Raw genomic sequence first — 106,921 nt, forward strand, 5'->3', positions numbered from 1 at the left:
TCTAAGATTTGAAAAAAAATATGAGTTAAAAGGCTATGCAGTTAAGGACAACAAAGTATTCATTCGTATTCAGGTACCAACTTACTTCCCAGAGCTCTTAATGAGAGGAGATTATTATTATAAAAACCCTAATTGGTCGGATTTCAATCAACTGTTCTTTGAGTGGCTTGATGAATTGCATCAAAGATATGCTGAAAAAGAGACAAATCGAGATGATCGTATTTCCTATATTATGCTTTCGACACTTTTACAACAGTTAGTTGATCAAAATTTCAATGCAAGATCATCATCTGGTTATACTAATAGTAGTGGTGAGTTGCGCACTACAGAATTCACGGTTGAAATGGAGGTGACAGATCAGGGTGACATTCGAATAGATTCAAAAAACTTGGCTATTCTCTTACAAATCCCTCAACAAATGAAGGGAGAAAATAAGTATGGTAAGGGAGATGAAAATAATATCTTTTGGACAATTCCATCAGGAAGTAATAGTGATGGACAAAAGATAAAAGAAAAATTAAAGAAATTTAATCCAAAAGATCCTGTTAAAAGCTATGCAATTGGGACGCCAGTTGTATTTGCTAATGGATTAGAAGTTACACTAAATAGTGTAACAGACGATCCAAATTTGGATGTTCAGGATGATCAAAATCGTATCGATAAATCGAAAAATCAACATCGGCTGATAGTCGAATTTACATTATCGAATCCAACACCTCTTCGTATTGAAAGTTCTCCAAATTATTCAAATGTAGATCTCTATGATGGCCAGGGAAAATCTGCCTATATGTTGAATAACACGTTAAATTATAAACAGCCAACTGTCCTTGAGGCTGGAGAGTCAGCTAAATATAAAATTAATTATTTAACAGATGGGGATGGACCATTTACGGTTGTTTATGGTGATGCAAAATGGGTTATTCAAAAATAGAGAAATACCCTAATTTTTAGCTAGCCTATTGTAAAAACTAGTTAGTTAAGAAATGATAAGAAGCCACTATTACCAATGAAGCATTGAATAGACTCATCAGTTGTTTAGATTAAATTTATATATATGCATACTTCTACCGTACAACTGTCTAAAGAATTCATTTCAAAATTCAGAGCCAAAGAAGTTTAAGAAACCGAATATTCAATTAATAAAAAATATAGCAAGGTAGAGATAGAATTGGAAAAAAGAATATGAAGAAGATTTTGAAATCATTTAAGTTTTATATATTGTTAGTTTTTCTCCTACTAATCGGGGGATCGTATATACAGTATGAACTTCATACACGAGAAGTAACACAATTTATCAGTTGGAAACCTCGTCCTAAACTGGTTGCATCTCAATTTATAGGAGATGGGAAAGCAGTTGCGCTCCAATGGGAAACTCAAAAAGAATTGGATGAGGCTCTAGAGGCACAAGATTACGATAAGGAAATTTCTGTAGAGAGACCTATAGAAGGAAGCAATCGTGGATACTATATTGCACAAGTAAGCTACAAGTTAAGAACAGATGCTTGGACTCCTCGTTTTGATAGAAAGTATAAAACTCTCGGTGGTTCTCGTATTGATAGTATCAATAATAGGAGTAATAAACCTGAAAAAGGAGAATACTGGCTGATTGATATTTATGACACTGCAGATAATAAAATAAAAAAGAAAACTTTTGATATGTTCAAAGTGGTAAGAGATCTCAATAAAGATTATCTCCCATTGGCTACACATACTGGCTCTCTATATTATGATAAGGATGATCAAGAAACCTACCTTTCCATTGGTCTTTTAGTAGGATCGAAAGATAAATATGTGGTTAAGCCAGGCGATATTCATGTGGAAACGGAATTCAATACAAAAGTCGGCCTGATGAATGTTAAAACAGGAAAGATTTCACTCACAACATCATCAGGAAAGGAGTATGATCAACTTCGAGATGATGACCAAAAAAACTATAATGTAACCCATCCCTTTGAATCTAATCCGAAGTATAATTTTGAATCAAAAATTTCATTTTATGATTCATGTTTAAAATATGTAATAAAAAATGATGAAGACACGACGATTCCATTAAAATCTACTTACCCGAAAGTCTACACTATTTTAAGTAAAGGGCATAGTGAGAGAACAGATGGAGACTATGAAAAGGGTGAGGAAGCCTACCTATACTTTCTTGGACAAGAAGATCTCAACTTTGATATAGATATTCTAAATCTGTTCTATCCAGTGGGAGGTTCGGATGACTTCAAACTATTTTCCTATTACAGGATTCCAGCAGAGTATTCAAAAGATGGTCAAGAGCATGTTGTGAAGAATCAGAAGGAGTTTTTCGAATATTTCAAAGAAAATCCAAAATCACTAGAATGAGATCGTGCATTTCGTATATTCCATAAGGAGGTTAGGCTATGAAGCCCAATTATTTCAAACTATTAGCAGGAATTCCACTTTTTCTTTGTTGCCTGTTTCTTTCCAGTTGTAAGATCATGACACCGAGTGATTATAAAAAGGCTAAGGAAGTTGTCAGCAGTGAGCTTGCTAAGGTTGGTTTGCATGGGAATATTAAAATTAATCGTCTTTCCTGGCAGGCTTTAGAAATTCCAGGTTATAAAGTTGATTTTACTTATTCGGAGAAAACCTATGACGGTCAAACCGTACCTCTTGAGGTGCATGCTTTCTTACAAAATGACTGGTCTGATCCCTATGGACAAACCACTCCAAGTTATAAAGAAGTTTTTACAGAGCAGAAGACAGTACAGAAAAAAGAGTCCCAACTACTGGATAAGCTTAAAAAGCAGGATCTAGGCCTGACTTTCTCTTATTTTCATTTTCTTCCCAATGTTGATTCTTCTTATCAAAAGGAGGCTGCAGAAGAATTGGAAGAACTGGCAGCTCAAAATAGGCAAGAAGGAAAGAAAGATTTCGCAGGTTATTACCAGATTCCGTACACCACCCTTATTCAAAAGGGGATGGTTCGTATGATGATCTCAGTAGAAGACGATCAAGTCATCCAGGAAAAGGATTTAAAAGCTGCCACTAAAAAGTTGGATGCTAGTGACCTTCCAGATGGTGATTATGATTTCTATTACCTGAATTTCAAAAATAAAGATCATGAATCTGTCTCTTATAATTTCAAAGTTAAGGATGGACAGGTTATGAAATTGGATTAGTAAAAAAGGTAAAATAGAAAAAAGATAGCTCAGGATGAAGGTTCCTGAGCCATTTTTGTTAACCATTAAAGAAGAACAGAATACAAAAAGAGAACCTTTCGGTCCTCTCTTATTTGTTTAAACTTCTATGAATGAGTGTAGAAGTTTCTTCGTTAGGGGGTTGATAGAAGTAATGACTGTTCCTAATGATACTATTAGTTATCAGTCAATTTCCGTTTGATTACAAGAGCACCTGCCAAGACAAGAGCACCTGTCAATACAAGTCCAGTTGCAACGACTTCACCAGTATTTGGTAAGAATCCTTTACGACCGCCTTTGTTGCCACCATTTGAAGCTGGTCCGTTAGGAGTTTTAGTTGTACCAGAATGATCAGGTTTATTTGGGTTTTCTGTTGTAGATAAAGAAGTCTTAGGTTCTACAGTTGTAGTCGTAGTTGTTGTATCTTCTTCACTACTATTATGATTTTCTGGTTCTTCTGGTGTTGTAGTTGAAGTAGTTGTAGGTTCATCGGTAGTACTTACTGAAGGTTTAGGCTCATCAGTTGTGGTTGTACTAGTAGTAGATTCCTTTGTAGTAGTTGTACTAGTGGTAGATCCTTTTGTAGTAGTTGTACTAGTAGTAGGTTCCTTTGTAGTGGTTGTACTAGTAGTAGATTCCTTTGTAGTAGTTGTACTAGTGGTAGATCCTTTTGTAGTAGTTGTACTAGTAGTAGGTTCCTTTGTAGTAGTTGTACTAGTGGTAGATCCTTTTGTAGTAGTTGTACTAGTGGTAGGTTCCTTTGTAGTAGTTGTACTAGTGGTAGGTTCCTTCGTAGTAGTTGTACTAGTGGTAGGTTCCTTTGTAGTAGTTGTACTAGTAGTAGGTTCCTTTGTAGTAGTTGTACTAGTAGTAGGTTCCTTTGTAGTGGTTGTACTAGTAGTAGGTTCCTTTGTAGTAGTTGTACTAGTAGTAGGTTCCTTTGTAGTGGTACTTGTTGTTGTGGTAGTCGAAGTTGTAGTTGTTGTCGTAGTTGTAGTTGCTGGTTTATTTGAAGTGTTTACAACTTTGATAACATTCGAATCATTGATCGGTTCTACTTTTGATGTATAACCATCAGGTGTATTCGTTTCTTCTACTGAATAAACAATCGGTTTACCATCTTTAATACCTGGCAATTTAGAAAATTCAGCAGACCAACCAGAAGCCTTCGTCAAGGTCTTAGTCATACCTTCCAATTTTTGACCATCGGCCATCAATTGAACAGTAATGTCTTTACGATCTGATTCACTATCACCAACCCATTCTTTTTGAACAGTTACTGTTTTATCTCCAGTTACCCAGAAGTTCAATTCTGTATTGTTCCAGAATGCTGGGTCTTTCAATGGTGTTTTAATTTCATCAGCTGTTAAAGTAGCATCATTATCAACACGGATAGTTGTCTTAGGAATCAATGTTTGGTATTCAACGATTAATTCATCGCTACTTGCTTTTTTGAAAACATCACTTACGTCTGATAAATTCACAGTAAATCCGTTGCCATCTGCATCGAATTTCACATGTTTCCAGAAATCCCAACCTGAAGCAACTACTTGTCCACCTTTTCTAAGTGTGAATGATGGTTTCAAGTAAGTTCCTACAAAGAACTCATTTGCTGCGTGGTTCGCTGCTGGTTTGAATGTAATCTTAGAGTAATCTACAGCTGGAGCTTTGATTTTATCTGAAACTACTGGATTTGTGAGAGCTTGTTTCTTAGCATCCCCATTGACACGGATAAACCAAGTAGTTAAATAATAGTCATCTCCAACATTCATCCAAGCATAGTTTTCTGAAACATCTAATTTGAATTGTTTAGAAACAAAATCACCAGTCTTATTATATTTATTTAAGACTGCTTCGAAAACGCCAGGGCCATCAGGACGTGTAATGATGACTGATTCTGAACCTACTCTTGAAGTAGCGGTTTTATTTCCAGGATTTCCTGGTGTGTTATCCCATTCTGCTTTGTATGAGTAGCCACCCTTTACGTTTTGGTTCATGGATTCGATTGCTTTTTTGAAAGTAAACGTAATCTTTTTGTTGGTCATCGCAATCGTAGCTACTTCAGCACCATTGGCTTGTAGTGATTTCGTTGCGACTTCAGTGATATTGACACCTTCTGGAGCATCGATGGTGAACGTATCCCCTTCTTTAACAGATTTACCAGTTAAATCCCAGTCAAATGAAAACGTAACTTTTTGTCCACTTGCCTGAGCTTTTAGGTTTGATACTGTTGGCGTTACAGTGGCTGCACTGACAGGTTTAATTACTGATAAACCCATTGCTACCACACTGATCATAGCTACAATCATAGCTATTTTCTTGTAGATAGATTTCAAAATATCCTCCAATCTTTTTCTTGTTCAATCCCCCTTGTTTTTCCACATAGTGACAAATGTATGTGCGATCGGTTAACAGTAAAAATTTCTGACTTTGCTCCGTAAATCAGTTATTTGTTCTATATGATCAGTAGTAGAGTAGATTATTTTCAACAGTTCAAAAATTTTCTTCCACTACCGTATTTATCTTGAAAGAACCCTTCATGGGCCTAACAAGATGCAAAACTTCCCCACTAACCTTGACTGTTTCGATCAAAAACATTGGGTTATCACAAGTATAGTATTAGCAATGATAATCAATCTCCTAATAGCGAATAGGATTCAATCCCATCAGCTATTCAGATCACAATCACCATCATTATAATTATATGCTTTTGTATGCACAAGTCAAGCTAAAAGCAACAAAATTATATAGAAATGTTCATGTTTACAGTTTCCTCCTTTGCCCCTTTATTTCCCGCCATTTTCGCCTTTCGTGATATAATAATCAGATAAGAAAAAGAGGAGACCAAAAGCTAGATGATCACTTCAAAATACGATTGGCAATTGGCTGAGCCAAGTGCAGATGAGGCCTTTTTAGCCCTTGCCAAAAAAGCAGGCCTAGAAGCGTCCGTAGCAAGCTTACTGTATGAGCGTGGCATTCAGACCAAAGAGGATTTAGAAGACTTTTTAGAACCCAAGTTAGAGAACCTTCACGACCCTTATTTGCTCCATGATATGGACAAGGCAGTGGAGCGCATTAGACGGGCGATCGAAGATTACGAGCAGGTCCTCATCTATGGAGACTACGATGCGGACGGGATGACTTCGGCCTCTATTATGAAGGAAACCTTGGAGCAGATGGGTGCAGAGGTGCAAGTCTACCTACCCAACCGCTTCACAGACGGCTATGGTCCCAATGAGAGTGTCTACAAGTACTTTATCAAGCAGCAAGGTATTTCCCTGATTGTCACGGTGGACAATGGTGTCGCGGGTAATCAAGCCATTGCTATGGCTAAGGAAATGGGAGTGGATGTCATCGTGACCGACCACCACTCGATGCCGGAAGTCTTGCCAGATGCTTATGCGATCGTCCATCCGGAGCATCCAGATGCGGCTTATCCCTTCCGTTATCTAGCAGGATGTGGCGTGGCCTTTAAGCTGGCCTGTGCCCTCCTAGAGGAAGTACCGGTCGATCTCTTAGACTTGGTAGCCATCGGAACCATTGCTGACATGGTGAGCCTGACAGATGAGAATCGGATCCTAGTCAAATACGGCCTTGGTGTTCTCCAACATACCCAGCGAATGGGCTTGCAGGAGCTCTTTGAAATCGCTGGGATTCGTCCAGAGGATATCAATGAAGAAACGGTTGGCTTTCAGATTGCCCCTCGTCTCAATGCCCTTGGCCGTCTCGATGATCCCAATCCAGCCATCGAGCTACTGACTGGTTTTGACGATGAAGAAGCACACGAGATTGCCCTCATGATCCATCAGAAGAATGAAGAACGCAAAGAGATTGTCCAAAGTATCTATGACGAAGCCAAAGCCATGGTTGACCCGAGCTTGCCCGCCCAGGTCTTGGCCAAGGAAGGCTGGAATCCGGGAGTGCTTGGTATTGTCGCAGGTCGTCTATTAGAAGAACTTCATCAGCCGGTCGTTGTTTTAAGTATCGAAGATGGACGGGCTAAAGGAAGTGCTCGCAGTCCTGAGTCGGTCAATATCTTTGAGGCTCTCGATCCTCACCGGTCGATCTTTGTCGCCTTTGGAGGACATGCCGGTGCGGCAGGGATGACGCTCGAGGTGGACCAACTCCCTGCCTTGTCTAAGGCCCTTACCGACTATATTGCAGAGCAAGAGATTGATCTCAACACTAAGTCTAGCTTAGCCATCGACGAGGAACTGCATCTGACCGATCTCTCGCTTGAGACCCTGAAAAGTTTTGAACGCTTGAGTCCTTTTGGCATGGGCAATAAAAAACCCGTCTTTCTGGTCCGTAACTTCAAGGTAGAAGGGGCGCGCTCGATGGGTGCTGGCAATACCCACTTGAAACTCAAGATCTCTCAAGAAGATGCGACCTTTGAGGTGGTTGCCTTTGGCTTGGGAAGCCTAGAGTCGGAATTTGCGCAAGTGCAAAATCTGGAGCTAGCTGTGCAGTTGTCGGTCAACCAATGGAATGGCCAAACAACCCTTCAACTCATGCTGGTTGATGCGCGTGTGGACGGAGTCCAGCTCTTTAATATCCGCTCTAAAAATGCCAGCCTCCCCGCCGGTGTTCCGGTTCTTGACTTTACCAAAGAATTACCAGATCTAACTGGCGTTTCCGCTGTTGTAGTTGGAAATATCCCAGAGGATATAAAGCAACTTCGGCAAATCTTTCAAGAACATGATTTCCAGGCTGTTTATTTCAAAAATGAAATCGCCAAAGCCTACTATCTGACAGGATACGGCAGTAGGGACCAGTATGCCAAGCTCTATAAGACCATCTATCAGTACCCAGAGTTCGATGTCCGATACAAACTGAAAGACCTAGCGGCCTATCTCAAGATCCAGCAGATCCTCCTGGTCAAAATGATCCAGATCTTCCAAGAGCTGGGCTTTGTGACCATTGAAAATGGGGTCATGAAGGTCAATAAAGCTGCAGAAAAACGGGAAATCGCAGAAAGCACCATCTACCAAAAACTCAAACAAACTGTGAAAGAACAGGAGTTGATGGCCCTTGGAACGGTTCGCGAAATCTACGACTATCTGACAGGACAGGCCTAATGAAAAAACACTTAAAAAAAATTCCTCTGGCTCAGCCCCTTCCTGCTTGTTGCTCTTTATTGGTTAGGAATCTACCTGAGTTTAAAAAATCCCATGGATGAGATCACTTACTCTGAAAATGGTGGGATAATGCGAAATATGATTGTCAAGTCCTACACTCAAACAATCGGAAGTGGAGCTCCTTGGAAGGAAGATGAAGGATTTCAGACTTTTCCCTATTCTGATAAAATCGTTGGTGGAAAGGAGCATCTAGCTGTTACTATGTTTAGAGGCACTGCAGATTGGTTCTATCTGTACAAATACAAATTAGATGAAAATACATCAGTTAATTTGGTATTTGAATATAAGGCCTCTAAAAAGATTTTTTACCAAAGTGACCTCTATCTGACAATCAATGAGACAAGCTACGAGGGCCAGCAACTCCTTGACCAACTTGCCACCTACGGCAAAGACCGCACGTGGTTGAAAAAGCAAAGTAAGAAGGTCGCTGAACAATACATTATTGGTACCTGGTTTAAGAATGGAAGTTCCCGTTATTCATTGAAAAACTTGGGGGATATGAAAATCGAGTACGATAAATTGATAGAAGAATAGTAAGGAAAGTTTTAAAGTGTCATCCCCATCTTTTAAGATGTGGGATTTTTTAGTAACAATTAATAAAATCAGAGAGCAGATATTATAAGGCTTAGATACTACTAACTAAGCTTTTTTAAATTGTAAAAGTCTGTTATAATACTTCTAACTCTTTAGAACGTAGGGGTATTTTAAAAAATAAATATTTGGAGGAAATGTATGGGTTTAATACAATCAAATGCTATTTCAGCTGCAGATGCAATTAGTGAGCTGGTATCAGTTGATACTAGCAGTGTGAAAAATCAGAAAGTTTCATTCTCTTACACCCAAGAAATTACAGGAATGGAAAATGGAAAGGAGGTAACTAATTCAGTTCTTCAGGCTATTAGCGAATTTAGTCAAGCAGTTTTAATTCAAGCCAACAAGTTCCCTCAAATTGCTGCTGTAATTGAAAAGAGAGATATAGAGGAATCGCAAAGATGGAACCATTAAATAAAAGAATAGATAAGAGCGAAAAAGAACGCTCTACTTTGACTCGAAAAATTATAGAACTTGAAGAAAAAGAAGATGATTTTAAATTATTACAGAAGCGCCATGAAAACAGGGTTCTTTATTTAGCGGAGCAATTTGAACAGCTATCTTCTGGTGTGGACTCATTACTAACAGAATCGGATATGTCAACACAATTTAGAATTCAGGAGTTAGAAAATAATCAAGAACTGCGTCGTCAAATGTCCGAATATGTTCAAATTCATTTTGATGATATAGAAAAATTGAGTCAATCATTTCGTCGAAATACGGATGAACAAAGAGATAAATTAATATCAGAAAGGAATCAATTGCCTTGGGAGTGAAATATAGTTCTGCAGAATCTAGTGCATTAATTGATGCACTATCAAACAATATAGAAGTCGCAAATGAAATTACTGATAGATTATCAAGTGGCTGCGAATACTTGGTAAGTTCTTTGGATTCAGGTAAATTACAGGGAGCCGCATATACTGCTGGTAAAGGGCTTTTTACCGATATTATTATCCCTGCAATTACGAAAATCAAGGAAGCAGTGGATGATATTCAGATAGAGTTGAATTCATATAAAACAGCAAATGAACCTGTCTCTCACTATGGAAATCTTGATTTAGAAGAGTTAAAAGCTCTCAAAAAAAGTAAAGAAGACATGTTAAAAGTTGTTAATGAACAGATTGCTGAGCATGAGAGCTTTTTCAATCAATTAAAAGATCATATTACTTTTAATTACGATGCCCATCGTGAGACTTCTCGTCAATTGACTGAATCCAAAAATAATCTAGAGTCAGAAATTCAAAGTGTGACAAAGAAAATTGATGCGTTGGAATTGTTTGTATCACAGGTGGCATCATTTTTCTCCGATAGTCTAACTGTTTTAAAACTTGCTATTCAAGGAGCAAGTCAGTTAAGTCAAGTGACTGTTGATGCCAATGGAAATTATAATACAGATGGTCTAGATATGACTTGGTTGAAGAAAATGAATGCTCAGAAAATAGTGAATGAATCACCAAGTTTACAAGATCTATCACCAGAAGATGCTATGTTTGCACAGAACTTGATGAAGCAATATGGATTTAACGAGAAAACAGCAAGGGAAATCATAAAAGTCAGGGATGGAATTGATAAAAAATTTCCAGATAAGTCTCAAAATGAAAAAGATTACATATTTCTTAGGATCATTGGGAGTGCTTATTACGAAGGATTTCAGTGGGATGAGACTGCAGGAGGATTAGTAGAATATTTTTATAAAAAGAAATCTTTGGTTGAAAAAGATATTTATGTTGTGAAAAGCTTTGATGAAATTATGGAAGAACTAGGATTAAGTAAAGAGGAATCGAAACATCTACACTCGATGCTATACTTCCAGCATGCTGTATCGGGAACAGATCAACCTGTTGGAAGTTATGATGAAAATGAATTAAATAAATATAGTAAAGAGGTTGAGGAAAATTATACAAATAATAAAGGTTTAACAATATCGTCTGAAGAAATTTACAATGTAGCAAAAAATATGTATCGAAAAGCTGACTTTACTCATCAGTCGATCACAATGGCTACCCATGTTAGTCCTAGATGGTTTGTCTTAGCTGATTTTTATGGCGGGAGAAAAAATGTTAAAGACTTATCTGGTTGGGAAGGCGATACAACCAGAAATGCAACCGAAATGCAACCAAGTATAGGAACAGATGATTATCTTGCAGACTTAGATTCTGTGAATATTGTGAAACGAATGACTTCAAAAACTCAATCCTATACGCAAGCGATGAATAGCTACTTCAGTGATCTACAAAGCTCTCCGACTTTGAGAGAAAAAGAGTTTAAACAAAATGTTGATTTGAAAGAAGTTAAATCAACTATATTTGGTAGTCTTGTACCAAACAGAGTTTCAGGAAAAGTTATTTCAAGCACTAGTAATGTAGACATTTATGAAAAACCATCGGAAGAACAATCAATGAATTATCTAAAGGAACATTTTAATTCATCTTATAAGTTCATCAGGAGTTTGGAAAAAGAAGAAATGCAATATGAAAGAGGTAACTAATGAATCAGAAACTAAAAAAAATCCTCTGGCTCACACCCGTATTACTTTTTTGCCTTTATTGGCTGGGAATCTACCTGAGTCTCAAAAATCCCATGGAGGAGATTGTCTACTCTGAAAATGGTGGCTTGATGCGCTATATCACAGTGAATCGATTTACTCAGTCGATTGGCAGCTTGCGTGTTTGGAAGGAAGATGAAGGTTTTCAGACCTATCCGTATTCAAAAGGAATTGTCGGTGGAAACGAAGAACTGTCCGTGCTGATGTTTCGAGATAGTTCAGAATGGGTTTATTGGTATAAATATCGACTGGACGGAAATGCCTCGGTTCGTATGACCTTCAAATATAATTCTAAAAAAAGAGTATTTTTTCAAAAAGAAGTATATCTATATGCGGATAAAAAAGAAATTGAAGGCAGTGAGTTTTTACAAAAACTTGCCGCATATGGCAAAGACCGGACTTGGTTGAAAAAACAAAGTAAGAAAGTTGTCGAACAATACATTCTTGGTACTTGGTTCAAAAATGGGAGTTCCCGTTATTCCTTGAAAAACTTGGGAGATATGAAAATTGAGTACTGCAAATTGTTAGAAGAATAGTAAGGAAGTTATGAAAAAATATCGAAAAAAAATCCTCTGGCTCACCCCCATCTTACTTTTCTGCCTTTATTGGCTGGGAATCTACCTGAGTCTCAAAAATCCCATGGAGGAGATCGTTTACTCTGAAAATGGTGGGGTGATGCGCTATATCACAGTGAATCGATTTACTCAGTCGATTGGCAGCTTGCGTGTTTGGAAGGAAGACGAAGAATTTCAGATTTACCCTTATTCCGAAGGAATTGTTAGCGGTGATGAGCAACTTTCAGTCCTGATGTTTCATGATTCGTCTGATTGGGCATTTCGATATGAAGCTGATATAGCTAAGGATGTTAAGGTTTGTTTTAAATTTACCTATGATTCTACTAAAAAAATCTTTAGGCAGGAGGACCTATATCTTTCTAAAAATGGGGTAAGATACGAAGATCAGCAACTTCTTGATCAACTTGCCACCTATGGCAAAGACCGGACTTGGTTGAAAAAGCAAAGTAAGAAAGTTGCTGAACAATACATCCTTGGTACTTGGTTCAAGAATGGAAGTTCCCGTTATTCCTTGAAAAACTTGGGGGATATGAAAATCAAGTACAATAAATTGATAGAAGAATAGTAAACCTGTTTCCAATCCCACATCATTTTTCAGATGTGGGATTTTTGCATTTGACTCGGAGACTTGGGCAAATGATTTGGCAAAAATGATGCAAGTTACTAGAATTCATGGTATAATGGAATGTAAAAATTTTTAGGAAAGAAAGTAAACCATGAATTTAAAAGATTACATTGCAAGCATTGAAAATTATCCGCAAGAAGGGATCACTTTCCGTGATATTAGCCCTTTGATGGCTGATGGGAATGCCTATAGCTATGCGGTTCGTGAAATCGTTCAATACGCGACAGACAAGAAAATCGATATGATCGTAGGGCCTGAAGCGCGTGGATTCATCGTTGGTTGCCCGGTGGCTTACGAATTGGGTGTTGGTTTTGCTCCTGTTCGCAAGCCTGGTAAATTACCACGCGAAGTAATCTCTGCTGACTATGAAAAAGAATACGGTGTCGATACCCTCTGCATGCACGCAGATGCTATCAAACCTGGCCAACGTGTTCTCATCGTTGATGACCTTTTGGCGACTGGTGGTACCGTCAAAGCAACCATCAAAATGATCGAAAAACTCGGTGGAGTGGTAGCAGGGTGTGCCTTTCTGATCGAGTTGGACGACTTGAAAGGTCGCGATGCGATCGGAGATTACGACTACAAAGTCTTGATGCATTACTAATATAGTCTATCATTATAACTAGATACAGAAAAACCATAATTGAAAACTATAAGCTCCTATCATATAATGTTAGTTAAGAACTTGTAAGATGGGAGCTTTTTATGCCAATTACACTAGATAAAAAATTACCAGCAGTTGATATCCTTCGTTCCGAAAATATTTTTGTCATGGATGATGTTCGGGCGACTCACCAGGATATTCGGCCGATGAATGTTCTCATTCTTAATCTCATGCCGACCAAGGTTGCGACGGAAACGCAGCTCTTACGCCTCTTGGCCAATACGCCCTTGCAGCTTAATGTAGAATTTCTCTACATGGCGAGCCATGAATCCAAAAATACAGCAGCGGAGCACTTGGAGAGTTTCTACAAGACCTTTGAGGACATCAAGGACAACTACTATGATGGCTTAATCGTGACAGGAGCACCGGTTGAAAAAATGGACTTTGAGGATGTAGATTACTGGGAGGAGTTGACCCAGGTCTTTGAATGGTCCAAGCGTCATGTCTTTTCTACCTTGCATCTTTGTTGGGGAGCCCAGGCCGGTCTTTTCTACCGGTACGGGATTCAAAAGGTCGAACTCTGTGACAAGCTATCTGGTATCTATGACCAAGCGGTGGTCCGCCCTGATAGTCTTCTGATGCGAGGCTTTGATGATCGTTTTCTTGCACCTCATTCTCGCTATACGGATATTCCTTTGAAAGAAGTCCTTGAAAAGAGCAACCTTCAAGTGATTGCGCAGGGAAGTGAGGTTGGATTGTCCATCATTGCCAGTCCGGACATGCGTGAAGTCTATAGCTTTGGCCATCTAGAATATGATCGTGATACGCTAGCCAAAGAATACTACCGCGATGTCAAGGCAGGCTTGGATCCAGACCTTCCAAAGAATTATTTTGACCACGATGATGCCAGCACAGAGCCTCGCATTCGTTGGAATCTAGCAGCGACGACCTTCTTTAGTAATTGGATCAACTATGCGGTTTATCAAGAAACACCTTACCGCTTGGAAGAATTAGAAAAAGATATTTCATTTTATGGTTACCTATAAAGGGGAAGTATGACATATTCACAAGCATTTAAGTCTGGCAACTTGGTTCTTCCAAGTGCCTTGCTTTTTCACTATCATGACTTGTTCGACCAAGCAGATGACTTCTTGGTTTGGCAGTTTTTCTTTCTTCAAAATACCACAGGTCAGGATGCACTGACACCTAATCAGATTGCTCAACACCTGGGTAAGACTGTGACAGAGGTCAACCGAATCATGTCCAATTTGACCACAAAGGGCCTTCTGCAATACCGGACCATTGAGCTCAATGGCGAGATTGAGGCCATCTTTGATGCGACCATTGCTTTGGAGCGATTGGATGATCTTTCGGAAGCAAAAACGCAAAGCAAAGCCCAGAGTGCACCTGCAAAAGGCAATGTCATCAAGGACTTGGTAGAGACCTTCCAACAAGAGCTTGGACGGCTACTAACGCCATTTGAAATCGAAGATTTGACCAAGACCGTGCGCGAGGATCAGACAGATCCTGACGTGATCAAGGCCGCCCTTCGTGAAGCTGTCTTTAACGGGAAGCCTCACTGGAAGTACATCCAGGCTATTTTGCGCAATTGGCGTAGTGAAGGCATCAACAGTCTGCCCCAAGTTGAGGCCAAACTGCAAGAGCGTGAACAGGCCAATCCACGCAATGTGACCGTATCAGACGATTTCTTGAAAGCCATGGATTTATGGAAGGATTAAGAGGAGACAATTGATCAAATGAAACGGGGAGACAAGAAAAGACCCAGACGATTTAGATGGCTCTATCCGACTATGTTTGTGGTCGGATTGTTTTTATTATTTGGCGTGGTCAGCTTTTACTACGTACGAACCAACCTATTAGCTTCGGGCTTGTACCCAGTAGATGAGAGTCTGGTGGAGGCTGGTTATACCAAAACGAAGACAGGCTTTCGCAAAAAAGAGGCCAATGTGACCATTGACATCCAGTGGAATGAAAAAACAAAAGTATTTGATAAGAATCACTATCGTTTTAAGGCTCATCAAAAGACAACTTTCTGGAAGAAAACCTATGTGGATAAGGAAACGCTTGAAAGCTTGACCAACGGCCAGCTATCTAACCAATATGGTTTTGTGCATTACTCCAAGGTTAGTCAGAAAGATTGGCTAAGGGTTTCTCCAAGACTGGTAGCCCACGCTGGAGGAACAGTTCGGGGGAAGGAGTACAACACGAAGTATACCAACTCCTTAGAGGCTTTACGGCAAAACTACAATCTCGGCCATCGCTTGTTTGAAATGGATTTTAATTTGACCAGCGACAAGAAATTGGCTGCAGTCCACGATTGGCACCATTATGGAAACAAAGATGGTGTTGCTCTTTCTTCGGAAGAATGGAAGAAATTTCAAGGCTATGGTTCTCCAGAAACACCAAGTCGCTTTACGACCATGCTGATAGGGGATGTGTTTGATCAAATGCTGATCAATCGGGATATGGTGTTGATTACCGATACCAAATCAATGGAAATCCCTAAGGAAGATAGGATCACACAATTTAAAGAACTTGTTTCAGAAGCAAACAAGCGGGACAAAGAACTATTGGATCGTGTAATTCCACAAATTTATAATCAAGAGATGTTCGGAGAAATCGAAGCGATTTATCCTTTCAAACATGTCATCTATACCTTGTATGCGTCACCAGATAGTGCAGAAGAGGTACTGGATTTTATTTCCAAGCACAAGGAAATTGAAGCAGTAACTATACCTATCGATGATTCTCGATTAACTCCTAAGTTTATCGAACAGGTACATCAGCTTGGAAAACGGGTTTATGTTCATACAATTCAAACCTATGAGAATTTAACTAAGTATGCAGCGATCAATGTCGATGGCTTTTACACTGGCTTATTGACCCCACAGGATATGGCCGTGTATGAATCCGTATCGAAATAAAACAGAAAACTAGCCCTTTCATCAGGCGCTAGTTTTTGCATTTATAAATAGTCGGAGTAAGCTTTTTCTAGTCTAGCAAGGAGTTCTTGTTTTTCCTCGTCGCTTGCGAAGGAAGCCTGGATAGCATCGACATTGTGCTGGTAAAAGTCAGCTTCCTTGGTTTGGAAATGCTGATGGTAGAGGGCGTATTCCTTAGTGAGATCGGTATCAGATACGGTTCGGTTATCGGTATTGATGCTGATCCGAGCTCCGGAGGCTTTCATCTTCAAATAAGGGAAATCTTCTATAGTCGGTGCGGCTTTTGTCTGTAAGTTGCTGGTCAAGCAGAGTTCACCCGTGACCCCATTGTCAATAAAGGATTGGAGTAAGGCTGGTTCATGAGATAGAGCTGTCACGTGACCATTGCGTTTGATGCCAAAAGCAATCGATTGGGCTACAAAGTGTGGGCAATGACACTCACCTGCGTGAAGCGTCATAGGCCGATGGTAACTCTTAATCTGCTCGATTAAAGGGCGAATATCTTCCGGAGAGTAGTTGTGCTCATCGCCAGCAAAGTCAAAACCGACAAAATCTTGATCCTTCACTTGGTTGGCTTCTGCCAGAATGCGAGAGGTGAGTTTTGGATCTGACTGGCGCATGCCACAGACCAGGGCTTTGACTGTAATGCCAAATTCATCCTGGGCTTGGCGCAATCCTTCACAGACAGCATCGATAGTTTCTGGGACGGTAAGTCCTTGGTCCATGGACAATTCTGGGGCAAAACGAACCTCGATGTAGAGGACATTCTCTAGAGCCGCTTGCTTAGCGACATCGTAAGCAGCAAGGGTCAGGGCTTCCTTGGTTTGAAGAAGGGGCCGAATGTAGTCAAAGGCCTCCAAATAGTCCAAGAGATTCTCACAGTGGGCAGGGGCAGTGACATGGTGTTTGAGCTCTTCATCGCTAGCAGGTAGGTCAATATTGGCCATAGCTGCCAATTGGCGAATAGTCGGAAGAGACAAGGAACCGTCTAAGTGACAGTGAAGTTCTGTCTTTGCCAAACTATGAAAATCGATCGTGGACATGGTTTTCTCCTTCAAATTGTATTTTTTCTATACTATCATTTTGACCAGAAAAGTCAAGTAGCGTTCGTGTAGCAGATTTTTGAAAGGGAGTCTGATATTTGATATGCTAGAAGTAGCTTAGATAAAAAGGAGAAATGAGATGTCAGACTATCAATTACCAGAAGTATGGGAAGCACCGAGTCAAATGGGAGGAGCCTGGGGTGGCTTGAACCAACCAACAGCAGGTGCTCGCTTTGAACAAATCCTTCCAAAAGGTGACCAGCCTTTCCAACTCTACACGCTTCCAACCCCCAATGGGATCAAGGTGACCATTATGCTGGAAGAACTAAAAGAGCTGGGAGTGGATGCAGGCTATGACGCTTATCGCATCAAGATTGGTGATGGGGATCAATTCGGTAGTGACTTTGTGGCCATCAATCCAAACTCGAAAATTCCAGCCATGTTGGATCAATCAGGTGACCAAGCCATTCGGGTCTTTGAATCAGCCAATATTCTATTGTATTTAGCAGAGAAATTTGGTCAATTGATTCCGACAGATCCTGCTAAACGGACAGAAGTGCTTAATTGGCTCTTCTGGCAGACGGGTGCGGCACCATTCTTAGGAGGAGGCTTTGGCCATTTCTTCCACTATGCGCCTGAAAAAATAGAGTATGCCATCAACCGCTTTGCCATGGAAGCCAAACGCCAATTGGACCTACTGGACAAAGAATTGGCGACCAAACCTTATATCGCAGGAGATGACTATACCATTGCGGATATCGCCATCTGGTCTTGGTATGGCCGCCTCGCCCAAGACAAGGTTTGGGATCGTGCAGGGATTTTCCTAAATGTGAAGGAATACCAGCATTTGCAAGCTTGGACAGAGAAGATTGCTAATCGCCCAGCAGTGCAACGTGGCTTGGAAGTGGAATATAAGGAAATTGATGCATAAGGAAAAGGCGCCGTTGCGCCTTTTTTTAATGGTGCAAACATGGTATACTAAGGAATGGAATAAAAGTATAGAAAGAAGCACATGGAATTTACGAAATTATCAAATCGCTTGAATCTGGTGGCTAGCTTTGTCCCAGCTGGAGCACGTCTGCTAGATGTAGGAAGTGACCATGCCTATCTCCCAATTGCCCTTTTGCAAGAAGGAAAAATTGAAGCTGCCATTGCTGGTGAGGTTGTTGAGGGCCCCTACCAGTCTGCCCTTCAAAATGTCGCCGATAATGGTTTAGAGGACAAGATTGAAGTCCGCCTAGCTAATGGCTTGGCCGCATTTGAACCAACGGATAGTATTTCTTGCATCACTATTGCAGGGATGGGCGGACGCTTGATTGCCGATATCCTAGCGGCAGGTCTTGAGAAATTAGCCAGTGTCTCTCGCTTGGTCTTGCAACCCAATAATCGGGAGGATGAATTACGAGCTTGGTTGGTAGGCCATGATTTTCGCCTTGTCGATGAAGCCATCTTGGAAGAAAATGAGAAGTTCTATGAGATCCTTGTAGTGGAACACGGTTCTCAAGAGTTGTCAGCCAAGGAATTGCGCTTTGGTCCCCATTTGATGCTGGAACAGGCCCGAGCCTTTGTCCAAAAATGGACCAAGGAAGTAGAGAAATTAGCCTTTGCTTTGGAGCAGGTTCCTGTTGAGAATCAATCTGTGAGAGAATCGTTAGAAGAGCGCATCGCCCAAATCAAGGAGGTTCTACATGTTAGCAAGTGAAGTTATCAAACGCTATGAAGCTTACTGTCCTCAGGAACTTTCCATGGAGGGAGATGTCTGTGGCTTACAGGTTGGCACCCTGCAAAAAGACATCAAGAAGGTCATGGTGGCCTTAGATATCCGCGAACAGACAGTGGCGGAATCCATCGCCCATGGGGTGGACTTGATCATCGTCAAGCACGCGCCCATTTTCCGTCCCCTCAAGGATTTGGTAGCTGATCGGGCTCAAAATCAGATCTATATTGACTTGATCAAGCACGATATCGCGGTCTATGTCAGCCATACCAATATTGATATTGTCCCAGATGGATTGAACGATTGGTTCTGCCAGCTTTTAGAAATTGAAGATACAGAGCCCCTCAGCATGACAGGGGAAGGACTCGGAATCGGTCGCATCGGTCGGGTAGCTACTCAAACCTTTGGTCAGTTGGCTCAAAAGGTCAAAGAAACCTTTGGCTTAGATACTTTGCGCTTGGTTGGTTATGACCGGGCGGATTTGGATCGGGTCATTGAGCGCGTCGCTATCTGTGGAGGAAGTGGCCAGTCCTTTTACAAGGATGCTCTCGCTAAAGGAGCAGAGGTCTATATCACAGGAGATATCTATTACCACACGGCTCAAGACATGCTGAGCGATGGCCTCCTGGCCTTGGATCCAGGTCACCATATCGAAGTTCTCTTTGTGTCAAAACTAGTCGAAAAACTCAATCAGTGGAAGTCTGAAGAAGCGTGGGAAATCGAAGTGATTGGCAGTCAAGCCAGCACCAATCCTTTTTACCATATCTAAGAGGTTATCATGAAAGTTGCTATTATCGGTGCAGGGATCGTAGGATCCACTGCAGCCTACTATTTATCAAAAGAAGCACAAGTGGATGTGACCGTCTATGATCACGGAGTTGGGCAAGCAACCAAGGCAGCGGCTGGGATTATTAGCCCTTGGTTTTCCAAGCGGCGAAACAAAGCCTGGTATCGTCTGGCTCGGCTAGGAGCTGATTTCTACCAAGAATTAGTAGAGGACCTGGCCAAGGACAGAATCGAAACAGACTTTTACCAGCAGACTGGGGTCTATCTCCTTAAGAAGAAGGAAGAGAAATTAGATGAACTCTATCAGTTGGCGCTGAGTCGACGGGAAGAATCTCCCTTAATCGGAGACTTATCGATTTTGACTACAGAAGAAGTGGCCCAACAATTCCCAGGTCTGCAAGGCTTTGAACAGCTCCTTTATGCCTCGGGTGGAGCGCATGTAGAAGGAGCTCTTCTAACGGAAACTCTTCTGAAAGCAAGTGGCGCAAGAGTGATCAAGGAAGAGGTTGCCCTCTCAATCTCTGATCACGCCTATCAGATTGCAGAAGAAAGCTATGACCAAGTCATCCTAGCGACAGGAGGCTGGTTGGGGCAAATCCTTGAGCCACTTGGCTACCAAGTGGATGTCCGTCCGCAAAAGGGGCAACTGCGGGATTATCAGCTAGACCTAGATACGGATAATTATCCTGTGGTTATGCCAGAAGGAGAGTTGGATATCATTCCCTTCCAGAAAGGCAAGATCAGTATGGGAGCCACCCATGAAAATGAGATGGGCTTTGACCTGATGGTGGATCAAGCTCTGCTCAATCAGATGGAAGAAGAAGCCTTGACCTACTATCCAGAACTAGCTCAAGCGGGAGTTATCGGGGAGCGCGTGGGAACCCGGGCCTACACCAGTGACTTTTCACCATTTTGGGGAGCTCTTCCTGATCAAGCTGGTATTTATGTCGCCAGTGGCCTCGGTTCGTCTGGCCTCACAACGGGTCCCCTCATTGGTTGGCACCTGGCCCAACTAGTGGCAGGAGGAAACGTGCGTCTAGATCCAACAGATTATCCAGTTGAACAATATGTGAAGAAGAGAGTGGGACAGAAATCCTAGCCTCTCAATTGTATTTGGATTGTCGAGCAAGACGCAGTGGTTGAGTGGGCTCTACTACGCTGAATTCATCAGCTTTTACAGCCCTACTCAACTTTGCGGAGGTGGGACGACGAAATCGAATTCTAACGAATGACCGATTTCTGTCCCACTCTCTTTTTTTCGAAAGACCTTCCTTCATTCGGATAAAAATAGTAGAATAGAACAAGTGAATCAACAAGAAAATGGGAGTTGTTATGAATTGGTTTCAATCACAATCCGTGGTCTTACAGGCCTTTCTCGCAGGATTGTTTACATGGGGTTGTACCATTGTCGGGTCGGCCATCGTCTTTTTCTTCAAGCACATTAGTCGAAAATTACTGGACATCATGATGGGCTTTGCGGCAGGTGCGATGATCTTCGTGGTAGTTGAGGAGTTGATCCCAGATTCACAGACCAATGGCAACACAGACGTTGCGACTCTCGGCCTCATGGTTGGCTTTGTCATCATGATGATTTTAGACGTCGCTTTGGGGTAAATGAGATCACCTTGTACCATAGATGCAAGGTGACTTTTTTATATAAACATGATAAAATAAGAGTAATGACTACGTAGAAAGGCCTGTAATTATGAAAGGTATTATTCTAGCTGGTGGCTCTGGAACTCGCTTGTACCCATTGACACGCGCAGCTTCCAAACAATTGATGCCCATCTATGACAAACCAATGATCTACTATCCGCTTTCAACTCTAATGTTGGCGGGGATCAAAGAAATCTTGATTATCTCAACTCCTCAAGACCTTCCTCGTTTTGAAGAGCTTCTTGGAGATGGTTCGGAACTGGGGCTTTCCCTTTCTTATGCTGAGCAACCAAGCCCAGATGGCTTGGCGCAAGCCTTCATCATTGGAGAAGACTTTATCGGTGACGATCATGTAGCCCTTATTCTTGGAGACAATATTTTCCATGGAAATGGCTTGACAGCCATGTTGCAACGGGCAGAAGCAAAAGAAAAAGGGGCGACTGTCTTTGGTTACCAAGTCAAAGACCCAGAACGTTTCGGTGTGGTTGAGTTCGATGATGAGATGAATGCCATCTCTATCGAAGAAAAACCAGAACATCCGAAGTCTCACTTTGCGGTGACAGGACTTTACTTCTATGACAATGATGTGGTCGAAATTGCTAAAAACATTAAACCAAGTCCTCGTGGAGAGCTCGAAATCACAGATGTTAACAAGGCTTATTTAGAGCGTGGAGATCTCTCTGTGGAACTCATGGGCCGTGGTTTTGCCTGGTTGGATACTGGAACCCACGAAAGCCTCTTGCAAGCTTCTCAATATATCGAGACCGTTCAACGCTTGCAAAATGTTCAAGTGGCCAATCTTGAAGAAATTGCCTATCGCATGGGCTATATTACTAAAGAACAAGTTCATGAATTGGCGCAACCGCTGAAGAAAAACGAATACGGACAATACTTGCTCCGTTTGATTGGAGAAGCTTAATGACAGAACAATTTTTCGGAAAAGAACTAGCAGCACGTAAGATTGAAGCCATTCCAGGTATGTTGGAATTCGATATTCCCGTTCATGGGGACAACCGTGGTTGGTTTAAAGAAAATTTCCAAAAAGAGAAGATGCTTCCTCTTGGCTTCCCTGAAAGTTTCTTTGCAGAAGGTAAGTTGCAAAACAATATTTCATTCTCTCGTAAGAATGTCTTGCGTGGCTTGCATGCAGAGCCTTGGGATAAGTACATCTCTGTGGCAGATGAAGGTAAGGTCCTTGGAACTTGGGTAGACCTTCGGGAAGGCGAGACCTTCGGGAACACTTACCAAACTGTGATTGACGCTTCAAAAGGAATCTTTGTCCCTCGTGGCGTAGCCAATGGCTTCCAAGTTTTGACGGATAAAGTGGCTTATACATACTTAGTCAATGACTACTGGGCATTGGAGCTCAAGCCAAAATATGCATTTGTTAATTACGCAGACCCAAGCCTAGACATCCAATGGGAAAACTTGGAAGAAGCAGAAGTCTCAGAAGCAGACAAGAATCACCCACTGCTCAAAGACGTCAAACCCCTAAAAGCAGAAGATTTGTAAGAATAGCTCTTTAAACAATCAAAGAAAGCATTCTATAGTTTTTAGCTTTGCTATAAACGAGCGAAGCGAGTTATATACTTAGCTTTCCGCCGTGAGAAAAGCACCTGAACTATTTTTGTTTCAGGTGCTCGGAAGTTTTGAGACACTAGGCTCAAAACTTAGACATGGAACTTCTTCGAAGTTCGCTGACGTCCGTACTCACCTAAGGAAAGCTAAAAAAGATTGATTTAAAGTTTAAAAATAAACTATTATTTTTGGAGAAAAAATGACTGAATACAAACATATCATCGTAACCGGTGGCGCTGGTTTCATCGGTTCAAACTTTGTTCACTATGTCTATAACAACCATCCAGATGTCCATGTGACAGTTTTGGACAAACTTACTTATGCTGGCAACCGTGCCAATATCGAAGAAATCCTTGGGGATCGTGTAGAGTTGGTTGTGGGAGACATCGCTGATGCCGAATTAGTCGACAAATTGGCTGCCAAAGCAGATGCTATCGTCCACTATGCGGCTGAAAGCCACAATGACAACTCCCTCAAAGATCCATCTCCATTTATCTACACCAACTTTGTCGGAACTTATACACTCTTGGAAGCGGCTCGTAAGTATGATCTTCGTTTCCACCACGTGTCAACAGACGAAGTGTATGGAGACCTTCCATTGCGTGAGGATCTTCCTGGACATGGTGAAGGTCCTGGTGAAAAATTCACCGCAGAAACTAAATACAACCCATCCTCACCTTATTCATCAACCAAGGCTGCTTCAGACTTGATCGTGAAGGCTTGGGTACGTTCATTCGGTGTCAAGGCAACGATTTCTAACTGTTCAAACAACTACGGACCATACCAACACATCGAAAAGTTCATCCCACGTCAAATCACCAATATCTTGTCTGGCATCAAGCCGAAACTATACGGTGAAGGGAAAAACGTCCGTGACTGGATCCACACCAACGACCACTCAACTGGTGTTTGGGCTATTCTTACCAAGGGTCGTATCGGTGAAACTTACTTAATCGGTGCTGACGGTGAAAAGAACAACAAGGAAGTGCTTGAATTGATCCTTGAAAAAATGGGTCAACCAAAAGATGCTTACGATCGTGTCACAGACCGTGCTGGTCACGATTTGCGTTACGCGATTGATTCAACAAAATTGCGTGAAGAATTAGGTTGGAAACCACAATTCACAAACTTCGAAGCAGGTTTGGAAGAAACGATCAAGTGGTACACCGACCACCAAGATTGGTGGAAAGCTGAAAAAGAAGCTGTCGAAGCTAACTACGCGAAAACACAAAAAGTTTTGAAATAAGGAAGAAAGTCCAAGTAGAAAATTTCTTGGACTTTTCACTCGTTTTCAGTAAAAGCGGATGTATGATATAATGGAACATATTAGGTTTCAAATAGGAAGGATAGGATATGAATCAAAAAGATTGGGTCGAGTACTTTGAAGCGGTCAATGGCCGTAAGCCAAGTATGCAAGAATTTCAAGAAGCGCGTGAAAAGGGGGAGTTTGTTGTGAACAAACCGGATACCCCTGCTTCAGCACCTGTCGCTCCGCAGCCACAAGTGCAACCAACTGGCCCATCCGGTTACAGTCAGCCTCTAGCAACTCCCAAAAAGCAAAGGTTCCATAAGAAAACAGTCATCAGTCTATCGATCGCAGGGCTTGTTGCAGTGGTTGGCTTAGTATGGTTCTTTTTCTTCTCAGCTGGACCGGATTTAGATGGAATTTGGCTTAACCCTAACTTAGCACCTGTTGCCTATGAGCTAAAAGGAAAAAAACAGACGATCAATATGATATATTCCATAAATAAAATAATCAAGGGAAATGAAGCGAAAAAGGAATTTAATGAGAAACTATCTTCATCCGATTTATCTAACTTAAAGACTTTGGCAGATGTTGATGAGAAGTTCCAATTAAAAACTAAAGAAGTCGTTATTGTTAAAGCAGATAAAAATGTACGTTATAACTTGCTTCAAGCAGATGGCACCAACGTAATTATTGATCAGGATTTTAAAGCACTAAAATATAATGATTCATCTGTATCAGAATTTAAGAAACAAGTAGTTTTCCAAAAAATTGAATTTCCAAAAGTTTTAGTTGGAAAATGGAAATTTTATGAGGACGGTACTTATACCATTTCAGACCATGGAATCTTTAGCAAATCGGGTAGTAAGGAGAAAAATTTTTTAGTATTTTATAGTCTGACGGATTTGAAGCGTTTCAATAAATATAATAAAGATGAAGACTATTCGGATTCAAAACTAAAAAGCCAGTTTGAACATATCCAAAAAGCTATTAAAAAGCAAGGTTACACTGTAAACAGTCCAAATGAAGTGTATAAAATGAATTATTCTAGGTATCTCGTCCCAGTAAATGGTGGAAAGACGCTTATTGCTCTTGATGACGATTTTAAAATTGTAAATAAAATACAGAAAGTTGAATAATAAAGGGACCGCATGGTCCTTTTCGCTTTGAATCATGAATTTCCCCAAAAAAGCTCTAGACTCGCTGATTTGTGGTATACTATGACTAGCTTTTAGGGAAATCAATTTTTTTAGGAGGATGATCATGAACCAAAAAGATTGGGTTGAATATTTTGAAGCGGTCAATGGCCGTAAGCCAAGTATGCAAGAATTTCAGGAATCGCGTGAAAAGGGCGAATTTGTTGTGAATAAACTCGACACACTTGCTCAAGCACCTGTCGCTCCGCAGCCGCAAGTGCAATCAACCAGCTCAGCCGGTTACAGCCAACCACTAGCAAGCCCCAAAAAGCCAAGGTTTCATAAGAAAACAGTCATCGGTCTCTCCATCGCAGGGCTTGTTGCGGTCATTGCTGTGGTTTGCTTCTTTTTCTTCTCAAGTGGGCCGGATTTAGATGGAATTTGGCTGACCGACACGGCTTCCAGACCTCTTGTCTACGAGCTAAATGGGAAAGAAAAGAAGCTCAATGGCGATTATCCAATTCGAAAAGTGATCAAAGGAAATGAAGCGAAAAAAGAGTTCAATGACAAGCTCTCGTCATTAAATTCCTCTACGATACAGACACTGGCCGATGTTGACAATCAGTATCAATTGAAGACCAAAGAAGTGGTTATTATCAAAACAGATAGCGAAACGTTTTATAATTTACTACAGGAAAATGGCACAAACGTTATGCTGTCTGATAATTTTAAAGATCTGATTTATTATAGAAATGCTGTCCCGGAATTTAAGAAAATGACCGTCTTTAAAAAGATCGCATTTCCAAAATTTTTAGTGGGAAAATGGGAAGTGGTCGAGGGAGAAAATGAAGAAGAAGAGAAAGATATTTTGCAATTATCAGATCATGGTATTTCGAAACGTTCCTCCAACAGTTATTGTAGCGCCGTTTATTCACTTGTAGATTCTGCTCGCATCAATAGTAGTGATGGGGATTCTCATTCTCTGGATGATAAAGTAAATACAGAATTCGAACATGTCCAAAAAGCAGTGGCAGAACAAGGCTACAAAATCAATAGTGCCAAAGATGTTTATAAAGAGTCTTATTCAAATTCTTATATTATTCCTGTAGAGGGCGGAAAGAAATTTATTGCTCTGGACAAAAACTACCATTTCTCTATAAAAGCTGAAAAAGTAAACTAATTTGAAGGGCCGATAGGTCCTTTTTCTTTTTTAGAGGCTATGAATTTCCAAACAATTTTCTTTGAATGGTAGAATTTATGGTATACTAATAATAGCTTTTTTAAAAAATTTCGTTTTTAGGAGGATCAAGATGAATCAAAAGGATTGGGTTGAGTACTTTGAAGCCCTCAATGGTCGCAAGCCAAGCATGCAAGAATTTCAAGAAGCGCGTGAAAAGGGTGAATTTGTCATTGAAAAGACCAATACACCAACTCAAGCAGGAGAACCTGTAACTATCGCTCCACAGCCACAAATGCAACCAAGTGGTCCTGCAGGCCATAGCCAACCGGTGCCAAGACCAAAAGGAGCAAAATTCAGCTTCACTAAGAAAACCGTCATCGGTCTATCCATCGCAGGACTTGTCGCAGTGGTTGCTGTAGTTTGCTTCTTTTTCTTCTCAAGTGGACCAAGCCTAGATGGCGTTTGGGTTCGAAATACCGATTCGAGTCCGGTCACTTATGAACTCACTGGAAAGAAACAAAGGGTGAATGGTGAAAAAACAGTTGATGATGTCCTCAAAGGAAATGAAGCAAAAAAAGAATTTGAAACAGCCCTCTCCTTGTTAAATTCAAGTGAAATCCATACGCTTGCGGATGTAGACAAGAAATTTAACTTGAAAACAACAGAAGTCATCATTGTCAAATACGATAAGCATGTCACTTATAATTTACTTCAAAAAGATGGTTCAAATGTTATCTTAAAAGACAGTGTATATGATTTAAGAAGTTATTCATCTAATTCGACAACTTTTAAAGAAGGTCTTGTTTATCACAAAGTTGAAACTCCTAAAGTTTTGGTGGGTAAATGGAAAGTTACGTCTGATGAAAGTGATGAAACAAGAAAGGTTACGATTACCGATCATGGATTGATTTCCAGTGATTCTGGAACAAGCCAAGCTGCTTTCTACCCGATGGCAGATAAAGATTTTCTAGATGGAAAATCTGAAAAAAATAAATCAACAGATAAAAAAGTTCAAAAACAATTTGAGAACATTAAAGAAGAGATTGAGTCAGAAGGCTATCAAGTAAAGAGTGAAAAGGACGTCTATAAACAAGTAGGGTTAAATTATTACTTCGTATCAGTATATGGTGGAAAAAATATTCTTGTCTTAGATAGTAGTTATCACGTGAATGCCAAGCTAGAAAAAATGAAATAATGAGAGGACCGCGAGGTCCTTTTTGTTTTTCATCATGAATTTCCTAAAAAATGTTCTGAACTCCCTGATTTGTGGTATACTATGACTAGTTTTTAGGGAAATGATTTTTTAGGAGGATGATCATGAATCAAAAAGATTGGGTCGAGTACTTTGAAGCGGTTAATGGTCGCAAGCCAAGTATGCAAGAATTTCAAGAAGCGCGTGAAAAGGGGGAGTTTGTAGTAGAACAAAAGGATGCATCTGCTCAAACAAGCAACAATCAGGCTCATAGTCAGGAAGCAGCTGTTGCACCTACATCCTTCGCTCAAGAACAGTCATATCAGAAAATTTTGCAACCTGTTCCGGGGAAGAGAAAACCCAAGTTGTCTTTCAATAAACCAACAACGTTCGGTCTGGCCGTAGTCGCTATTGTTACGGCACTCACTCTTATTTGGATCTTTTTCTTTACAGGGACAAAAAATCTGGATGGAATTTGGCTTAGCAACACGGATTCGATGCCAGTAGTTTATGAACTAAATGGAAAGAAAAAGAAAGTCAATACAACTCATCTGATCGAAAAAACGATCGAAGGAAAAGAAGCTAAAGATGAATTTATTCAGAAACTTTCTAAATTAAACTTACCGAATATGCAGACGCTAAAGGATGTCGATAAAAAGTTTCATTTGAGTACCAAAGAAGTAGTCATTTTTAAAACGGAAGGTTTAGTATTTTATAATTTGCTTCAGTCTAATGGGACAAATGTCATCTTCTTTGATGATTTAGCGGACCTAGCCTACTATACATCCAATTTGTCAGAATTTAAGAAGAGAGCCGTTTTCCAAAAAATCGAATATCCTGACGTTTTGGTTGGAAAATGGGAAAACGTGTCTAATACTGACGATCATTTAGTTTTTCAAATAACGAAAAATGGCGCATCGAATACGGATGTCACTGCTATTTATCCACTTGTAGATACTGATCGTATCAATAATAAGAGTGGAAATTCCCATTCTTCGGATGATGAAATAAATGCTGAATTTGAAGAGGTTCAAAAAGAGATTAAAAATCAAGGCTACACAGTGAATAGTGCTAAGGAAGTATATAAAGAGGCTTATACTCATTCCTACATTGTACCTGTAGATGGAGGGAAGAAGGTTATTGTTCTAGATAAAGACTATAATTTTAAGTCGATGGTGGAAAAAGTGCAATAATGAGAGGACCGCGAGGTCCTTTTTGTTTTCTAAACTTCTGATTTAAAACTATTCAAGTCTGAGCTAAAATATGGTAGAATAAATAAGATATGTCTGAGGTGTTTGAATCTTTCAGACGAGTACAGTTATTGGAGTTAAACATGCAAAATAGACCGATTATTATTGGTGTTACTGGTGGTTCTGGTGGTGGAAAAACTAGTGTATCTCGTGCCATTTTGGCGAATTTTCCAAATGAAAAGATTGCCATGATTGAGCATGATTCTTATTACAAGGATCAGAGTCATTTGACCTTTGAGGAGCGGATCAAGACCAACTATGACCATCCGTTTGCCTTTGATACAGATTTGATGATTGCACAGATCAATGAACTGTTAGCAGGTCGCCCGGTGGATATCCCAACTTATGATTATGCGGCACATACGCGTAGTAGTAAGAGCTATCGCCAGGAACCGCAGGATGTCTTTATTGTTGAGGGGATCCTTGTCCTTGAAGACAAGCGCCTTCGCGACTTGATGGATATCAAAATTTTTGTGGATACCGATGATGATGTTCGGATCATTCGTCGGATCAAGCGGGATATGGAAGAGCGTGGCCGGAGTCTTGATAGCGTTATTGATCAGTACCTGGGTGTGGTGAAGCCTATGTACCATCAGTTTATCGAACCGACTAAACGCTATGCGGATGTCATTATCCCGGAAGGTGTCAGCAATACTGTAGCGATCGATCTGATTACAACCAAGATTGAAAAAATCCTCCGAGAAGCGCGTGAAGGTTAAGACAAAACAGAGATAAGGACATGAGCGGATCTTATCTATCTAAATAATAGAGAGTGCGAAGAGAATTTTGAAGAAAATCACTCAATCGCACTCTTTTTGTCGCTTTCTAACTTAATTTTTGAGCAAAGATTTGGTATAATGAAAGGTATGAAACAATCGGAAAAAGAATCACAATACCAGCTCTTGCTGGCCCAGTTAGATGCTCTCTTAACGGATGAGACCAATGCTTTGGCCAATCTATCCAATGCTAGCGCACTCTTGAATCAAGCACTGCCTCGTTCAGTCTTTGCGGGTTTTTATTTGTATGACCAATCGGAATTGATCTTGGGACCTTTTCAAGGTGGAGTATCTTGTGTCCACATCGCACTTGGAAAGGGTATCTGTGGAGAAGCGGCTCAAAAGCAAGAAACCATCATCGTCGAGGACGTCCACCAGCATGCCAACTACATTTCCTGTGATAGTCGGGCCATGAGTGAGATTGTGGTGCCCATGGTCAAGGATGGGCAACTCCTTGGGGTTTTGGATCTAGATTCAGAAATAGTCGCTGATTATGATCAGCTGGACCAAGCCTATCTCGAACAGTTTGTCTCTCTCTTGCTTGAAAAGACAGACTGGGACTTTAAGATGTTTGGAGTGAAGAGTTAATGTATCAAGCCTTATATCGAAAATACCGTAGCCAGACCTTTGGCCAATTAGTTGGCCAGCAAGTGGTAGCACGGACATTGAGACAAGCAGTGGAGCAAGATAAGATCAGCCATGCCTATCTCTTTTCTGGTCCTCGTGGAACTGGGAAAACCAGTGTGGCCAAGATCTTTGCCAAGGCCATGAACTGCCCTAATCAAGTCAATGGAGAGCCTTGTAACGACTGCTATATCTGTGAAGCCATTACCAATGGAAGTCTAGAAGATGTTATCGAGATCGATGCGGCCTCCAACAATGGGGTCGATGAGATTCGTGATATTCGCGACAAATCAACCTATGCGCCAAGTCTTGCTAAACACAAGGTCTACATCATCGATGAAGTGCACATGCTCTCTACTGGTGCCTTCAATGCCTTGTTAAAGACATTGGAAGAGCCAACGGAAAATGTCGTCTTTATCCTCGCAACAACGGAGTTGCACAAAATTCCTGCGACGATTCTATCACGGGTGCAACGCTTTGAATTCAAATCGATCAAACTGCCAGATATCGTTCACCATTTGGAAAGTATCTTAGCTACTGAAGGGATTGCCTATGAAGCAGATGCTGTGCAGATCATCGCTCGACGCGCTGAAGGTGGGATGCGGGATGCCTTGTCCATTTTGGACCAAGCCCTGAGTCTGACTGCGGGTAGTGAGTTGACGACAGCAATCGCTGAAGAGATCACCGGCTCCATCAGTCTTGCTGCTCTTGACCAGTATGTAGCTGCGATCCTAGCTCATGATGCGACAGCGGCGCTGGACCAGCTCGCGATTATCTTTGATAATGGGAAGAATATGGCCCGTTTTGTCACGGACTTACTTCAATACCTGAGAGATCTCTTGATTGTTCAGACAGGTGGAGAAAATACCCATGCTAGTGACTTGTTTGCGGCTAATCTATCGGCAGATCAAGCGCGTCTTTTTGCCCTGATTGATCAGGCGACGACTAGTCTAGCAGATATCAAAAATAGCTTGCAACCGCGCATTTATACGGAGATGATGACCATCAAATTGGCCGAAATGACGGGACAAACTGCTACGTCGGCCACTGTTGAAGTGTCTTCTAATGTCTTGGCTCAGCTAGAAGAGCTGAAGAAGGAAGTCGCTCAACTCAAGCAAGAAGTGGCCCAAGCCGGAGACAATCTGTCTAGTTCCAAGCCACCAGTAACCCGCTCAACCAAGTCTAATAAGCCTTACCGGGTCGATCGAAACAAGGTCAATGCGATCTTGCAAGAAGCGGTTGAAAATCCAGAACTAGCACGGACCAACTTGATCCGTCTTCAAAATGCTTGGGGAGAGATTATCGAAAGTCTAGGTGGTGCAGATAAAGCCCTCTTGATCGGATCTCAGCCAGTTGCTGCCAATGAGAACCATGCGATTTTGGCTTTTGAATCGGCCTTCAATGCTGAACAAACCATGAAGCGGGACAACCTCAATACCATGTTTGGCAATATCCTCAGCAATGCTGCCGGTTTTTCACCTGAGATCTTAGCGATTTCTTTGGAAGAGTGGACTAAGATTCGAGCTGAATTTTCATCTAAAGCACGTGGACAAAAGGCTGAAGTGGCCGCAGAAGAAGAGAGCGTCATCCCAAAAGAATTCGATTTTTTGTCTAATAAAATTACCGTACAAAACGATTAACTCATGAATTTTTTATAGATTCATGGTAGAATAGTTCTATGAATAGAAAACAATTTTCAGTGTTAGCAGTCTTTACTGCTCTAGAAACCTACTTTTTCAATGAGGCGACTATGGCTGGTCACCTGCTGTTTGCCCTCTTTTGGGTTTTCTTGATTTTGCGCAATCTCCAAACAGCCTATGTGGTAGAGAAAATTGCCAGTGCCATTGAAAAAGAAATCAACAAAAAAAGCCGAAAATAAAGAAAACCTTTTGAAAATGGAGTATCACATTTTCAAAAGGTTTTTTCTGATTCGGTGTATCCTGCAACCTGTCATTTATGGTATACTAGTTCTATGCAAATTTTCACTGATCCTATGAGTCTAGGGGTGTTTTTACAAGTGCGTGAAGGAGTCCAAGTCTTTCTATAGGTGAAGAGAAAATAAAAAAATATTTTAGGAGTATGAAAAATAAATGTCTAAAATGAAAAAAATAATTGCGATGGTTCTTCTTTCTCTTGGTTTGGTTCTGATTGCGGCTTGCAGTAGCTCTCCGGCTAAACTGGAAGGCAAATGGAAAGTCCAAACGGGCGATAAGAAAAATGGTGAGCTTGTTTTTACAAAAGATACTGTAACAGTTGATGGTGAAAAGTATCCCTATAAACAAAAGTCGATTGAAAGAAAAGAGGGGATTGTATACTACAAAATCGAACAAGATGGTGAGTCTTATTCAGTGATTTTCCCAGATCCGAATAAAAATATTGCCATCATGATTCAACCAACTTCAAAAGACAATGATTTGAGTGGCCTCTTGCTCTATGCCATGAATAAAAAAGAGAAACCAAACTACGAAGAGTATGCCAAGAAATACTTGAAATAGACTTGGGTGAGAAGGTTAACATTTGAAATTATCACTGCGTCTTGCTCGACAATCCAAAGATAATTGAGAGGCTAGGACTTTTGTCTCAGCCTCTTTTCTTTACTTGTTTTCACCATTTGGTCAAGGAGATTTCTCCGCTATTAAGCCAGATTTCTTTTTTCTTGTCCAGTTGGACCAAGAGTTGGCCGGTATCGGAGATGTCTTTGGCAATGCCTTGATAGGTCTGTTGGTTCTGCTCAAAGGTGACAGTTCGTCCTAGGACTAAGGAGCGCTCTTTATACAGGTAGACCAGCTCGTCGACATCCGTTTGGAAAAATTCCTTCCAGATTTCGCAGATGAGGCTATTCCGAGTGATGGGGCAAGGCCCTTCAAATAAGGAACCAGCCTTGGTTTTTAGCTCTTCTGGGAAAGTAGAGATAGCCATATTGAAGCCAACTCCAATAATGACATCCGTGACAAGACCAGTCTCGATGGACGTGATGGCTTCTGTTAAGATACCGCCAATTTTCTTTTCACGGTAATAAATGTCATTGACCCATTTGATAGAAACATCAATTAAGGTCAGGTTTTTAATCGCTTTACAGATAGCTGCAGCGACCATGAGGGTATAAGGGGGGAGCTCCGCAGGTGGGAGTTGGGGCTTGAGATGAAGGGACATGTAAATACCACCTTGATCTGGACAGTAGTAGCGACGGCCAAATCGTCCCTTCCCTGCAGATTGAGAATTAGCCAGGTAGAGCGTTTTGCCTTCATGATTGGCTTCCATTCCTAATTTGGCATCCAATTGAGTAGAGCTACAATGTTCGTTTAGAGAAACGTTCAAGTGGGTGTTGCTTGCGATCACTTCAGGTAGTAAAATGTCACCTGAGATGAGTTTATAACCTTTCTTTTTGAGGGATTCGATGACGACTCCCTCTTTTTCCAAGCGTTGGATGGCTTTCCAGATAGAAGTGCGAGAAACTCCTAACTCCTTGGCTAGTTGCTCTCCGTTGACGTAGTTATCCGCTTGGGATAGGGTTTGAAAAAGAATTTCGTGTGTTTTCATAGGACCTCCTAGCGACTGCTGTCTCGAATCGTCAGTTTGGTGGCTAATTTGACCATATAGGGAACACTTGGTTGGGTTCCTTGAAAGGTTTGCCATAGCATCTGAATAGCTTGCTTACCCATTTCTTCTGTGTAAACCGTGACGGTAGAGAGGGCAGGGTAGACATACTTGGCGATCGAAGTATCATTGAAGGAAATGATACTGACGCGCTCGGGAACAGCAATGTGGTGTTCCTGGAGGGCTCGAAGAGCCCCGACAGCCAAGGCATCACTGGCCATGAAGAAGGCAGTTGGCAACTCGTTTCCTAAGCCTTGGATCAGCTGCTCCATCAGTTGGTAGCCAGATTCAGTCGAAAATTCTCCAACCGCGACAAAGCGCTCTTGGTAAAACCCTTTTGCGGTGAGGTATTGTTGAAAGGTCCGTTGACGCGGATCCATCTGAAGCGGTGTCTCATCTGCTGTCTGTTCTTGGCCAACCAAAAGCCCGATTTCCTCATGCCCTTTTTCAAGAAAGTGATCAAGAACCATGATAACAGAATCTTCTAGATCTGTCGTCACACAAGAATGCCCCAGATAGAGGGTGTTGCTATCGACAAAGATCAAGGGCTTGCCGTAGCTTTCCAGATCTTGAATGGTCTTGGGACTGAATTTCCCAAGAGCGATGATACCGTCTGCCTCTTTCATCAAGGACCAATCATCCTTGCTGAAGATACGAATGATCTCATAGCCCAATTCTTGGGCCTGTCTTTCCAACCCTATCCGGATGGCGTAGTAGTAGAGATCGTCTAATTCTTCTTCGCGCGTGTACCATTCAAAGATAACGATTTTATGAGAGTTTAGGCCCGCTTGAGGCGCTGTTTTGTGGCTTTTCTTTTGGTAATGCAGGTCCTCAGCGATACGAAAAATTCGACTACGCGTGTCTTCACTGACGGATAAGGTATCGTCCAGATTGAGGACCCGAGAGACTGTTGCCTGAGAAACCCCTGCTTTTTCTGCTATGTCTTTAATCGTTGCCATAGTTGTTCCTTCTTTTGCTTGTTATCTAAAGTATACTCTAAATACCAGTAAAAAGAAATAGATTTTACTAAATGTTTACAGGTCTGAATGTTAGAGTGGCAAAGTAGGGTCCTTTTTTGAGATCAGAAAAATAGTAAATTTTTACTAAATTTTCTTTTATAATCGATTCATCTGTTAGCTTATTTAATAGAGAAAACTCCCATTTATAAACCAATTTCAGCTCTTTTATCTTTTCAATAAAATTTTACTAAAAATGCTTGAAAACAGTTATTATATTGTTTATAATACAGGTATAAAAACGTTTACAAAATCATTAAAGGAGTTCCCTATGGCTACACCCATTACTCGTCAGCAATTACGTGATCGCTTTCAAACCCTTTTTGGACTAGAAGCCGACCATACCTTCTTCTCACCTGGTCGGATCAATCTGATTGGTGAACACACAGACTACAACGGAGGGCATGTCTTCCCGGCAGCCATTACACTTGGTACCTACGGAGCGGCAAGAAAGCGCGAGGACAAGGTCTTGCGTTTCTTCTCAGGAAACTTTGAAGACAAGGGGATCATTGAAGTTCCGCTTGAAAATCTCCACTTTGAAAAAGAGCACAACTGGACCAACTATCCAAAAGGCGTGCTTCATTTCTTACAAGAAGCTGGTCATGTCATTGATAGCGGGATGGATGTCTTTGTCTACGGCAATATCCCAAATGGCTCAGGTCTCTCCTCTTCAGCTTCCCTAGAGCTCTTGATTGGCGTCATCGCTGAGAAACTATATGATCTTCAGTTAGATCGTCTAGATCTTGTCAAAATCGGGAAACAAACCGAAAATCACTTCATCGGGGTTAATTCTGGTATCATGGACCAATTTGCCATCGGTATGGGGGCTGATCAACGGGCTATTTATCTCGATACCAACACCCTAGAATATGATCTGGTACCGCTGGACCTTAAAGACAATGTCGTGGTCATCATGAATACCAACAAACGCCGGGAATTAGCGGATTCCAAATACAATGAACGTCGCGCGGAATGTGAAACAGCCGTCTCTGAACTCCAAGAAAAACTAGACATCCAAACTTTAGGGGAATTGGATCTCTGGGCTTTTGATGCCTACAGCTACCTGATCAAGGATGAAAATCGCATCAAACGGGCTCGTCATGCTGTACTTGAGAACCAACGGACCCTCCAAGCACGCAAGGCGCTTGAAGCAGGTGATTTGGAAGGCTTTGGCCGTCTCATGAATGCTTCCCACGTATCTTTGGAGCATGACTATGAAGTAACTGGTCTAGAATTGGATACCTTGGTGCATACAGCTTGGGAACAAGAAGGCGTCTTGGGAGCTCGTATGACCGGTGCAGGCTTTGGTGGTTGTGCTATTGCTCTCGTAAACAAAGATAAGGTTGAGGCTTTTGAGGAAGCTGTCGGCAAACGCTATGAGGACGTTGTCGGCTATGCCCCAAGCTTCTACATTGCAGAAGTTGCAGCAGGAACACGGGTACTTGATTAAAAAGGAGATAGAATGACAGAACAGGTATTAGATGCATTTGTCACGGCCGTCATTGAAGCAAGTGACTATGAAGAAATGGATCGGATTTATCTAAAAAACCGCGTCATGAGTCGCGTCGGTGAAGAAGGGTTAGACGCCCCAGTTCATCAGGCTAGTTTGATCGCGCTCAAAGATCAGCTGGTGGAGCTTGCAGTCGCTAATAGTAAGATTCCAGATAGCATGGCCGCAAAAGACAGTCTGGGTGCGGAGTTGATGGATTGGGTCACACCTAGTCCGAGTCAGGTCAATCGTCGTTTCTGGGAGACCTACCGTCAGTCCAAGGAAGATGCAATTGCGGATTTCTATGCCCTCTCTAAGCACAATGATTATATCAAGGTCAAGGCGATTGCACAAAATATCGCCTTCGAGACTGAGACCCCTTATGGGGCGATCGAAATCACCATCAATCTGTCAAAACCTGAAAAAGATCCCAAAGACATTGCAGCTGCTAAAAATGCCAAGGTGCGTCATTATCCTGCCTGTCAATTGTGTTTTGAAAATGAAGGCTATCAAGGCCGTCTAGACCACCCTGCTCGGGCAAATCATCGGATTATCCGCTTTGATATGGCGGGGCAGGAGTGGGGCTTCCAGTATTCCCCTTATGCTTACTTTAACGAACACTGTATTTTCCTTTATAGTCAGCACATTCCCATGTCTATTAACCGAAAGACTTTTGAGCGACTCTTGAGCATTGTAGAGACTTTCCCAGGTTATTTTGCAGGTTCTAATGCCGATCTCCCAATTGTAGGAGGTTCTATCCTAACCCACGAACATTACCAAGGTGGTCGACATACCTTTGCCATGGAGCTGGCTCCTGTGGAGGAAAGCTTCACCATTAAGGGATTTGAAAATGTGTCACTAGGAATTGTCAACTGGCCCATGTCGGTTCTCCGCTTGCAATCGGATGACAAGGCGCAATTGATTGAACTGGCAGACCATATCTTAGAAAGCTGGCGAGGTTACTCGGATCCAGCTGTGCAAGTCTTAGCCACATCTGACGGTCAACCCCATCACACCATTACCCCCATTGCACGAATCCGCGATGGGCATTATGAACTGGACTTGGTGCTCCGTGACAACCAAACCTCACCAGAGCATCCCGATGGTATTTACCACCCGCATGCGGATGTGCAACACATCAAAAAAGAAAATATCGGCCTGATCGAAGTCATGGGCTTGGCGATTTTGCCTCCTCGTCTCAAGGAAGAGCTCAAGCAGGTCCAAGATTATCTACTTGGACGTGAAAGCAGTGTGGCTAGTTACCACCAGGACTGGGCTGCTGACTTGAAAGCCACTCACCCGTCCCTCACAGAAGAAGCGAAGGCAGAGGCCCTTGTCCGTGAATCAGTCGGTCAAATCTTTGCGCGCGTGCTCGAAGATGCTGGTGTCTACAAGCGAACAGCAGAAGGCCAAGCAGCCTTTAGACGCTTTGTCGCGACACTTTAAGTGTGGAGAAGAGGCAGAAATTTGGTACAATAAGAGAGAAGATAAAAAAGCGAAAGGAAAACAAATGGCAATACTCGTACTCGGAGGAGCTGGCTATATCGGTTCCCACATGGTGGACCGTTTGGTCAATGAAGGACAGGAAAAAGTCGTGGTGGTCGATAGCCTGGTCACAGGCCACCGTGCAGCGGTGCATCCAGATGCCGTCTTTTACCAAGGAGACTTAGCGGATCAAGACTTCATGCGCACGGTTTTTAAGGACCATGCAGATATCGATGCGGTCATCCACTTTGCGGCCTACTCACTGGTCGCTGAGTCTATGGCAGATCCATTGAAATATTTTGACAACAATACAGCTGGTATGGTCAAACTCTTGGAAGTCATGCATGAATGTGGGGTACACTACATTGTCTTTTCTTCAACCGCTGCCACTTACGGCATCCCAGAAGAAATTCCGATTCTTGAAACCACTCCACAAAAACCGATCAATCCATATGGCGAAAGCAAGCTCATGATGGAAACTATTATGCGCTGGGCCGATCAAGCCTATGGCATCAAGTATGTGCCCCTCCGTTACTTTAATGTAGCGGGTGCTAAGCCAGACGGGTCGATTGGCGAAGACCATGGACCAGAAACCCATCTCTTGCCAATCGTCTTGCAAGTAGCCCAAGGTAAACGCGAGAAGATCTCTATTTTTGGAGATGACTACAATACACCAGATGGCACCAATGTCCGGGACTATGTCCATCCATTTGACTTGGCAGATGCCCATCTGCTAGCGGTAGAGTATCTCCGAAATGGCAACCCATCTACCGCCTTTAATTTGGGCTCATCGACCGGATTCTCTAATCTTCAAATCGTTGAAGCGGCCCGCAAGGTGACGGGACATCCGATTCCACTTGAGATTGCTGATCGTAGACCAGGAGATCCAGATACCCTGATCGCATCCTCTGAGAAGGCGCGTGCAATTCTCGGCTGGCAACCAAAATTTGATAATATCGAAACCATCATCCAAACAGCCTGGGCATGGCATTCCAGCCACCCAGATGGCTACAATGATCGATAAGGAGGGGATTGCTAACATCATTTTTGAGGCTTTTCTAATAACATCTAAAACGACAGTTGATCTTACTAAATGACTCATTTCAGACGTCAGTCATTTCCTTAACCATCATAAAATAGTGAGGGATTCAAAATGAATAAAACCACAAAAATGTTAGCCGTCTTCTTGACAGCTGGTCTTCTTTTAGCTGGTTGCGCACAAAAAGAGAGTACAAAATCTACTAGTCCATCGTCCACTAAAGCGACGAGTAAAGCAACAAGCAAATCATCTGCTAAAGAAAAGACAAAAGAGTCATCGACCGATAAAAGCAAAAAAAAGGATGCACTAGCGGATGTTCAAAAAACGGTTCTTGAAACAAGTGATGAAGCAGGAAAGTCAACCATCACCTTGTATTACAAGGGAGATACCTTGTTAGTACAAGAAAAAGTTGATGATTACGATGTCTCAAAAGTAGCTGGTGACAACCCTCTTGAAACCATGAAAGAAGCGGTTACCAGAAACCAAGAAAAATTCAAAGATCTGATGGGACATGGATTTGAACTGACATCAGAATACAAAGATGGTATCTTCTATATCCGCAATACAATTGATTACACTAAAGTAGATATGCAAAAATTAAAAGAGATAATTCCTACTTTGAACCTTGAAGCAGACAATACAATCAGCTATTCAAAAGCCAAAGAGCTTTTCATTAATAGCGGTATGGTCGAAAAATAAACCAAATGGAGAGCAGTTCAGTTTGCTGCTCTTTTTTGTTTTGGTATGAATTCATGGGTATATTTTGGTAGAATAGAAATTAAGGAAAAGTAAGATTAAAGAATGATTAGCAATTGTATGAAGAAAATCTTTAGTTGAGTGATTACAAGGAAAGAAATCCACTGACGATTCGGAAGTATTGAGAAGATCAATATAGTTTACTTATACACTGATCAAACGATTCATCCCTTTTGAAATTAGAGATGTAATGGAAGGGGTTGAAAGAAATACAATTAAGTACAAAAAAAGAGCATTTCTGATAATGGAAATGCTCTTTTTGGGGTTAAGATGACCTCAATCTATCTGTGCCTGATGATGTATTGATCATGATAAAACAAATCTTCGTTAGAAGGCAAGTCTATTCATTTTTTTGAATGATTAGTTTTCCAGCTCTAATTTCCCAGACTTGGTCAAAGTTCTTCAGTGCTTCATTCTGTCGGTGTAAGGTAATGATGACAGCACACGGTAAGTCTAGTACTTTTTTCAATTCTGCCTCGAACTGACGAGCGTCCAAGGCTGAAAAAGGTTCATCCATAATAACTAATGGACTCTGACGGTTTTTTTCTCGATTGAGGTACATGCGTTGTTGTTGACCACCTGACAGGGATTGAGGAGGTGTTACTTCGAACTCCACATCCTTAAACTCTGCAGGGAAAGTATTGAATAGCGTAACATTATTTTCATAACTAGAGATGAAGCTATGCTCTTGTTGCAAAATCAAGCCAAATTTTCCCCAAAGCTGATTTAGAGGAAGATCATTCAGCAAAATCTCGCCTTGGAAATCCTCATCCGTACCATTTAAAATATTGAGTAGGCTACTCTTACCTGATCCGTTCTCTCCAATGAGGGCAATCTTATCTCCTTTATGAATGGTGGCAAAAGAAATCTTTAATGTTGATTCCCCAAGTTGTTTAGAAAGATTCTTCAATGTGATTGTTTCAAAAGAAAGCTGTGGTGCCTGAATTGAAGATGGATGCTTAACAATAGTTTGAAAGCTTTTAATTACAGGCTTTACCGACTCCAACATTTGCAGATCGTAAAGGATTTCTTGAATTGGTTCTGAGAAGGCTGTAATATAACCAAAACTGGCCACCACCTCGGGGATACCAATTTGCTGATGATATAGAGAGTAAGCTAGATAGGAAAAGAGAATAAGGCTAATGAATTCAAAAGAAATACCCGTCAAGAGAATACCTGTAATTTTAGTCAAACCATACCTAAGATACTTATCCTGCAAGTTTTTGAGGGAACTTCTTTGTTGCTCTATAAAATGAGGTAGAGTGAGTTTGTTAACTAGGTGATGTCCTCGGAATAGATCCTCCAAGGTCCGATAATAATCACTTTGCTTTTCAAGATAGATCTGTCTACGCTTCGCAGTAAATTGACCAACGATCTTTGGAATTTGAATACTGATAGCCGTTGAAATCAGTAGGATCAGCGCCACTATAGGATTGATCGTTCTGGTAATAATGATGGTATAAATCAAAATTCGTAGAATCTGCTTAAAAAAACTCATCAGTGGAGGTAGATAATCTTTTTCCAGTGAATCAAGATCATTAGATTGATAAGAAATGTATTCTGCGACTGTTTTCTGCTTGAAATCATGGTGGGCAAGTCCCAAAAGAGATTGAAACCAATCGTTCTTTAGATTTGTCGAAAAGAGAATGGCCTGTTTCCAATCAAGTCGCATTTGGATGTAGTTGCAAGTTAAGTAACCTATAACTGCGATGCAATAACCTGCCAAAGCTATTTGATAGTGGCTACGAATTAACTCTTGTGTAAAGTATGGAAGAAGAGCAGTACAAATATTGGATAGTCCACTAAAGAGAAAATTAAAGAAAAGATACCAGCGCAGAGGCTTAAGGTATTGAAGCATAGACGAAACTCCTTGATAAAGCTATAACATAAAAACTAATAATGAAATAATGGCACTGTTCCATCAATGAGCAAATAGGGGCATTATTTAGAAACTTTCATTATTGTAAAATATAACTAAATTATAGCATATGATGAAGTCAGTTAATTAATTTAAAAGAAGGTTTTCCATGTGTTTCTCAAAAAAATTTGATATTAGGATGATTCTGTAGGCGTGTTCATTTAAACAAAAGAATTGCTAGCGACAGGAGATGGCATCCTCATCGAACATACACGAAATGACGACTACTGGGCTGATGGGGGAGATGGCTCTGGAAAGAACAAACTAGGCCTTCTCCTAATGCAAGTACGGGAAGAGTTGAAAAACTCTAACCTGTAATCTATCCTCTAGCTATTCCATTTAACAGTCTGGGTTTGGTATAACAGTCAACTAGATAGTTACAATGATCAACAGGAGATATTCCTGAAGGTGTAATGTAAGATATTAGTGAAAAGATCGGAGAACATACATGAAATATAGTAAACTAGGCTGGGAAGAAGTTAGTAAGTTTGAGGAAATAAAAGGTTATGGACAACATATTTGGCGACATCATGAGAAATATTTTTTTGTTACAGATGAAGGGGGAATAGCTGAACAGAGGGTAGTCTATGAATTACCATTAGAACTATTTCAATCACCCTACCAAGTTTTTCTGAGTTACTTGAAAAGTCTAACTTAATTTGACAATTTAGGCAATAAAGAAATCCTAGACAAGCTTTTGAGCTATTCAGAAGACTTGAAATACCACTATAATCTCTATCAGCTCTTGCTTTTTCACTTTCAGAATAAGGAACCAGAGAAATTTTTTGGACTCATTGAAGACAATATAAAGAAGGTTCATTCTCTTTTTCAGACTGCATTTCTAAAGGACAAAGGGAAAATCATCAATGCCCTTCAGTTATCCTATTCCAACGCAAAATTGGGAGCGACTAATAATCTCATCAAACTTATCAAACTTATCAAACGCAATGCCTTTGGTTTTCGGAACTTTGAAAACTTCAAGAAGCGAATTTTCATCGCTCTGAATATCAAAAAAGAAAGGACGAAATTTGTCCTTTCTCGAGCTTAGCTTTTCTTCAACCCACTACAGTTGACAAAGAGCCGTAGATTTTAGGTATTTACCTTGTCTACTTAAGAGGTATCATATCATCGAGATAAAGGTGATTTGTTTGTTCCTAAGAATTAGGTTTTAGGTTTGACTTGTGGCAACTTCTGGAAAAAGCTTGTCTAGGATTTTTGGAGTGATAGCTTGTCCAGGACCTTCAGCACAATAGGTGTGAATATACATAGCGGGATTGAAGTTGAGCTCTATACAAGTGCAATGAGGTTTTTCCTTGCTAGCAGGCTGAGTTTTATCTGGAATGATGAGGTCAACCCCGCAAGCCCAGGCCCCCATGCTAGTCGCTATAGCTGCAGCTAATTCTTGATAGGATGAATCCATGGTCTCAGTGACATCAATAGAGTCGCCACCTGTAGAGATGTTGGAGTTACGGCGGAGATTGACCTTTTTCCCTTCTGGGAGAATATCATCAGGTGCATAACCTTGCTGAGTCAACATCAATTGTTCGATGTCTCCTAGCTTAATGATTTCCAGAGGTGAGCGGTGGTCACAGCCTCGCAATGGATTGGCATTTTTCTGAGCGACTAATTCACGAATGGTGTGTTTGCCATCACCGACAACATTAGCAGCGACACGAAGGAGGACAGCCTCACAACGCCCGTCCAGAATGAAGAAACGGTATTCGGTTCCTGGGATAAATTCTTCAACAAGAACAGCTGTATCTTCTGCAAAGGCAATCTCGAGAGCTTTCTTATAGTTATCAAGGCTGGCAGGCTCTTGGAAAATGGAAATGCCCAGACCGAAGTTGGTTGATTTTGGTTTAACCACAATTTGCTTGCCCTTGATAAGAGGATAGTAGGCTAGACCTTGTTCTAGACTGGTAAATTCGTCGCCGGCAGGGACAGGGAAGCCAGCATCAGCCAGAATTTTTTTGGTCACGGTTTTATTAGCCATGGCAAGAGGAACTACATAGTTGTCTTTTGAGGTCATGTTACCATTTTTGACGTACTCAACATGATCTTTATGCCAGAGTTTAAGGAATTGATCCTGCTCATCTAGGATTTCAAAATGAAGCCCCTTTTGAATGGCATCAAAGAGCAGCATCTGGGTAGAAAGTTCCATATCCTCATAACCCTTAAGAGCATAGTGGGCAGTCCAGTCGTAATCATGATAGGCAAGCGCCTTGTCAAGGGCAAAGTCAGAAAGGGACTTGTCTTTGATATGAGGAAGAAGTTGAGCAGCAAGTGTCTGACTGGAATCTGCAAAGGCATCTTTAACTTGTTTGACCAGACCTTGATGATAGTTACCAAGCCCAAAATGTTGCACCAGTTGGTCTAGAGCTGTCGTAATGTTCTGAGTTTCAGCTTCAGAAGGTAGAGGTTCTAAAGGATGAGAGAGGGCAATTTTTTCATTCAGCGCGTGACCTTGAGCCAGAGCCTGATCAACATTTTCAGGGGCATCCAGCCAGAGGAAGGCTAGAAGGAGTAGGTGTACGGTATCCATGGTAGTTTGGCTAATACCGATACGCTCAAAGGGGTTGAGGTCGAAGTTACGGAATTCTAGGTAGGTGATTCCCTTGTCAAGGAAGGAGCGATTAACCTTTTGTCCACGGAAACGAACAGCCGAGTAAAATTCCTTTTCCGCAATCAAATCACCTTGTTCGATATAGTTTTCGATGGCAGAGACATAGTCTTCTAGGCTTGCAAAAGATACTTGTATTTCTTCCTTATTGACATAACCATGGTCGCTGTTTCGGAAGGAACGCACGAGTTCTGGTACTTCTTGGTCGAAGAAGCCTTGCTCAGCAACAGGTGCAGCACCAAAGAGATAGGTAATCACCCAACGATAGCGCAAATAGTTCTGAGCCAGCTTAAGATAGAGAGCGTTTTTGAAAGCAATTATATCAATCTGGTCACTTTCTTGGAATAGGGCTTCAACCAAATCTTTCCCTAGTTCCATATTATAGTGGATACCTGAGATAGCTTGTAGTTTAGTTCCGTATTTTTCGGCCAGGTAGTTACGATAATGGCGTTCAAATTCATTTTCCAGTTGGGCAACTTGGATTTCTTGGGCGTTGATACGAGGAGGCATAGACAAGGGCCAGAGAAGTTCATCTTTACTGATGGAACGTCCAGCTACATCGGTAATGGCTCCAAGAAATCGACGAGCCTCAGTGGTAGATTTAGCAACTGGTGTGATGAGTTCCATCTGAAACTCACAAAAATCTGTTTGAATATAAGGGTGGAAACTTCGAGCTCCTAGGCAGGAAGGGTGAGGCGTATGTGCTAATTTTCCCTGTCTATCGACACGAAGACTTTCGCGTTCAATTCCAAAGTTAGCTTGAAGGATAGGGCTAGTAGGCTCCAGCTTTTGAAGCAGTTGATTTATAGTCATAGAGTCACCTTTTCATCTAATGTTAGTGATAGTGTATTATAAATAGGAGAAGAAAACAACTTTCCGCTACGGTTAAGGGGGATTTCCGAATGTTTCAGATAAGAATTCTTAAAACCAGTTGCTTTTTAGCTCTATTATATGCAAAAATTGTAAAATACCCACTGATTTTTATGTAAAATGTTATTTCTCTTGCAATTTAAATCAAATTAGCCTATACTAATGACGTATATATGAGAACGAAAGAATCCCTAGGGTCGGCACTGCACCCATAAAATGAGACACAAGAAAACACTCCTGTTGAATTCTGGTAAACTAGAAACAGGAGTGTTTTGTTATGGTCAAAAAAGCATCTTCGGTAGAAACTAAGCTAGCCTGTATCGAAATGAAGAAGGCAGGTAAATCAAATAAGGTTATCATGGATACCCTCGGTATCAAAAATGCTACTCAGGTGAAAACCTGGTGGCAATGGTATCAGAATGATGAATTGTACCGTTTCCACCAGCCTGTGGGGAAACAATATACTTATGGTAAAGGAATGAAACAATTATCTGAAGTGGAACAGTTACGATTGCAGGTAGAATTACTAAAAAAGTATCAGAGCTTGATAAGAGAATCGACAAAGTAAGTCTTATCAAGCTAGTAGAAGAGTATAAGAAAACATGCCCTGTATCTATTATTTTAGAATGTTTCGGCGTCAAACGCTCCACCTTTTATCGCTGGAAACAGGAGTGTAAGAATTCTCAGAAAAGAGGCGAAATAGCAGATAAAATCGAACAACTCTGTATGGCAAATCGCTTTATTTACGGCTATCGAACCATCACTCGCTTACTAAAGAAAGTTTATAACCTCGTCGTTAATCGCAAGAAGGTCTATCGTATCATGAAGGAAAAGGGCTGCCTTTGCCGTGCCCGTCCCAAGAAGGGACCTAAATTAGGGAAGCCTTACCATGTAACAGACAATAAGCTGGATCGTGATTTTCAGGCAGACAAGCCTATGGAGAAGCTTGTCATAGACATCACCTACCTCTACTTTGGAAACTGTAGACTTTATCTATCTTCGATCATGGATCTCTATAATCGTGAAATAGTAGCTTATACCATCTCAGAGTGTCAAGATACTAACTTTGTACCAACAACTTGAGCTACCTCAAGGGGTACTTTTACACAGCGATCAGGGATCTGTCTGCACCTCAAAAGCCTACTATCAGCCTTGTATAGAAAAAGGCATCACCCGCTCCATGTCCCGAAAAGGAACACCAGCAGATAATGCCTGTATCGAATGGTTTCACTCTGTTCTCAAGTCTGAAACCTTCTCTCTCCATAAGTGAAGAAACATAACTGGAGATAGTATAACAGATATTGTCAAAAATTACATCATATTTTATAATGAAACTAGAATTCAACAGAAATTAAATGACCAGTCCCCTGTAGAGTACAGAGAATTGGTCGTAGAAGGGGTCCAGCAACCGAAGGGCGCTAGCCTTCAAATTTTCCTCCCAAAATGTGTCCAAAATATTGACAGAATTCCAACACGGAAGATTTGGCACAGAATGGATTATTTGGTTTTACGACTTTCTTTATCATCTTTAACCTTGCTTTGCTTGTCTTGGCAGGCTGGGTAGGGTATAAGTGGAAGATAAGATGAAAAAAATGGAGAAAACTCTAATGGTTCTTCTCCATTTTTTTATCTAATTAGTAATGTTGAAAATTGGAAGTGAAATGATACTTTCAAAGAATTCATTTTGGACACTAGCAAACGAAATAGAGCCCTGATGCAAATCAACAATTTGTTTTGAAATTTTTAGCCCAATTCCAGTCGTTCTAATTTTAGAAATATCAATGCTTTTAAAAGATAATTCATTAAGTTCAGCAATTTTTTCTGGTGAAGCTCCCTGTCCATTATCTTTGATTTCGACAATTACATTTGTATCTTTTTTGAATAAGTGGATTCTTATTGTGCAACCCTTTTCGTTATGTAAAACAGAGTTGTAGATGATATTATGGATAACTCTTGTGATTAAAAACTGCTCAATCATGATAGATTGATTAACAAGTGAATAATCGTAATCAAATTCAAATTCAAAATCATTCCAGATTTCTTGATTTAAAATATGGATGAGAATGTCTTTGAAGAAGGGGATAATTTTTGTTTCAGTCTGATTTAATTGAAGATGACCGGATGAAAGGCGAGCTACTATATTTAAGTCATTTAAAATATTTTGGATGTAATAGGATTCCGTCAATATTGGGCGAATATGTTTTTTAGACTGTGTATCTAGTTCAGAATCATTTAACAAGGACGCGTTAGAAATGATGACAGAAAGAGGTGTTTTGATATCGTGTGCAATACCTGAAATCCATTGCTCTTTAAAGACTTCATTCTCTTTGAGTAGAGTATCAGTTTGATTAATTGCAGCTGTAAGATATTCTAGTTCTGATATAGAATTTATTGGATTTTTCAAACCATCTGGGAGATTCTGAATAGCAGTTACAAGAGGCGCAATTTTACGATTGATATGCGTCACACCATAGTAGTAAAGAAAAGCGAAATAGAGGCAGTTGAAAAGCAATACTCCAAATGCTACTAGCGGAATCAGGCGAATACTATCTATATCTAAGTAATTATAACTATAACGAGCAATTTTATCTTTTGGAAAACCAACAACAATGATGTAGTCACCTTTTATCTGACTAAAAACAGGATAATCTGAAAGATAATAGCGAGAAAATTGTAAAATGTCCCCATAGTCAAATTGCGAAGGAACTTCTGTAGGTTTATACTGTTCGTACACTTGTTTGCCAGTCTGCTTATCCAATACCATGAGCCATAACTTTTGTTCTTTTAGACTAGAAATATCATTTCTAGGTATGTGGACGTTATTATTTGTGATGGTAATGTGTTCAGAAATTATTTTCACAGTCTCAGTAGCAGTTTGCTTTTTACTAATGTAGAAAACAAAACTGGCAATTAGAATAATATTGGTAATAAAGATAATGATGGAAGAAAAGATAAATTTCTTTAGTGAATACCTTAAAATTTTGGTTTGATTCATAATCATGATAACAATTTATACCCTAGCCCTTTAGCTGTCTTTAAATATTGAGGTTTTGAAGGATTTTCTTCTATTTTTTCTCGAATTTTCCGAATATGTACAGTCAAAGAATTTTCATAACCAAAGCTATCCACTCCCCAAATCGTATCACAGAGAGATTCGGTTGAAACGATGTAATTTTTATTATCGTAAAGTTTTTTCAAAATCTGAATTTCAATTGGCGTAATAGAAATTTCTGCTCCATTTTTTTGTACTGTTGCATTCCGAAAACTCACCAAAGTCTGTCCAATCTGTATTGTTTCCTGTTCTGATTTATAGCTTCTCCGGAGCAGAGCCATAATACGATAGATAAGATTTTTTGGAATGAAGGGTTTCATGATATAATCATCACCACCAGCATTGAAACCAGCTATCTCATCTTCAGGATTATTTTTGGCAGTCAGAAAGAGGATAGGAGTATCGCCTTTTTTTCGGATATGTTTTGCTAATGTGTAGCCATCCCCATCGGGTAGCATAATGTCCAAAAGGAAAAGGTCGAACTGCTCTATTTCAATCATGTCCAAACTAGATTCTATATCATAGGCTGATGTTAGATTGGAAAATCCGTAGGCAGTGAGAATATCTCTTATGGAAGAGTTTAAAATTTTGTCGTCATCAATGATAAGGATGTGCTTATTCAGGAGTTGTTGTTCGAAACTCATAATCTTACCTCGCTTATCTATATTATACCATTTAAAAGAGTGAAAAAAGCAAGATACTTTAATCTTAATGTAAAATTAAGGTTAGCTTAGTTTAAAATTAATCTAGCATGTCTATAATAAAGACATAACCTAGATAGAGATACTTCTCAAATAAATTTTAATCAGTGAGGTATTTCCAAATGGCTAAACAACAAATGAATCTCGTTGAGATTGAAGCAATGAATTCTCTTCGAGAATTGACTCTTGAAGAACTTGATAACGTTCTTGGTGCTGGTGGTGGAGTAATCCAAATCCATTTTATTCAGACAAAACAATGGTAATAGTGACTCACCAATTAGATATTGTGAATTATGTTGATTCTATCATTTTTGTTGATAAGAGTAGTGGAGATGTTATCAAAGATACTCATGATAATTTGATTTATAGAAATCAAAATTATAGAAAATTTTTTGGTTTAATGGAGGAAGTTCATAATGATTAGTAATGTTTTACAGATAAAAAACTTACAAAAGGAATTTAAGGACACTCAGGTAGTTAACCTTAGTTCCTTATCAGTTCAACAAGGTGAGATTTATGGTTTTCTAGGTCCAAATGGAGCTGGGAAAACAACCACCATGAAGATGATTTTGTCTTTGATTTCTCGTACAGCTGGGGAGATTGAAGTGTTCGGTCAATCCATAGGTACGGACAAGCAGTATCTTAATCAGATTGGCTCTATGATTGAAGAACCGTCTTATTATCCTAATTTGACAGGCTATGAAAATCTCTTGGTTTTCCAAAAAATCCTTGGATTTGATAAGAAAAATATTCAGGAAATCTTGAAAATTGTTGGGTTAGATCAACCTAAAAACAAGAAAAAATTGGTTAAAGATTATTCGCTGGGAATGAAACAGCGTTTGGCTTTAGCCTTTGCCTTAGTCAAGAAACCGCGTTTGTTGATACTGGATGAGCCAACAAACGGGTTAGACCCAGCAGGGATTCATGAAATTCGGGAACTGATTATCAAGTTGGCAAAAGAACAGGGTATTACTGTCTTCATCTCTACCCATATCCTTTCTGAGGTAGAGCATATCGCTGACCGTGTGGGGATTATCAATCATGGTCAACTGGTTTACGAGGGAGAAATTCGTAAAATTCAGTCCAATAAATGGCTGGAAGTGCGTGGGGATTTTAGAGGTCGACGTGAAGCCATTAGCCAAGTATTATTTGATTATCCGTGCAAGATGTTAGAGATACAAGAGGATAAACTCAAGCTGACTAACCTTGCCGATCAGCAGATTTCTAGTTTGTTACGAGATTTAATAGTCGAGAAAGTTCCAATTTATGAAGTGAAGCAAGAACAAGAAACCTTGGAATCTATCTTCCTCAACTTAACCAAGGAGTGAGTCTTATGTTGAATAATTTGTCTATTGAATTGCTCAAGGCAAAACGAACCAAATCCTTCCTCATTAGCATACTAGTTATGGGAGTCGGATTTGCTTGGGCAATTGCAGCCGCTACACGTTACCTAAGTAATCCACACATGCACCAGATTAGCCTAATTTTCTATATGATAAAAGAAGTAAATGGCTTGATTCTTCCTATTGTGGTTGCTCTCTTTGTATCGCGGATTGTTAAGAACGAGAAGGAGGGCAACACTTTCAAACTGCTTTTGGCAAATGGTGAAAATGTACGGCATATCTTTCTGAGTAAGCTTGGCCTGACTATGTTCGTTTTGACCTTTCTCGCTTTTTTGGAGGGAGTAGTAGTCCAGTTGATTGCAATCTTATCTGGTCTAGAAATGCCTGTTAGCCTAATCCTCTGGCAAATCGTCATTTTCTTGCTAGCCTCTTTTGTCTTGACCTGTCTGTTTTTGACTTTGCAGTTTTTATTGAAAAAGCAGGCATTGATATTGGCATTAGGGATTTTCGGAGGATTTCTTGGAGTTGGATTTGGTCATGCTCCAGCTTTTCTACAGCTGATTTTCCCTTTTGGTGGTATAGGATATCTGTCTCTGGTGGATTACCAGCAAGTCGCCAGTCAAGTGAGTTATGTTTTGGTGACAAACCTAGGATTTAAACTCTTTACATATTTGCCAATAGCTCTAATCTATCTCTTCTTATCTCTCTATCTAGTTGAAAAGAAAGGAGGCAAGCTATGATGTCTTATCTATCAGTAGAATGGCGGAAAACCCAAAAATTTTCCATGTTGATGATTGGTATTTTCTTCTTAGCTTTTTGTAGCCTGATTGGTCTTGGGATTTACTTAGGTGCAGCTTATTCTATGGTTGCAGAAAGTGAAAAAGTGCCTGTTTTATGGGGACAATTGACCTTCTATTATAGCCAGCTTTTCTTTCCGATTTTAGTCAGCATTTATGTAGCCATGATGTTAGGAAAAGAGTTTGATAGAAAAAATATTGAATTTCTCAGAGCTAATAATGTCAGTCTTGGGAAATTATTGTTTGCAAAAGAAATAGTAATTATCTTGTTTATTGCTGTTTTACAGTTGTTCTTGTTTGGTATTTTTTATGTCAGTGCTCACCTAGCTCATTTAGAAATTTCTAATTTGTTCACCTACCTCAAGTGGGATTTATTGGGGATTTTTGGAACAATTAGTATGATGGCAGTGCAGTTTTTTGTAACAGCTAAAACTCGTGTTTTCAGTAAATCTGTGGGAATTGGTGCTATTGGTACTTTCGTAGGATTTATGATGATTTTTGTATCAGATAAATTATCTTTAATCTATCCCTACTCCCAAGCTATGGTGGCAATGCGGTCACGGAATTTGATAGACTTTAATTTAGTGGAAATAGTGCTGTTTATCATTGTAAATATTCTTCTGTGGGGGATTTTCCATACATTGAGTAATAAAGAATTGCATAAGTAATGAGACTCTTCGGAGTCTTTTTCTTGTGATAAAAGCTCCAAGCTTTATCTGGTATGCTTGATCTAGTTTTTATAGAAAGAAGGTCTAAGATGTTAAATAAAGTCAAAACTAAAGCCTTAATTAGTGTTGGAGCAGTGGTTGCAACTAGCTCTATTCTCATGATGGGATATACTGCTGGTCAACACTCGACTGCTAAACAAAGTCATAAAGAGATTGAATTGGCTGAAGCTAAACTTGTAGAGGATAAACAAGCAGAAGATAAAGCCAGCATTTTGTCATCAGATACTGTATTAGTGCCCCAAATTCAAGAGAAAATTCGTCAGATAGTATCTCCAATGGATGCTGCCTGAGAGGGGCGCAATCGTCAAAATCCTTTGAGAGCTGATTGGGAAGAGGTCAAAGATGAGGTGATGCTTCAGTCCCTTCGGATGAAATTTAGCCAAAATCTAGAAATCGCGAAAGAATTGCTGGCGACAGGAGATGCTATCCTCATCGAACATACACGAAATGACGACTACTGGGCTGATGGAGGAGATGGCTCTGGAAAGAGCAAGCTAGGCCTTCTCTTAATGCAAGTACGGGAAGAGTTGAAAAACTCCAACCTGTAATCTCTCCTCTAGCTATTCCACTTAACACCTAAGGTTTGGTATGAATGGCAACTAGAAGGTTACAATGATCAATAATATGGAACTCAAGTCAGTTAACTTGAGGTTTTTATGTGCGTGAATGAGCTTGGAATACCACTAACTAGGCTTTTTTCTAGCGGTGAAAGATGTTATAATATGAAAAAATTTAAAGGAGAAATGAATGGGAGATAAATACACAGTAAAAAGTGATCTTTCGGTAGCTGCTCAGCATGCTACTGCAATAGGATCTGCCAATAATCATTCAGCTATAACAGTTCAAAGAGATGAACAAACGACAGTTGCTGGTAATAATAGTGCCAAAAATGGTATTAGTCAATTTGAGAATCTTCAGACTCAGCTATCGAATCATATTGTGAATATGATTCAAAATATCCATAGCTTGGCCGACCAATTTGAAGATAAGGATGCCATGATTCGTCAAAATTTAAATATTTTGAATACCATTCAGTCTAAGCCATCATTCTCAAATGAAGCGAAATCAAAATACTTAGATGTATTAGAGGATTAGATATGAGTGCAGAAGACACATGGAATAAGCTCCATGAGAAAGAACGACAACTTTCAGAGAAGGAGTGGGACTTATATCAGCGGATAGAAAAATTAGATTCGAAGAAAATGGAAGTAATGGATCAGCTTTTTAATGATTCGCATTGGTTAAATGATCTAGATTTTCTTTTCGAAGGTAGTAAATTCCAAAGTCAAATGATGAATGACCAGTTAGAATTCCAGCATCAACTGAGAATAATGGAATACAGTCTGTATGAAGAATTAGAAAAACTTCAGAAAGAACATAAATCTATTGAAATGAAGTTAGATTCGATTCATCAAGAAAAAAGACGATTAGTGACGGAGGAAATCACATGAGTATAGATATGTATCTAGAATCCGCCAGAAATCAGGCAACTAGTTTATCTAGTATATCCGCCCAGTGCGTGCAACAGAATATTGAATTGATTAAAGTTCTTGAAAATTTTGTCTCTGAAGAAGAGTTAAAAGGGCATGCTTACGACTCAGCAAAGGCGCATATTACAAGTACTGTAATTCCATTAATTCAAGGGATTGTCTTATACCAAGAATCACTGGCGGAGGAGTGTCAAAAATTTGTCAGTCAATATACCTCTGACGTAGATAGTAAAAGTTGGCGTCAAGTTGATTTAGAAGAAAAAATTAGGGAAGCAGATCAAAAGATTTCTAATCTACGACAGTTAATGGAAACAAAATCGGATGATAAGATTTCAGCTTTTCTAAATCTTTCGGTATCCATAGCTGTATTAGAGGGGGCAAAACAAAAATTACAGAAAATATTAATGAGCCTGCTTACTTTTAATGCAGTCTCTCCAACTATCTTTTTAAATTCAGAGCGGTATTTATTGGCTGTTCAAAATGGTTTTGCCCAAGCTGCACAATCATGGGATGCTGCTAGTGGAACCTACTTGCCTCCAACTAATGGAGTGGATCTATCGTGGAAGCAAACAATCTCTTTTGGATGGCAAAAACGTCAAGCAATCCTGAACAAGCTAAAGAATCCGAAGGTTGAAACGTTTGAAGATAAGCTTTCTAAAATGTCGAATGGAGAAATTGCTGAAAAATACGGATCTATTATCAATGCTTATACAAGATTTAAGTCGTCTGGTAGAGGAGATGCAATTTTAGCAGAATGGGATATTGAAGATTTGGATCTTTTGCTAAATTATAATAGCAAAAAGAAAGATGATCAGTCAGGCTTACTCCCTTCAGAATTAGCGAAGGTGGATCCAAAATTTAGAAAACATATTGATTCCATGGATCAAGAAGCATTAGAAGAGGCCTACCCAGAACTTAAAACATTAATTTCCAGAGCTTATGTCAATCCTTTCAAGCAATTCTTTCAGACAGAGACAGAGCGAGCTAATTATGATTATCTACTAGACCGTTATTTCCTTTTGGATAGTCAAAAAATGCTTAGTTGGCGAGATCCCGCCTTTCAAACTAAATATGATTATTATATAATTGAAGAAGGTATTGATCCTTTTACAGGCAAACCGGCTACACAGGAAGAAATCAATCGTGCAAAAAATATCAAGAAAGTGAGAGCTTTTACTGATAGCCTCCAACTAGCAAGTACCTTGTATACTTCTTATGTTGGATATAATCAGTACTACAATAAACCCTACACAACTTTCTCAGATGTATTTAGCAAGGTAAAAGGGAAAATTCCTGTCTTCAATAGGAAGCCAGTAATTCCTGAGGTAAACACTAAGGTAGAAACCAATGTTAAGACTAGAACAGAAACCGCAAAAACTTATGACCGTGAACATATTTTACGAAATATAGAAGAAAGCAAGCTTGCGAGGGAGAGTTCAGGGTTTAAAGACTTTGCAACTAGAGAAAGATATCTAGAGAAAGTCTTTGACAAATTAACTCCTGAAGAAAGGGAATTAATTTTTAATATTTCTAAGGACTCACCTAAAGTGGAGTATATTAGAGGTACATATACTAAGAAGGATATACTTGATATTAAGCCCGATTCTCAGAAAGGAATCTTTCGCCCAGATATTGAGGAATATCTCACCCCTAAATCTATAGAAGCACACAGACAACAATTTAAGAATGGAGCATCCAGATTCCAAAAATTTCAGCCTAGTGAAAATTGGAATGGAGGTATTGTTGGGAGTGGTGATGGAACAAGTTTCTGGTTGAGCAAAGAACATGCAGATATCATTGAGAAGGTTGCTGATGGAGATAATCGTCTTTATGAAATCATATTAGGACTTGATGAAGGTTATTTAGGAGACGGGCCACTTTATCGTTTAGATGTCACTCCAGAAGTAGTAGCGAAAAAAGGAATTTCAATACCAAGTGGGAATGAAATTGGGGCCAATGACTGGTGGAGACCAGCTGGACGAACTTTCCCAGGAGATATTCCTGAAGGTGTAATGGAAGATATTAGTACCAAGAGAGGAGAACATACATGGAACATAGTAAATTAGGCTGGGAAGATGTTATCCAGTTTGAAGAGGTAAAAGGTTACGGTCAGCATATATGGAGAGATGGTAATACTCTTTATTACGTTACTGAGGAGGGAGGAATTGCCCCTCAGCGAGTGGTTTATGAATTACCAAATGAGTTATTTGCCTTACTAGAGAGTGGGGAGAGAACGATACGAGAAGTATCTTATAGAGTAAAGAACAATTGTTGGCCACCGACAGAAGAAGAAAAGAACGAAATAAGAAAAAAAAGAGCTAGAGAAAAGCCAATTGTGTTGATATCAAACCGTAAAAATCAGTTGCTTTTTAGTAATAAAGAACTTGAAATACTTATTCCTCAAGCCGAACAACAATGGATAGAATCAATGGGTGAACTTCCAGACGATTATGTATCACCACTTAAGTAAAAGAGGTTTAAAATGAAACCAACAAGACTACAATGGGAAGATGTTATCCAGTTTGAAGAAGTAAAAGGTTATGGTCAGCACATTTGGAGAGATGGTAATAATCTTTATTACGTTACTGAGGAAGGAGGAATTGCCTCTCAGCGAGTGGTTTATGAATTACCAGATGAGTTATTTACCTTACTAGAAACCGGGGAAAGAACGCTACAAGAAGTTTACTGGAAGATTCAGAACGATTGTTGGCCACCGACGGAAGAAGAGAGAAGAGAATCTAGAAGAAAATTTATAAGTAAACATCCAGCTTCTTTGATAGATGTCCCTAAAAATAGGAAACTTTTTTCTAAGGAAGAACTTGAAGAGTTGATTCCGATTTCTGAGAAGCAGTGGATTGAATCTGAAGGAGAACTTCCAAATGATTATGTATCACCACTTAAGTAAGGAAGATATAAATGAAACCAACAAGACTACAATGGGAAGATGTTATCCAGTTTGAAGAGGTAAAAGGTTATGGTCAGCATATCTGGAGAGATGGTAATCATTTTTATTACGTTACTGAGGAGGGAGGAATTGCCCCGTGGTTTGATCAACCAGGAGGAGGAATATAGTTTAAATTAGATCCATTCTTTGCTAAACAGATAATGTCTATTCCTTCTGATGAGACAGCTATTATTAAAAGACTAATAGAATTTGGTTATTTGAGGAAATTATAATGTTTGATAATGAATATATTGTAAATTTGAAAAGGTTTATCAGCAATGTCGAAATTGTTTCAAGAAATAACAAGTTGCAGGTATATGATAATGTGGATATAATTTATATTCTAGAAAAAAGAGAAGACGAATTTTTTATTTTATTAAATGAAAGAGGGGGTATTTTAGAATGCTGTAAAATTCGTAACAAGGAGTTAGCGCAGTTATATTTTGCTATCTTTGTTAAAAGAGGAGTTACAGATTTTGAATTCCCACTGATGACTATAGTCAATGATATAGAGGATATCGAAATATTGAAAGAATACTTGAACAGAGAAAAACTTAATAATTTTTATTCGGTTGATTTTAGGACTAGAGAAAAAATAAATTTTTCTTCAGAGAGAAATAAGATTTATTACATAGATGCAAATGACAATGAATACAATCTATTTTACCTACCAAACAGAATGTTTCAAACCTTCTATGCATCAATTGTAAAATTAAAAACTATTAAAGAGTGGTTGATTCAACTGAATGATGCTAATGGACTAGGTGATGAATATGAGGCCACTTTGTTAGGGTATAGTTCAGAGGGAATTGAGAAGTTTTAATATTGAAAAAGGAATGAAAAAACCTAAATATCACCTTCATTAAAAAAACATAAAACTAACGGAGAAAAGGTTCAAGAGGTGTTTATGTCGGAAATAGTAAGGAAGGAATTAAAATTAGAATGGTTCTTACTGATGATAGGAAAATTATTACCGCCTATTCAACTGTTTCAGAATAGAAAGACAATTGAATGTTAAAAAGAGAATATAAATTATTTAAAAGTGTCGAAAACAGAAATGCACTTACGGTTTTGTATGATAGAGAAGATTATAAAATTATAACAACCTTCATGATTACAGAAGTTACTAATTTTTATCCGGATATTCGCGAAGCTTTGGAGAATGTCATTTCTGGAAATATGGAAGAGTACGCTTTTGATGGTAATTTGTTGGGGATCGAAGTTGGAAAAGAAATAACAGAAGTTTACTTCCAATTTGAGGAAGAAATATTAGGAGACCCTTGCTTTATTTCAACTGAAGAACTATATAAATTAGTAATGGAGTGGAAAGAAATGGAAGAAAGAATGAAAAGAGGGGAAGATATTTTTTCAGTGACCATAGAGGATTACTGTTGAATAGTCACCCCTGTAATCTCTCCTCTAGCTATTCCACCTATTTCATGCTAGAATAAAGAAAAACACATTTGGAGGCATTATGAATCAGACAGTGACTTATTTGCAGGAATTGACAGCCATTCCTTCACCGACCGGTTTTACACGGGAGATCGCAGACTACTTGGTCAAAACCATTGAAGGCTTTGGGTATGAAGTAACTCGGACTGCTAAGGGTGGGGTAAATGTGACCGTTCCTGGTGTGATCACAGACAAGCAACGCTACGTCACAGCCCATGTGGATACCTTGGGGGCTATTGTCCGCGCGGTGAAAGCAGATGGTAGACTCAAGCTAGACCGTATCGGTGGTTTCCCTTGGAATATGATTGAAGGGGAAAATTGTACAGTCCATGTAGCCAATACAGGAAAGACCCATTCGGGGACGATTTTGGTCCATCAGACTTCTTGCCACGTCTACAAGGATGCGGGAACTGTCGAGCGGACCCAGGACAATATGGAAGTCCGTCTGGATGAAAAAGTGTCCAATGAAAAAGAAACCCGTGCCCTTGGCATTGAAGTGGGTGATTTTGTCAGCTTTGATCCCCGGACCATTGTGACAGACACCGGCTTTATCAAATCTCGTCACTTGGATGACAAGGTGAGTGCAGCGATTCTCTTGAATCTTCTGCGCGTCTACAAGGAAGAACAGATTCAATTGCCAGTAACGACTACCTTTGCCTTTTCAGTCTTTGAAGAAGTGGGGCATGGGGCCAATTCTAGTATTCCGGCTGAAGTAGTAGAGTACTTAGCAGTGGACATGGGGGCTATGGGAGATGACCAAGCGACGGATGAATACACGGTATCCATCTGTGTCAAAGACGCTTCAGGACCGTATCACTACGAATTCCGTCAGCATTTGGTAGCCTTGGCAAAAGCCCAAGAAATCCCTTATAAGTTGGATATCTATCCTTTCTATGGTTCAGATGCCTCTGCAGCCATGAGTGCAGGAGCAGAAGTGAAACACGCTCTTCTCGGGGCAGGGATCGAATCTAGCCACTCATATGAGCGGACCCACTTGGATTCTGTAGTCGCAACAGAGCGCATGGTCGATGCCTACCTTAAGAGCGACTTGGTAGATTAAAAATTGGATCTACTTTTGTGAACTATTTTTAGAAAGAAAACAATGTTTTTTCTTAGAAAATAACATAAGAAGTTTTTTTATAAAATATCTAGTCCTTATAGTTTTTCAAATCAAAACTGAGACTTTCTGCTGTGAGAAAAGTGCTTGAAATAGAATCATTTCAAGCACTCGGGAGTTTTGAAACTTTAGGTTCAAAACTAAGTCATGGAACTTCGTAGAAGTTCGCTGACGTCCGTACTCACCTAAGGAAAGTCTCAAATAAGTCTTAAAGTTAAATTGATAACTACTCTCCAGGGTAGTTTTTTATAAAGAAAAAATTTTCTGAAAATTCCTTTTCTTCTGAAAATCTTTGTGGTATAATCTTAAAATAAACTTAAAATTTCTTAAGGAGTTTTACATGAAAAAAAGAAATGTCATTGCACTAGCGGGGGTTACTCTCCTTTCAGCTGCTCTTTTAGCAGCTTGTTCTGGAGGTTCTAAATCTACTAGCTCAAACAACGGTCAAAAATTCTCATATGTCTATGAGACAGAGCCTGAAAACTTGAACTACTTGACTTCAAGTAAGGCTGCAACCCATGATATCACTGGAAACTTGATTGATGGTTTGTTTGAAAATGATACTTACGGTAACCTGATTCCATCTCTTGCAAAAGACTGGACTGTTTCTAAAGATGGTTTGACTTATACTTATAAACTTCGTGATGATGCCAAATGGTATGATTCAGAAGGAGAAGAGTATGCAGCTGTAACGGCTAAAGATTTCGTAACTGGGATCAAATATGCAGCTGATAACAAGTCAGAAATGCTCTACATCATCCAAGATTCCATCAAAGGCTTGAATGACTATGTCAGCGGTAAAAATAAAGATTTCTCTGCTGTCGGAATTAAAGCAGTAGATGATCATACCCTTCAAATCACTTTGAACCAACCAGAAACCTTCTGGAACTCAAAATTGACTCTTGGGATTACCTTCCCAGTAAATGAGAAATTTGTGAAATCTAAAGGAGATAAATTCGCTCAAGCAAGCGATACAAGTTCTCTTCTTTACAATGGTCCATACATCTTGAAGAGCTTTACTTCAAAATCTTCGATCGAAATGACCAAGAACCAAAACTACTGGGATAAAGACAAAGTTTATATCTCAGATGTTAAATTGGAATTCTATGATGGTCAAGATCAAAGTAAATTGGCGAAATCATTTGCTGATAATAGTCTTAGCTTAGCAAAACTCTTCCCAACTGGATCTGGTTATTCAGAGCAAGCCAAGGAATTCAAGGATGAAATTACCTATACTCCTCAAGATGCTGCTTCTTATGTGATTGGTACCAACATCGATCGTCAATCATACAAACATACTGCTAAGAAAACCGATGAAGAAAAACAATCTACGAAGAAAGCCCTCTTGAACAAGGACTTCCGTCAAGCGATCAGCTTTGCTTTTAACCGTGAAGCCTATGCTGCTCAATTGAACGGAAAAGACGGAGCAAGCAAGATTATCCGTAATCTCTACATTCCACCAACATTTGTCCAAGCGGATGGAAAGAACTTCGGTGAGTTGGTTAAAACCAAATTGGATACATACGGAGATGAGTGGAAATCTACCAAACTAGACGACGGTCAAAATGGACTCTTCAACGCGAAGAAAGCCAAAGAAGAGTTTGCAAAAGCGAAAACTGCTTTAGAAGCAGAAGGTGTGAAATTCCCAATTCATATCGATATGCCTGTGGACCAAACGACTCCATCAAGAGTTCAACGGACACAATCCTTTAAACAGTCAGTTGAAGAAGCACTTGGGAAAGATAATGTTGTCATCGATATTCAAATGCTTTCCAAAGAAGACCTTCAAAATGCAACCCTCTTTGCGCCAAATGCGGCTGGCGAAGACTGGGATCTTTCTGACAATGTCGGATGGAGCCCTGACTACCAAGACCCATCAACTTACATGGATATCTTGAAAGCTTCATCTGGTGAAAATACTAAGACTTTCCTTGGATTTGACCCAAGTGAAAACAATGAAGCGGCTAAAAAAGTTGGTCTCTACGACTTTGAAAAGATGATCAAAGATGCTGGTGCAGAGACACAAGACGTCAACAAACGCTATGAAAAATATGCGGCTGCGCAAGCATGGTTGACAGACAGCGCCCTTGTCATCCCAACTTCATCATCAACTGGATGTCCATTCTTGACACGTATCGAACCATTCTCAGCACCATTTGCATGGACTGGTGGAAAAGGAAAAGACCACGTGATCTACAAAGGAATGAAACTGCAAGACAAAGCTGTGACAACTGCTGACTACAACAAAGCCCTTGAAAAATGGCAAAAAGAACAAGCAGAGTCAAACAAAAAAGCCCAAGAAGAAGTTCAAAAACACGTTAAATAAAGCTTCTATGCAGATAGATAAACGAAGAGAGTGGGACAGAAATCGGTCATTCGTTAGAATTTGATGTCGTCGTCCCACCTCCGCACAGTTGAGTAGGGCTATAAAAGCTGATGAAATCAGCGTAGTAGAGCCCACTCAATGCTCGACAATCCAAAAACAATTGAGAGGCTAGGACTTTTGTCCATGCCTCTTTTTTATGCATTTGAAAGGGCCTAAATTGGGGCTTTTACCCAATTTTCAGCCAAAAAGGCATCGGATCATCTAATTTTCAGAAAAAGTATGAAAACAAATAACCCTTTTATTTAGGTTCTTCTAAGCCGTTTTACGAATTAAAATTTTGATATTTACTAAAATCAATAAATATCTATAAAACATATTAATTTAAATAATTATTAAATTTTCCTTGACTTCTTCTATTTTTCGGAGTAGAATAGGTGACAATATATTCATAGAAGGTAGAGGTAATCGTATGGTGAAAGAAAAAGTAATACTTGCTTATTCGGGTGGTTTGGACACATCGGTGGCTATCACATGGTTAAAGAAGGATTATGATGTCGTTGCCGTCTGTATGGATGTCGGTGAAGGAAAAGACCTGAGTTTTATTCACGATAAGGCCTTGAAGGTTGGTGCGATTGAATCGCATGTGATTGATGTTAAAGACGAGTTTGCTGAAGACTATGTCTTGGTTGCGCTACAAGGACACACCTTCTACGAACAAAAATACCCTCTTGTGTCCGCTTTGAGCCGACCATTGATTTCTAAGAAATTAGTCGAAATTGCTCATCAAACGGGTGCCACCACCATTGCTCATGGCTGTACCGGAAAAGGGAATGACCAAGTTCGTTTTGAACTGTCAATTGCATCACTTGATCCAACCCTCAAGGTGATTGCCCCTGTTCGGGAGTGGAAGTGGTCACGTGAGGAAGAAATCAATTATGCCAAAGAAAATGGTGTGCCCATTCCAGCTGATCTAGATTCTCCTTATTCGGTGGACCAAAACCTTTGGGGGCGGGCCAATGAATGTGGTATTTTGGAAAACCCATGGAATCAAGCGCCAGAAGATGCCTATGATTTGACTGTAGCGCCAGAAAAGGCTCCAGATACGCCACTTTTTGTGGATATTGATTTCGAAGAAGGGGTTCCCGTGGCCTTGGATGGTAAGAAGATGAAATTGTCAGAGTTGATTCTGAAATTGAATGATCTGGCAGGTGCCCACGGAGTTGGTCGGATCGACCACGTTGAAAATCGGTTGGTCGGAATCAAATCACGTGAGATTTACGAATGTCCAGGTGCTATCACTCTTCTAGCTGCCCATAAAGATATTGAAGATTTGACCCAAGTCAGAGAATTAGCACACTTTAAACCAATCATTGAAAATGAACTGTCAAACCTTATTTACAATGGTCTTTGGTTTAACCCTGCCACAGAGGCTCTAATTGCTTATCTGAAACAGACACAAAAAGTTGTTAATGGAACAGCCAAAGTGAAATTGTATAAAGGAACTGCTACAGTGGTAGCTCGGAAGTCTAACAATTCACTTTATGATGAAAATCTCGCAACTTACACGAGTGCAGATACGTTTGATCAAGATGCAGCAGTTGGCTTTATCAAACTCTGGGGCTTGCCATCGAAGGTGCATGCCGAAGTACAGGCGCATCTAGACAAGTAGAAAGGATCTACTATGATAAACCATAAATTATGGGGCGGACGCTTTGAAGCTGCTTTAGAAGATTGGGTAGAAGAATTTGGGGCTAGTATCGGTTTTGACTACCGGCTTGCTCCTTACGACCTAAAAGGTAGCTTGGCCCATGTCAAGATGCTAGGTCAGACTGGGATTCTCACCCAAGAGGAAGCCAAGGCTATTGAGGCAGGGCTTGAGACTTTATTGGCACGTTATGAGGCTGGTGAATTACAGTTTGATGTGCGAAATGAGGATATCCATATGAATATGGAGGCTCTGTTGACAGAAGAGATTGGTCCAGTAGCAGGGAAACTGCATACAGCCCGTTCTCGAAACGATCAGGTGGCGACAGATATGCATCTCTATCTGAAGGATCAGTTGCGGCTGATTGATCAGAAGTTGTTGCATCTCCGTCAGGTTTTAGTGACACTGGCTGAAGAGAATGTTGAAACCATCATGCCTGGCTATACACACTTGCAACATGCCCAACCCATCAGTTTTGCCCATCACCTTTTGGCCTACTACCAAATGTTTACCCGGGATAGTCAACGTTTTGCCTTTAATATGGAGCATACGGATCTTTCCCCACTTGGAGCAGCAGCTCTAGCTGGGACGACCTTCCCAATTGATCGCCAACTTTCAGCAGATTTGATGGGCTTTAAGGGAATTTACCACAATTCGCTGGATGCTGTCAGTGATCGTGACTTTATCCTTGAGTTTTTATCCAATAGCAGTATCTTGATCATGCATCTCTCTCGCTTTTGCGAAGAGTTGATCAATTGGTGCAGTTATGAGTACGGATTTGTCAGCCTATCAGACACCTTTAGTACCGGATCTTCGATCATGCCACAAAAGAAAAATCCAGATATGGCTGAATTGATCAGAGGCAAGAGCGGACGGATCTATGGCCATCTGATGGGACTCTTGACCATTATGAAATCCTTGCCACTTGCCTACAATAAGGACTTGCAGGAAGACAAGGAAGGGATGTTTGATACGGTCGACACCATCCAGAAGTCCCTTGATATCATGGCAGGAATGCTATCTACGATGACCGTCAATAAGGATCGGATGCTAACGTCGACTCAAAAGGATTTTTCAAATGCGACAGAATTAGCAGATTACCTCGCAAAAAAAGGAATTCCTTTCCGAAAAGCGCATGAGATTGTCGGCAAATTGATCCTTGAATGTACTAAAAATGGACTTTATTTGCAGGACATTCCTATAACACGCTATCAGGAAGTTTCTCCATTAATTGAAGAAGATATCTACCAGGTCTTGCAGTCAGAGTCAGCTGTTCAGAAGCGAAATTCCCTTGGTGGAACAGGATTTGAGCAGATTCAATTGGAATTGCAGAGGGCCAAAAAGGACTTGGAAAATTATTAAAATAAGTAAAGCATCGTGAAAATTTACGATGCTTTTATTTGGAGTATTTTTAGGATATTGCTGCGATGGAGATGTAAGAAAAATTGATATTAAAACGCTTACATAGTATAATGGGAGTGTTGATTACAAAAAGTTAGGAGACTGATATGAAAAAGAAAACAATGGTTTCCATTGTCGCATCGAGCTTACTGATCGCGCCAATGGTTTTGCACCAAGTAGCAGCAGATGAGCAGACAGAAGAGTTAGCACCATCGACTGAAGTGGTCCATGTTCCATCGACTGAAGCAACACCGACAGCACGTGACACAAGTACTAGCTCTAGTGAAGAAAGCGCAAGCACAAGTGAGGCATCGCTGGATCGGGTGGCAGGTGCCAATCAAGTAGCCTCTGCTACAGAAGAACACTCAAGACAAAGTGAGCCTACTGTTCCAGTAGCAACTCCAGCAGTAACAAACAGGGAAGCTGCACCTCAATCCACTCCTACTTCAGAAGCACCGGCAACAAGTCAGGACTTGGCAAAGGTCACAGGTTCGACCCTTGCAGCGGATCAGACCTCTAAAGAGTTGACAGTGCAAGATGCTGTTAATGGCTTGCTTCAATGGGCAGCAACGGATCCAAGCCAATTAGGCCAAAGCCAAGCAGATCGGGAACGCTTTGCCAGGAGTTTAGGTTTGATTGAAACATCAGAAGATCTGACTCGTAAGGTCAGTCAGCCAGAATTGGCCAAGATGTACGAAACAGCTAAGAAACTCTATGATGCTTATCGAGCTGAAAAGAAAGCTCCTCTCTTTCTAAATGGTCGGGCCCAGCCTATTTTCCCTTATACGACGGGAGAAAAAGCAGACGAAGACTACAAATATGAGGATAGCCAAATTGTGCGCTTCCCAGTCTATGTCGAAACGGACTACGACACCGATGCAGATGGCAAGCCAGACTTGGTCAAAGCCATTGTTCAATTACCAAAAGCAGTCGCGCAAGGGGATTTTAAGGCAGCGACCATCCTTGAAGCGCGTCCTTACGTAGCAGGAACACTAGATGAAAACTACGTGACCCTTGAAAGTCTGGGGCTTCCGACAGACGGCAGCTATGATATGAAGAAACTGCACAGTCAACCTGCAAAGAGACAGCCAGTTGGCAGTGAGACGACAGAAGAAGCAGCGAAAAAAGCCAAAGCATCGGATTGGTACTACTACAGTCCCTACGAGTATATCTATGACTACGAAGATCTCAACTGGTATGACTATTTCTTGGTCAGAGGCTATGCCTTTATCTCAAGCGCTGGACTTGGTACCAAGGGATCAGAAGGATTTAACACGACAGGGTCTGACCTCGAAATCAATGCCTTCAAGAATATCATCGAATGGGTCAATGGCAAACGTAAGGCCTACACCGATAAGACTAGCAATATCGAAATCAAGGCAGACTGGGCAAGTGGCAATGTCGCAATGACCGGTCTATCCTGGGCTGGCACCACAACCTTTGGTGTGGCAGCGACAGGCGTAGAAGGCCTAAAGACCATCGTTCCAGCAGCAGGGATTGCTTCTTGGTATGATTATTTCAATAGCCAAGGGACCCAATTTGGCAATGCACCTTATAGTGACCTTTCATGGCTCTCCCTCTACGTTAGCACGCGGATGCTGGACCAAGACGACTGGGCAGGGATTTGGCAAAAATATGCCAACTACATCAACCAATTGAACAAGGACCAGTACGCTCATGATCGCAACTACAGTGATGTCTGGAAGGAGCGGGATTATACCCTTCATCCAGAAAATCTCAAGACCAGCGCCCTGATCGTCCATGGCTTGAACGATGACAATGTCAAGACCAAACATTTTGAACTCATGTACGATGCGCTCAAGAAAGCGGGCCAAGATGTCAAGCTCTATCTCCACCAAGGAGACCACGTCTATCCAGCGGCTATGTCTCGTGGCTATGGGATCACAGCCAAGGGCCAAGATTTCTATGACCTACTCAATACCTGGCTGACCCATTACCTCTATGGTGTGGACAATCACGTCGAAAGTTTGCCAGCAGTTCTAGCTCAAAATAACTATGATCCAAGCAAGTGGACCAGTTATGACAACTGGAAGAGCAGTCAACGCCTCATCCTAAATGCAAGCTCTAAACGTCTGGAAGAAACCATTTCTAGTGATTATGCCGGAGCTGGTGTAGAAGTTGCCAAGCGCGACGAAACCGTGAGCCAAGGATCTTCAAAAGCCAACATGACTTTCGTTTCGGAAGTGACAGAAGATACCACTATCAAAGGACATATCCCCGTTCATTTTAAGGCTGCTCTGGCCAAAGGTCAAGGAAAGAATTTCCAACTCAATGCTCTTCTGGTAGACGTGGCAGATCAAGACTTTGACGTGGTAGGAAATGGTAGTGTCAAGCAAGATAAAACAGCCAACGCTTTCTGGATGGGAAGCAATTTAAGCAACTTATCTGTAGCCGAATACGAAACCATCAAGACCAAGTACAAGGTGATCGCAAAAGGCTGGATCAACCTTGCCAATCCTGAGTCTGGCTACGATTCAGCAAGCTCTCGCGCAAGTATCGAGCCTAAAGTTGGGGAATACCATGATTACACCGTTTATCTCCAACCTAATCTCTATACGGTTAAGAAAGGTCATAAGTTAGCCCTAGTCTTTAACACCTATGACCCGTCTGATTTAACGGTGGAGCATCCATATGAAGTGAGCTTTAAGACAGATTCTATCCAGGCTGCGATTCCAATTGTCGAAAAGACCCGCGCCCAAAAGGCAAGCTATCTACCAAGTGCAAGCGATACAGACTATGCAAACCTTCCAGAAGTTGAAGGTGCGGCTCTAGTTGCGCCAGAAGTGCACTATATGGAAGAATACACCCTTCCAAACCCAGAATACTTCGTCCAACCAAGCCTAACTGTTCCTGAAAAAGAAGAACAGATGCAAACAGGATCAGCTGCCCAAGAGCACCCTCACCTTGCTCTAGCTGTATCCTATGGGCCACGATTTGTTACCACGACTTCAGAACCAGTTGCAGAAGATTCTCAAGAAGTGATTCCTGCAGTAGAAGGAGGGCGTGCGGACCATACGCTTCCACAAACAGGTAGCAAAGAACATGCTCTGGGTCTCTTAGGTCTGTTTACCCTGACAGCTTCTATCCTCATCTTTTGGCGCAAGAAGAAGGTAGATGCCTAAGGAGTCCCCGTAGCAAATATTTCTAAAATGGCCTCTTTTAGTGTAAAATAAAAGTAGAAATGCAGAATCAGTAGTCACTACTGAAAAAGGAGGAAATATGGCACACGTAATCACAGATGCAACCTTTGAACAAGAAACCAGCCAAGGCCTTGTTTTGATTGACTTTTGGGCAACTTGGTGTGGTCCATGTCGTATGCAAGCACCGATCTTGGATCAGTTAGCAGAAGAAGTCCATGAAGATGATCTGAAGATCTGTAAGTTGGATGTTGATGAAAATCCAAACACAGCTCGTCAATTCGGTATTATGTCGATCCCGACTCTTCTCTTTAAAAAAGACGGCCAAGTCGTCAAACAAGTGGCTGGTGTTCATACGAAAGCCCAATTAAAAGAAATCATTGCAGAATTGAGCTAAAAAGAAAACTCGTTTTCCAAACTGGAAAACGAGTTTTTTGATGGTGTGCTTTTCTTTAAAATAAAGACAGCAAACATTGACAGCGCTTTCTTATCATGCTAAAATGAAGCTGTGTTTCCTATAAAATTTTTACAGGAAAAAATTCTCCTAGGAACATGTAGATCCTAGGAGAAAATCATATTTATTGGTTATTGGCCCTCTGTATCTTGGGCTACCCAAACACTAACGGAGCGTTCTGCGACTGGGAATTCAGCAGTACCATCTTCCTGAACTTGCACGGTTTCATCACAGTTTCCTAAGGCGTCGTGGTAGGTGAGACCAGCGTATTCTGACCCGATCTCCATAGTCTTAGTGGTTGCTTGGCTATTTGAAAGCAAGCACGCAATTGGTGCAGATTCTTCAGTTCCAGAGCGTGTCCAACCGATGCAATTGGGATCATCGAAGTAGTCGGTTTGCTCACCATAGGCAAGATCCTTCCGGATCCACAAGAGACGATCGAGGACTTCTTGGAAAGATTCTTGAGCATGATCTCCCTCGATACCGTAGTAGTCCCCATAAAAGACACATGGCAAACCAGCTTCACGAAGCAAGATCAAGGCATAGGCAGCAGGTTTAAACCATTCCTCAATCGTAGATTCCAATGCTTGCCCTCGTTGGGTGTCATGGTTGTCCACAAAGGTGACAGCCTCTTCAGGATGGTTCAAGGCCAGTGTACCATCAAAAATCGTTCGAAGGTCGTAATCTGAGCCTTCTTGTCCAGCCCGGAAGAGATTTTGGTGGAGGGCCACATCGATCAAGTCGTATAAGTAGTCAATACTTTCCAAGTACTCATCGTTGGTTTCTGTATCGCCATTCCAAAATTCACCAAAGACGTAGAAATCTTCTCCATATTTTTTGGTGATATTGTGGATGAAATTTTTCATAAAGAAGGAGTCAATGTGCTTGACTGCATCCAGACGGAAGCCTTCAACACCAGTCGTTTCGATAAACCAGTCTGCCCACTGATCAAGATTTTCCACGACTTCAGGGTGCTTGAAATCAATATCAGCATACATTAGGTAGTCGTAGTTTCCGTTTTCCTTGTCTACCAGATCTCCTTGGGCCCAACCTTTGTTGTCCCCTTGGATTTGGTAGATCCCATTCTTATTACGAGAAGCATCGTAGTCAGTACCGGTGAAATGGTACCAATGCCAGTGGAAGTCATTATAGGCTCCATTTCGACCATCAAAGGTGAATTTAGTCCATCCTTGAATGGTGAAGGGCTCAGTGAGAACCTTGTTTCGATCCATCGGATCGACCTCAACAACCTCGAATTCCTCTAAGCCATCAGCTGCAGCTTTATGGTTGAGAACGACATCGGCCATTGGTTGAATCCCAGCATCTTTGAGGGCTTGGATGGCTTGAAGATAATCTTCTTTGAAGCCATATTTGGTGCGAACCGTTCCTTTTTGGTCGAACTCGCCCAAATCAAAGAGGTCATAGACCCCGTACCCAACGTCATTGTTAGAAGTAGCTTTAAAGGCAGGTGGCATCCAGACTTTACGAATGCCCAAGTCTGCTAAGTGTTGCGCATCTTCAGCAAGACGCTTCCAGTGGTTCCCATCAGCGGGCAAATACCACTCAAAATATTGCATTAAGGTTTGATTTTCCATCGTTATTTCTTCTTTCATGTGAATGTCCTTATTTTACCAAAAATAGTTGGATGGGACAAACGTTTGCGCTGTAATGTAGAATAATATCTATTGAATAACGGAATAAATTCGTTTTTTAATGATATAATAGGTGTATCACCTAGTTATTTTACGACCATATTCTATAAATTTATGATAATGGAGTATTCTTATGAACGTGAAACAAACGAATAGAGATTGCATCGAAACGATTTTTACTGAAGCCTTGGCTATTCCAAGCTTTACCAACACGGAGACAGAGCAAGGTATCGAAGCTTACCTAGATCAACGGATTGCCCAGATTCCTTATTTTAAGGAACATCCGGACCACTTTGGGCGCTACCAGGTGCCAGAGGATCACTTGCATCGGTCGGTCAATTGGGCCTTGGTCGATAAAGGCAAGAAAAAAACTCTTATCCTTTTCCACCACCATGATACAGTCGATCTTGAAGACTATGGACAGTTGTCGGAGATCGCGCTTGATTCTGATAAAGTAGCAGCAGCCTTGAAAACACTGGATCAGCGACCAAATATGAAGGCTGATTTAGCTTCTGGTCAATGGAAATTTGGCAGAGGGTCTTGCGATATGAAAGCAGCCTTGGCCCTTCAATTAGGGGTCCTAGAAGCCTATGCGGCGGATCCTTCAGGAGGTCAGGTCAATCTGCTCTATCTCTCTGTTGGCGATGAGGAATCCTATTCACGTGGGATGCGGGGAGCTTTGGGGCTCCTGACAGATTTGCAGGAAAAGTTTGATCTGAATTATGTATTAGCAGTGGATTCAGAGCCCTTTGAATCGGATCTAGAAAAAGAAAAAGTCCTTCACATTGGCACAGTCGGCAAACTCATGCCAGTCGTTGTGGCCCAAGGTGTCTTGTCCCATATGAAGGAGCCCCTTAAAGGGATCAATGCCTTGTCGCTCTTAGTAGCCATTGCAAGTCAGCTAGATCTTCATCCCGATCTTGCTGATCAGGCGCTGGGAGAAACGTCTCCCCTTCCTTCTTGGTCCTATCTCAGAGATTTGAAGGAGCAGTACGATGTATCGACCGTGCTTTATGCGGCTGGTTATTTTAGTGTTCTTCATTTGAAGAAAACACCTCAAGAACTCCTAGAGCGGATTGATGAGCTTAGTCAGGAGGCCTTGGATGCTTTCTACAAGAAGTATGAGCATTTGCAGGATCAGGCTGGCCAAGACCATATGATTGCAAGGCCAAGAGTTATCACCTATCAAGAACTAGAGGAACGTTGCCAAGCCATAGAAGGCTACCAAGACTTTAGGGAAACTTCTAATAAAAAAGCGGAACAAGATTTTCGTAATGGGACCAGCTACCAGAGCCTTGCAATTCAGCAAATCCAGCGACTCCTAGAGTTTCTCGGAGATAAGGATCCCCTGGTGGTCATTGGCTTTGCACCCCCCTATTATCCTTCTATGAATTGCCGCTTTTTGGACAATACAGAACTAAAGATCGAGTCCTTGATCGCAGATTACCGCCAGTATCTGGACCAAAGAGGCTATAGCTTGAAGGTCGAAGAATATTTTATGGGGATTAACGACACCAGCTATTGTGCCTTAGAAAAGGATGTAGCCTCTTATCAAGTCGTCCTAGATAGCCTCGCCACTCCGGCTCAAATTTATGATCTGGATCTGGATAAAATTTCTCAAATTCAGGTTCCAGCGATCAATCTCGGGCCCTGGGGCAAAGAATTGCATAAGCGAGGAGAGCGGGTTTACCAAGAAGATTTCTTGGAGACCATTCCAACCTATCTGCTAGATTTGCTCTATCATTTCGATGATCTCTAATTACAATAGAAAACAAACACGATCCCAATGAGGATCGCACAAGGAGTTAGCATGATTACATTTCACGGAGTTACCAAAGATTATGATGGGCATATTGCCCTCAACCATTTGGACTTGACCATCGAAGATGGGCAAATTGTCGGCCTGATTGGCCACAACGGAGCCGGAAAGTCAACGACGATTAAGAGCCTGGTCAGTGTCATCACCCCAACCACTGGGACGATTGAAGTGGACGGTCAGGACCTCTATAGCCATCGGCTTGCGATCAAAAAGAAGATCGGTTACGTGGCGGATTCGCCGGATCTTTTCTTGCGTCTCACAGCCAATGAATTCTGGGAGTTGGTTGCGACTTCTTATGATATGAGTCAAAAAGACTGTGATCAACGCTTGGAAGAGCTTCTTACGATCTTTGATTTTCAGAGCCACCGTTATGAAGTGATTGAATCCTTTTCACATGGGATGCGCCAGAAGGTCTTTGTCATTGCGGCCCTTTTGTCAGATCCAGATATCTGGGTCTTGGATGAACCGATGACCGGGTTGGACCCGCAGGCTTCTTACGATTTAAAACAAATGATGCGCCAACATGCGGATCGCGGAAAGACCGTTATTTTCTCTACCCACGTCTTAGAAGTGGCCGAACAACTCTGTGATAAAATTGCTATTCTGAAAAAGGGAAATCTCATTTTCTATGGGACGATCGAGGAATTGAAGGGCCAACACCCTGAACAAAGCCTGGAAAGTATCTATCTCAGCCTAGCGGGGCGGAAGGAAGAAGGTGGCGATCATGCGTCTTAAGATCATACAACAGCTGGTCAATGTCAATATCATCTATGCCAGTCAGCCCGCTCAGATCGCAAGATTACGTGCCAAACAGGCCAAAAAACCGGACGTCAAACTCAATGTTGCCCGCAAATCGGTGCTCAACTATCTCACTTTAGGTTTTTTCTATTTCGTCTTGTTTGGCTTGCTCTTTAGTGTCTATGATTTTGTCAACCAACCAGCTTTCTTTGTCAATATGGTGGCCCTCTTTTCCTTGATGACCATTTCCCAAGGCTTTATGAGTTTTTACAATGTCTTTTATGAAAGCAAGGACCTGCAGTTTTATCGGCCTTATGCCTTTTCAGATGCGGAAGTCATTGCAGGAAAGAGCATCTCGGTCATCCTGACTCTTCTCATGGCTATTCTCCCGTTGATTAGTTATTTTCTGATCCTCCCTGTGCAGGCAGGTGGTTTCAATCCGTTAGGCATCCTGCTTGGGCTCTTTTGTGCCTTGATTCTCTTAGCTGTTCTCTTTTTAGCGACGATCATCCTCTCCCATCTGATCACCAAGACCCTCTTTTTTAAAAAACACACGACTCTGGTCTCCAACATCATGATCGGTATCGGTTCCCTCCTCAGTCTGGGCGCCTATCTTTATTTGAACTTAGTCCAAACCCATCGGGTGGAAGTGTCGGGTGGAGCGGATATTCCCATTCTTTTTCCACCTTTTGTTGCCTTTCTTCAGTTTATCCTCCATCCTTTTGATGGGGGAGTGATCCTTGGCATTCTGGGCTGGATCGCGGTGCTTTTAGTTCTGATCGCCCTGGTTCGTAAACTTGTGATCCCGCAGTTTTATGATGCAGCTCTTGCAGTTGCTACCAACCAAACCGTCAAAGAGCGCGTGAGAGCGATCCATGTGGGTCAGAAAGACTCCTTTAGACGATTTGTCATTCAGTATCATCGCAGACTCTTGCTTGATGGTACCCTCATGGTGCAGGTCCTCTTGATGATGAGCATTCTGCCTTATATTTTCTTACTCAGTGGAGCAGTAGGAGCATCGAAAAATATAGGAGGCCTCAGTCCTTACTTGACGCCCCAGTACCTCGTCCCACTGGCTCTCGTTGCCTTCTTGATCGGTGTTTTCAATAGTTTTGGAGGTTTGACTAGTATCGGTATTTCCCTAGAGCGAGAAAATTTTGAGTACTTGAGATCCCTCCCTATTGATTTCAAACGCTATCTCTTCATGAAGTTTTGGCTGCTCTATCTGGTGCAATCCATCCTTCCTGTCATTCTTTTGCTTGGCGTTTGTTTCTATTTTGGTGTGCATCCCTTGGGCATCCTTGCCATGTTGCTGATCTGGGTCGTAACAACCATTCCGATCTGTATTCGAGACTATGTCAAAGATTTTCAAAATTTTAGCACCAATTGGACCAATATCACAGAGTTGATGAGCCGTCATCGTGGGAATGCCGTCCTTCAGTCTATTCTCTTGATTGTCTTCATCTTTGTGATGTTTTTCTTGATTATTATCAGCTTCATTTGGACTTATCATTCCGTCAGCACCTTGCTGGCTGTGATCCTTTATAGTGTCATCCTGCTAATCGGAGCTGGGATCAGTTCTACCATCTACCGCAAAAAAATCCGCACTCTCTACCAAGAGATCGGAGAATAAAAAGAGAGAGTGGGACAGAAATCGGTCATTCGTTAGAATTCGATTTCGTCGTCCCACCTCCGCACAGTTGAGTAGGGCTGTAAAAGCTGATGAAATCAGCGTAGTAGAGTCCACTCAACCACTGCGTCTTGCTCGACAATCCAAAGACAAGAAGAGGCTAGGACTTTTGTCCCAGCCTCTTTTTAGTGCTAACTTAAATCTCATATCCCATGAGGAGTCCGCCTTCTTCGGCGTAGAAACTACAAAGTCCAGAAGTAGGGAGGACTTCGATAGCTGCATGGGCAAATTTCTCACGAACCAATTCAGAGAATTGCTCGATAAATTTTTCATTGTTACGGTGGGCGATGGTAATATGTCCGCCAGCATAACCCGCCTTGAGCAATTCCTCAACAGCAGCCTTGATCGCTTTCTTTTGCCCCCGTGCTTTTTGGAGTAACTCAAGGGTACCTGTCTTACTAGCTTCACCGACCATACGGATATTGAGGAGCCCGACGACAGTCCCGATCAATTTGCTGAGACGCCCATTTTTGACCAGATTATCAACCTTGGCCAAAACAAAGAGCAACTTGGTTTTTTCTTGGTATTTGGTGATGACTTGGACCACTTGCTCAAAGTCAAGGTCTTCAGCAACCAACTGGTTGAGCTTGCGAACGATCAGGTCCACCTCGCCCCCAGCTGACAAGCTATTAATGACGTGGATATTGGTATTTGGGTGCTCTTCTAGATAAATCTTCTTGGCTACCTCAGCACTATTGTAGCTACCAGAAAGGGTACCAGTAATGGTGACAACGACGATATTATCCGCCCCTTCAAAAGACCTCATGTAGTCATCTGGACTTGGACAGGCAGACTTAGAAGCGGTCGCAGTCGCATACATCTCCTCCATCATCTGATCGATATTGAGTTGGGCGTCATCTGTATAGATGGTCTCCCCCACTTGGATGGTCAGTGGGACACTGATAAACTCCGTATCTGGTGCCAGGTTGTCCAAAGAGCGGTAGTCACAGCCTGAATCCGCAATAATTTTCCATTTCATCAGTTCATACCTCATAATTGTATAAAAATGTACATTGACAAGTAGTTTGTCTTCTTTTACAATTATATCATGAAGTGTATGGTGATGAAAGTAGATATTATCAGGTGAGACACATAGAAAGTAAATGTTATGGCAGAAAGAAAAATATCCGAGAAATCCTTGGAAAATCTTAAACGATTTAACCAAGAAAACAATGCAATTACTCGTGAATCCATCGAAATTTCTCTCTTGCAATTGTTGGAGAATAAAGATCTGAAAAAGATCACTATTTCTGAGCTAGTGCGGCGTGCTGGGGTCTCTCGCGCGGCCTTTTACCGCAATTATGGCTCTAAAGAGGATATTTTAGAGTCTATCTTTCAGTCCAGTATTGCTAAGATTACCAAGTCATTGGATAGTTTCAATCTCAAGACAGACCTGTATCAAGTCTGGGTCTATCTCTTTAAGGAAGTCAAGAAAGAAGCCAAGATCATCAGCCTGGCCATTGATTACAATTCCGAGCGCCTTTTGACCAAGGCAGTTTATGATTTTTTGGAAAAACGAAATGGTGAGACTTCAAATGGTGCTGGCAGCTATCTCAATTCTTTCTGGAGCTCCGCCATCGTCTCTGTGATCTCCAAGTGGATCAAGGATGGCATGAAGATTCCCGCTGAAAAAATCGCGACATTAGGCCTTCCCCTCTTTCCACAAAAGAAGAAGTGAGAGTGGGACAGAAATCGGTAATTCGTTAGAATTCGATTTCGTCGTCCCACCTCCGCACAGTTGAGTAGGGCTGTAAAAGCTGATGAAATCAGCGTAGTAGAGCCCACTCAACCACTGCGTCTTGTACGACAATCCAAAAACAATTAAGAGGCTAGGACTTTTGTCCCAGCCTCTTCTTGCAACTATTCCCAATTAGTGAGGAAGTTGAATAAGTCGCAAAATTTCGGTATCATGGTAGGAGTTAACTTGTAGAATGAAACAATTAAGTCGGATTTTTAAGTGACTTTTTCAAAGTCAGAGCCAACAAACGTCAATTCACAACAAAGTAAATAACTAAGGAAATTTATGATTAACGATTATAAAGAACTAAGAAAACAATACAATATTCCGGCGATATTCATGCTGCTTATTCTAGCTCTACCATTTTTATATGCAGTGCAAGTGACTCAAAGTAAAAAAATTGCTCTCATTTGTTTTTTGATTTACTTACCATTTGAGCTGGTTCTAGTTATCATTAAAGATACTCTTTTAATCAAAAAGTTGAATAGTCTTATCTATAAGGACATAAATCTTGACTTGATGGCAAGCTATATTCTGAACCAAAAAAGAAAGAGTATCAAAACTATTAAAACGCGTGTACAGGTTGCCACTATTTTCTATTTCTATAAGATTGGTGACTTTGGATCCATTGAAGCAGTTGTAGACGAACTCAAAAAGATTCAAAAGTTTACAGATGTTGAACAAGTAAAATTAAACGAAATTCTATTGAATGCAAACTTATTTTCTAGACCTGATTTGAAGGAAGATGAGTTCGAGGAATTGCTCTCTGACTATTTAGCAGATTATGAACTACTCAAGATGGCATACAGAGCTCGTTATGATATACTGGTCAAAAAAGAGCCCAATGATGCCGTCCTAAAGGAAGTGACGAACAACAAGTTCTCACAATTGGAATCTATGTACCTAAGGGCAGTCAATGAGTACCTCAAAGGGAATAGAGATAAGGCAATGGAGCTATTTCGTACCATTGCGAAAGAAGATGAGAGATTGTATCTGGTCCGAATGGCTCAGGCCTATCTAGATAGTGAAAACTCAGGAGAAAAGAGTGTTTCACTTGGTGAAAGACAAGAAGAAGTCACTTTGAAATTATTGCGAATGAAGCTGATAGAAGTAAAACCAGCTAAATCAGCTAATCCAACAAAAGGGCTTGCTTTTTTCAAAGGCTGGAAAATCGCATTACTGTTAATTCCGCCATTTTTATTGTATGCGATGGTTTTAGTCGTAATAGGAGTCGTAAAAGAATTGGTTAAGTTTGTCCAATCGAAATTTGAAGACAAGTAAAGGAACGTTTTCGTTCCTAAAACATTGTAAGCAAACCGATTGAAAACAAAAGGCAAAAAATATATGGAATTAAGGTTTGAAAATTCAAGGATGAGTTGTTTTCAAATTGTCCAGTTAGATCAAGAATCAAAGAAGTATATCATGGATACAAGTACAATGAGTCCAAAGAGTTATTACTGGGGATTTAAAACAGATACGATTACAGTGGGTATGGTGGAGATCGAAAAGAATAACAATCAGTTCGAAATTAAGCCTACAACACCCGTAAGTACAACAATGGTAGCCATTATCGTACAACCAATTGTCAAAGTTGGTTACGATGTTTTAAAGCGGCTTTTTATTAAAAACAATCTTAGCGAGCAAGTGTTATTAAAGTTATTACTCTTTGCAATTTCTATGCTTATTTCTTACTTTGCCATTCTGATTTCATTAAAGGTGGCCCATGAAAAAGCAGATCAATGGATTTCTAAAAATAGCCATAAATACACGGTTACCTTTACAACTATTAAGAAAAGTAATGGAGGAGTATATCCTTTAGTTGGAGCAATTTTCATTTGTTTACTTTTCTTTCTTGGTTTGAATAATGGAACAGAAGGAGCTTTTTTGGTAATCAATGGAATCGTATCCTTATTCTTTTTCATGTTTACTCTAGGAAGTTACCCAATTGCTTATCCCTATAAGCAAGGCCAAATTGTTGTTAAAAAAATAGAAGAACAGTAGAAGTTTTATGATATCGTAGAAGTTACATAATTAGCAAATACCATTAATTCAGAAAGTGATTGAATAAAATAAATGGAAGTTAAGTTTAGAGCTTTGGATGTCTATTATTTTGGCATCCTTGAAATGGATGGAAAAAGGTATGTTTTAGATTCAAATTCGTTGACATCTAAAAGTTACTATTGGGGATTTGTTCCTAAGGAGTTCAAGTTGGATATCATAGAGTTAGAGGCTTCAAATAGGAACTTTGACAAAAAGATTAAAATGGCTCCAGAAGGTAGACGTTCGATAGCGATAAGTATTAGTGTTGCACTTAGTTCGGCTCTATATAGAATAGGGGCTGGAATTTTTAGATATTATAGCATTAGTCAGAATCTCTATTTAAAAATCTTGTTATTTCTAATTTCAATTCTGGTAGCTTTTGTCATTTATAGGGGAATCCTTTGGAAATCTCGAAATGAAATTGCCAGACGACTCACACCCAATCGTCCAAAGTATAAGATTGTCTTTCGAAATGTAAAGAAGCAGCGACAATTTCATGCTTATCTTTTTCTAATTCCGATCTTTATGATGTTTGGATTCTATATGAATACTCATGATGGAACTGAAGCTTGTTTTCTTTATATCAATGGCATGTTGGCTTATATTTATATTTGGATCGAATCAGGTAGTATTCCTATGGAATATGCATATCGTAAAGAATACATTGAATTTGATAGACTGGAAGCAGTGGATGAGGATCAATCTGATTACAAGGAAAATTAGAAGAGGTTTTGCATGCTTAAAAAAGCAAAAATAGAACAATTATCAAAAATCAATTTTCGTTACCGGATCTTACAAATGGACGGAGAGTCTTATTTAATCGATGCCGATCGTCCATTTTTCATCAGCTATTTCTTTCCATGGATTTTAAGCTTTATTCCTCATCTGGCCTATCCTTTAACCAAGGAAGAAGCGCAATCTCTGGCTCCTTCGGATCTTTCTAAAGTTCTCAATAAAAAAGATACTCAGAAGAAAGGTCTTGCTACAGCTTTTGGTGGGGGTGCAACTGCCATGCTTTTGTCCAAAGCCTTTCCTATTGAAAAGTATCTCTATTTTTCTTCGCATGAGTTAAATCTGGGAGTCTTGGCTCTAGTATTTAGCCTTGTAATAGGAATTCGGATATGGGTAAGCATTCGGAAACCGATGATCACCATTGTGAATAGTAACCAACCCATAAAGATATACCTCGTCGCAAATGATAGAAAGCATAGATTATTATCAGTGACAGCTCCAACTTTTTTTGCTGGGTTGGTTGTATTTTCATCTTGTGCAATATTTAGTAATATTGCCCCAAACTTTATCCTTCATATAGTTTTGTTCTTATTTTTATCGATCTTCATGTTTTCAGGTAATGTGCTATTTTTTTCACCAGTAGTTGATTACAAAGTGAAAATAAAATCTCCTAGAAAGGATCTGTTTAAATCGTGAAAATTACAAAGAAAAAAGTCATATACTCTTTGCTGGTTCTCCTCATATCTATTGGAGTCATCTGGTTTTCTTATCACACCTATGAGAAGCAGTATTATCGTCAATTTAGTCAATATAGTGGAAAAGCAAAAATTGATGACTATGAGATGATTGCAGATGGTTCAGGTGTCATCGCTCACTGGAAATCAGTAACGCCTGAGGAAGATAAAAAGAAGAAGGAGTATGGAGGTTCTTTAAATCTCAGACGCATTCAGGTTGGAGCTCACCATATTTTGCGTTCCAATATAAAAATGAAAGACAGTCCCTATTATTACGAGGAGCGTCCATCAAAAGATGAATATTGGACACTGAGCCTTTATAAGATCGAAGGAAAGAAACTAAAAGAAGAGAAAGAAATTGATTTATATAAAATTGTGGAGGATTTTGATTCCAATTATATTCCAACAGAATTAGGGGCTATATATAGTTCAAACGGAAGAGAACTAGCTGCGCTACAGATCCGAAGTATAAAGGATCCTACTATTCGGAAGATGATGTTTCTAGATTTGGAAACTCATAAACTGCAACGAAATGATCGTTTAACAGAACAGGTATATGGAAAGAAACCTATAGTTCAGTTATACGTTGCTTTAGATAAAGATCAGGGTAGTCTGGAATATTTACATTTATCCGATGGCAGTTTCTCTATTGATCCCAAGGACCTTTCAAAAACGCAATTCAAGAAATCTTCTAAAGCTTATCGGTTGCTAAGACAAAAGGATACTAAGGTGATGATCCTAAATCCACAGAATAGTGCTAATCGATATTCGAGGGGGCTGTCTGTATTTAAACTCTTTATGAAAAAGAGCGTGAATCTTTACCATGACGTCACCATTCCAGCTGAGCTTTCAAAAGATGGACAAGTCCATACAACACAGACTAAAGAAGAATTTGATCAAATTTATGATGTTGAAAAGGCTCGTAAGGTATATAATGAGATTGATTAAAGTAAGAAACTACAAAGGACAAGAACGATGATCGAAGAACGAATTCTTGCTGCTAAGCAGTATGTGAAAACCTTATTTGCTGATCGAGCGGATGGCCATGATGTGGCGCATACCCTCCGCGTTTATACCAATGCTATGAGAATCGCTCAAGCAGAAGGGCCATGTGATCTGGAGATAGTGGGCTTGTCTGCTCTTCTTCACGATGCTGATGATGATAAATTGTTTCAAACAGAGAATAATGCGAATGCTCGTAAGTTTCTAGAAGAGATCGGTACTCCTAAAAACCAAATCGACCAGATTTGTCGGGTGATCAATGCTGTTTCTTTCAGCAAAAATCGCGGTAAACATCCAGAAACGCTAGAAGGCAAGATTGTCCAGGATGCAGACCGCCTGGACGCGATAGGAGCTGTAGGAATTGCGCGAACGTTTTCCTATGGGGGGCACAAAGGGAGGTCCCTTACTGATACCGTCCAACATTTCCATGAAAAGTTACTCCTTCTAAAAGATGAAATGAATACGGAGACTGCTAAGCAAATGACAGAAAGTCGCCATCAATTTTTAATCACCTTTCTAAATGAACTAGAAAAGGAACTCTAACAAGAACCCCTGTCTAAAATGATTTCAGACAGGGGTCTTTCTTTAATCTTGCATCATAGCTAGAAGGTCTTCTGCTGTAGTGGTAGGGAGGATCCGGATTCGATTGAGGGAATAGAGGCCATTAGTGGAGCTGGCGAGTCCATTTTTAGTGGTGAGACCTAGTTTGTAGCCAGCTTTCTTGGCTTGGTCGATCGTGACTTGACTATAGCGACCAGATGGGTAGACGATGACGCTGGTATCTTGATCCAGCACCTTATCCAGCAGGCGTTTAGAAGCGACGAGCTCATTCTTTTGGGTCTCAAGGCTGGAATTAGCTAGGTCTGGATGATTCACCGTATGGCTTTCAAAGGTTACCTCAGCTTTTTTCATCTCTTTGATTTGGTCAAAGGTCAGGACATTTTCTTTTTCCTTTTGGGTAAAGTCCGTGATGATATTGTTCGTGGCCGTCATCTTGTATTTCTTAAGAAGCGGATAGACGATGGTATAGAAATCCTCGACGCCATCATCAAACGTCAGCCAGACATATTTCTTTCCTTTTGGCACTTCGTTCTTAGCGAGGATGCGATAGGCTTCCTCAGGTGTCAGGGTGTAGTAACCCGCTTTTTTCAGGGCCTTTAGTTGGCTTTCAAAAGTTTCTGGATCGACAATCAGATTGGCATTGGCAGCTTCGGACTCAGCCATATTGTGCACGGAGTGATACATGAGGATGGGAACTTTTGGATCTTTCTTGGTTTTAACCCACTCGATAGATGAACTATTGTCATCGAGAGAGGTTGTCAGACTGCTCGTTCCATTAGCCGCATTGAGCTGGCTGATCCGTTTCACTAAGAGAAAACTGCAAATACAGATACAAACCAGCAGGACTGCATTGATTTTTAATAGGATTTTGATTTTTTTAGGGACTCTTCGTTTGCTCATATTGCCACCGTTCTCACTATTTTCTCTATTGTACCATAAATTTGAAGGGATCGGAAAAGAAGGCTATGCGCTTAAGTGATTCACAGTAGCTAGGAGAGAAAGAGTGGCATGAAGATTCAGAATTTTTAAGACAATGGGCTGTCAAATGGCCAAGTTTTTGTTATAATGGAGCTATTATAGAAATTTCAAGGAGACCATAGGATGTCTGTAAAGATTGCCTTACTAGGATTTGGTACCGTTGCGAGTGGTGTACCATTTTTATTAAAAGAAAATAGCGGAAAAATCACCCAGGCTGCTCATGATGACATTGAGATTGCCAAGGTCTTGGTTCGTGATGATGCGGAGAAGGAAAAATTGCAAGCTGCAGGTCATGACTACAACTTTGTGACTAATGTCGATGAGATCATCGAAGATAAAGAGATTGCCATCGTAGTGGAATTGATGGGCCGGATCGAACCGGCTAAGACCTTTATCACCCGTGCTCTTGAAGCAGGAAAGCACGTGGTTTCTGCGAACAAAGACCTTCTTGCTGTTCATGGAAGTGAGTTGCTTGCGATTGCGAAGGAACACCATGTCGCCCTCTATTATGAAGCTGCCGTAGCGGGTGGGATTCCCATTCTTCGGACCTTGGTGAATTCTTTGGCTTCCGACAAGGTGACCAAAGTTCTCGGTGTGGTCAATGGGACCTCCAACTTCATGATGACCAAAATGGTCGAAGAAGGTTGGACTTATGAAGATGCATTAGCAGAAGCGCAACGACTTGGTTACGCTGAAAGTGACCCCACCAATGACGTTGAAGGAATCGATGCGGCTTATAAGATGGTGATTTTGAGCCAATTCGCCTTTGGGATGAACATCCAATTTGACCAAGTGGGTCATAAGGGAATCAGCCAAATCACTCCTCAGGATGTCTCAGTAGCTCAAAGCCTTGGCTATGTGATCAAGCTGGTTGGCTCCATCGTTGAAACAGAGTCAGGGATCGCAGCAGAAGTGACACCAACCTTCCTTCCAAAACAACATCCACTGGCAGGTGTGAACGGGGTGATGAACGCAGTCTATGTGGAATCAATCGGGATTGGTGAGTCTATGTACTATGGACCTGGTGCGGGTCAAAAACCAACTGCTACAAGCGTAGTAGCCGACCTCGTTCGCATTGTCCGTCGTCTAAAAGAAGGAACGATCGGAAAAGCCTTCAATGAATACAGCCGTCCCCTTCAATTGGCCAAACCAGAAGATGTGAAGAACAATTATTACTTCTCCATCAAGGCACCAGATGCGACGGGTCAAATCTTGCGTCTTGCCGAGATCTTTAATGTAGAAGGAGCTTCCTTCAAGCAAATCCTTCAGGAAGACTCAGATGGTCAATTTGCAAGCGTGGTTATCATTACCCACCAAGTTAACCAAACCCAATTCAAGAACTTGGTTGAAAAGTTGGATTCAGAGGCGAATTTCGAACTCTTGAATACCTTTAAAGTTTTGGGAGAATAAGCATGAAAATTATTGTTCCAGCAACCAGTGCCAATGTAGGACCCGGTTTTGATTCTGTTGGGATTGCCGTGACTCGCTATTTGACCATTGAAGTCCTTGAACCAGCAGATGCTTGGGTCATTGAGCATGATCTAGGAGCAGGGATTCCGACAGATGAGAAAAACCTCTTGCTTCAAACAGCATTGTCGATTGCTCCAGCTATTCAACCACATCATATCAAGATGCTAAGTCAAGTGCCTTTGGCGCGTGGTCTTGGTTCTTCTAGTTCTGTCATTGTCGCAGGAATTGAATTGGCCAACCAATTAGCTGATCTCAAGCTGTCAGATGCTGAGAAATTACGCATTGCAACCAAAATCGAAGGGCACCCGGATAACGTAGCACCAGCTATTTTTGGTAATATGGTTATTGCGAGCTATATCGGTGAGGATGTTCAATATGTGACAGCCGATTTCCCAAGTTGTGACCTGGTTGCTTTTGTACCGAGCTACCAATTGAAGACCAGTGATAGTCGCAATGTCCTACCGAAAGAATGGTCCTACAAAGAGGCCGTTGCTGCTAGTAGTGTTGCCAACGTGGCTATCGCAGCTCTCCTCAAGGGAGATTTGCTGACGGCTGGTCGCTCCATCGAGTCGGACCACTTCCACGAGCGCTACCGTCAATCCTTGGTCAAAGAGTTTCCTCAGGTCAAAGAAGTAGCCCATGCGCATGGGGCTTACGCGACTTATCTGTCAGGAGCAGGCCCAACGATCATGAACCTTCTAGCTCCAGAGCACACAGCAGCCTTTGTCGCGGATCTCGAAAAAATGGGTCTGGATGGGGATATTTTCCAACTTAAAATTGACACATTTGGCGTTCGTGTTGAGAAATAATATAGAATGTAACAAAATTGAAATAAGGATGTATACGAATGTATATGTCCTTTTGGCTTCTCCTATGGTAGAATAGGGAACTGTATGAGGAAATGTTCAAGTTTCCTGAAAATGTAGGGGGATATATGAAACCAGAATATTTATATAGTATTGCAACGGACTTAGGTCTTCAATTTGATAGTGAATCCCGTGTCATGTATGGGGATCGCGAAGGCTTTTTATTGGTCATTGAAGGGACTCAAACCAAGAATGTATTTGCCATTTCTGTCAGTGTGAAACCAGGTGCCCAAGGGGACCTCATCGAAGAGAATGATGCAATTTGGCAGGACTTAAAATCCCAATCTAAAGTGATCAATGCTGTTTCATTTGACGAGCACTTGGTCAAGGTCGGTGTCAAAGGTGGCATGTCCAAAAAGAAGACCGTCGAAAGCCTATGGAATGGGATCCAAGAGCTTGTCGATTTCTTGCACAACCATCAATTTGTTCAAGTCAATGCCGCTACAGGTGAGGAAGGTCCAATCGGCTTGTATCAAATCGGAGACTCCGTCTTTTTAATTGATGATGCGACTTTCCAAGAATACCAAGCGCAAGTTCAAGATACTGTCAAAGTATATGAGGCAAAGGAAGAAAACTTTCTATTGGGGATCGTGGGATCCTTGGTGGGTGCAATTTTAGGTGGCGCTGTTGCTTTAGTCATTGCTCGTTTCGGGTATGTGTCTGTATTTGCAGGCTTAGCCCTTGGCTACTGTACGATCAAAGGGTATGAACTCCTTGGTAAGAAATTAACCACAAAAGGAGTCGTAGTCTCTGCCATCTGGATGATCTTGACAGTCTTGCTGGTGCATCAACTTGACTACGCATTGGAGGTTATGAAACAGTATGACGCTGGATTTGGAGACGCATGGAACTCGATCAATGATGCGGTTTTCCACTCAGATTTTCCTGAGAATTATTTCCTCAATCTAGGAATGTTAGTGGTCTTTACACTTGGTGGCGCATGGATTTCAGTCCAATCTGCGCTTGAAGTACAAAAGAACCGTGCAATCGCACGTAGAATTGTGTAATAAAAGATTAGAGAGAGTGGGACAGAAATCGGTCATTCGTTAGAATTCGATTTCGTCGTCTCACCTCCGCACAGCTTCAACAGTCTGGGAGACTGTTGAAGGTTGCAGATAAAGGAAACATAGGGAATCTTTGAAGCTTAAAAAGCGAACAAAGACTTAGGATACTTGCTTCGCAAGTTCTATCCACCACCTCAAAGCAGTGCTTTGAGCACTCAACCACTGCGTCTTGCTCGACAATCCAAAAACAATCGAGAGGCTAGGACTTTTGTCCCAGCTTCTTTTCTTTTTTGGGGGTCGTAAAATGGTGAAAAATTTGGTATAATGGACTAGATTTTATAGAGAGAGAATTTACTGAAGATGATTGAAAAAATCAAACAAATTCTTGAAGGGATTGATATCCGTTTTCAAGAACCGTTAAAATATTATACCTTTACAAAGGTTGGGGGAAATGCTGAATTTCTGGCTTTTCCTCGCAATCAATACGAATTAAAACGCATTGTAAACTTTGCCAACCAAGAGAAGATTCCTTGGATGGTCCTTGGTAATGCCTCCAATATCATTGTCCGAGATGGAGGGATTCCTGGCTTTGTGATTATGTTTGATCGCTTGCGAGACATCAGTGTGGACGGTTATGTGATCGAAGCCGAAGCGGGGGCAAAACTGGTGGATACGACACACGTCGCCTTGCATCATAGTCTGAAAGGCTTTGAGTTTGCGAGTGGTATTCCGGGTAGTGTCGGTGGTGCTGTTTATATGAATGCGGGAGCTTATGGTGGAGAGATTTCTCATGTCCTTGTATCCTGTAAGGTACTGACCAAGGATGGAGAGATTGAAACCTTGTCGAACAAGGAATTGGCCTTTGGTTATCGTCATTCCAAAATTCAAGAGACAGGTGCTGTGGTCATCTCAGCCAAATTTGCCTTGTCACCTGGTAATCACGAGCAAATTAAGCAAGAGATGGATCGTTTGACCCACCTGCGTCAATTGAAACAACCCCTCGAGTATCCTTCTTGTGGATCGGTCTTTAAGCGTCCAGTGGGTCATTTTGCAGGGCAATTGATCAGTGAAGCAGGACTTAAGGGCTGCCGTATTGGTGGTGTGGAAGTGTCTGAAAAACACGCTGGCTTTATGATCAATGTGGAGAATGGAACAGCGAAAGATTATGAAGACTTGATCGCCCATGTGATTGAGTCAGTCGAAGCACACTCAGGTGTCCGTCTAGAGCCAGAAGTTCGCATTATCGGTCAAAAATAAAGAGCCTACATGATAGGTTAGTACTAAGGTATCCGATTTACCTCAGAATGGAAAGGGGGTGAGTGCCTATCGATACCGTAAATAGGTGGGGCAGTCTTGTAAGTCCCCGAGAGGTATTGGTGGTCTGACAGATCTTCTGTCAGCCACTGCTTTCTGTAAGGGAAGCAGTTTGGTATGTATAGTAAAGAAGGAATTTATGTGAATTGAAAAAACCGATTATTGAGTTTAAAAATGTTTCAAAGGTCTTTGAAGATAGCGGTACCGTTGTCCTAAAGAATATCAACTTTGAGTTGGAAGAAGGGAAGTTTTATACCCTTCTTGGAGCATCTGGATCAGGAAAGTCTACGATTCTGAATATCATCGCTGGTCTCTTAGATGCGACCAGTGGGGATGTCTATCTTGATGGGGAACGGATCAATGATGTCCCAACCAACAAACGGGATGTCCACACCGTCTTTCAATCCTATGCCCTATTTCCACACATGACGGTCTTTGAAAATGTGGCGTTTCCTCTTCGTTTGAAGAAGGTGGACAAGGCGGAGATTGAACGTCGTGTCTCAGAAGTCTTGAAAATGGTGCAGTTGGAAGGATTTGAGAAACGTTCAATCCAAAAACTATCTGGTGGTCAACGCCAGCGGGTAGCCATTGCCCGGGCTATCATCAATGAACCGCGCGTGGTCCTTTTGGATGAACCCTTGTCAGCCCTTGACTTGAAATTGCGGACTGACATGCAGTATGAGCTGCGGGAATTGCAACAACGCTTGGGCATTACCTTTGTCTTTGTGACCCATGACCAAGAAGAAGCTCTTGCCATGAGTGACTGGATCTTCGTCATGAATGAAGGAGAGATTGTCCAATCGGGAACTCCTGTAGATATCTATGATGAGCCGATCAACCACTTTGTAGCCACCTTTATCGGGGAGTCCAACATTCTAGATGGACGCATGATCGAGGACTACTTGGTTGAGTTCAATGGCAAACGCTTTGAAGCCGTGGACGGTGGGATGCGTCCTAATGAACCAGTCGAAGTGGTCATTCGACCAGAAGACTTGCAAATCACTCTTCCTGAAGAGGGCAAACTCCAAGTCAAGGTCGATACCCAGCTCTTCCGTGGGGTGCATTACGAAATTATCGCTTATGATGATTTGGGCAATGAGTGGATGATTCACTCGACTCGTAAGGCCATCGTGGGAGAAGTCATCGGGTTAGACTTTGAACCAGAAGACATCCACGTCATGCGTCTCAATGAAACCGAAGAAGAATTCGATGCGCGGATTGAGGAATATGTAGAAATCGAAGAGCAAGAAGCTGGTTTGATTAATGCCATTGAGGAGGAAAGAGATGAAGAAAACAACCTCTAATCTGTTTACCATCCCATATTTCTTGTGGATTTTCCTCTTTGTATTGGCTCCGGTGGCCTTGATTGTCTTGCAATCTTTTTTCAACGTTGAAGGGCAATTTTCACTAGACAACTACAAGGAATTCTTTACCGCACAAAACCTGACCTATTTAAAGATGAGCTTTAACTCAGTTCTTTATGCGGGGATTGTCACCTTCGTGACACTCTTGATTTCTTATCCAACTGCTTACTTCTTGACCCAACTCAAGCATCGCCAGCTATGGCTAATGTTGATTGTCCTTCCAACCTGGGTCAATCTTTTGCTCAAGGCCTATGCCTTTATTGGGATCTTTGGTCAAGACGGTTCTATCAATAGCTTTTTGAGTTTTATCGGAATCGGTCCTCAGCAGATCCTCTTTACGGATTTCTCTTTCATTTTTGTAGCCAGCTACATCGAGTTGCCATTTATGATTCTCCCGATTTTCAATGTCTTAGATGATTTAGATCCAAACTTGATCAATGCTAGCTATGATTTGGGAGCCAATCGTTGGGATACCTTCCGTCGAGTCGTATTTCCTTTGTCCATGAATGGGGTTCGCTCAGGCGTGCAATCCGTCTTTATCCCTAGTCTCAGCCTCTTTATGTTGACGCGCTTGATCGGTGGGAACCGTGTCATTACCTTGGGGACTGCGATTGAACAGCACTTCTTGACAACGCAAAACTGGGGAATGGGTTCTACCATTGGAGTTGTCCTGATCCTTGCCATGCTCCTTATCATGTGGGCTACGAGAGAAAGGAGAGAACGATGAAAAAAGTATCTCATTTCTATCTAGGATTTGTCTTTCTCATCCTTTATCTCCCGATCTTTTATTTGATCTTTTATGCCTTCAATAAAGGGGGAGATATGAATGCTTTCACTGGCTTTACCATGGAACATTTCAAAGAGTTATTCGCAGATACTCGCTTGATGCTGATTCTGACAGAGACCTTCTTTTTAGCTTTCTTATCCGCCCTGATTGCGACAGTGATCGGGACCTTTGGAGCGATTTATATTTATCAATCCAAGAAAAAATTAGAAGGACCGTTGCTTTCCATCAACAATATCCTCATGGTAGCGCCAGATGTTATGATTGGAGCCAGCTTCTTGATTCTTTTTACGACGGTGAAGTACCAGCTAGGTTTCCTTTCTGTTTTGGCTAGTCACGTGGCCTTCTCGATTCCCATTGTGGTCTTGATGGTCTTGCCACGGCTTAAGGAAATGAACCGGGATATGGTCCATGCAGCCTATGACTTGGGAGCGACCCAAGTGCAAATGCTGAAAGAGATTATGATGCCCTATCTGACACCAGCCATTATTGCCGGTTACTTTATGGCCTTTACCTATTCTCTAGATGATTTCGCCGTGACCTTCTTTGTAACTGGTAATGGCTTTAGCACCTTGTCTGTAGAGATCTACTCTCGTGCTCGTCAAGGGATTTCCCTCAGTATCAATGCCTTGTCAGCCCTTGTCTTTCTCTTTAGTGTGCTCTTGGTCATCGGTTATTACTTTATCACCCGTGAAAAGGAGGAAGCAGCATGAAAAAACTCTATTCATTCCTAACAGGAATTGTCATGGTGATCCTGATCCTCTGGGGTATTAGCCATCAAATTGAAGCCAGCATGAACACAAAGAATAGCGACAAGCTGGTCATCTACAACTGGGGAGATTATATTGATCCAGAGTTGCTTAAGGAATTCACCAAAGAGACGGGAATTCAGGTACAGTATGATACCTTCGATTCCAACGAAGCCATGTACACCAAGATCAAGCAAGGAGGAACTACCTACGATATTGCCATTCCGAGTGAATACATGATCGCTAAAATGATGGATGAACACCTGATTGAAAAATTGGATCAATCAAAGATCAAGGGAATGGAACACATTGATCCAAGGCTCTTGAATCAATCATTTGACCCAGGAAATCAATATTCCGTTCCTTATTTCTGGGGGACTTTGGGAATTATCTACAATACCAAGATGGTCAAAGAAGCTCCAGAACACTGGTCAGATCTTTGGCGTGAAGAATATCGAAACGACATCATGATGTATGATGGTGCGCGTGAGATGATGGGAATTGGGCTCAATACCTTAGGTTATAGCCTCAATGAAAAGGATCCAAAGAAATTGCAAGAAGCAGTGGATAAACTCTACACCTTGACGCCAAATATCAAAGCTTTGGTGGCCGATGAGATGAAAGGCTACATGATCCAAAACAATGCAGCTATTGGTGTGACCTTCTCAGGAGAAGCTAGCCAAATGTTGGATGCCAATAAGGATCTTCGCTATGTCGTCCCAACTGAAGCCAGCAACCTCTGGTTTGATAACATTGTCATTCCCAAAACGGTGAAGAATAAAGAAGCCGCTTATGCCTTTATTAACTTTATGCTTCGACCAAAAAATGCCTTGAAAAATGCTCTTTATGTTGGCTACTCAACGCCAAATAAAGAAGCCAAAGCCATGTTGCCTGAAGATGTCCGAAATGATCAAGCCTTTTATCCAAGCGATGAAACGCTAAAACATTTGGAAGTCTACCAACAACTTGGAAAAAAATGGCTCGGCATCTATAACGATCTTTATCTACAAGTGAAGATGTACCGGAAATAAATCAAAAAAGGACCTTCGGGTTCTTTTTTGATTTAAGATAAACTCCTCTTAGAAACTTTCCTTAAGTGAGTACGGACGTCAGCTTACTTCGAAGAAGTTCCATGACTTAGTTTTGGACCTAAGGTTCCAAAACTCCCGAGTGCTAGAAACAATGGTGTTTCTAGCACTTTTCTCACAGCGGAAAGTTTCATTCTATATTTAGATGCTCTACAAAAATACAACATTTGAATTTTTAGCATCACTTAGCTGTTATTTGTAAAAAAGGATTATCTATATTCTAGCAAAACACCGCAAGTTCTTTTATGATTGTTGCATAAAGTCTCTAACTAGTGACTTAGATTGAGATTCAAATGAAAGATGCTATAATAGTAAAGAAAGTGACTGGCCCATTTAGTCATGAAAGGAAGGATTGGAGAAGAGATGAAGAGACGATTGGAACTATTTTTGATTATTCTGTTACCGATCCTAGGAATCATTTTTCTAGGAGGAAAAATCATGACCCTGACCAAAAGGCCGGAGCAGAAGATAACAAGCACTTCTTCAAAGAAAGTTGTACAAAAATCAAAAGAAGAAATAAAAAAAGAGCAAATCGCTTTTCTCAAGGAACATGAGCGAGAAATCGTCGATTTTGTGAAGGCTCAAAATCCAAAAGTCGAATCTGTCCAGATTGATTGGGATGAAACTCAGATGAGTGATGGTGGTATGTTTAATCCAGAGTACTATATGAATGTTTATGGTCGCATCAATAACAATGAGAATTCTGGTTGGGGAGTGGATATCCCACTGGAAAATAATGAAAAAGTGAATTTAAGTGAGATGTTTATCGGTTCAGATATTAGAATTAATGGTGAACCTATTTCTTAATGAAATATAAAGTTTTTTGAAAAAGAACTGTTTTAGAAAAATACGCCTCATGAAAAAACAAACGATGTTTAAACTAATCACTACGATAGCTATCTTTGTGAGCATGGGGGGGTTCGTAAAACAAAAGGAACAAACGAAACAAGCGCAAACTGTCACCTCTTCATCAACCAAAGAAGATAAGGAAACCATTAAACAAAAACAGCTCGCCTATCTGAAAGATCACGAGCAAGAAATCATTGATTTTGTGAAGAAACAAAATTCAAAAGTTGAATCCGTACAGATTGATTGGGATGAAACTCAGATGAGTGATGGTGGTCTCACAACCCCCAAATATTATATAAATGTTTTTGGGGGCATTAATCATATTGACGATTCTGGTTGGGGAATAGACATTCCAATTAATAATGATCAGTCAATTGAAATGCGAGAAATGTTTATGCTCCATGAACCTACGATTGGCGGAAAGCCTATTTCCTAATCAAGTGCAATGCATTTTGAAAAAGAACTGTTTTAGAGAAAGTTACCCCATGGAAAAACGAATGATTTTTAAATTAATCACTACATTAGCTCTCCTTGCAAGTATAGGAGGATGTACCATAAAATCAAAAGAGCAAACAAAACAAGCACCAATTGCAACCTCTTCGACAAGCAGAGAGGACAAAGAAGCGATAAATAAAAAACAAATCGCTTATCTCAAAGATCACGAGCAAGAAATCATCAATTTTGTAAAGTCAAAAAATTCTAAAATAAAATCTGTTCAGGTTAATTGGAGTGATATTCGATGGGGCGAAGCAGGCAACGGAACTCCTCAAGGAGGTGGCGAAATCATCGAGTTGTATGGTGGTTTTAATCATATTGAAAATTCTGGTTGGAATGTCACGATTGAGATTGTTAATGAAATGCCTGATCTAAAAACTATGATGTTAAGCAATGGTTTTAGTGTTGGAGGAGAAGTATTTGAGTAATTGGGACAAGGAAAAGCTATGAGATTAGAAACAAGACAAATCGTGATAACAGTTGTTGCTATTGCTGGATTTTTAAGCCTTGGAGGGTGTGTTGGGAAGCCAAAAGAACAGACGAAACCAATAAATTACATCGCTTCTTCGTCAACCAAGGAAGACAAAGAAGCCATTAAACAAAAACAGATCGCCTATCTGAAAGATCACGAGCAAGAAATGACTGCCTATGTGAAAGCACATAATGCCAATATTCATCAGGTGTCTTATGACTGGGACAGTATTAAAACAGTTGTAGGAGGTAATGGAACACCTCAGGGAGGTGACGAAATACTATTAGTTTATGGTTATGGCAATGAAAGTAAACGAACGAATTTTAGCTTGAATTTTACGTTAGACGAAAATAAGATTCCTAAGATAGATTCAATTGGTTCTGATAGTTTATATCGAGTAGAAAAGAACTGATTTATCCGTTAGACAATTAGAGATGCAATAGAAGAATCACCTTTGAACGAAATAATAATGAGAAAACAAATAAATAATCTGATGATCGCACTTGCTTTCATTTCAACACTTGGATGTCTAGTAGGATGTGTGAAGCAAGAACATGAAAAGAGCAGACAAGAGAAAATTGTCGCATCCTCATCAATTAAAGAAGACAAAAAAGCCATTAAACAAAAACAACTTGCTCATCTCAAAGAGCATGAGCAAGAAATCGTCGATTTTGTGAAAGCCCAAAATTCGAAAGTCGAATCCGTGCAGATTAATTGGGATGAAACTGAGTGGGGCGTGGCAGGAAATGGAACACCTCAAGGTGGTGACGAAATGATTCTCATTTTTGGAGGGTTTAATCAAAATCCTGAATCCAGTTGGCGAGTTGATGTGGTCGTGGAAGATGGCAAAATTAATTTAAAGACGATGTCTTTGGGCCAATACTTAAGGATGGGTGGAAGAATTTTCGAATAAATAAGTTGATAGATCAATTCGAAGTGTGTAGATTGGAGAGAATTGAATGAAGAGACAAATGGAACTATTTTTGATCATTTTGTTACCGATCCTAGGACTGGTTTTTCTTGGAGGAAAAATCATGACCCTGACCAAAAAGCCCGAACAGAAGGTAACTTCCTCATCCTCAAAGAAAGTCGTACAGAAATCAGAAGAAGAAATAAAAAAAGAACAAGTAGCCTATCTGAAAGAACATGAACAGGAGATTGTTGATTTAGTCAAAGCACAAAATTCAAAAGTTGAATCCGTTCAGATAGATTGGGATCAGACACAATGGAGTGATGGTGGACTGACAACTCCTGAATACTATATGAATGTTTATGGACGTATAAATCATATTGAAGAATCGAGTTGGGGAGTAGATATCCCAATTAATGAGGACAATACATTGAATCTAGATGAGATGTATCTAGGATCCGACATTGGTATAGGGGGAAGATTATTTGAGTAATTGGAATTTAAAAAGTTTTGATAATCTATATGCTTCATTAGCAGAATCAGCTTACAGATATAGGCCCACAAACTTTCCATATGAACAATTGGATCAAATCCAGGATGAGCGTTCAAAGCTCAAATGGGAGTATGACAACGAGATCGATGCTTTCTATAAAAATCAGAAAAAAATAGAATCAGAAGCTAAAAAAAATCAGTAAGGGCGTCCTTACTGATTCTTTTAGTTGGATCCAGATGTGGCTGTATCTGCGCCCCTATTTGTAGCTGTGGAACCTTGATCTTGTGCGGCAGATGAACTGGTATCTGCAGCGGAGGAACTATTGGTTTCTTTTTGAGAACTTGTCTCTGTATTGCTTGAATCGGTTTGCGTATTGGTATTGGTGTTGGTGTCTGTCGCGGCGGAGTCAGAACTCTTATCGTGAACGACGACCACACTGGTACTACTTGAAGGTTTATTATCGGATTTTTGATTGTCCTTGTTGAGGAGGCTCATAATGGTAAAGGAAGTGACGATAATCCCTAAGAGACTGGCAATCGTAGCTACAACCGTTTGAAATACGGATAGACCTTGTTTGACTTTTTCACCACGTGAAGGTCTTGAATCTGTAGTATCTTCTGGTTTTTGGTTTCTGTTACTTCTTGAATAGTGTGACATGTTCTTTCTCTTTCTATCAAAAATTGTTTTCTAATACTTTCTTATTATAAGTCATTTTCTGAAAAATGTCTAAAAATAAATGGATTTTAGCGTGTGGATTTCAAAAGAGAGATTTGATCAAATCCTTGTCCCGAGCGGTTAGAAATGATAAAATAGAAGTTACGTAAAAAGAAAGTGATGGATGCGCAAGACATGATTTATTTTGATAATTCAGCAACGACGAAACCTTATCCAGAGGCCCTTGCGACTTATACAGAAGTAGCGACACGGATCTGGGGTAACCCTTCTAGTTTGCATAATCTAGGTAGTCAAGCGACTCGTATTTTAGAGGCTTCTAGAAAACAGATTGCGGAGCTGATTGGGAAAAAAGCTGAGGAAATTTATTTCACGTCTGGTGGGACAGAAGGGGACAACTGGGTTCTCAAGGGTGTTGCCTTTGAGAAAGCCCCTTATGGCAAGCATATCATTGTCTCTGACATCGAGCATCCCGCTATCAAGGAGTCCGCTGCTTGGTTAAAGACGCAGGGATTCGAAGTGGATTATGCTCCAGTGGATGCGCGTGGCTTTGTAAAAGTAGATGAACTGGCTCGTCTCCTTCGTCCAGATACGACCTTGGTTTCTGTTATGGCCGTCAACAATGAAATTGGCTCCATCCAGCCCATCCATGACATCGCGGCTCTCCTAGAAGATCGCCCAACGATTAGTTTCCATGTCGATGCGGTTCAAGCTTTAGCCAAGGTAGCAACAGAGGTCTATCTACCAGAGCGCGTGGACTTTGCGACCTTCTCTAGTCACAAATTCCATGGTCTTCGTGGAGTTGGCTTTGTCTACATCAAAGAAGGCAAAAAGATCACACCCCTCTTAACGGGTGGAGGTCAAGAAAAAGAAATGCGCTCGACAACTGAGAACGTGGCAGGTATCGCAGCAACCGCAAAAGCCCTACGCTTAGCTATGGAAAACCAAGAAGCTTTTGCCAGTAAGACCCAGCAGTTGAAAGAAGTGATCCGCAAAGAATTGGCTAACTATCCGGATGTCACTATCTTTTCCGGTGAAGATCACTTTGCGCCTCACATCTTGACTTTTGGGATCAAAGGAGTCCGTGGAGAAGTCGTCGTGCACGCCTTTGAAGAGTTTGACATCTATATCTCAACGACCAGTGCCTGCTCGTCCAAGACTGGAAAACCAGCTGGTACCTTGATTGCCATGGAAGTGGACAAGAGTATCGCCCAGACAGCTGTCCGCTTAAGTCTCGATTTTGAAAATGACATGAGCCAAGTCGAGCAATTCTTGACCAAGTTCAAACTGATATATGAAAAAACCCGAAAAGTACGATAATTTTAGAAAGAAATCAACATGACCTTAACCTATTCAGAAATTATGATTCGCTATGGTGAGCTTTCTACTAAAGGGAAGAACCGGATGCGTTTCATCAATAAATTGCGCAATAATATCCAAGATGTTTTATCTATCTATCCAGCTGTCAAAGTGACAGCCGACCGCGATCGGGCACATGCTTATCTTCATGGGACGGATTATGAACCAGTAGCCGAATCTCTCAAGCAGGTTTTTGGGATTCAAAATTTTTCACCCGTTTACAAGATTGAAAAATCAGTACCAGCCTTAAAAGCAGCGGTGCAAGAGATTATGAAGGAGATTTACAAGGAAGGCCTGACCTTTAAAATCTCAAGTAAGCGCAGTGACCACACCTTTGAGCTTGATAGCCGCGAACTCAATCAAAACTTGGGTAGTGCTGTCTTTGAAGCCATTCCAACCATTCAGGCTCAGATGAAAAAGCCAGATATCAACCTGCAAGTCGAAATCCGGGAAGAAGCAGCCTACATCTCTTATGAAACCATTAAGGGTGCTGGTGGGCTTCCTGTGGGCACTTCTGGCAAGGGTATGCTCATGCTTTCTGGCGGGATTGACTCTCCCGTGGCTGGTTACCTGGCCTTGAAGCGGGGTGTGGACATTGAAGCGGTCCACTTTGCAAGTCCCCCTTATACAAGTCCTGGTGCGCTGAAAAAAGCGCAAGACCTAACCCGGAAGTTGACCAAGTTTGGAGGTAATATCCAATTTATCGAGGTGCCATTTACAGAGATCCAAGAGGAGATCAAGGCCAAAGCGCCTGAAGCCTATCTCATGACCCTGACCCGCCGCTTTATGATGCGCATTACGGACCGTATTCGTGAGGAAAGACGTGGTCTGGTCATTATCAATGGTGAAAGCTTGGGACAAGTGGCTAGTCAAACCTTAGAGAGTATGCAGGCTATTAATGCAGTGACCAATACGCCGATCATTCGTCCAGTAGTAACCATGGATAAGCTGGAGATCATTGACATTGCACAAGCGATTGATACTTTTGAGATCTCGATTCAACCATTTGAAGATTGTTGTACGATTTTTGCGCCTGACCGTCCAAAGACTAATCCAAAACTGAAGAATGCAGAGCAGTATGAGCAACGCATGGATGTGGAAGCTTTGGTTGAGCGAGCTGTAGCAGGCATCGTCGTAACGGAAATCACACCAAAAGCAGAAAAAGATGAGGTCGATGACCTGATTGAGGATTTGCTATAGGAGAGACTGGGATGCTCCAGCCTCTTTTTATCACTGAATAGAAGGAAAGAAAATGAAAAAAATTATCGTGCTAATGACAAGTGTACTTTTGTTGACAGGCTGTGTGAAGGTGTCATTTACTGGCCCAAAAAAAGAAGAGAAGACTAGCCAGTCAACCAGCAGCAAAAAAGAACCCCTCACATTTGTCAGAGCCGACCAGTATAAAGATCAGGAAAATGCAATCTTGGAAGCGTCTGAGAAATTTATCAAGGAACATCCGACCCTTGGAGAACCTGGAAAATTATTTGTCTTTTTCCCAGGATATACCTTTGGAGATGAAGAAAATCGTTTAGCCTTGTTCTTTATTGTGAATCGCACCACCTCAACGATCGATCGTGATGGATCCTTTGTTCTAAATCTAGAATATAATGGAGAGCCACTTTTCAAAGATGTCACAGTGAACTATGAAGTGAGCGAATCAGGGGTATTGAAACCCAATACCGCTGCCGCAATCCCAATCAAAATTACCAAGGAACAAGAAGAAAAAATGAAGGCTATGAATGATTCTTCAAAAGCCAAAATGAGTTTCAAAGACTTTAAATTTAAGGAATAAAGTAAGGTAGAGAGACGTACTTCCAAAAAAACGTTAGAAATAAAGGGATTTTTTCTATGAAAATCCGTTTTCAAAGGCAAAAAGACTTGTCATTGTTGGATAGAAGTGTTATACTTATAAAGTTGACTATGCACATGCCTGTGCAACCGCTCGATCATCGTCGCTCATCCTTATGAGCTGAAGTGGTTCGTCCCACGATGCTAGGCGAGTCTTCACAAAAATACGGGGAAACCCAAAAATACATAGGAGGTGCATAATGAGCACATACGCAATCATTAAAACTGGCGGAAAACAAGTTAAAGTTGAAGTTGGTCAAGCAGTCTACGTTGAAAAATTGAACGTTGAAGCTGGTCAAGAAGTTACATTTAACGAAGTTGTTCTTGTTGGTGGTGAAAACACTGTTGTCGGAACTCCACTTGTTTCAGGAGCTACTGTTGTTGGAACTGTTGAAAAACAAGGAAAACAAAAGAAAGTTGTTACTTACAAGTACAAACCTAAAAAAGGTAGCCACCGTAAACAAGGTCACCGTCAACCTTACACTAAAGTTGTCATCAACGCTATCAACGCTTAATTTTTAGGAGAACACATGATACAGGCAGTCTTTGAGAGAGCCGAGGATGGCGAGCTGAGGAGTGCAGAAATCACTGGGCACGCTGGAAGCGGTGAATACGGCTTTGATGTCGTGTGTGCATCGGTTTCGACTCTAGCCATTAACTTTGTCAACTCTGTTGAGAAATTTGCGGGCTATGAACCGGACCTAGAATTAAACGAAGAAGAAGGTGGCTTTCTTCGGGTAACCATCCCGAATGAAATCCCACCCCATCAAAGAGAAATGACCCAATTATTCTTTGAATCATTTTTCTTAGGGATGGCCAACTTATCGGAGAACTCATCAGAGTTCGTCCAAACAAGAGTTATCACAGAAAACTAACTGGAGGAAAACAATTATGTTGAAATTGAATCTTGCTAACTTGCAACTTTTCGCCCACAAAAAAGGTGGAGGTTCTACATCAAACGGACGTGATTCACAAGCGAAACGTCTTGGAGCTAAAGCAGCTGATGGACAAACTGTAACAGGTGGATCTATCCTTTACCGTCAACGCGGTACTCACATCTACCCAGGTGTGAACGTTGGACGTGGTGGAGACGATACTTTGTTCGCAAAAGTTGAAGGCGTAGTACGCTTCGAACGTAAAGGTCGCGATAAAAAACAAGTTTCTGTTTACCCAATCGCAAAATAATAGATTTTATTCTATAGAAAGATGAGTCTTACAGGCTCGTCTTTTTTATGTTCAAAAATTCACTTTTTACATGCAAAATAATCAAAATTATATTGACAATAAGTTATTATAGTGATATACTCATAGTATAAACATTTGGAAAGATAAGGAGGTAATGAAAGTGGCCTTAAATCAGCTTTTTAGTAAAGATCTGGTATTTTGCTTACATGCTGACAATCAAGAAGATCTTTTCAATCAAGTAGCAAGTCTCCTCGAAGAGAGAAAAATTGTTGCTTCAACTTATCGTTCTGCTTTGTTAGAGCGTGAAAAGTCATTCCCAACAGGGTTGGATATGGGATTTCTGGGTAAGGATTTACCAAATGTAGCCATTCCTCACACGGATATCGTTCATAATCTCACGGAGAATGTGGTTGTAGTTCGTTTGGATCAGCCAGTGACTTTTCATAATATGATCGCTCCGGATCAAGAAGTAGAGGTTTCACTCTTATTCTTCATCATCAATAATTCGAGTTCGAGCCAGACCAATATCCTTGCTCAGTTGATGGATTTCTTTACATCAAACGGCAATTTGGAAGCTTTATCGAAACTGGATAGTGAAGAAAAACTCTACGACTATATCACGGAATCGATTTCCTAAAACATTCGTAAATATTTATAATGGAGGACATCCAAATGATTAAAATTTTAGCTGCCTGTGGTGCAGGCGTTAACTCTAGCCACCAAATCAAGAATGCGGTGGAAGAAGAGTTGTCAAACCGTGGTTATGATGTGCATTGCGATGCGGTTATGGTCAAAGATGTCAATGAAGATTTGATTTCTGGTTATGATATCTTTACTCCGATTGCTGCAACTGATTTAGGATTTGATCCTGGGATTCCAGTGATTGAAGCAGGTCCAATTTTGTTCCGTATTCCTGCGATGAGTGCACCAGTCTTTGATAGCATCGAAGCAGCCATTAAAGAACATGGATTACATTGATATTTTTTTAGATGTATTTGTAAACGCTATCCAATAATATTCTTGGATGCATCAATTGTGTGTTTTACAAAATAACTATAAATCGGGAGGATTTATTATGAATGGCATTATAGATTTTGCCAATACGATTTTCAAACCCATTCTAGATATGGGTGCTCCAATCATCATGTTAATCGTATTGACTTTATTGGCTCTCTTATTTGGAGTGAAATTCTCCAAAGCGCTTGAAGGTGGTATCAAACTTGCCATCGCTCTTACTGGTATCGGTGCCATTATCGGTATGCTTAATACTGCTTTCTCAGCATCTCTTGCAAAATTCGTTGAGAATACTGGTATTCAATTAAATATCACTGACGTTGGTTGGGCACCTCTTGCGACTATCACTTGGGGATCTGCTTGGACCCTTTACTTCTTATTGATCATGTTGATCGTTAACGTTGTCATGTTGGCTATTAAGAAAACTGACACACTTGACGTCGATATCTTCGATATCTGGCACTTGTCTATCACTGGTCTGTTGATTAAATGGTATGCGGACAAGAATGGAGTGAGCGCAGGAGTTTCACTTTTCGTTGCAACTCTTGCAGTTGTCCTCGTAGGTATTATGAAGATCATCAACTCAGACTTGATGAAACCAACATTTGATGATCTTTTGAATGCACCAAGTTCATCTCCAATGACATCTACTCACATGAACTACATGATGAACCCAATCATCATGGTCTTGGATAAGATTTTTGATAAAGTTCTTCCTGGTCTTGATAAATACGACTTTGACGCCGCTAAATTGAACAAGAAGATCGGTTTCTGGGGTTCTAAATTCTTTATCGGTTTCCTTCTTGGTATCGTCATCGGTATCATGGGTACTCCACATCCAGTTGCTGGTGTAGCTGATGCTAAAACTTGGGAATTGGTTGTTAAAGGTTGGTTGAGCCTTGGTTTGACTGCCGGTGTTTCCTTGGAATTGTTCTCATTGATCGGTTCTTGGTTCATCGCAGCGGTAGAACCATTGTCACAAGGTATTACAAACGTTGCTACAAAACGTCTTCAAGGACGTAAATTTAATATCGGTTTGGACTGGCCATTCATCGCTGGTCGTGCTGAAATCTGGGCTTGTGCCAACGTACTTGCACCAATCATGTTGATCGAAGCAGTGCTTCTTTCTAAAGTCGGAAATGGCATCTTGCCACTTGCAGGGATCATCGCAATGGGTGTGACTCCAGCTCTCTTGGTTGTGACACGTGGTAAATTGATCCGTATGATCATCTTCGGAAGCCTTCTCTTGCCACTCTTCCTTCTTTCAGGAACATTGATTGCACCATTTGCAACTCAATTGGCTAAGAGTGTTGATGCCTTCCCTAAAGGGGTAGCTTCTACTCAATTGATCACTCACTCAACTCTTGAAGGACCAGTTGAAAAATTACTCGGTTGGACAATCGGTAACGCAACATCTGGTGATATCAAATTGATCCTTGGTGTAGTTGTCTTCTTGGCCTTCTATATCGGAATCTTCGCTTGGTACAGAAAACAAATGATCAAACGTAACGAAGAATATGCTGCAAAAGCAAAATAATTTCTAATGAAATCTAAGGTTTCATAACAAATCACCATAGCTGATCGGCTATGGTGATTTTTCGTCTTCGAGTTTTTTTGATGGAAGTGAGGCCTGTTTTTTTCGTTTCTCAGGCTTCTTTCAGTGTGATTTTTATGATATAATTATTAGATACTGTAATGAGGAAATTTGAATGAATATACAACAATTACGTTATGTCGTGGCCATTGCCAATAGTGGGACCTTTCGTGAGGCCGCTGAAAAGATGTATGTGAGTCAGCCAAGTTTATCGATTGCTGTACGTGATCTGGAAAAAGAACTAGGCTTTAAGATTTTTCGTCGGACCAGCTCAGGGACTTTTTTGACCCGTCGGGGAATGGAATTTTATGAAAAGGCGCAAGAAGTCGTCAAGGGCTTTGATGTTTTTCAAAATCAATATGCTAGCCCTGAAGAAGAGAAAAAAGAATTCTCTATTTCCGGTCAGCACTATGACTTTTTGCCTCCTTTGATGACGGAGTTCTCGACGCGTTATCCGGAAAATAAAAACTTCCGCATCTTTGAGTCAACGACGGTCCAAATTTTGGATGAAGTGGCTCAAGGGCATAGTGAGTTGGGGATTATTTATCTCAACCGTCAAAATACCAAGGGGATTATGCAACGCGTCGATAAATTAGGACTTGAAGTGGTGGATTTGATTCCTTTTCAGACCCATATTTACCTTCGCAAAGGACATCCTCTGGCTAAGAAGAAAAAACTGGTCATGGAAGATCTAGCTCAGCTACCAACCGTTCGCTTTACCCAAGAAAAGGATGAGTACCTCTATTATTCAGAGAACTTTGTCGATACCAGCTCGAGCTCCCAAATGTTCAACGTGACAGACCGGGCTACCTTAAATGGAATCTTGGAGCGAACAGATGCTTATGCGACAGGCTCTGGCTTTTTGGACAGTCAGTCAGTGAATGGTATTACCGTGATTCCTTTAGAAGACAACTTGGACAATAAAATGGTCTATGTCAAACGTGAAGAAGTGGATCTCTCCCCTGTAGCAGAGAAGTTTGTCGAAGTCATGGTCGAATATTTTGATCAAAAGAGGTAAGTGATGAAAAGAAAAATAGGAATTCCTCTAGCCATTGTCCTCTTGGTGTTTGTAGATCAATGGGTCAAATGGTATGTGGTGAAGCATATTCCACTGGGTGTCGTGAAATCCTTTGTTCCTCATGTGGTTAGTCTGACCTATCTTCAAAACACAGGTGCAGCTTTTTCGCTTCTTGAAAATCAGCAATGGTTCTTTACCCTTATCACTCTTGTCGTGATGGTGGGGGCCTTTTACTATCTCTATAAGCACCTCAAGGGATCGCTTTGGATGGTGACAGGCTTGACCTTAGTCATTGCAGGTGGCTTGGGGAATTTTATCGATCGCCTGCGTCAGGGCTTTGTCGTCGATATGTTCCACCTAGACTTTATGAATTTTGCCATTTTTAACGTGGCAGACAGTTATTTGACAGTCGGAGTTTTCTTGCTCCTGATCCTGATGTTGAAAGAGGAAACGCATGGACATTAAAATTGAAGTAGCCGGTGCGCGACTGGATAAGGCTTTGGCGGATTTGACGCCCTTGTCACGAGCTGTAGCCAGTGAGCAGATCAAAGAAGGAAAAGTTCTGGTCAATGGAACTGTGAAAAAGGCTAAGTATACGGTCAAAGAAGGAGACATCATCCAGTATGAAGTCCCAGAAGTGGAAGAGGTCAGCTATGAAGCAGAAGATCTGCCCTTAGACATCGTCTATGAGGACCAGGATGTCGTTGTCGTCAATAAACCCCAAGGCATAGTTGTTCACCCCAGTGCGGGCCATACCAGTGGAACCTTGGTCAATGCCCTTTTATACCATGTCAAAGACCTTTCAGGGATCAATGGAGAATTGCGTCCCGGGATCGTCCACCGGATCGACAAAGACACATCAGGTCTCTTGATGGTCGCAAAAAATGACCAAGCCCATATCGCTTTGGCTGAGGAGTTAAAAGACAAAAAATCTCTCCGGAAGTATTGGGCTATTGTCCATGGGAATCTTCCCAATGATCGGGGTGTGATCGAAGCACCAATTGGTCGCAGTGAAAAGGACCGGAAAAAACAAGCGGTGACAGCGAAAGGCAAGCCTGCTGTGACCCGTTTTCAAGTCTTGGAGCGCTTTGGAAATTACACGCTGGTAGAGTTGCAACTGGAGACCGGTCGGACCCACCAAATTCGGGTGCACATGGCCTATATTGGCCATCCAGTGGCTGGAGACCCTGCTTATGGTCCCAAGAAGACACTCAAAGGAAAAGGACAGTTTCTTCACGCGCGGACACTCGGTTTTACCCACCCACGTACAGGAGAGACTTTGGAATTTACAGCAGAAGTGCCAGCGATCTTTGAGAAAACGCTGGAAGACCTTCGAAAAGGATAATGAAGAATGAGAGTGGGACAGAAATCGGTAATTCGTTAGAATTCGATTTCGTTGTCCCACCTCCGCACAGTTGAGTAGGGCTGTAAAAGCTGATGAAATCAGCGTAGTAGAGCCCACTCAACCACTGCGCCTTGCTCGACAATCCAAAAAGAATTGAGAGGCTAGGACTTTTGACCCAGCCTCACTTTCATTACATACGAAATAAATAGTATTAGAAAGAAACATAGAGATGAAAGCAAAACGAATCGTCTTTAAAGTAGGGACCTCGTCTTTGACCAATCCAGACGGGAGCCTCTCTAGACAGAAGGTCAAGGTCATTACCCAGCAGTTGGCTCTCTTACACGAATTGGGTCATGAGTTGATCTTGGTCTCATCAGGGGCAGTTGCTGCTGGGTTTGGTGCCCTTGGTTTTAAGAAACGGCCGACTAAGGTGGCAGACAAGCAAGCCTCTGCGGCAGTTGGTCAAGGGTTATTGATGGAAGAATATACCTCTAATCTTCTTTTACGCAACATTGTTTCTGCACAAATTTTATTAACCCAGGATGACTTTGCGGATCAACGTCGCTATAAGAATGCCCACCAGGCCCTTTCTGTCTTACTCAACCGTGGGGCGATTCCGATTATCAATGAAAATGATACGGTCTCTATCGCTGAGCTAAAAGTTGGTGACAATGATACCTTGAGTGCGCAAGTTGCGGCCATGGCCCAAGCTGATCTATTAGTGCTGTTGACGGATGTGGATGGCCTCTATACAGCCAATCCTTCTCAGGATCCAACAGCCAAGCGTTTGGAGCGGATCGAGCACATTTCTCGCGAGATGATCGAGATGGCTGGTGGTGCTGGTAGTAGCAATGGGACTGGAGGGATGCTGACCAAACTCAAGGCAGCGACCTTGGCGACAGAGTCAGGGGTTCCCGTCTATATTTGCTCGTCTCTCAAGCCGGATGCCTTGATCGAAGCAGCGCAAGAGCAAGCAGATGGTAGTTACTTCCTAGCTGAGGACAAGGGCTTGAAAACCCAGAAGCAATGGCTAGCCTTTTATGCAGAAAGTAAAGGGGCTGTTTGGGTGGATGCAGGAGCGGCTGAGGCCTTGTTGGAATACGGAAAGAGCTTATTAATTTCTGGTGTGACCAAGGCAGAAGGGGATTTCTCTTATCAAGACATCGTCAGCGTCTATCATCAGGAGACTGGTCAATTACTAGGAAAAGGCAAGGTCCGTCTCGGCCAGTCAGCTGTGCGCGATATGCTCCAATCTAAAAAAGCCAAAGGAATCCTTATCCACCGTGATGATTGGATCTCGGTAACTCCTGAGATTGACTTACTCTTTACAGAATTCTAAAGGAAAATGTATGGAAACAACACAAGAACAATTAGCATTAGCGAGATCGGCTAAGAAAAGCATCAATACGGCTAGTACAGCTCTTAAAAATCAGGCCTTAGAAGCTATGGCCAGCCAACTTCTGAAAGCGACGGAAGCCATTTTAGCAGCCAATCAAATCGATATGGAAGCAGCACGCGGGAAGATCTCTGAAGTCATGCTAGATCGCCTATTTCTTGATCAAGAGCGGATTGAAGGGATGGCAGAAGGTATCCGTGCTTTAATCGATCTGCCAGATCCGATTGGGGAAGTGCTGGATACCGAAGTTTTGGAAAATGGCCTTGAAATCCAGAAAGTTCGAGTCGCTATGGGCGTCATTGGGATCATTTATGAAAGCCGTCCAAATGTAACGTCAGACGCTGCAGCGCTTGCCATCAAGAGTGGAAATGCAGTAGTCCTTCGTACGGGAAGGGATGCCTTTCATTCTGCTCAAGCGATCGTGACCGCTCTTACGGCTGGATTGGAAGAAGCCGGACTCAATCCAGACCTTCTCCAATTAATCCAAGATACGAGTCGAGCTTCCAGCCTTGCCATGATGAAGGCCAAGGGCGATCTCGATTTGCTCATCCCACGAGGTGGTGCTGGCTTGATCCAAGCAGTGGTTGAAAATGCCATTGTCCCGGTGATCGAGACAGGAACTGGTATTGTTCATGTCTATGTGGACAAGGAGGCTGACTTCCAGAAAGCCCTAGCGATTATCGAAAATGCCAAGACCAGTCGCCCCTCTGTCTGCAATGCGATGGAGGTCTTGCTGGTCGATCAAGCGATCGCGTCTGACTTCTTGCCTTTGGTCAAAGAGCGTTTAGTGGATGAGCGGGAAAGATCGGTTGAGTTGCGTCTAGATGAGAACGCACAGGCTATTATTTCGGGGACAGCAGCGCAGGAGCAGGATTTTGATACCGAATTTTTAGATTATATTTTATCAGTCAAGGTCATTGATGGAGTCGAGGAAGCGGTGGACCACATAGAAGCTCATAGCACCCATCATTCGGATGCTATTGTGACTGAAAATTCGGAGACAGCCGCTTACTTCACCAAGCTAATGGATTCAGCAGCTGTTTATGTCAATGCGTCTACACGCTTTACAGACGGGGGCCAATTTGGCCTCGGTTGTGAAATGGGGATCTCGACGCAGAAACTCCATGCGCGTGGACCGATGGGACTGCGAGAAATGACCAGTTACAAGTATATCGTCAGTGGAAATGGACAAGTGAGGTAGGTATGAAAGTAGCATTTATCGGTCTTGGAAATATGGGGGCTAGTCTGGCCAAAGCGGTCGCAAAAGAAGTGGCCAGCACAGACCTGCTCTTGGTCAATCGTTCCCCACAAAAGGTGGAAGAGTTTATCAGCCAGTATGGGGGAACTGCGTCTCATCTTGAACAAGTCTTTCAAGAGGCGGAGGTCATCTTCTTAGGTGTCAAACCCTACCAAATCTGCCCTTTACTTGAAGACTACCAGGATTTTTTGGGCCAACGTTCCAATCTCCTGTTGGTGTCTATGGCAGCAGGTCTGGAACTAGATAAGATGGCGGGTGTGGTTAAGAATGAGCGGATAGGGCTTATCCGCATCATGCCCAATACGCCCGTAGCCATTGGTCAAGGTGTCATCAGTCTGGCCCGCACTCAAGCTGTAACAGACCAGCAAGTAGCCCGAGTCAAACAGCTTCTAGCAGGAGCAGGGACTCTCTACGAAATCGAGGAAAAATTGATGGATCCTGCAACGGCTGTTGCAGGCTGTGGTCCAGCCTTTGTCTATCAGATGATCGAAGCCATGGCAGATGCGGCAGTAAGCTTGGGGCTTTCACGAGAGCAAGCCTTGCAGATGGCGGCCCAGACTTTCCAAGGAGCTAGTCAAATGGTCTTAGAGACAGGAGAACACCCAGCCCACTTGCGAGATGCAGTTTGTAGCCCAGGTGGGTCTACCATCGCAGGTGTCAATCGCTTAGAACAAGTCGGCCTACGGGGCGACATCATTGCAGGTGTGGAAGCAGCCTACAAACGCACCCAAGAAATGGGAAAAGAGGCGGCGAAGAAATAGAAGAAAAGAGAGTGGGACAGAAATCGGTCATTCGTTAGAATTCGATTTCGTCGTCCCACCTCCGCACAGTTGAGTAGGG

108 protein-coding genes, 3 pseudogenes and 1 other annotated feature are annotated in these 106,921 nt (G+C 41.2%); of the genes and pseudogenes, 99 read left to right on the top strand and 12 right to left on the bottom strand.

What is annotated here, in order from left to right:
- The 3 genes from HA044_RS10025 to HA044_RS07355 all read left to right on the top strand — a co-directional run.
- On the top strand, window positions 1-931 hold a 931-nt coding region (locus HA044_RS10025), incomplete at its 5' end, for a hypothetical protein (protein WP_262407552.1).
- Window positions 932-1,182: 251 nt separating this feature from the next.
- A complete protein-coding gene (locus HA044_RS07350) occupies window positions 1,183-2,346 on the top strand; it encodes a hypothetical protein (RefSeq protein WP_187540554.1) in 1,164 nt (387 codons plus the stop codon).
- Window positions 2,347-2,384: 38 nt separating this feature from the next.
- Complete coding sequence (locus HA044_RS07355) at window positions 2,385-3,146, top strand: hypothetical protein (RefSeq protein WP_187540555.1); 762 nt, start codon at window positions 2,385-2,387, stop codon at window positions 3,144-3,146.
- Between the two features lie 194 nt (window positions 3,147-3,340).
- Here the strand turns inward: HA044_RS07355 and HA044_RS07360 are convergent, their stop codons facing one another.
- A complete protein-coding gene (locus tag HA044_RS07360; protein WP_187540556.1) occupies window positions 3,341-5,500 on the bottom strand; it encodes an LPXTG cell wall anchor domain-containing protein in 2,160 nt (719 codons plus the stop codon).
- Between the two features lie 519 nt (window positions 5,501-6,019).
- Here HA044_RS07360 and recJ point away from each other — a divergent pair.
- The 11 genes from recJ (at window position 6,020) to HA044_RS07415 (ending at window position 16,190) form a co-directional block, all read left to right on the top strand.
- Window positions 6,020-8,242 (top strand): single-stranded-DNA-specific exonuclease RecJ, encoded by a 2,223-nt coding sequence (gene recJ, locus HA044_RS07365; RefSeq protein ID WP_187540557.1) that lies wholly within the window; start codon window positions 6,020-6,022, stop codon window positions 8,240-8,242.
- Between the two features lie 75 nt (window positions 8,243-8,317).
- Window positions 8,318-8,836 carry a TipC family immunity protein gene (locus tag HA044_RS07370; RefSeq protein WP_262407556.1) on the top strand — a complete coding sequence of 173 codons (519 nt, stop codon included), beginning with the start codon at window positions 8,318-8,320 and terminating at the stop codon, window positions 8,834-8,836.
- 198 nt (window positions 8,837-9,034) lie between these two features.
- Window positions 9,035-9,307, top strand: coding sequence for a TIGR04197 family type VII secretion effector (locus tag HA044_RS07375; protein WP_187540558.1), 273 nt, complete (start codon window positions 9,035-9,037; stop codon window positions 9,305-9,307).
- Window positions 9,295-9,669, top strand: a complete 375-nt coding sequence (locus HA044_RS07380; RefSeq protein ID WP_187540559.1) for a cingulin — start codon at window positions 9,295-9,297, stop codon at window positions 9,667-9,669. Before HA044_RS07375 ends, HA044_RS07380 begins: the two co-directional genes overlap by 13 nt.
- The gene (locus HA044_RS07385) at window positions 9,666-11,384 is read left to right on the top strand and encodes a hypothetical protein (protein ID WP_316250445.1); all 1,719 of its coding nucleotides are present in this window, start codon (window positions 9,666-9,668) and stop codon (window positions 11,382-11,384) included. The genes HA044_RS07380 and HA044_RS07385 overlap by 4 nt, the downstream gene beginning before the upstream one ends.
- The gene (locus HA044_RS07390; RefSeq protein WP_187540561.1) at window positions 11,384-11,977 is read left to right on the top strand and encodes a TipC family immunity protein; all 594 of its coding nucleotides are present in this window, start codon (window positions 11,384-11,386) and stop codon (window positions 11,975-11,977) included. The genes HA044_RS07385 and HA044_RS07390 overlap by 1 nt, the downstream gene beginning before the upstream one ends.
- A gap of 10 nt (window positions 11,978-11,987) precedes the next feature.
- Window positions 11,988-12,581 (top strand): TipC family immunity protein, encoded by a 594-nt coding sequence (locus HA044_RS07395; RefSeq protein ID WP_187540562.1) that lies wholly within the window; start codon window positions 11,988-11,990, stop codon window positions 12,579-12,581.
- Between the two features lie 151 nt (window positions 12,582-12,732).
- Window positions 12,733-13,245 (top strand): adenine phosphoribosyltransferase, encoded by a 513-nt coding sequence (locus HA044_RS07400; RefSeq protein WP_187540563.1) that lies wholly within the window; start codon window positions 12,733-12,735, stop codon window positions 13,243-13,245.
- A gap of 101 nt (window positions 13,246-13,346) precedes the next feature.
- The gene (gene metA, locus HA044_RS07405) at window positions 13,347-14,291 is read left to right on the top strand and encodes a homoserine O-succinyltransferase (RefSeq protein WP_187540564.1); all 945 of its coding nucleotides are present in this window, start codon (window positions 13,347-13,349) and stop codon (window positions 14,289-14,291) included.
- A 9-nt stretch (window positions 14,292-14,300) separates the two neighbouring features.
- Window positions 14,301-14,984, top strand: coding sequence for a DnaD domain-containing protein (locus tag HA044_RS07410; protein WP_187540565.1), 684 nt, complete (start codon window positions 14,301-14,303; stop codon window positions 14,982-14,984).
- 18 nt (window positions 14,985-15,002) lie between these two features.
- Entirely contained in the window at window positions 15,003-16,190 is a 1,188-nt protein-coding gene (locus HA044_RS07415) for a glycerophosphodiester phosphodiesterase family protein (protein ID WP_187540566.1), read from the top strand.
- 41 nt (window positions 16,191-16,231) lie between these two features.
- Here the strand turns inward: HA044_RS07415 and add are convergent, their stop codons facing one another.
- On the bottom strand, window positions 16,232-17,251 hold the full coding sequence (add, locus tag HA044_RS07420) for an adenosine deaminase (RefSeq protein ID WP_187540567.1): 1,020 nt from the start codon (window positions 17,249-17,251) through the stop codon (window positions 16,232-16,234).
- Window positions 17,252-17,390: 139 nt separating this feature from the next.
- Between add and yghU the strand changes: the two genes are divergently transcribed.
- The 17 genes from yghU to HA044_RS07505 all read left to right on the top strand — a co-directional run bounded on the left by yghU (window position 17,391) and on the right by HA044_RS07505 (window position 32,887).
- On the top strand, window positions 17,391-18,182 hold the full coding sequence (gene yghU / locus HA044_RS07425) for a glutathione-dependent disulfide-bond oxidoreductase (protein ID WP_187540568.1): 792 nt from the start codon (window positions 17,391-17,393) through the stop codon (window positions 18,180-18,182).
- An 81-nt stretch (window positions 18,183-18,263) separates the two neighbouring features.
- Complete coding sequence (locus tag HA044_RS07430; RefSeq protein ID WP_187540569.1) at window positions 18,264-18,953, top strand: tRNA (adenine(22)-N(1))-methyltransferase TrmK; 690 nt, start codon at window positions 18,264-18,266, stop codon at window positions 18,951-18,953.
- Window positions 18,940-19,737, top strand: coding sequence for a Nif3-like dinuclear metal center hexameric protein (locus HA044_RS07435; RefSeq protein ID WP_187540570.1), 798 nt, complete (start codon window positions 18,940-18,942; stop codon window positions 19,735-19,737). Before HA044_RS07430 ends, HA044_RS07435 begins: the two co-directional genes overlap by 14 nt.
- A 9-nt stretch (window positions 19,738-19,746) precedes the next feature.
- Window positions 19,747-20,853: an FAD-binding oxidoreductase gene (locus HA044_RS07440; protein ID WP_187540571.1), complete on the top strand. Its 1,107-nt coding sequence runs from the start codon at window positions 19,747-19,749 to the stop codon at window positions 20,851-20,853.
- A gap of 233 nt (window positions 20,854-21,086) precedes the next feature.
- Window positions 21,087-21,368: a ZIP family metal transporter gene (locus HA044_RS07445; RefSeq protein WP_049488917.1), complete on the top strand. Its 282-nt coding sequence runs from the start codon at window positions 21,087-21,089 to the stop codon at window positions 21,366-21,368.
- Window positions 21,369-21,459: 91 nt separating this feature from the next.
- Entirely contained in the window at window positions 21,460-22,329 is an 870-nt protein-coding gene (gene rfbA / locus HA044_RS07450; RefSeq protein WP_187540572.1) for a glucose-1-phosphate thymidylyltransferase RfbA, read from the top strand.
- Complete coding sequence (locus HA044_RS07455) at window positions 22,329-22,922, top strand: dTDP-4-dehydrorhamnose 3,5-epimerase family protein (RefSeq protein WP_187540573.1); 594 nt, start codon at window positions 22,329-22,331, stop codon at window positions 22,920-22,922. The genes rfbA and HA044_RS07455 overlap by 1 nt, the downstream gene beginning before the upstream one ends.
- Window positions 22,923-23,187: 265 nt before the next feature.
- Window positions 23,188-24,234: a dTDP-glucose 4,6-dehydratase gene (gene rfbB, locus HA044_RS07460; protein ID WP_187540574.1), complete on the top strand. Its 1,047-nt coding sequence runs from the start codon at window positions 23,188-23,190 to the stop codon at window positions 24,232-24,234.
- Between the two features lie 107 nt (window positions 24,235-24,341).
- On the top strand, window positions 24,342-25,373 hold the full coding sequence (locus tag HA044_RS07465; protein WP_187540575.1) for a hypothetical protein: 1,032 nt from the start codon (window positions 24,342-24,344) through the stop codon (window positions 25,371-25,373).
- 124 nt (window positions 25,374-25,497) lie between these two features.
- Entirely contained in the window at window positions 25,498-26,550 is a 1,053-nt protein-coding gene (locus HA044_RS07470; protein WP_187540576.1) for a hypothetical protein, read from the top strand.
- Between the two features lie 130 nt (window positions 26,551-26,680).
- Entirely contained in the window at window positions 26,681-27,745 is a 1,065-nt protein-coding gene (locus HA044_RS07475) for a hypothetical protein (RefSeq protein WP_187540577.1), read from the top strand.
- A 122-nt stretch (window positions 27,746-27,867) separates the two neighbouring features.
- Complete coding sequence (locus HA044_RS07480; protein ID WP_187540578.1) at window positions 27,868-28,935, top strand: hypothetical protein; 1,068 nt, start codon at window positions 27,868-27,870, stop codon at window positions 28,933-28,935.
- Between the two features lie 140 nt (window positions 28,936-29,075).
- Entirely contained in the window at window positions 29,076-29,711 is a 636-nt protein-coding gene (gene udk, locus HA044_RS07485) for a uridine kinase (protein ID WP_187540579.1), read from the top strand.
- A 147-nt stretch (window positions 29,712-29,858) separates the two neighbouring features.
- Window positions 29,859-30,356 carry a GAF domain-containing protein gene (locus HA044_RS07490; protein WP_187540580.1) on the top strand — a complete coding sequence of 166 codons (498 nt, stop codon included), beginning with the start codon at window positions 29,859-29,861 and terminating at the stop codon, window positions 30,354-30,356.
- On the top strand, window positions 30,356-32,032 hold the full coding sequence (dnaX, locus tag HA044_RS07495) for a DNA polymerase III subunit gamma/tau (protein ID WP_187540581.1): 1,677 nt from the start codon (window positions 30,356-30,358) through the stop codon (window positions 32,030-32,032). Before HA044_RS07490 ends, dnaX begins: the two co-directional genes overlap by 1 nt.
- Before the next feature lie 38 nt (window positions 32,033-32,070).
- Window positions 32,071-32,271, top strand: coding sequence for a DUF3272 family protein (locus HA044_RS07500; RefSeq protein ID WP_187540582.1), 201 nt, complete (start codon window positions 32,071-32,073; stop codon window positions 32,269-32,271).
- 211 nt (window positions 32,272-32,482) lie between these two features.
- Window positions 32,483-32,887, top strand: coding sequence for a glycosyltransferase (locus tag HA044_RS07505; protein WP_187540583.1), 405 nt, complete (start codon window positions 32,483-32,485; stop codon window positions 32,885-32,887).
- 109 nt (window positions 32,888-32,996) lie between these two features.
- Here HA044_RS07505 and birA read toward each other — a convergent pair whose 3' ends face one another.
- Entirely contained in the window at window positions 32,997-33,932 is a 936-nt protein-coding gene (birA, locus tag HA044_RS07510; protein WP_187540584.1) for a bifunctional biotin--[acetyl-CoA-carboxylase] ligase/biotin operon repressor BirA, read from the bottom strand.
- Between the two features lie 8 nt (window positions 33,933-33,940).
- Window positions 33,941-34,948 carry a LacI family DNA-binding transcriptional regulator gene (locus tag HA044_RS07515; RefSeq protein ID WP_187540585.1) on the bottom strand — a complete coding sequence of 336 codons (1,008 nt, stop codon included), beginning with the start codon at window positions 34,946-34,948 and terminating at the stop codon, window positions 33,941-33,943.
- A gap of 328 nt (window positions 34,949-35,276) precedes the next feature.
- Between HA044_RS07515 and HA044_RS07520 the strand changes: the two genes are divergently transcribed.
- The 4 genes from HA044_RS07520 to HA044_RS07535 all read left to right on the top strand — a co-directional run bounded on the left by HA044_RS07520 (window position 35,277) and on the right by HA044_RS07535 (window position 39,717).
- Window positions 35,277-36,455, top strand: a complete 1,179-nt coding sequence (locus tag HA044_RS07520; protein ID WP_187540586.1) for a galactokinase — start codon at window positions 35,277-35,279, stop codon at window positions 36,453-36,455.
- A 12-nt stretch (window positions 36,456-36,467) separates the two neighbouring features.
- Window positions 36,468-37,940, top strand: a complete 1,473-nt coding sequence (gene galT / locus HA044_RS07525) for a UDP-glucose--hexose-1-phosphate uridylyltransferase (RefSeq protein ID WP_187540587.1) — start codon at window positions 36,468-36,470, stop codon at window positions 37,938-37,940.
- Between the two features lie 64 nt (window positions 37,941-38,004).
- Complete coding sequence (galE, locus tag HA044_RS07530; RefSeq protein WP_187540588.1) at window positions 38,005-39,003, top strand: UDP-glucose 4-epimerase GalE; 999 nt, start codon at window positions 38,005-38,007, stop codon at window positions 39,001-39,003.
- A 129-nt stretch (window positions 39,004-39,132) separates the two neighbouring features.
- On the top strand, window positions 39,133-39,717 hold the full coding sequence (locus tag HA044_RS07535; protein WP_187540589.1) for a DUF1307 domain-containing protein: 585 nt from the start codon (window positions 39,133-39,135) through the stop codon (window positions 39,715-39,717).
- 397 nt (window positions 39,718-40,114) lie between these two features.
- Here HA044_RS07535 and HA044_RS07540 read toward each other — a convergent pair whose 3' ends face one another.
- Window positions 40,115-41,632 carry an ABC transporter ATP-binding protein gene (locus HA044_RS07540; RefSeq protein ID WP_187540590.1) on the bottom strand — a complete coding sequence of 506 codons (1,518 nt, stop codon included), beginning with the start codon at window positions 41,630-41,632 and terminating at the stop codon, window positions 40,115-40,117.
- Between the two features lie 234 nt (window positions 41,633-41,866).
- On the opposite strand from HA044_RS07540, the gene HA044_RS07545 reads away from it, so the two are divergent.
- The 3 genes and pseudogenes from HA044_RS07545 to HA044_RS07555 all read left to right on the top strand — a co-directional run.
- Window positions 41,867-42,010: an NADAR domain-containing protein gene (locus tag HA044_RS07545; protein ID WP_295336221.1), complete on the top strand. Its 144-nt coding sequence runs from the start codon at window positions 41,867-41,869 to the stop codon at window positions 42,008-42,010.
- 130 nt (window positions 42,011-42,140) lie between these two features.
- Window positions 42,141-42,350, top strand: coding sequence for a hypothetical protein (locus HA044_RS07550; protein ID WP_031573799.1), 210 nt, complete (start codon window positions 42,141-42,143; stop codon window positions 42,348-42,350).
- Window positions 42,351-42,356: 6 nt separating this feature from the next.
- Window positions 42,357-42,740 (top strand): annotated as a pseudogene (locus HA044_RS07555) (transposase); the annotation flags it as partial.
- A gap of 120 nt (window positions 42,741-42,860) precedes the next feature.
- On the opposite strand, the gene gshAB reads toward HA044_RS07555, so the two are convergent.
- Window positions 42,861-45,125: a bifunctional glutamate--cysteine ligase GshA/glutathione synthetase GshB gene (gshAB, locus tag HA044_RS07560; protein WP_187540591.1), complete on the bottom strand. Its 2,265-nt coding sequence runs from the start codon at window positions 45,123-45,125 to the stop codon at window positions 42,861-42,863.
- A gap of 334 nt (window positions 45,126-45,459) precedes the next feature.
- Here gshAB and HA044_RS07565 point away from each other — a divergent pair.
- Both HA044_RS07565 and HA044_RS09910 read left to right on the top strand, forming a co-directional pair.
- Window positions 45,460-46,566 (top strand): annotated as a pseudogene (locus HA044_RS07565) (IS3 family transposase); the annotation flags it as partial.
- A gap of 98 nt (window positions 46,567-46,664) precedes the next feature.
- On the top strand, window positions 46,665-46,769 hold the full coding sequence (locus HA044_RS09910) for a hypothetical protein (RefSeq protein WP_222935347.1): 105 nt from the start codon (window positions 46,665-46,667) through the stop codon (window positions 46,767-46,769).
- A 43-nt stretch (window positions 46,770-46,812) separates the two neighbouring features.
- Here the strand turns inward: HA044_RS09910 and HA044_RS07570 are convergent, their stop codons facing one another.
- Window positions 46,813-48,183 (bottom strand): sensor histidine kinase KdpD, encoded by a 1,371-nt coding sequence (locus HA044_RS07570; RefSeq protein WP_187540592.1) that lies wholly within the window; start codon window positions 48,181-48,183, stop codon window positions 46,813-46,815.
- Window positions 48,180-48,878 carry a response regulator transcription factor gene (locus HA044_RS07575; RefSeq protein WP_006149379.1) on the bottom strand — a complete coding sequence of 233 codons (699 nt, stop codon included), beginning with the start codon at window positions 48,876-48,878 and terminating at the stop codon, window positions 48,180-48,182. The genes HA044_RS07570 and HA044_RS07575 overlap by 4 nt, the downstream gene beginning before the upstream one ends.
- A 179-nt stretch (window positions 48,879-49,057) precedes the next feature.
- Here HA044_RS07575 and HA044_RS07580 point away from each other — a divergent pair, with 179 nt between their 5' ends.
- The 20 genes and pseudogenes from HA044_RS07580 (at window position 49,058) to trxA (ending at window position 67,793) form a co-directional block, all read left to right on the top strand.
- Window positions 49,058-49,198: a type A2 lanthipeptide gene (locus tag HA044_RS07580; protein WP_222935348.1), complete on the top strand. Its 141-nt coding sequence runs from the start codon at window positions 49,058-49,060 to the stop codon at window positions 49,196-49,198.
- 153 nt (window positions 49,199-49,351) lie between these two features.
- Window positions 49,352-50,263 carry an ABC transporter ATP-binding protein gene (locus tag HA044_RS07585; protein WP_187540594.1) on the top strand — a complete coding sequence of 304 codons (912 nt, stop codon included), beginning with the start codon at window positions 49,352-49,354 and terminating at the stop codon, window positions 50,261-50,263.
- A gap of 5 nt (window positions 50,264-50,268) precedes the next feature.
- Window positions 50,269-51,018 (top strand): ABC transporter permease, encoded by a 750-nt coding sequence (locus HA044_RS07590; RefSeq protein WP_187540595.1) that lies wholly within the window; start codon window positions 50,269-50,271, stop codon window positions 51,016-51,018.
- Entirely contained in the window at window positions 51,015-51,743 is a 729-nt protein-coding gene (locus tag HA044_RS07595) for an ABC transporter permease (protein ID WP_187540596.1), read from the top strand. Before HA044_RS07590 ends, HA044_RS07595 begins: the two co-directional genes overlap by 4 nt.
- Window positions 51,744-51,832: 89 nt before the next feature.
- Window positions 51,833-52,033 (top strand): annotated as a pseudogene (locus HA044_RS07600) (peptidylprolyl isomerase); the annotation flags it as partial.
- Between the two features lie 84 nt (window positions 52,034-52,117).
- Window positions 52,118-52,351 carry an NADAR family protein gene (locus tag HA044_RS07605; protein WP_262407553.1) on the top strand — a complete coding sequence of 78 codons (234 nt, stop codon included), beginning with the start codon at window positions 52,118-52,120 and terminating at the stop codon, window positions 52,349-52,351.
- 199 nt (window positions 52,352-52,550) lie between these two features.
- Entirely contained in the window at window positions 52,551-52,898 is a 348-nt protein-coding gene (locus HA044_RS07610; protein ID WP_187540597.1) for a TIGR04197 family type VII secretion effector, read from the top strand.
- A gap of 2 nt (window positions 52,899-52,900) precedes the next feature.
- The gene (locus HA044_RS07615; RefSeq protein ID WP_187540598.1) at window positions 52,901-53,254 is read left to right on the top strand and encodes a DUF3958 family protein; all 354 of its coding nucleotides are present in this window, start codon (window positions 52,901-52,903) and stop codon (window positions 53,252-53,254) included.
- Window positions 53,251-55,359, top strand: a complete 2,109-nt coding sequence (locus tag HA044_RS07620; RefSeq protein WP_187540599.1) for a hypothetical protein — start codon at window positions 53,251-53,253, stop codon at window positions 55,357-55,359. Before HA044_RS07615 ends, HA044_RS07620 begins: the two co-directional genes overlap by 4 nt.
- Window positions 55,341-55,763 carry a hypothetical protein gene (locus tag HA044_RS07625; RefSeq protein ID WP_042766262.1) on the top strand — a complete coding sequence of 141 codons (423 nt, stop codon included), beginning with the start codon at window positions 55,341-55,343 and terminating at the stop codon, window positions 55,761-55,763. Before HA044_RS07620 ends, HA044_RS07625 begins: the two co-directional genes overlap by 19 nt.
- Window positions 55,764-55,775: 12 nt before the next feature.
- On the top strand, window positions 55,776-56,198 hold the full coding sequence (locus HA044_RS07630; protein ID WP_187540600.1) for a hypothetical protein: 423 nt from the start codon (window positions 55,776-55,778) through the stop codon (window positions 56,196-56,198).
- Window positions 56,199-56,209: 11 nt separating this feature from the next.
- Entirely contained in the window at window positions 56,210-56,365 is a 156-nt protein-coding gene (locus HA044_RS07635; protein ID WP_187540601.1) for a hypothetical protein, read from the top strand.
- A gap of 104 nt (window positions 56,366-56,469) precedes the next feature.
- Complete coding sequence (locus HA044_RS07640; RefSeq protein WP_187540602.1) at window positions 56,470-57,060, top strand: hypothetical protein; 591 nt, start codon at window positions 56,470-56,472, stop codon at window positions 57,058-57,060.
- A 188-nt stretch (window positions 57,061-57,248) separates the two neighbouring features.
- Complete coding sequence (locus HA044_RS07645; RefSeq protein ID WP_187540603.1) at window positions 57,249-57,632, top strand: hypothetical protein; 384 nt, start codon at window positions 57,249-57,251, stop codon at window positions 57,630-57,632.
- Window positions 57,633-57,711: 79 nt separating this feature from the next.
- Window positions 57,712-58,749 carry a M42 family metallopeptidase gene (locus HA044_RS07650; RefSeq protein WP_187540604.1) on the top strand — a complete coding sequence of 346 codons (1,038 nt, stop codon included), beginning with the start codon at window positions 57,712-57,714 and terminating at the stop codon, window positions 58,747-58,749.
- Between the two features lie 397 nt (window positions 58,750-59,146).
- Window positions 59,147-61,132, top strand: coding sequence for a peptide ABC transporter substrate-binding protein (locus tag HA044_RS07655; protein WP_187540605.1), 1,986 nt, complete (start codon window positions 59,147-59,149; stop codon window positions 61,130-61,132).
- A 469-nt stretch (window positions 61,133-61,601) separates the two neighbouring features.
- On the top strand, window positions 61,602-62,801 hold the full coding sequence (locus HA044_RS07660) for an argininosuccinate synthase (RefSeq protein ID WP_187540606.1): 1,200 nt from the start codon (window positions 61,602-61,604) through the stop codon (window positions 62,799-62,801).
- Window positions 62,802-62,813: 12 nt separating this feature from the next.
- Window positions 62,814-64,199, top strand: a complete 1,386-nt coding sequence (argH, locus tag HA044_RS07665; protein ID WP_187540607.1) for an argininosuccinate lyase — start codon at window positions 62,814-62,816, stop codon at window positions 64,197-64,199.
- A gap of 146 nt (window positions 64,200-64,345) precedes the next feature.
- Window positions 64,346-67,381: a CocE/NonD family hydrolase gene (locus tag HA044_RS07670; protein ID WP_187540608.1), complete on the top strand. Its 3,036-nt coding sequence runs from the start codon at window positions 64,346-64,348 to the stop codon at window positions 67,379-67,381.
- A 97-nt stretch (window positions 67,382-67,478) separates the two neighbouring features.
- Entirely contained in the window at window positions 67,479-67,793 is a 315-nt protein-coding gene (gene trxA / locus HA044_RS07675) for a thioredoxin (RefSeq protein ID WP_187540609.1), read from the top strand.
- A gap of 188 nt (window positions 67,794-67,981) precedes the next feature.
- Here trxA and HA044_RS07680 read toward each other — a convergent pair whose 3' ends face one another.
- Window positions 67,982-69,463: an alpha-amylase gene (locus tag HA044_RS07680; protein ID WP_187540610.1), complete on the bottom strand. Its 1,482-nt coding sequence runs from the start codon at window positions 69,461-69,463 to the stop codon at window positions 67,982-67,984.
- Between the two features lie 172 nt (window positions 69,464-69,635).
- Between HA044_RS07680 and HA044_RS07685 the strand changes: the two genes are divergently transcribed.
- The 3 genes from HA044_RS07685 to HA044_RS07695 are packed head-to-tail and all read left to right on the top strand — an operon-like array spanning window position 69,636 to window position 73,692.
- Window positions 69,636-71,261, top strand: coding sequence for a M20/M25/M40 family metallo-hydrolase (locus tag HA044_RS07685; protein WP_222935349.1), 1,626 nt, complete (start codon window positions 69,636-69,638; stop codon window positions 71,259-71,261).
- Window positions 71,262-71,312: 51 nt separating this feature from the next.
- Window positions 71,313-72,056, top strand: a complete 744-nt coding sequence (locus tag HA044_RS07690; protein ID WP_187540611.1) for an ABC transporter ATP-binding protein — start codon at window positions 71,313-71,315, stop codon at window positions 72,054-72,056.
- Entirely contained in the window at window positions 72,046-73,692 is a 1,647-nt protein-coding gene (locus HA044_RS07695; protein WP_187540612.1) for a hypothetical protein, read from the top strand. Before HA044_RS07690 ends, HA044_RS07695 begins: the two co-directional genes overlap by 11 nt.
- Window positions 73,693-73,885: 193 nt before the next feature.
- Here HA044_RS07695 and HA044_RS07700 read toward each other — a convergent pair whose 3' ends face one another.
- Window positions 73,886-74,728 (bottom strand): DegV family protein, encoded by an 843-nt coding sequence (locus HA044_RS07700; RefSeq protein WP_187540613.1) that lies wholly within the window; start codon window positions 74,726-74,728, stop codon window positions 73,886-73,888.
- Window positions 74,729-74,857: 129 nt separating this feature from the next.
- Between HA044_RS07700 and HA044_RS07705 the strand changes: the two genes are divergently transcribed.
- The 7 genes from HA044_RS07705 (at window position 74,858) to HA044_RS07735 (ending at window position 80,538) form a co-directional block, all read left to right on the top strand.
- Window positions 74,858-75,427, top strand: a complete 570-nt coding sequence (locus tag HA044_RS07705; RefSeq protein WP_187540614.1) for a TetR/AcrR family transcriptional regulator — start codon at window positions 74,858-74,860, stop codon at window positions 75,425-75,427.
- Window positions 75,428-75,772: 345 nt separating this feature from the next.
- Window positions 75,773-76,768 carry a hypothetical protein gene (locus HA044_RS07710; protein ID WP_187540615.1) on the top strand — a complete coding sequence of 332 codons (996 nt, stop codon included), beginning with the start codon at window positions 75,773-75,775 and terminating at the stop codon, window positions 76,766-76,768.
- 63 nt (window positions 76,769-76,831) lie between these two features.
- Window positions 76,832-77,488 (top strand): hypothetical protein, encoded by a 657-nt coding sequence (locus HA044_RS07715; RefSeq protein WP_187540692.1) that lies wholly within the window; start codon window positions 76,832-76,834, stop codon window positions 77,486-77,488.
- A gap of 72 nt (window positions 77,489-77,560) precedes the next feature.
- A complete protein-coding gene (locus HA044_RS07720; protein ID WP_187540616.1) occupies window positions 77,561-78,250 on the top strand; it encodes a hypothetical protein in 690 nt (229 codons plus the stop codon).
- 12 nt (window positions 78,251-78,262) lie between these two features.
- Window positions 78,263-78,955 (top strand): DUF443 family protein, encoded by a 693-nt coding sequence (locus tag HA044_RS07725; protein WP_187540617.1) that lies wholly within the window; start codon window positions 78,263-78,265, stop codon window positions 78,953-78,955.
- On the top strand, window positions 78,952-79,941 hold the full coding sequence (locus HA044_RS07730) for a hypothetical protein (protein ID WP_187540618.1): 990 nt from the start codon (window positions 78,952-78,954) through the stop codon (window positions 79,939-79,941). The genes HA044_RS07725 and HA044_RS07730 overlap by 4 nt, the downstream gene beginning before the upstream one ends.
- 27 nt (window positions 79,942-79,968) lie before the next feature.
- On the top strand, window positions 79,969-80,538 hold the full coding sequence (locus tag HA044_RS07735) for an HD domain-containing protein (protein ID WP_187540619.1): 570 nt from the start codon (window positions 79,969-79,971) through the stop codon (window positions 80,536-80,538).
- Between the two features lie 42 nt (window positions 80,539-80,580).
- Here HA044_RS07735 and HA044_RS07740 read toward each other — a convergent pair whose 3' ends face one another.
- Window positions 80,581-81,456 carry a polysaccharide deacetylase family protein gene (locus HA044_RS07740; protein WP_187540620.1) on the bottom strand — a complete coding sequence of 292 codons (876 nt, stop codon included), beginning with the start codon at window positions 81,454-81,456 and terminating at the stop codon, window positions 80,581-80,583.
- Between the two features lie 201 nt (window positions 81,457-81,657).
- On the opposite strand from HA044_RS07740, the gene HA044_RS07745 reads away from it, so the two are divergent.
- The 14 genes from HA044_RS07745 (at window position 81,658) to HA044_RS07810 (ending at window position 93,392) form a co-directional block, all read left to right on the top strand.
- Window positions 81,658-82,944 carry a homoserine dehydrogenase gene (locus HA044_RS07745; protein ID WP_187540621.1) on the top strand — a complete coding sequence of 429 codons (1,287 nt, stop codon included), beginning with the start codon at window positions 81,658-81,660 and terminating at the stop codon, window positions 82,942-82,944.
- 2 nt (window positions 82,945-82,946) lie between these two features.
- Window positions 82,947-83,813 (top strand): homoserine kinase, encoded by an 867-nt coding sequence (thrB, locus tag HA044_RS07750; RefSeq protein WP_187540622.1) that lies wholly within the window; start codon window positions 82,947-82,949, stop codon window positions 83,811-83,813.
- 125 nt (window positions 83,814-83,938) lie between these two features.
- Window positions 83,939-84,877, top strand: a complete 939-nt coding sequence (locus tag HA044_RS07755; protein ID WP_187540623.1) for a hypothetical protein — start codon at window positions 83,939-83,941, stop codon at window positions 84,875-84,877.
- Window positions 84,878-85,234: 357 nt separating this feature from the next.
- Window positions 85,235-86,131, top strand: a complete 897-nt coding sequence (gene murB / locus HA044_RS07760; protein ID WP_398588535.1) for a UDP-N-acetylmuramate dehydrogenase — start codon at window positions 85,235-85,237, stop codon at window positions 86,129-86,131.
- A gap of 203 nt (window positions 86,132-86,334) precedes the next feature.
- On the top strand, window positions 86,335-87,492 hold the full coding sequence (locus HA044_RS07765; protein ID WP_187540624.1) for an ABC transporter ATP-binding protein: 1,158 nt from the start codon (window positions 86,335-86,337) through the stop codon (window positions 87,490-87,492).
- Window positions 87,473-88,279, top strand: a complete 807-nt coding sequence (locus HA044_RS07770; RefSeq protein ID WP_187540625.1) for an ABC transporter permease — start codon at window positions 87,473-87,475, stop codon at window positions 88,277-88,279. The genes HA044_RS07765 and HA044_RS07770 overlap by 20 nt, the downstream gene beginning before the upstream one ends.
- The gene (locus HA044_RS07775) at window positions 88,276-89,049 is read left to right on the top strand and encodes an ABC transporter permease (RefSeq protein ID WP_187540626.1); all 774 of its coding nucleotides are present in this window, start codon (window positions 88,276-88,278) and stop codon (window positions 89,047-89,049) included. Before HA044_RS07770 ends, HA044_RS07775 begins: the two co-directional genes overlap by 4 nt.
- Window positions 89,046-90,116 carry a PotD/PotF family extracellular solute-binding protein gene (locus HA044_RS07780; RefSeq protein WP_187540627.1) on the top strand — a complete coding sequence of 357 codons (1,071 nt, stop codon included), beginning with the start codon at window positions 89,046-89,048 and terminating at the stop codon, window positions 90,114-90,116. Before HA044_RS07775 ends, HA044_RS07780 begins: the two co-directional genes overlap by 4 nt.
- A 420-nt stretch (window positions 90,117-90,536) precedes the next feature.
- Complete coding sequence (locus tag HA044_RS07785) at window positions 90,537-90,980, top strand: hypothetical protein (RefSeq protein ID WP_187540628.1); 444 nt, start codon at window positions 90,537-90,539, stop codon at window positions 90,978-90,980.
- A gap of 49 nt (window positions 90,981-91,029) precedes the next feature.
- Window positions 91,030-91,458, top strand: coding sequence for a hypothetical protein (locus tag HA044_RS07790; protein WP_187540629.1), 429 nt, complete (start codon window positions 91,030-91,032; stop codon window positions 91,456-91,458).
- A gap of 49 nt (window positions 91,459-91,507) precedes the next feature.
- Window positions 91,508-91,945, top strand: coding sequence for a lipoprotein BUG3 (locus tag HA044_RS07795; protein ID WP_187540630.1), 438 nt, complete (start codon window positions 91,508-91,510; stop codon window positions 91,943-91,945).
- An 18-nt stretch (window positions 91,946-91,963) separates the two neighbouring features.
- Entirely contained in the window at window positions 91,964-92,401 is a 438-nt protein-coding gene (locus tag HA044_RS07800) for a hypothetical protein (RefSeq protein WP_187540631.1), read from the top strand.
- 129 nt (window positions 92,402-92,530) lie between these two features.
- The gene (locus HA044_RS07805; protein ID WP_398588538.1) at window positions 92,531-92,902 is read left to right on the top strand and encodes a lipoprotein BUG3; all 372 of its coding nucleotides are present in this window, start codon (window positions 92,531-92,533) and stop codon (window positions 92,900-92,902) included.
- Between the two features lie 46 nt (window positions 92,903-92,948).
- Window positions 92,949-93,392, top strand: coding sequence for a hypothetical protein (locus tag HA044_RS07810; RefSeq protein ID WP_187540633.1), 444 nt, complete (start codon window positions 92,949-92,951; stop codon window positions 93,390-93,392).
- 222 nt (window positions 93,393-93,614) lie between these two features.
- Here the strand turns inward: HA044_RS07810 and HA044_RS07815 are convergent, their stop codons facing one another.
- Window positions 93,615-94,049 (bottom strand): DUF6556 family protein, encoded by a 435-nt coding sequence (locus tag HA044_RS07815; protein ID WP_187540634.1) that lies wholly within the window; start codon window positions 94,047-94,049, stop codon window positions 93,615-93,617.
- 192 nt (window positions 94,050-94,241) lie between these two features.
- Here HA044_RS07815 and HA044_RS07820 point away from each other — a divergent pair, with 192 nt between their 5' ends.
- From HA044_RS07820 to proC, 15 genes are all read left to right on the top strand, one after another.
- Window positions 94,242-95,384 (top strand): cysteine desulfurase family protein, encoded by a 1,143-nt coding sequence (locus HA044_RS07820; RefSeq protein ID WP_187540635.1) that lies wholly within the window; start codon window positions 94,242-94,244, stop codon window positions 95,382-95,384.
- 18 nt (window positions 95,385-95,402) lie between these two features.
- Entirely contained in the window at window positions 95,403-96,623 is a 1,221-nt protein-coding gene (thiI, locus tag HA044_RS07825) for a tRNA uracil 4-sulfurtransferase ThiI (RefSeq protein ID WP_187540636.1), read from the top strand.
- Window positions 96,624-96,675: 52 nt separating this feature from the next.
- Entirely contained in the window at window positions 96,676-97,215 is a 540-nt protein-coding gene (locus HA044_RS07830) for a hypothetical protein (RefSeq protein WP_187540637.1), read from the top strand.
- A gap of 134 nt (window positions 97,216-97,349) precedes the next feature.
- Window positions 97,350-97,437: a sequence feature (ribosomal protein L21 leader region), on the top strand.
- Between the two features lie 34 nt (window positions 97,438-97,471).
- Entirely contained in the window at window positions 97,472-97,786 is a 315-nt protein-coding gene (gene rplU / locus HA044_RS07835; RefSeq protein WP_003007734.1) for a 50S ribosomal protein L21, read from the top strand.
- 15 nt (window positions 97,787-97,801) lie between these two features.
- Window positions 97,802-98,146: a ribosomal-processing cysteine protease Prp gene (locus HA044_RS07840; protein WP_187540638.1), complete on the top strand. Its 345-nt coding sequence runs from the start codon at window positions 97,802-97,804 to the stop codon at window positions 98,144-98,146.
- A 16-nt stretch (window positions 98,147-98,162) separates the two neighbouring features.
- Window positions 98,163-98,456 carry a 50S ribosomal protein L27 gene (rpmA, locus tag HA044_RS07845; RefSeq protein WP_003002805.1) on the top strand — a complete coding sequence of 98 codons (294 nt, stop codon included), beginning with the start codon at window positions 98,163-98,165 and terminating at the stop codon, window positions 98,454-98,456.
- A gap of 154 nt (window positions 98,457-98,610) precedes the next feature.
- Window positions 98,611-99,093 (top strand): PTS sugar transporter subunit IIA, encoded by a 483-nt coding sequence (locus HA044_RS07850; protein WP_222935350.1) that lies wholly within the window; start codon window positions 98,611-98,613, stop codon window positions 99,091-99,093.
- A 35-nt stretch (window positions 99,094-99,128) separates the two neighbouring features.
- Complete coding sequence (locus tag HA044_RS07855) at window positions 99,129-99,434, top strand: PTS sugar transporter subunit IIB (RefSeq protein ID WP_187540639.1); 306 nt, start codon at window positions 99,129-99,131, stop codon at window positions 99,432-99,434.
- A 97-nt stretch (window positions 99,435-99,531) separates the two neighbouring features.
- Window positions 99,532-101,007 carry a PTS transporter subunit IIC gene (locus HA044_RS07860; protein ID WP_187540640.1) on the top strand — a complete coding sequence of 492 codons (1,476 nt, stop codon included), beginning with the start codon at window positions 99,532-99,534 and terminating at the stop codon, window positions 101,005-101,007.
- A 172-nt stretch (window positions 101,008-101,179) separates the two neighbouring features.
- The gene (locus tag HA044_RS07865) at window positions 101,180-102,082 is read left to right on the top strand and encodes a LysR family transcriptional regulator (protein WP_187540641.1); all 903 of its coding nucleotides are present in this window, start codon (window positions 101,180-101,182) and stop codon (window positions 102,080-102,082) included.
- Window positions 102,083-102,085: 3 nt separating this feature from the next.
- Window positions 102,086-102,547 carry a signal peptidase II gene (gene lspA, locus HA044_RS07870; protein WP_187540642.1) on the top strand — a complete coding sequence of 154 codons (462 nt, stop codon included), beginning with the start codon at window positions 102,086-102,088 and terminating at the stop codon, window positions 102,545-102,547.
- Window positions 102,537-103,427 carry an RluA family pseudouridine synthase gene (locus HA044_RS07875; RefSeq protein WP_187540643.1) on the top strand — a complete coding sequence of 297 codons (891 nt, stop codon included), beginning with the start codon at window positions 102,537-102,539 and terminating at the stop codon, window positions 103,425-103,427. Before lspA ends, HA044_RS07875 begins: the two co-directional genes overlap by 11 nt.
- 229 nt (window positions 103,428-103,656) lie before the next feature.
- Entirely contained in the window at window positions 103,657-104,766 is a 1,110-nt protein-coding gene (gene proB / locus HA044_RS07880) for a glutamate 5-kinase (RefSeq protein ID WP_187540644.1), read from the top strand.
- A 10-nt stretch (window positions 104,767-104,776) separates the two neighbouring features.
- Complete coding sequence (locus HA044_RS07885; protein WP_187540645.1) at window positions 104,777-106,024, top strand: glutamate-5-semialdehyde dehydrogenase; 1,248 nt, start codon at window positions 104,777-104,779, stop codon at window positions 106,022-106,024.
- A 2-nt stretch (window positions 106,025-106,026) separates the two neighbouring features.
- Window positions 106,027-106,842 (top strand): pyrroline-5-carboxylate reductase, encoded by an 816-nt coding sequence (proC, locus tag HA044_RS07890; RefSeq protein WP_187540646.1) that lies wholly within the window; start codon window positions 106,027-106,029, stop codon window positions 106,840-106,842.
- Window positions 106,843-106,921 lie beyond the last annotated feature (79 nt).

The organism is Streptococcus sp. IMAU 99161 (assembly GCF_014435245.1).
Lineage (GTDB): Bacteria > Bacillota > Bacilli > Lactobacillales > Streptococcaceae > Streptococcus > Streptococcus lactarius.

What these genes read in the sequence shown, in the direction of transcription:
- HA044_RS07350 (WP_187540554.1), top strand. Translation starts at nt 1,183, where the DNA reads ATGAAGAAGATTTTGAAATCATTTAAGTTTTATATATTGTTAGTTTTT.
- HA044_RS07355 (WP_187540555.1), top strand. Translation starts at nt 2,385, where the DNA reads ATGAAGCCCAATTATTTCAAACTATTAGCAGGAATTCCACTTTTTCTT.
- recJ (WP_187540557.1), top strand. Translation starts at nt 6,020, where the DNA reads ATGATCACTTCAAAATACGATTGGCAATTGGCTGAGCCAAGTGCAGAT.
- HA044_RS07375 (WP_187540558.1), top strand. Translation starts at nt 9,035, where the DNA reads ATGGGTTTAATACAATCAAATGCTATTTCAGCTGCAGATGCAATTAGT.
- HA044_RS07380 (WP_187540559.1), top strand. Translation starts at nt 9,295, where the DNA reads ATGGAACCATTAAATAAAAGAATAGATAAGAGCGAAAAAGAACGCTCT.
- HA044_RS07390 (WP_187540561.1), top strand. Translation starts at nt 11,384, where the DNA reads ATGAATCAGAAACTAAAAAAAATCCTCTGGCTCACACCCGTATTACTT.
- HA044_RS07395 (WP_187540562.1), top strand. Translation starts at nt 11,988, where the DNA reads ATGAAAAAATATCGAAAAAAAATCCTCTGGCTCACCCCCATCTTACTT.
- HA044_RS07400 (WP_187540563.1), top strand. Translation starts at nt 12,733, where the DNA reads ATGAATTTAAAAGATTACATTGCAAGCATTGAAAATTATCCGCAAGAA.
- metA (WP_187540564.1), top strand. Translation starts at nt 13,347, where the DNA reads ATGCCAATTACACTAGATAAAAAATTACCAGCAGTTGATATCCTTCGT.
- HA044_RS07410 (WP_187540565.1), top strand. Translation starts at nt 14,301, where the DNA reads ATGACATATTCACAAGCATTTAAGTCTGGCAACTTGGTTCTTCCAAGT.
- HA044_RS07415 (WP_187540566.1), top strand. Translation starts at nt 15,003, where the DNA reads ATGAAACGGGGAGACAAGAAAAGACCCAGACGATTTAGATGGCTCTAT.
- add (WP_187540567.1), bottom strand. Translation starts at nt 17,251, where the DNA reads ATGTCCACGATCGATTTTCATAGTTTGGCAAAGACAGAACTTCACTGT.
- yghU (WP_187540568.1), top strand. Translation starts at nt 17,391, where the DNA reads ATGTCAGACTATCAATTACCAGAAGTATGGGAAGCACCGAGTCAAATG.
- HA044_RS07430 (WP_187540569.1), top strand. Translation starts at nt 18,264, where the DNA reads ATGGAATTTACGAAATTATCAAATCGCTTGAATCTGGTGGCTAGCTTT.
- HA044_RS07435 (WP_187540570.1), top strand. Translation starts at nt 18,940, where the DNA reads ATGTTAGCAAGTGAAGTTATCAAACGCTATGAAGCTTACTGTCCTCAG.
- HA044_RS07440 (WP_187540571.1), top strand. Translation starts at nt 19,747, where the DNA reads ATGAAAGTTGCTATTATCGGTGCAGGGATCGTAGGATCCACTGCAGCC.
- HA044_RS07445 (WP_049488917.1), top strand. Translation starts at nt 21,087, where the DNA reads ATGAATTGGTTTCAATCACAATCCGTGGTCTTACAGGCCTTTCTCGCA.
- rfbA (WP_187540572.1), top strand. Translation starts at nt 21,460, where the DNA reads ATGAAAGGTATTATTCTAGCTGGTGGCTCTGGAACTCGCTTGTACCCA.
- HA044_RS07455 (WP_187540573.1), top strand. Translation starts at nt 22,329, where the DNA reads ATGACAGAACAATTTTTCGGAAAAGAACTAGCAGCACGTAAGATTGAA.
- rfbB (WP_187540574.1), top strand. Translation starts at nt 23,188, where the DNA reads ATGACTGAATACAAACATATCATCGTAACCGGTGGCGCTGGTTTCATC.
- HA044_RS07465 (WP_187540575.1), top strand. Translation starts at nt 24,342, where the DNA reads ATGAATCAAAAAGATTGGGTCGAGTACTTTGAAGCGGTCAATGGCCGT.
- HA044_RS07470 (WP_187540576.1), top strand. Translation starts at nt 25,498, where the DNA reads ATGAACCAAAAAGATTGGGTTGAATATTTTGAAGCGGTCAATGGCCGT.
- HA044_RS07475 (WP_187540577.1), top strand. Translation starts at nt 26,681, where the DNA reads ATGAATCAAAAGGATTGGGTTGAGTACTTTGAAGCCCTCAATGGTCGC.
- HA044_RS07480 (WP_187540578.1), top strand. Translation starts at nt 27,868, where the DNA reads ATGAATCAAAAAGATTGGGTCGAGTACTTTGAAGCGGTTAATGGTCGC.
- udk (WP_187540579.1), top strand. Translation starts at nt 29,076, where the DNA reads ATGCAAAATAGACCGATTATTATTGGTGTTACTGGTGGTTCTGGTGGT.
- HA044_RS07490 (WP_187540580.1), top strand. Translation starts at nt 29,859, where the DNA reads ATGAAACAATCGGAAAAAGAATCACAATACCAGCTCTTGCTGGCCCAG.
- dnaX (WP_187540581.1), top strand. Translation starts at nt 30,356, where the DNA reads ATGTATCAAGCCTTATATCGAAAATACCGTAGCCAGACCTTTGGCCAA.
- HA044_RS07500 (WP_187540582.1), top strand. Translation starts at nt 32,071, where the DNA reads ATGAATAGAAAACAATTTTCAGTGTTAGCAGTCTTTACTGCTCTAGAA.
- HA044_RS07505 (WP_187540583.1), top strand. Translation starts at nt 32,483, where the DNA reads ATGTCTAAAATGAAAAAAATAATTGCGATGGTTCTTCTTTCTCTTGGT.
- birA (WP_187540584.1), bottom strand. Translation starts at nt 33,932, where the DNA reads ATGAAAACACACGAAATTCTTTTTCAAACCCTATCCCAAGCGGATAAC.
- HA044_RS07515 (WP_187540585.1), bottom strand. Translation starts at nt 34,948, where the DNA reads ATGGCAACGATTAAAGACATAGCAGAAAAAGCAGGGGTTTCTCAGGCA.
- HA044_RS07520 (WP_187540586.1), top strand. Translation starts at nt 35,277, where the DNA reads ATGGCTACACCCATTACTCGTCAGCAATTACGTGATCGCTTTCAAACC.
- galT (WP_187540587.1), top strand. Translation starts at nt 36,468, where the DNA reads ATGACAGAACAGGTATTAGATGCATTTGTCACGGCCGTCATTGAAGCA.
- galE (WP_187540588.1), top strand. Translation starts at nt 38,005, where the DNA reads ATGGCAATACTCGTACTCGGAGGAGCTGGCTATATCGGTTCCCACATG.
- HA044_RS07535 (WP_187540589.1), top strand. Translation starts at nt 39,133, where the DNA reads ATGAATAAAACCACAAAAATGTTAGCCGTCTTCTTGACAGCTGGTCTT.
- HA044_RS07540 (WP_187540590.1), bottom strand. Translation starts at nt 41,632, where the DNA reads ATGCTTCAATACCTTAAGCCTCTGCGCTGGTATCTTTTCTTTAATTTT.
- HA044_RS07550 (WP_031573799.1), top strand. Translation starts at nt 42,141, where the DNA reads ATGAAATATAGTAAACTAGGCTGGGAAGAAGTTAGTAAGTTTGAGGAA.
- gshAB (WP_187540591.1), bottom strand. Translation starts at nt 45,125, where the DNA reads ATGACTATAAATCAACTGCTTCAAAAGCTGGAGCCTACTAGCCCTATC.
- HA044_RS07570 (WP_187540592.1), bottom strand. Translation starts at nt 48,183, where the DNA reads ATGATTATGAATCAAACCAAAATTTTAAGGTATTCACTAAAGAAATTT.
- HA044_RS07575 (WP_006149379.1), bottom strand. Translation starts at nt 48,878, where the DNA reads ATGAGTTTCGAACAACAACTCCTGAATAAGCACATCCTTATCATTGAT.
- HA044_RS07580 (WP_222935348.1), top strand. Translation starts at nt 49,058, where the DNA reads ATGGCTAAACAACAAATGAATCTCGTTGAGATTGAAGCAATGAATTCT.
- HA044_RS07585 (WP_187540594.1), top strand. Translation starts at nt 49,352, where the DNA reads ATGATTAGTAATGTTTTACAGATAAAAAACTTACAAAAGGAATTTAAG.
- HA044_RS07590 (WP_187540595.1), top strand. Translation starts at nt 50,269, where the DNA reads ATGTTGAATAATTTGTCTATTGAATTGCTCAAGGCAAAACGAACCAAA.
- HA044_RS07595 (WP_187540596.1), top strand. Translation starts at nt 51,015, where the DNA reads ATGATGTCTTATCTATCAGTAGAATGGCGGAAAACCCAAAAATTTTCC.
- HA044_RS07610 (WP_187540597.1), top strand. Translation starts at nt 52,551, where the DNA reads ATGGGAGATAAATACACAGTAAAAAGTGATCTTTCGGTAGCTGCTCAG.
- HA044_RS07615 (WP_187540598.1), top strand. Translation starts at nt 52,901, where the DNA reads ATGAGTGCAGAAGACACATGGAATAAGCTCCATGAGAAAGAACGACAA.
- HA044_RS07620 (WP_187540599.1), top strand. Translation starts at nt 53,251, where the DNA reads ATGAGTATAGATATGTATCTAGAATCCGCCAGAAATCAGGCAACTAGT.
- HA044_RS07625 (WP_042766262.1), top strand. Translation starts at nt 55,341, where the DNA reads ATGGAACATAGTAAATTAGGCTGGGAAGATGTTATCCAGTTTGAAGAG.
- HA044_RS07630 (WP_187540600.1), top strand. Translation starts at nt 55,776, where the DNA reads ATGAAACCAACAAGACTACAATGGGAAGATGTTATCCAGTTTGAAGAA.
- HA044_RS07635 (WP_187540601.1), top strand. Translation starts at nt 56,210, where the DNA reads ATGAAACCAACAAGACTACAATGGGAAGATGTTATCCAGTTTGAAGAG.
- HA044_RS07640 (WP_187540602.1), top strand. Translation starts at nt 56,470, where the DNA reads ATGTTTGATAATGAATATATTGTAAATTTGAAAAGGTTTATCAGCAAT.
- HA044_RS07645 (WP_187540603.1), top strand. Translation starts at nt 57,249, where the DNA reads ATGTTAAAAAGAGAATATAAATTATTTAAAAGTGTCGAAAACAGAAAT.
- HA044_RS07650 (WP_187540604.1), top strand. Translation starts at nt 57,712, where the DNA reads ATGAATCAGACAGTGACTTATTTGCAGGAATTGACAGCCATTCCTTCA.
- HA044_RS07655 (WP_187540605.1), top strand. Translation starts at nt 59,147, where the DNA reads ATGAAAAAAAGAAATGTCATTGCACTAGCGGGGGTTACTCTCCTTTCA.
- HA044_RS07660 (WP_187540606.1), top strand. Translation starts at nt 61,602, where the DNA reads ATGGTGAAAGAAAAAGTAATACTTGCTTATTCGGGTGGTTTGGACACA.
- argH (WP_187540607.1), top strand. Translation starts at nt 62,814, where the DNA reads ATGATAAACCATAAATTATGGGGCGGACGCTTTGAAGCTGCTTTAGAA.
- HA044_RS07670 (WP_187540608.1), top strand. Translation starts at nt 64,346, where the DNA reads ATGAAAAAGAAAACAATGGTTTCCATTGTCGCATCGAGCTTACTGATC.
- trxA (WP_187540609.1), top strand. Translation starts at nt 67,479, where the DNA reads ATGGCACACGTAATCACAGATGCAACCTTTGAACAAGAAACCAGCCAA.
- HA044_RS07680 (WP_187540610.1), bottom strand. Translation starts at nt 69,463, where the DNA reads ATGAAAGAAGAAATAACGATGGAAAATCAAACCTTAATGCAATATTTT.
- HA044_RS07685 (WP_222935349.1), top strand. Translation starts at nt 69,636, where the DNA reads ATGAACGTGAAACAAACGAATAGAGATTGCATCGAAACGATTTTTACT.
- HA044_RS07690 (WP_187540611.1), top strand. Translation starts at nt 71,313, where the DNA reads ATGATTACATTTCACGGAGTTACCAAAGATTATGATGGGCATATTGCC.
- HA044_RS07695 (WP_187540612.1), top strand. Translation starts at nt 72,046, where the DNA reads ATGCGTCTTAAGATCATACAACAGCTGGTCAATGTCAATATCATCTAT.
- HA044_RS07700 (WP_187540613.1), bottom strand. Translation starts at nt 74,728, where the DNA reads ATGAAATGGAAAATTATTGCGGATTCAGGCTGTGACTACCGCTCTTTG.
- HA044_RS07705 (WP_187540614.1), top strand. Translation starts at nt 74,858, where the DNA reads ATGGCAGAAAGAAAAATATCCGAGAAATCCTTGGAAAATCTTAAACGA.
- HA044_RS07710 (WP_187540615.1), top strand. Translation starts at nt 75,773, where the DNA reads ATGATTAACGATTATAAAGAACTAAGAAAACAATACAATATTCCGGCG.
- HA044_RS07715 (WP_187540692.1), top strand. Translation starts at nt 76,832, where the DNA reads ATGGAATTAAGGTTTGAAAATTCAAGGATGAGTTGTTTTCAAATTGTC.
- HA044_RS07720 (WP_187540616.1), top strand. Translation starts at nt 77,561, where the DNA reads ATGGAAGTTAAGTTTAGAGCTTTGGATGTCTATTATTTTGGCATCCTT.
- HA044_RS07725 (WP_187540617.1), top strand. Translation starts at nt 78,263, where the DNA reads ATGCTTAAAAAAGCAAAAATAGAACAATTATCAAAAATCAATTTTCGT.
- HA044_RS07735 (WP_187540619.1), top strand. Translation starts at nt 79,969, where the DNA reads ATGATCGAAGAACGAATTCTTGCTGCTAAGCAGTATGTGAAAACCTTA.
- HA044_RS07740 (WP_187540620.1), bottom strand. Translation starts at nt 81,456, where the DNA reads ATGAGCAAACGAAGAGTCCCTAAAAAAATCAAAATCCTATTAAAAATC.
- HA044_RS07745 (WP_187540621.1), top strand. Translation starts at nt 81,658, where the DNA reads ATGTCTGTAAAGATTGCCTTACTAGGATTTGGTACCGTTGCGAGTGGT.
- thrB (WP_187540622.1), top strand. Translation starts at nt 82,947, where the DNA reads ATGAAAATTATTGTTCCAGCAACCAGTGCCAATGTAGGACCCGGTTTT.
- HA044_RS07755 (WP_187540623.1), top strand. Translation starts at nt 83,939, where the DNA reads ATGAAACCAGAATATTTATATAGTATTGCAACGGACTTAGGTCTTCAA.
- murB (WP_398588535.1), top strand. Translation starts at nt 85,235, where the DNA reads ATGATTGAAAAAATCAAACAAATTCTTGAAGGGATTGATATCCGTTTT.
- HA044_RS07770 (WP_187540625.1), top strand. Translation starts at nt 87,473, where the DNA reads ATGAAGAAAACAACCTCTAATCTGTTTACCATCCCATATTTCTTGTGG.
- HA044_RS07775 (WP_187540626.1), top strand. Translation starts at nt 88,276, where the DNA reads ATGAAAAAAGTATCTCATTTCTATCTAGGATTTGTCTTTCTCATCCTT.
- HA044_RS07780 (WP_187540627.1), top strand. Translation starts at nt 89,046, where the DNA reads ATGAAAAAACTCTATTCATTCCTAACAGGAATTGTCATGGTGATCCTG.
- HA044_RS07785 (WP_187540628.1), top strand. Translation starts at nt 90,537, where the DNA reads ATGAAGAGACGATTGGAACTATTTTTGATTATTCTGTTACCGATCCTA.
- HA044_RS07790 (WP_187540629.1), top strand. Translation starts at nt 91,030, where the DNA reads ATGAAAAAACAAACGATGTTTAAACTAATCACTACGATAGCTATCTTT.
- HA044_RS07795 (WP_187540630.1), top strand. Translation starts at nt 91,508, where the DNA reads ATGGAAAAACGAATGATTTTTAAATTAATCACTACATTAGCTCTCCTT.
- HA044_RS07800 (WP_187540631.1), top strand. Translation starts at nt 91,964, where the DNA reads ATGAGATTAGAAACAAGACAAATCGTGATAACAGTTGTTGCTATTGCT.
- HA044_RS07810 (WP_187540633.1), top strand. Translation starts at nt 92,949, where the DNA reads ATGAAGAGACAAATGGAACTATTTTTGATCATTTTGTTACCGATCCTA.
- HA044_RS07815 (WP_187540634.1), bottom strand. Translation starts at nt 94,049, where the DNA reads ATGTCACACTATTCAAGAAGTAACAGAAACCAAAAACCAGAAGATACT.
- HA044_RS07820 (WP_187540635.1), top strand. Translation starts at nt 94,242, where the DNA reads ATGATTTATTTTGATAATTCAGCAACGACGAAACCTTATCCAGAGGCC.
- thiI (WP_187540636.1), top strand. Translation starts at nt 95,403, where the DNA reads ATGACCTTAACCTATTCAGAAATTATGATTCGCTATGGTGAGCTTTCT.
- HA044_RS07830 (WP_187540637.1), top strand. Translation starts at nt 96,676, where the DNA reads ATGAAAAAAATTATCGTGCTAATGACAAGTGTACTTTTGTTGACAGGC.
- rplU (WP_003007734.1), top strand. Translation starts at nt 97,472, where the DNA reads ATGAGCACATACGCAATCATTAAAACTGGCGGAAAACAAGTTAAAGTT.
- HA044_RS07840 (WP_187540638.1), top strand. Translation starts at nt 97,802, where the DNA reads ATGATACAGGCAGTCTTTGAGAGAGCCGAGGATGGCGAGCTGAGGAGT.
- rpmA (WP_003002805.1), top strand. Translation starts at nt 98,163, where the DNA reads ATGTTGAAATTGAATCTTGCTAACTTGCAACTTTTCGCCCACAAAAAA.
- HA044_RS07850 (WP_222935350.1), top strand. Translation starts at nt 98,611, where the DNA reads ATGAAAGTGGCCTTAAATCAGCTTTTTAGTAAAGATCTGGTATTTTGC.
- HA044_RS07855 (WP_187540639.1), top strand. Translation starts at nt 99,129, where the DNA reads ATGATTAAAATTTTAGCTGCCTGTGGTGCAGGCGTTAACTCTAGCCAC.
- HA044_RS07860 (WP_187540640.1), top strand. Translation starts at nt 99,532, where the DNA reads ATGAATGGCATTATAGATTTTGCCAATACGATTTTCAAACCCATTCTA.
- HA044_RS07865 (WP_187540641.1), top strand. Translation starts at nt 101,180, where the DNA reads ATGAATATACAACAATTACGTTATGTCGTGGCCATTGCCAATAGTGGG.
- lspA (WP_187540642.1), top strand. Translation starts at nt 102,086, where the DNA reads ATGAAAAGAAAAATAGGAATTCCTCTAGCCATTGTCCTCTTGGTGTTT.
- HA044_RS07875 (WP_187540643.1), top strand. Translation starts at nt 102,537, where the DNA reads ATGGACATTAAAATTGAAGTAGCCGGTGCGCGACTGGATAAGGCTTTG.
- proB (WP_187540644.1), top strand. Translation starts at nt 103,657, where the DNA reads ATGAAAGCAAAACGAATCGTCTTTAAAGTAGGGACCTCGTCTTTGACC.
- HA044_RS07885 (WP_187540645.1), top strand. Translation starts at nt 104,777, where the DNA reads ATGGAAACAACACAAGAACAATTAGCATTAGCGAGATCGGCTAAGAAA.
- proC (WP_187540646.1), top strand. Translation starts at nt 106,027, where the DNA reads ATGAAAGTAGCATTTATCGGTCTTGGAAATATGGGGGCTAGTCTGGCC.